The 114,110-nt window shown below is 66.3% G+C and carries 99 protein-coding genes and 4 pseudogenes (2 of these 103 running past the window's edge); 60 read left to right on the forward strand and 43 right to left on the reverse strand.

The features are described from left to right. Both WJ12_RS18875 and WJ12_RS18880 read right to left on the reverse strand, forming a co-directional pair. On the reverse strand, positions 1–129 hold the 5' end (the start) of the coding sequence (locus tag WJ12_RS18875; RefSeq protein WP_069245772.1) for an efflux RND transporter periplasmic adaptor subunit. 1,110 nt of this gene lie to the left of the window's left edge; the window shows 129 of its 1,239 coding nt (coding positions 1–129); it begins with the start codon at positions 127–129; its stop codon lies off the left edge, out of view. A gap of 229 nt (positions 130–358) precedes the next feature. Next, complete coding sequence (locus tag WJ12_RS18880; RefSeq protein ID WP_034191715.1) at positions 359–1,240, reverse strand: LysR family transcriptional regulator; 882 nt, start codon at positions 1,238–1,240, stop codon at positions 359–361. 749 nt (positions 1,241–1,989) lie between these two features. Between WJ12_RS18880 and WJ12_RS18885 the strand changes: the two genes are divergently transcribed. After that, entirely contained in the window at positions 1,990–2,820 is an 831-nt protein-coding gene (locus WJ12_RS18885; RefSeq protein ID WP_226103817.1) for an AraC family transcriptional regulator, read from the forward strand. Positions 2,821–3,083: 263 nt separating this feature from the next. Here the strand turns inward: WJ12_RS18885 and WJ12_RS18895 are convergent, their stop codons facing one another. Together WJ12_RS18895 and WJ12_RS18900 are read right to left on the reverse strand one after the other, a co-directional pair. Further along, positions 3,084–4,034: a LysR family transcriptional regulator gene (locus WJ12_RS18895; RefSeq protein ID WP_034191717.1), complete on the reverse strand. Its 951-nt coding sequence runs from the start codon at positions 4,032–4,034 to the stop codon at positions 3,084–3,086. Between the two features lie 301 nt (positions 4,035–4,335). Continuing rightward, positions 4,336–5,634, reverse strand: coding sequence for an adenylosuccinate synthase (locus tag WJ12_RS18900; protein WP_059561911.1), 1,299 nt, complete (start codon positions 5,632–5,634; stop codon positions 4,336–4,338). Positions 5,635–5,774: 140 nt separating this feature from the next. Here WJ12_RS18900 and gcvA point away from each other — a divergent pair, with 140 nt between their 5' ends. Beyond that, the gene (gene gcvA, locus WJ12_RS18905) at positions 5,775–6,680 is read left to right on the forward strand and encodes a transcriptional regulator GcvA (protein WP_059561914.1); all 906 of its coding nucleotides are present in this window, start codon (positions 5,775–5,777) and stop codon (positions 6,678–6,680) included. Between the two features lie 152 nt (positions 6,681–6,832). Here the strand turns inward: gcvA and WJ12_RS18910 are convergent, their stop codons facing one another. Further along, the gene (locus WJ12_RS18910) at positions 6,833–7,147 is read right to left on the reverse strand and encodes a DUF4148 domain-containing protein (protein ID WP_124610123.1); all 315 of its coding nucleotides are present in this window, start codon (positions 7,145–7,147) and stop codon (positions 6,833–6,835) included. A 2,348-nt stretch (positions 7,148–9,495) separates the two neighbouring features. Here WJ12_RS18910 and WJ12_RS18915 point away from each other — a divergent pair. Further along, on the forward strand, positions 9,496–10,812 hold the full coding sequence (locus tag WJ12_RS18915; protein ID WP_034191720.1) for a replication initiation protein: 1,317 nt from the start codon (positions 9,496–9,498) through the stop codon (positions 10,810–10,812). Positions 10,813–10,912: 100 nt separating this feature from the next. Here WJ12_RS18915 and WJ12_RS18920 read toward each other — a convergent pair whose 3' ends face one another. From WJ12_RS18920 to WJ12_RS18940, 4 genes are all read right to left on the reverse strand, one after another. After that, on the reverse strand, positions 10,913–11,944 hold the full coding sequence (locus tag WJ12_RS18920; RefSeq protein ID WP_059561917.1) for a ParB/RepB/Spo0J family partition protein: 1,032 nt from the start codon (positions 11,942–11,944) through the stop codon (positions 10,913–10,915). Next, positions 11,937–12,632: a ParA family protein gene (locus WJ12_RS18925; RefSeq protein WP_031398033.1), complete on the reverse strand. Its 696-nt coding sequence runs from the start codon at positions 12,630–12,632 to the stop codon at positions 11,937–11,939. Before WJ12_RS18925 ends, WJ12_RS18920 begins: the two co-directional genes overlap by 8 nt. Before the next feature lie 1,657 nt (positions 12,633–14,289). Continuing rightward, positions 14,290–15,306 carry an AraC family transcriptional regulator gene (locus WJ12_RS18935; protein WP_059561952.1) on the reverse strand — a complete coding sequence of 339 codons (1,017 nt, stop codon included), beginning with the start codon at positions 15,304–15,306 and terminating at the stop codon, positions 14,290–14,292. A gap of 125 nt (positions 15,307–15,431) precedes the next feature. After that, complete coding sequence (locus WJ12_RS18940) at positions 15,432–16,556, reverse strand: MBL fold metallo-hydrolase (protein WP_069245774.1); 1,125 nt, start codon at positions 16,554–16,556, stop codon at positions 15,432–15,434. 83 nt (positions 16,557–16,639) lie between these two features. Here WJ12_RS18940 and WJ12_RS18945 point away from each other — a divergent pair, with 83 nt between their 5' ends. Next, positions 16,640–17,293, forward strand: a complete 654-nt coding sequence (locus WJ12_RS18945; protein WP_059561923.1) for a TetR/AcrR family transcriptional regulator — start codon at positions 16,640–16,642, stop codon at positions 17,291–17,293. Positions 17,294–17,360: 67 nt separating this feature from the next. After that, the gene (locus tag WJ12_RS18950) at positions 17,361–17,852 is read left to right on the forward strand and encodes a flavodoxin family protein (protein ID WP_059561926.1); all 492 of its coding nucleotides are present in this window, start codon (positions 17,361–17,363) and stop codon (positions 17,850–17,852) included. A gap of 68 nt (positions 17,853–17,920) precedes the next feature. On the opposite strand, the gene WJ12_RS18955 is transcribed toward WJ12_RS18950, so the two are convergent. Further along, complete coding sequence (locus WJ12_RS18955; protein ID WP_034191726.1) at positions 17,921–18,505, reverse strand: DUF2889 domain-containing protein; 585 nt, start codon at positions 18,503–18,505, stop codon at positions 17,921–17,923. A 625-nt stretch (positions 18,506–19,130) separates the two neighbouring features. On the opposite strand from WJ12_RS18955, the gene WJ12_RS18960 reads away from it, so the two are divergent. Beyond that, positions 19,131–19,811: a ProQ/FinO family protein gene (locus WJ12_RS18960; RefSeq protein WP_059561929.1), complete on the forward strand. Its 681-nt coding sequence runs from the start codon at positions 19,131–19,133 to the stop codon at positions 19,809–19,811. Between the two features lie 459 nt (positions 19,812–20,270). Continuing rightward, positions 20,271–21,332 (forward strand): DMT family transporter, encoded by a 1,062-nt coding sequence (locus WJ12_RS18965; RefSeq protein ID WP_034191728.1) that lies wholly within the window; start codon positions 20,271–20,273, stop codon positions 21,330–21,332. A 115-nt stretch (positions 21,333–21,447) separates the two neighbouring features. Here WJ12_RS18965 and WJ12_RS18970 read toward each other — a convergent pair whose 3' ends face one another. The 7 genes from WJ12_RS18970 to WJ12_RS19000 form a co-directional block, all read right to left on the reverse strand. Beyond that, entirely contained in the window at positions 21,448–21,819 is a 372-nt protein-coding gene (locus tag WJ12_RS18970) for a nitrogen fixation protein NifQ (protein WP_059561933.1), read from the reverse strand. A 75-nt stretch (positions 21,820–21,894) separates the two neighbouring features. Then, complete coding sequence (locus WJ12_RS18975) at positions 21,895–22,320, reverse strand: TOBE domain-containing protein (RefSeq protein ID WP_049033629.1); 426 nt, start codon at positions 22,318–22,320, stop codon at positions 21,895–21,897. Positions 22,321–22,500: 180 nt separating this feature from the next. After that, positions 22,501–24,009, reverse strand: coding sequence for an efflux transporter outer membrane subunit (locus tag WJ12_RS18980; protein ID WP_069245775.1), 1,509 nt, complete (start codon positions 24,007–24,009; stop codon positions 22,501–22,503). Further along, positions 24,006–24,980, reverse strand: coding sequence for an efflux RND transporter periplasmic adaptor subunit (locus WJ12_RS18985; protein ID WP_069245776.1), 975 nt, complete (start codon positions 24,978–24,980; stop codon positions 24,006–24,008). The genes WJ12_RS18980 and WJ12_RS18985 overlap by 4 nt, the downstream gene beginning before the upstream one ends. 1 nt (position 24,981) lies before the next feature. Then, positions 24,982–25,194, reverse strand: a complete 213-nt coding sequence (locus tag WJ12_RS18990; protein WP_034191733.1) for a DUF1656 domain-containing protein — start codon at positions 25,192–25,194, stop codon at positions 24,982–24,984. A gap of 34 nt (positions 25,195–25,228) precedes the next feature. Continuing rightward, positions 25,229–27,346, reverse strand: coding sequence for an FUSC family protein (locus tag WJ12_RS18995; RefSeq protein WP_069245777.1), 2,118 nt, complete (start codon positions 27,344–27,346; stop codon positions 25,229–25,231). Continuing rightward, complete coding sequence (locus tag WJ12_RS19000) at positions 27,343–27,822, reverse strand: MarR family winged helix-turn-helix transcriptional regulator (RefSeq protein ID WP_034191735.1); 480 nt, start codon at positions 27,820–27,822, stop codon at positions 27,343–27,345. The genes WJ12_RS18995 and WJ12_RS19000 overlap by 4 nt, the downstream gene beginning before the upstream one ends. A 336-nt stretch (positions 27,823–28,158) precedes the next feature. Here WJ12_RS19000 and WJ12_RS19005 point away from each other — a divergent pair, with 336 nt between their 5' ends. Further along, a complete protein-coding gene (locus tag WJ12_RS19005; RefSeq protein WP_069245778.1) occupies positions 28,159–29,019 on the forward strand; it encodes an HTD2 family dehydratase in 861 nt (286 codons plus the stop codon). Positions 29,020–29,231: 212 nt separating this feature from the next. Next, the gene (locus tag WJ12_RS35980; RefSeq protein WP_156810499.1) at positions 29,232–29,480 is read left to right on the forward strand and encodes a hypothetical protein; all 249 of its coding nucleotides are present in this window, start codon (positions 29,232–29,234) and stop codon (positions 29,478–29,480) included. A 137-nt stretch (positions 29,481–29,617) separates the two neighbouring features. On the opposite strand, the gene WJ12_RS19010 is transcribed toward WJ12_RS35980, so the two are convergent. Beyond that, the gene (locus WJ12_RS19010) at positions 29,618–30,550 is read right to left on the reverse strand and encodes an MBL fold metallo-hydrolase (protein WP_069245779.1); all 933 of its coding nucleotides are present in this window, start codon (positions 30,548–30,550) and stop codon (positions 29,618–29,620) included. Positions 30,551–31,175: 625 nt separating this feature from the next. Between WJ12_RS19010 and WJ12_RS19015 the strand changes: the two genes are divergently transcribed. Together WJ12_RS19015 and WJ12_RS35985 are read left to right on the forward strand one after the other, a co-directional pair. Further along, positions 31,176–31,463: a DUF1330 domain-containing protein gene (locus WJ12_RS19015; protein ID WP_034191737.1), complete on the forward strand. Its 288-nt coding sequence runs from the start codon at positions 31,176–31,178 to the stop codon at positions 31,461–31,463. A gap of 60 nt (positions 31,464–31,523) precedes the next feature. Continuing rightward, the gene (locus WJ12_RS35985) at positions 31,524–31,676 is read left to right on the forward strand and encodes a hypothetical protein (RefSeq protein ID WP_154233836.1); all 153 of its coding nucleotides are present in this window, start codon (positions 31,524–31,526) and stop codon (positions 31,674–31,676) included. 45 nt (positions 31,677–31,721) lie between these two features. Here WJ12_RS35985 and WJ12_RS19020 read toward each other — a convergent pair whose 3' ends face one another. After that, positions 31,722–33,422 carry a dihydroxyacetone kinase family protein gene (locus tag WJ12_RS19020; protein ID WP_059561955.1) on the reverse strand — a complete coding sequence of 567 codons (1,701 nt, stop codon included), beginning with the start codon at positions 33,420–33,422 and terminating at the stop codon, positions 31,722–31,724. A gap of 226 nt (positions 33,423–33,648) precedes the next feature. Then, on the reverse strand, positions 33,649–34,803 hold the full coding sequence (locus tag WJ12_RS19025) for a sigma-54 interaction domain-containing protein (protein ID WP_080288021.1): 1,155 nt from the start codon (positions 34,801–34,803) through the stop codon (positions 33,649–33,651). A gap of 475 nt (positions 34,804–35,278) precedes the next feature. Here WJ12_RS19025 and msuE point away from each other — a divergent pair, with 475 nt between their 5' ends. Next, positions 35,279–35,839 (forward strand): FMN reductase, encoded by a 561-nt coding sequence (gene msuE, locus WJ12_RS19030; protein ID WP_034191738.1) that lies wholly within the window; start codon positions 35,279–35,281, stop codon positions 35,837–35,839. A 35-nt stretch (positions 35,840–35,874) separates the two neighbouring features. Next, complete coding sequence (gene sfnG / locus WJ12_RS19035) at positions 35,875–36,978, forward strand: dimethylsulfone monooxygenase SfnG (protein ID WP_069245780.1); 1,104 nt, start codon at positions 35,875–35,877, stop codon at positions 36,976–36,978. A gap of 352 nt (positions 36,979–37,330) precedes the next feature. Here the strand turns inward: sfnG and WJ12_RS19040 are convergent, their stop codons facing one another. Then, on the reverse strand, positions 37,331–37,978 hold the full coding sequence (locus tag WJ12_RS19040) for a LysE family translocator (RefSeq protein ID WP_034192008.1): 648 nt from the start codon (positions 37,976–37,978) through the stop codon (positions 37,331–37,333). A 110-nt stretch (positions 37,979–38,088) separates the two neighbouring features. Between WJ12_RS19040 and WJ12_RS19045 the strand changes: the two genes are divergently transcribed. Continuing rightward, positions 38,089–38,940 (forward strand): LysR substrate-binding domain-containing protein, encoded by an 852-nt coding sequence (locus WJ12_RS19045; RefSeq protein WP_034192007.1) that lies wholly within the window; start codon positions 38,089–38,091, stop codon positions 38,938–38,940. Between the two features lie 22 nt (positions 38,941–38,962). Here WJ12_RS19045 and WJ12_RS19050 read toward each other — a convergent pair whose 3' ends face one another. Next, positions 38,963–39,853 carry a LysR substrate-binding domain-containing protein gene (locus WJ12_RS19050; RefSeq protein ID WP_034192006.1) on the reverse strand — a complete coding sequence of 297 codons (891 nt, stop codon included), beginning with the start codon at positions 39,851–39,853 and terminating at the stop codon, positions 38,963–38,965. Positions 39,854–40,005: 152 nt separating this feature from the next. Between WJ12_RS19050 and ydiJ the strand changes: the two genes are divergently transcribed. Then, entirely contained in the window at positions 40,006–43,053 is a 3,048-nt protein-coding gene (ydiJ, locus tag WJ12_RS19055; RefSeq protein ID WP_059562240.1) for a D-2-hydroxyglutarate dehydrogenase YdiJ, read from the forward strand. A 94-nt stretch (positions 43,054–43,147) separates the two neighbouring features. Here ydiJ and WJ12_RS19060 read toward each other — a convergent pair whose 3' ends face one another. The 3 genes from WJ12_RS19060 to WJ12_RS19070 form a co-directional block, all read right to left on the reverse strand. Beyond that, positions 43,148–43,450 carry a hypothetical protein gene (locus tag WJ12_RS19060; RefSeq protein WP_059562243.1) on the reverse strand — a complete coding sequence of 101 codons (303 nt, stop codon included), beginning with the start codon at positions 43,448–43,450 and terminating at the stop codon, positions 43,148–43,150. Between the two features lie 87 nt (positions 43,451–43,537). Beyond that, the gene (locus WJ12_RS19065; protein ID WP_034192003.1) at positions 43,538–44,692 is read right to left on the reverse strand and encodes a branched-chain amino acid ABC transporter substrate-binding protein; all 1,155 of its coding nucleotides are present in this window, start codon (positions 44,690–44,692) and stop codon (positions 43,538–43,540) included. Positions 44,693–45,330: 638 nt separating this feature from the next. Further along, a complete protein-coding gene (locus tag WJ12_RS19070) occupies positions 45,331–46,230 on the reverse strand; it encodes a DMT family transporter (protein WP_059562246.1) in 900 nt (299 codons plus the stop codon). A 57-nt stretch (positions 46,231–46,287) separates the two neighbouring features. Here WJ12_RS19070 and WJ12_RS19075 point away from each other — a divergent pair, with 57 nt between their 5' ends. The 4 genes from WJ12_RS19075 to WJ12_RS19090 all read left to right on the forward strand — a co-directional run bounded on the left by WJ12_RS19075 (position 46,288) and on the right by WJ12_RS19090 (position 49,338). Next, on the forward strand, positions 46,288–47,265 hold the full coding sequence (locus WJ12_RS19075; RefSeq protein ID WP_059562249.1) for a LysR substrate-binding domain-containing protein: 978 nt from the start codon (positions 46,288–46,290) through the stop codon (positions 47,263–47,265). Positions 47,266–47,460: 195 nt separating this feature from the next. Continuing rightward, positions 47,461–48,132: a hypothetical protein gene (locus WJ12_RS19080; protein WP_034192000.1), complete on the forward strand. Its 672-nt coding sequence runs from the start codon at positions 47,461–47,463 to the stop codon at positions 48,130–48,132. Positions 48,133–48,181: 49 nt separating this feature from the next. After that, the gene (locus WJ12_RS19085; protein ID WP_059562252.1) at positions 48,182–48,649 is read left to right on the forward strand and encodes a hypothetical protein; all 468 of its coding nucleotides are present in this window, start codon (positions 48,182–48,184) and stop codon (positions 48,647–48,649) included. 224 nt (positions 48,650–48,873) lie between these two features. Then, positions 48,874–49,338 (forward strand): hypothetical protein, encoded by a 465-nt coding sequence (locus tag WJ12_RS19090; protein ID WP_059562666.1) that lies wholly within the window; start codon positions 48,874–48,876, stop codon positions 49,336–49,338. Positions 49,339–49,364: 26 nt separating this feature from the next. On the opposite strand, the gene WJ12_RS19095 is transcribed toward WJ12_RS19090, so the two are convergent. The 3 genes from WJ12_RS19095 to WJ12_RS19105 all read right to left on the reverse strand — a co-directional run bounded on the left by WJ12_RS19095 (position 49,365) and on the right by WJ12_RS19105 (position 51,998). Further along, a complete protein-coding gene (locus WJ12_RS19095) occupies positions 49,365–49,889 on the reverse strand; it encodes a hypothetical protein (RefSeq protein WP_156444832.1) in 525 nt (174 codons plus the stop codon). Between the two features lie 152 nt (positions 49,890–50,041). Beyond that, positions 50,042–51,199: an acyltransferase family protein gene (locus WJ12_RS19100; protein ID WP_049035414.1), complete on the reverse strand. Its 1,158-nt coding sequence runs from the start codon at positions 51,197–51,199 to the stop codon at positions 50,042–50,044. Between the two features lie 154 nt (positions 51,200–51,353). Next, positions 51,354–51,998 (reverse strand): glutathione S-transferase family protein, encoded by a 645-nt coding sequence (locus WJ12_RS19105; protein WP_059562258.1) that lies wholly within the window; start codon positions 51,996–51,998, stop codon positions 51,354–51,356. Positions 51,999–52,208: 210 nt separating this feature from the next. On the opposite strand from WJ12_RS19105, the gene WJ12_RS19110 reads away from it, so the two are divergent. Further along, positions 52,209–53,690: a sensor domain-containing diguanylate cyclase gene (locus tag WJ12_RS19110; protein ID WP_059562266.1), complete on the forward strand. Its 1,482-nt coding sequence runs from the start codon at positions 52,209–52,211 to the stop codon at positions 53,688–53,690. Between the two features lie 209 nt (positions 53,691–53,899). Here the strand turns inward: WJ12_RS19110 and WJ12_RS19115 are convergent, their stop codons facing one another. Beyond that, a complete protein-coding gene (locus tag WJ12_RS19115) occupies positions 53,900–54,808 on the reverse strand; it encodes a LysR family transcriptional regulator (protein ID WP_034191993.1) in 909 nt (302 codons plus the stop codon). Between the two features lie 143 nt (positions 54,809–54,951). Between WJ12_RS19115 and WJ12_RS19120 the strand changes: the two genes are divergently transcribed. From WJ12_RS19120 to WJ12_RS19135, 4 genes are all read left to right on the forward strand, one after another. Next, positions 54,952–55,824 (forward strand): NAD(P)-dependent oxidoreductase, encoded by an 873-nt coding sequence (locus tag WJ12_RS19120; RefSeq protein WP_034191992.1) that lies wholly within the window; start codon positions 54,952–54,954, stop codon positions 55,822–55,824. Between the two features lie 52 nt (positions 55,825–55,876). Next, positions 55,877–57,394 carry an aldehyde dehydrogenase family protein gene (locus tag WJ12_RS19125; RefSeq protein WP_059562269.1) on the forward strand — a complete coding sequence of 506 codons (1,518 nt, stop codon included), beginning with the start codon at positions 55,877–55,879 and terminating at the stop codon, positions 57,392–57,394. 48 nt (positions 57,395–57,442) lie between these two features. Further along, positions 57,443–58,777 carry a DUF3100 domain-containing protein gene (locus WJ12_RS19130; protein WP_059562272.1) on the forward strand — a complete coding sequence of 445 codons (1,335 nt, stop codon included), beginning with the start codon at positions 57,443–57,445 and terminating at the stop codon, positions 58,775–58,777. 79 nt (positions 58,778–58,856) lie between these two features. After that, the gene (locus WJ12_RS19135; protein ID WP_034191989.1) at positions 58,857–60,047 is read left to right on the forward strand and encodes a M20 aminoacylase family protein; all 1,191 of its coding nucleotides are present in this window, start codon (positions 58,857–58,859) and stop codon (positions 60,045–60,047) included. A gap of 146 nt (positions 60,048–60,193) precedes the next feature. Here WJ12_RS19135 and WJ12_RS19140 read toward each other — a convergent pair whose 3' ends face one another. The 3 genes from WJ12_RS19140 to WJ12_RS19150 form a co-directional block, all read right to left on the reverse strand. Continuing rightward, positions 60,194–61,375 (reverse strand): fumarylacetoacetate hydrolase family protein, encoded by a 1,182-nt coding sequence (locus WJ12_RS19140; RefSeq protein WP_059562275.1) that lies wholly within the window; start codon positions 61,373–61,375, stop codon positions 60,194–60,196. A 50-nt stretch (positions 61,376–61,425) separates the two neighbouring features. Then, on the reverse strand, positions 61,426–63,207 hold the full coding sequence (locus WJ12_RS19145; RefSeq protein ID WP_034191987.1) for an IlvD/Edd family dehydratase: 1,782 nt from the start codon (positions 63,205–63,207) through the stop codon (positions 61,426–61,428). Positions 63,208–63,540: 333 nt separating this feature from the next. After that, positions 63,541–64,578, reverse strand: coding sequence for a LacI family DNA-binding transcriptional regulator (locus tag WJ12_RS19150; RefSeq protein WP_175026878.1), 1,038 nt, complete (start codon positions 64,576–64,578; stop codon positions 63,541–63,543). 294 nt (positions 64,579–64,872) lie between these two features. On the opposite strand from WJ12_RS19150, the gene WJ12_RS19155 reads away from it, so the two are divergent. Further along, positions 64,873–66,219 (forward strand): MFS transporter, encoded by a 1,347-nt coding sequence (locus WJ12_RS19155; RefSeq protein WP_034191985.1) that lies wholly within the window; start codon positions 64,873–64,875, stop codon positions 66,217–66,219. A 279-nt stretch (positions 66,220–66,498) separates the two neighbouring features. Here WJ12_RS19155 and WJ12_RS19160 read toward each other — a convergent pair whose 3' ends face one another. Beyond that, the gene (locus WJ12_RS19160; RefSeq protein WP_034191984.1) at positions 66,499–66,891 is read right to left on the reverse strand and encodes a hypothetical protein; all 393 of its coding nucleotides are present in this window, start codon (positions 66,889–66,891) and stop codon (positions 66,499–66,501) included. 696 nt (positions 66,892–67,587) lie between these two features. Between WJ12_RS19160 and WJ12_RS19165 the strand changes: the two genes are divergently transcribed. From WJ12_RS19165 to WJ12_RS19215, 11 genes and pseudogenes are all read left to right on the forward strand, one after another. Beyond that, positions 67,588–69,177: a methyl-accepting chemotaxis protein gene (locus tag WJ12_RS19165; protein ID WP_059562279.1), complete on the forward strand. Its 1,590-nt coding sequence runs from the start codon at positions 67,588–67,590 to the stop codon at positions 69,175–69,177. Positions 69,178–69,237: 60 nt separating this feature from the next. Continuing rightward, positions 69,238–69,669: pseudogene (locus WJ12_RS36805) on the forward strand (transposase); the annotation flags it as partial. A gap of 343 nt (positions 69,670–70,012) precedes the next feature. Further along, positions 70,013–70,690, forward strand: a complete 678-nt coding sequence (locus WJ12_RS19175; protein ID WP_080288031.1) for a GntR family transcriptional regulator — start codon at positions 70,013–70,015, stop codon at positions 70,688–70,690. Between the two features lie 128 nt (positions 70,691–70,818). Next, positions 70,819–71,616, forward strand: a complete 798-nt coding sequence (locus WJ12_RS19180) for an ABC transporter substrate-binding protein (protein ID WP_080288030.1) — start codon at positions 70,819–70,821, stop codon at positions 71,614–71,616. Between the two features lie 85 nt (positions 71,617–71,701). Then, positions 71,702–72,400, forward strand: coding sequence for an ABC transporter permease (locus tag WJ12_RS19185; protein WP_034191981.1), 699 nt, complete (start codon positions 71,702–71,704; stop codon positions 72,398–72,400). Further along, complete coding sequence (locus WJ12_RS19190) at positions 72,397–73,137, forward strand: ABC transporter permease (RefSeq protein ID WP_059562283.1); 741 nt, start codon at positions 72,397–72,399, stop codon at positions 73,135–73,137. Before WJ12_RS19185 ends, WJ12_RS19190 begins: the two co-directional genes overlap by 4 nt. Further along, positions 73,134–73,898: an ABC transporter ATP-binding protein gene (locus WJ12_RS19195; RefSeq protein ID WP_059562286.1), complete on the forward strand. Its 765-nt coding sequence runs from the start codon at positions 73,134–73,136 to the stop codon at positions 73,896–73,898. The genes WJ12_RS19190 and WJ12_RS19195 overlap by 4 nt, the downstream gene beginning before the upstream one ends. Positions 73,899–73,977: 79 nt before the next feature. Next, positions 73,978–75,348: an aspartate aminotransferase family protein gene (locus WJ12_RS19200; RefSeq protein ID WP_059562289.1), complete on the forward strand. Its 1,371-nt coding sequence runs from the start codon at positions 73,978–73,980 to the stop codon at positions 75,346–75,348. Positions 75,349–75,362: 14 nt separating this feature from the next. Further along, a complete protein-coding gene (locus WJ12_RS19205) occupies positions 75,363–76,952 on the forward strand; it encodes a gamma-glutamyltransferase family protein (protein WP_059562669.1) in 1,590 nt (529 codons plus the stop codon). Positions 76,953–76,995: 43 nt separating this feature from the next. Beyond that, entirely contained in the window at positions 76,996–77,964 is a 969-nt protein-coding gene (speB, locus tag WJ12_RS19210; protein WP_034191977.1) for an agmatinase, read from the forward strand. A gap of 155 nt (positions 77,965–78,119) precedes the next feature. Next, a complete protein-coding gene (locus WJ12_RS19215; protein ID WP_034191976.1) occupies positions 78,120–79,241 on the forward strand; it encodes a porin in 1,122 nt (373 codons plus the stop codon). Between the two features lie 144 nt (positions 79,242–79,385). Here the strand turns inward: WJ12_RS19215 and WJ12_RS37195 are convergent. From WJ12_RS37195 to WJ12_RS37130, 3 genes and pseudogenes are all read right to left on the reverse strand, one after another. After that, a pseudogene (locus WJ12_RS37195) lies at positions 79,386–79,577 on the reverse strand (DUF4262 domain-containing protein); the annotation flags it as partial. Next, positions 79,514–81,367 carry an ABC transporter ATP-binding protein gene (locus tag WJ12_RS19220; RefSeq protein WP_059562292.1) on the reverse strand — a complete coding sequence of 618 codons (1,854 nt, stop codon included), beginning with the start codon at positions 81,365–81,367 and terminating at the stop codon, positions 79,514–79,516. The pseudogene WJ12_RS37195 and the gene WJ12_RS19220, both read right to left, overlap by 64 nt. Before the next feature lie 105 nt (positions 81,368–81,472). Beyond that, positions 81,473–81,782: pseudogene (locus WJ12_RS37130) on the reverse strand (alpha/beta hydrolase); the annotation flags it as partial. Positions 81,783–81,871: 89 nt separating this feature from the next. Here WJ12_RS37130 and WJ12_RS19225 point away from each other — a divergent pair. After that, on the forward strand, positions 81,872–82,468 hold the full coding sequence (locus WJ12_RS19225; RefSeq protein WP_049028532.1) for a TetR/AcrR family transcriptional regulator: 597 nt from the start codon (positions 81,872–81,874) through the stop codon (positions 82,466–82,468). Positions 82,469–82,525: 57 nt separating this feature from the next. On the opposite strand, the gene WJ12_RS19230 is transcribed toward WJ12_RS19225, so the two are convergent. Together WJ12_RS19230 and WJ12_RS19235 are read right to left on the reverse strand one after the other, a co-directional pair. Then, entirely contained in the window at positions 82,526–84,238 is a 1,713-nt protein-coding gene (locus WJ12_RS19230) for a hybrid sensor histidine kinase/response regulator (RefSeq protein WP_059562295.1), read from the reverse strand. A 310-nt stretch (positions 84,239–84,548) separates the two neighbouring features. Then, positions 84,549–85,187 carry a response regulator gene (locus tag WJ12_RS19235; RefSeq protein WP_049028533.1) on the reverse strand — a complete coding sequence of 213 codons (639 nt, stop codon included), beginning with the start codon at positions 85,185–85,187 and terminating at the stop codon, positions 84,549–84,551. A 529-nt stretch (positions 85,188–85,716) separates the two neighbouring features. On the opposite strand from WJ12_RS19235, the gene WJ12_RS19240 reads away from it, so the two are divergent. The 7 genes from WJ12_RS19240 to WJ12_RS19270 all read left to right on the forward strand — a co-directional run bounded on the left by WJ12_RS19240 (position 85,717) and on the right by WJ12_RS19270 (position 92,006). Next, the gene (locus tag WJ12_RS19240) at positions 85,717–87,669 is read left to right on the forward strand and encodes a sensor histidine kinase (protein ID WP_236871761.1); all 1,953 of its coding nucleotides are present in this window, start codon (positions 85,717–85,719) and stop codon (positions 87,667–87,669) included. 117 nt (positions 87,670–87,786) lie between these two features. Next, a complete protein-coding gene (locus tag WJ12_RS19245) occupies positions 87,787–88,353 on the forward strand; it encodes a TetR/AcrR family transcriptional regulator (RefSeq protein WP_034191971.1) in 567 nt (188 codons plus the stop codon). Between the two features lie 224 nt (positions 88,354–88,577). Next, positions 88,578–89,003 (forward strand): organic hydroperoxide resistance protein, encoded by a 426-nt coding sequence (locus WJ12_RS19250; RefSeq protein WP_034191970.1) that lies wholly within the window; start codon positions 88,578–88,580, stop codon positions 89,001–89,003. Between the two features lie 58 nt (positions 89,004–89,061). Then, a complete protein-coding gene (locus WJ12_RS19255; protein WP_059562304.1) occupies positions 89,062–90,096 on the forward strand; it encodes an alpha/beta hydrolase in 1,035 nt (344 codons plus the stop codon). 268 nt (positions 90,097–90,364) lie between these two features. Beyond that, a complete protein-coding gene (locus tag WJ12_RS19260; protein WP_034191968.1) occupies positions 90,365–90,736 on the forward strand; it encodes a CidA/LrgA family protein in 372 nt (123 codons plus the stop codon). Continuing rightward, positions 90,733–91,467, forward strand: coding sequence for an LrgB family protein (locus tag WJ12_RS19265; protein WP_049036691.1), 735 nt, complete (start codon positions 90,733–90,735; stop codon positions 91,465–91,467). The genes WJ12_RS19260 and WJ12_RS19265 overlap by 4 nt, the downstream gene beginning before the upstream one ends. Before the next feature lie 233 nt (positions 91,468–91,700). After that, positions 91,701–92,006: a hypothetical protein gene (locus WJ12_RS19270; RefSeq protein WP_034191966.1), complete on the forward strand. Its 306-nt coding sequence runs from the start codon at positions 91,701–91,703 to the stop codon at positions 92,004–92,006. Between the two features lie 88 nt (positions 92,007–92,094). Here the strand turns inward: WJ12_RS19270 and wrbA are convergent, their stop codons facing one another. Further along, positions 92,095–92,697 (reverse strand): NAD(P)H:quinone oxidoreductase, encoded by a 603-nt coding sequence (gene wrbA / locus WJ12_RS19275; RefSeq protein WP_034191965.1) that lies wholly within the window; start codon positions 92,695–92,697, stop codon positions 92,095–92,097. Between the two features lie 61 nt (positions 92,698–92,758). Continuing rightward, positions 92,759–93,484: a pirin family protein gene (locus tag WJ12_RS19280; protein ID WP_034191964.1), complete on the reverse strand. Its 726-nt coding sequence runs from the start codon at positions 93,482–93,484 to the stop codon at positions 92,759–92,761. Positions 93,485–93,611: 127 nt separating this feature from the next. On the opposite strand from WJ12_RS19280, the gene WJ12_RS19285 reads away from it, so the two are divergent. The 4 genes from WJ12_RS19285 (at position 93,612) to WJ12_RS19300 (ending at position 97,449) form a co-directional block, all read left to right on the forward strand. Then, positions 93,612–94,529, forward strand: coding sequence for a LysR family transcriptional regulator (locus WJ12_RS19285; RefSeq protein ID WP_034191963.1), 918 nt, complete (start codon positions 93,612–93,614; stop codon positions 94,527–94,529). A 94-nt stretch (positions 94,530–94,623) separates the two neighbouring features. After that, positions 94,624–95,745, forward strand: coding sequence for a Fic family protein (locus tag WJ12_RS19290; RefSeq protein WP_197423899.1), 1,122 nt, complete (start codon positions 94,624–94,626; stop codon positions 95,743–95,745). A 268-nt stretch (positions 95,746–96,013) separates the two neighbouring features. Continuing rightward, on the forward strand, positions 96,014–96,382 hold the full coding sequence (locus tag WJ12_RS36825; RefSeq protein ID WP_231750660.1) for a hypothetical protein: 369 nt from the start codon (positions 96,014–96,016) through the stop codon (positions 96,380–96,382). After that, on the forward strand, positions 96,379–97,449 hold the full coding sequence (locus WJ12_RS19300; protein WP_082744789.1) for a lysozyme inhibitor LprI family protein: 1,071 nt from the start codon (positions 96,379–96,381) through the stop codon (positions 97,447–97,449). Before WJ12_RS36825 ends, WJ12_RS19300 begins: the two co-directional genes overlap by 4 nt. A gap of 25 nt (positions 97,450–97,474) precedes the next feature. On the opposite strand, the gene WJ12_RS19305 is transcribed toward WJ12_RS19300, so the two are convergent. Then, positions 97,475–98,560: a LacI family DNA-binding transcriptional regulator gene (locus tag WJ12_RS19305; protein WP_034191961.1), complete on the reverse strand. Its 1,086-nt coding sequence runs from the start codon at positions 98,558–98,560 to the stop codon at positions 97,475–97,477. Between the two features lie 241 nt (positions 98,561–98,801). Here WJ12_RS19305 and rbsK point away from each other — a divergent pair, with 241 nt between their 5' ends. The 10 genes from rbsK (at position 98,802) to WJ12_RS19355 (ending at position 109,314) form a co-directional block, all read left to right on the forward strand. Next, positions 98,802–99,728 carry a ribokinase gene (gene rbsK / locus WJ12_RS19310; RefSeq protein WP_059562310.1) on the forward strand — a complete coding sequence of 309 codons (927 nt, stop codon included), beginning with the start codon at positions 98,802–98,804 and terminating at the stop codon, positions 99,726–99,728. 60 nt (positions 99,729–99,788) lie between these two features. Then, entirely contained in the window at positions 99,789–101,108 is a 1,320-nt protein-coding gene (locus tag WJ12_RS19315; protein ID WP_049036753.1) for an MFS transporter, read from the forward strand. A gap of 44 nt (positions 101,109–101,152) precedes the next feature. Further along, positions 101,153–102,097, forward strand: a complete 945-nt coding sequence (locus WJ12_RS19320) for a dihydrodipicolinate synthase family protein (RefSeq protein WP_059562315.1) — start codon at positions 101,153–101,155, stop codon at positions 102,095–102,097. Between the two features lie 375 nt (positions 102,098–102,472). Then, positions 102,473–102,886, forward strand: coding sequence for a DoxX family protein (locus WJ12_RS19325; RefSeq protein ID WP_034191958.1), 414 nt, complete (start codon positions 102,473–102,475; stop codon positions 102,884–102,886). A gap of 209 nt (positions 102,887–103,095) precedes the next feature. After that, a complete protein-coding gene (locus WJ12_RS19330; protein WP_069245782.1) occupies positions 103,096–104,061 on the forward strand; it encodes a dTDP-4-dehydrorhamnose reductase family protein in 966 nt (321 codons plus the stop codon). Positions 104,062–104,328: 267 nt separating this feature from the next. Further along, positions 104,329–104,901: a plasmid fertility inhibition factor family protein gene (locus WJ12_RS19335; protein ID WP_034191956.1), complete on the forward strand. Its 573-nt coding sequence runs from the start codon at positions 104,329–104,331 to the stop codon at positions 104,899–104,901. Positions 104,902–105,199: 298 nt separating this feature from the next. Continuing rightward, entirely contained in the window at positions 105,200–106,549 is a 1,350-nt protein-coding gene (locus tag WJ12_RS19340) for a reverse transcriptase family protein (protein ID WP_049036746.1), read from the forward strand. Between the two features lie 313 nt (positions 106,550–106,862). Beyond that, entirely contained in the window at positions 106,863–107,192 is a 330-nt protein-coding gene (locus tag WJ12_RS19345) for an H-NS histone family protein (protein ID WP_034191954.1), read from the forward strand. 272 nt (positions 107,193–107,464) lie between these two features. Continuing rightward, positions 107,465–108,712 (forward strand): MFS transporter, encoded by a 1,248-nt coding sequence (locus WJ12_RS19350; RefSeq protein WP_049036745.1) that lies wholly within the window; start codon positions 107,465–107,467, stop codon positions 108,710–108,712. After that, positions 108,709–109,314 carry an SLOG cluster 4 domain-containing protein gene (locus WJ12_RS19355; RefSeq protein ID WP_069245783.1) on the forward strand — a complete coding sequence of 202 codons (606 nt, stop codon included), beginning with the start codon at positions 108,709–108,711 and terminating at the stop codon, positions 109,312–109,314. Before WJ12_RS19350 ends, WJ12_RS19355 begins: the two co-directional genes overlap by 4 nt. 95 nt (positions 109,315–109,409) lie before the next feature. Here the strand turns inward: WJ12_RS19355 and WJ12_RS35010 are convergent. After that, positions 109,410–109,655 (reverse strand): annotated as a pseudogene (locus WJ12_RS35010) (polyamine ABC transporter substrate-binding protein); the annotation flags it as partial. A gap of 202 nt (positions 109,656–109,857) precedes the next feature. Beyond that, positions 109,858–111,993, reverse strand: a complete 2,136-nt coding sequence (locus tag WJ12_RS19360) for a TonB-dependent receptor (protein WP_167361886.1) — start codon at positions 111,991–111,993, stop codon at positions 109,858–109,860. A 479-nt stretch (positions 111,994–112,472) separates the two neighbouring features. Between WJ12_RS19360 and WJ12_RS19365 the strand changes: the two genes are divergently transcribed. Continuing rightward, on the forward strand, positions 112,473–113,621 hold the full coding sequence (locus WJ12_RS19365) for an efflux RND transporter periplasmic adaptor subunit (RefSeq protein ID WP_069245785.1): 1,149 nt from the start codon (positions 112,473–112,475) through the stop codon (positions 113,619–113,621). A gap of 13 nt (positions 113,622–113,634) precedes the next feature. Further along, positions 113,635–114,110, forward strand: partial view of an efflux RND transporter permease subunit gene (locus WJ12_RS19370; RefSeq protein WP_034191948.1) — the 5' portion only. It continues 2,617 nt past the right edge of the window; the window shows 476 of its 3,093 coding nt (coding positions 1–476); the start codon lies at positions 113,635–113,637; its stop codon lies off the right edge, out of view.

The raw sequence follows: 114,110 nt of genomic DNA on the forward strand, positions 1-114,110 counted from the left end.
CTGGACGGTGACGACGCCGACTTCAGGTGTTTGCGGCGGCGGCGCCGATTCTTTTTTTCCGCAGGCAGCCAGGAAAACCGCGGCTGCCGCGACAGTGATCAAGCGGTATGGAACCCGTTCGACGCGCATGGAGCGACCTCTCACAAATAGACGACATTCAATGGGAATCACCAGATCTCCTCGCGGCCTGCATGCGCGGGCGGAATGCTCTCGCTTCCGTCCGACACGCATGCGGGCACGTGCTTCGGGTGTGCGGTGCACCCTGCGGAGCGTTCGTTTGCCGAACTGCTTCCGTAAAAAGGAACGGCGAGCCCGCGGCCCCGACGGGCACGCGTTGCCGCGGCGGCCAGCCGGGACGCTAGCGCGCGGGCCGGAACGCGGCGCCGGCGAATTCGATGAACGCGCGCGCGGCGGCCGACAGACGCGCGGCACGCACATGCGCGAGCTTCAGCGTGACGGGCGCGAGCGGGCGAACCGGTGCGATACGCACCAGCGTGCCGGCCGCCAGATCGGCGTCGACGAGATACGCGGGCAGCACCGCCGCGCCCATGCCGGCCACGGCCAGCCGTCGTGCCATCTCGAGATGGCCGACGCCCGCATTGCCGGGTGCCGAGCCCGGTCGAATCGCGGCCGCAGGGTCGTCGTCGGCCGCCGGCGGTTCGAACCGGACGGTCGTGAGATCCGGCCAGCCGCCCGATGCCGCCGCGCCGCCCTGTGCGGCGACGTAACCCGGCGCCGCGACGCGCACGGATTCGTACGCGGCCAGCGTATGCAGCGCGTGCGCACCGGATACCGGCATACCGTCGATCAGGAATGCAACGTCGATGTCCTCGGCAGTCAGGTCGACGTACGCATCGGTCAGCGTCACGGTCGGCCGCACGTCCGGAAACAGGTGCACGAAACGATCGAGCAACGCGCTCAACTGGCTGAGCCCGAACGCGACCGGCGCGGCCACGCGCAACGCCCCTTCCGGCTTGCTGCCCATCGCGACGAAACGGCCGTCGATCTCGTCGATCGCGCCCAGAATCCGCTCGACGCGCGCGAGATACAGCTCGCCGATTTCCGTCAGCGACTGGTGGCTGGTGCTGCGTTGAAGCAGGCGCGCGCCGAGCCGCGTTTCGAGCGCATCGACCAACCGGCTCGCCATCGCCGTCGACACGCGCAGCCGCGTCGCCGCGCGGCGGAACCCGCCTTCTCTTGCCACCGTCACGAATGCCCGAATCGATTGAAGTTGGTCCATTTGTCCGGATTCCCCTGCGCGGACGGCTGCCGTTCCACCTGCACCCGCCGGCACGTCGCGTGCCGATCCGCATCAGCCCGGCCAATGCAGCGGCGCCGACGCCGGCCACGCCGGGCCGGTCGGCACGCTCGCGACGGGCGCGAGCCGGCATACAACGGGCACAAGCCAGCCTCGGCCGGCCCGATGTACGATCATTCGATAGCAGTCCTGAGTCTTTTCCAGCGATTCGCGGCGGCAACACGTGCGGCAGCGGCCGCGGATCATGCGACGGTTTTGCCTGCGTCACACGAACGCACTGGAACACATTTCTTTCAGCAGGTGCAATGGTATGAAAACCACCGGGAAATAGCTTGCCCGATCCTGCGATTGTTTTGCCTTAATTTCCGAATTTGTGCGCTGCACACCTCGCAACGACGGGCGATGCGACCACCGACCATGCAGGTCCGGATGATCGGGCTAATTTCCGACAGGTTTGGGCAATCCGGCGCACGCAACTGGTCGTACGATGTGACCGCCGTGCCGGCGCCCCTGCCTGTTTCTCGACGGGGAATCGCCGCCGCGCACCTCGCCTCGCTCACTCCGCCATCCGCTCACGCAACATGGAAACCGACGCCCGAACGCCACCGCAACCGCGCCTCCTGCCCGATCACGACCCGCGGTCGCCGGCACGGCCGCACGCGGCCCGGCTCGCGGCGTTGATCGCCGCCTACGCGCCGCACGATGGGTCGTTCGACCTCCCGGTGCGCGGCATGCGCATCTCACGCGCATCCGGCGCGCCGGCGCAGTGGAACCACGGCGTGCACCACGCGTGCATGAGCATCGTCGGGCAAGGCGCGAAGTCGATGCGGGTCGGCGACGACACCTACACGATCGACGAAGCGCGGATGCTGGTCGCGACGGCCGACGTGCCCGTCACCGGCCGCGTGACGCGCGCGACGCCCGCCGAGCCGTTCCTTTACGCGCAGCTCGAACTCGATCCTGCGCGCATCGCCGCGCTCACGCCACGCGTGTTCCCGCGCGGGTTGCCGAAAACCGTCGACTGCGGCGCGCTCGACACGCACGACGCGACGCCGGAAATCGTCGACGCCGTCGCGCGGCTGATGCAGTTGATGGCGCAACCGGTCGAGCTCGACCTGCTCGCGCCGCTGATCGTCGACGAAATCCTCATTCGGCTGCTGTGCGGTCCGTCGGGGGCACGCGTCGCGCTGGTTGGCGAGGCCGGTTCGACGGCGCAGCGCATTTCGCGCGCGGTCGCGTGGATTCGCGACCACTACCGCGATCCGATGACGGTCGACTCGCTCGCGCGGCAGGTCGACATGAGCCCGTCGACTTTTCATCACCACTTCCGTGCGGTCACGTCGATGAGCCCGTTGCAATGCCAGAAGGTGCTGCGACTGCAGGAGGCGCGTCGCCTGATGTGCCTGTCGGCGATGGATGCGCGGCAAGCGTGCCGCAGCGTGGGCTACGTCAGCGCGTCGCAGTTCAGCCGCGAATACGCGCGGCTGTTCGGCGACGCGCCGGGCCGCGACGTCGCGAGGCTGCGAGGCGAAGCGGTGCCGCTGTCGCGCGTCGCGCCATAAGCCGCTTCACGCGGGCCGTATGCGCGTGCGTGCCCCGCCCTTCTTCCCGTTCTCATTCGCCCGCTCGGCCAGCACGGCTTCGTCGATGGAGCGGGCGAAGTATTCGGCCGACGACGTGGGCACCACACTGTCGCGAAACAAAAGATACAGGTGGCGCGCAGGGTGTGCGCCAGTAGCCAGGGCCGCCATCAAATATAGGAATACGTATTATTTAAGCTAATAAGGATCGGTATGCGGCGCTCGCGCACCGCACCATGCCTGAATCAGGAATTGCGTGACGCGCAGGACGCGGTCACCGCAGCCTCGTCGGCGGCCAGCAACTCGGGCACGCATTCGCGCAGGAAATCGACGAACGTGCGGATCTTCGCGTCGAGATACTGACGCGACGCGTACAGCGTATAGACCGTCAGCTTCTGCAACCGGTATTCGGGCAGCACGCGCACCAGCGCACCGCTCGCGAGCCCGGGCAGGGCGGCCGGGATCGGCAGCGAGCCGATCCCGAGGCCGGCACGCAGCGCGGCGCCAAGCGCTTCGGCGATGTTTACCTGGAAATCCGGCAACGGCAGCTCGAACGTTTCACGACCATTGGGGCCGTCGAGATGCCAGCGGTCGCGCGGAAAGAGCGACGTGACGATCTGCAGGCACGCATGACCTTCGAGGTCGCTCACCGTGTGCGGCGTACCCCGCGCCTTCAGGTACGCGGGCGACGCGCACAGCACGCTGCCCACGTCACCGAGCCGCTGCGACACGAGCCCTGAATCGGGCAGCTCGGTCGTGCTCAACTGCAGCGATACGTCGTAGCCTTCGTCGATGATGTCGGGCACGTGCTGCGACAGCGTCAGCTCGACCGCGACCGACGGATAACGCTCACGGTAGCGCACGACCGCGGGCACCACGTAGGACTGGCCGAAACTCGTCGTCGCGTGAACGTGCAGCCGCCCCGACGGTTTCGCCTGTGCGTCGGCCGCCTCGGCTTCCGCTTCGTCGATATAGCCGAGGATCCGCTGGCAGCGGTCGAGATAGCGCTGCCCGGCGTCGGTCAACGCAATGCGGCGCGTGCTGCGGTTGAGCAGGCGCGTGCGCAGATGCGTTTCGAGTTGTGCGACCGAACGCGATGCGTAGGCCGTCGTGATGTCCAGGCGATGGGCCGCGCTCGTGAAACTGCCCTCCTCCGCAACCCGGACGAAAATGCGCATCATCTGTAACGTGTCCATCGACCTGTCCCCGGGATTGAGATCACGTCGCGCCGCCGTGCGGCCTGGGTGCCGGCGGCTCCGGCACAGGCCGGTCTGGCGCGAATTGTGCGGAACAGTACAGCAGCGCTGCAGGCGTGTCCAGTTCGCCGTACGCGGCGTAATCCGGATGCCGAATCGTGCCGTGGAATCGCTTGTCGCATGGCATCCGGGCCGCGCGTGCACGCACCCGAGCATCAACGGGCATTGGGCATCGGGCCGGCAAAAACGACCCGCCGGCCGCGATGCCGCGGCGCAATTTACGCCCTCCCCGTTTCGCGCGTCACGCAGCGGCCGCCCCGTCGAAAGGATTGCGCAACACGATCGTGTCGTCACGCTCCGCACCGGTCGTGATCATCGACACCGGTGCGCCCGCGACCGCTTCGACGCGCGCGATGAAATCATGAGCGGCGCGCGGCAGCGCCGCGCGCTCGCGCACGCCTTTCACGGTGCCATGCCAGCCGTCGAATCTTTCGTATACAGGCTTCGCGCGCGCCTGCGCATCGAGACTCGCAGGCAGATGGTCGACACGCGCACCGTCGAGTTCGTAACCGACGCACAGCGCGATGGACTCGAAGCCGTCGAGCACGTCGAGCTTCGTGATTGCGAGCGAATCGATGCCCGAGATCCTGACGGCCTGACGCAGTTGTGCGGCATCGAGCCAGCCGCAGCGTCGCGGCCGGCCGGTATTGACACCGAATTCCTGCCCGCGCGCGCGCAGCGCTTCGCCGGTGACGTCGTTCAGCTCCGTGAGGAACGGGCCGCCGCCGACACGCGTCGCATACGCCTTGGTCACGCCCAGCACATGGCCGAGCTTCGACGCGCCCAGGCCGGTGCCGGCCGAGGCGGCCGACGCCACGGTGCCCGACGACGTCACGAACGGGTACGTGCCCCAGTCGATATCCAGCATCACGGCCTGCGAACCCTCGAACAGGATGCGCTCGCCGCGATCGGTCGCGTCGTTCAGATCGGCCCAGACGGGGCGCACGAACGGCAGGATCTTCGGCGCGAGGCGGACCAGCGTCGCCAGCATCGCGTCGCGGTCGTATTCGTCGAGCCCCAGGCCCCGGAACCACGCGTTGTGATGATCGACGAGCACGTCGAGCTTGGCGGCAAGCCGGCCAGGCTCCGCGAGATCGCCGACGCGCAGACCGCGGCGCCCGACCTTGTCCTCGTAGGCCGGCCCGATCCCGCGCAGCGTGGTGCCGATTGGTTCGCGGCGCTGGCGCTCCTGCGCCTGGTCGATTGCGCGGTGAATCGGCAACACCAGCGTCGCGTTCTCGGCGATCGACAGATTGTCCGGTGTCACCGACAGCCCGAGCCCGGCCATCCGCCCGATTTCCGCGAGCAGCGCTTCCGGATCGAGCGCGACGCCGTTGCCGATCACGCCGCGCTTGCCGCGCACGATGCCGCTCGGCAGCAGCGCGAGCTTGTACGTCTTGTCGCCGACGACCAGCGTATGGCCCGCGTTGTGGCCGCCGTTGTAGCGCGCAACGAGATCGGCCTGGGCCGCCAGCCAGTCCACGACGCGCCCCTTGCCCTCGTCGCCCCATTGGGCGCCTACCACCACCACGTTCGGCATGCTCCGCACTCCATGTGAGAAATTCAGACACTCGTTCGGCCGTGCCGGCCGTTTGTGTGCCATATTGGCGGAGCTGGATCGCCCGATCAAACGATTAAACCTGAACCTTCGTGTGAGTAAAAATCACACGAAACGAAGCAATGGCCCGACGACTTCCCCCGTTGAATTCGCTGCGCGCGTTCGAAGCCGCCGCGCGGCTCGGCAGTTTCACGCTGGCCTCCGACGAGCTGTGCGTGACGCACGGCGCGATCAGCCGGCACGTGCAGCAACTGGAGGCGTGGCTCGGGCGGCCGCTGTTCGAACGCCACAACCGGCGCGTCGAACTGACCGACGCCGGCCGTGCGTATCTCGCCGAGGTCGGCGCATCGTTCGACCGGATCGCGCTCGCCACCGCGCAGCACTTCGGTCACGCGCAGCAGCGCGTGCTGCGCGTCAGCGCGCCCGCGACGTTTTCGCTACGCTGGCTCGTGCCGAAGCTGTCATCGTTCCAGGTCGCCCATCCGGCCATCGAGGTGCGGTTGTCGACGTCGAACGAGCCGATCGAGAAATTGCGCGACAAGGTCGACCTGATCGTTCGCGGCGGCCCGCAAGCCATCGACGGTTACGTTGCCGAGGAATTCCTGTCGGAAGTTCGGCTGCCGGTGTGTGCGCCGAAGCTGCTGGAGGGACGGCCGCTGGACACGCCGGCCGATCTCGCGGGCTTCACGCTGCTGCACGCGGCCACCTATCCCGGCATGTGGCCCGAGTGGCTCGCGGCGGCCGGGCATCCGAATCTTGCACCGCGGCACTCGCTCACGCTCGAGCATTTCTACCTGACGCTGCAAGGCGCGCTCGACGGGCTGGGCGTCGCCATGGGGCCGATCGCGCTCGTCGCCGACGATATCGCCGAAGGGCTGCTCGTGCAGCCGTTCAGCGAACCGGCGCTGCCGCCGTGGCGCTACTTCACGTACGTCGCATCCGCGCGGGCAAACGACGATGCCGTGCGTGCATTCAAGGACTGGCTGAAAACGACGGGGAACGCGACCGCGCGGGACGGACGGCACTGACCGCGTCGAGGAGTCGGTCGTGCGTAACAAGAAAGGCAGGATTCCGAATCAAACAACGGAAATTCACGGAACGTGATTTTAGGCGTGCACCGCGTGATCGTGATGCACACGGCAAGGCGCGGCTCACACCGCGCCTTGCCGTCGGACGACGCTTACTGGCTTGCTGCAGCGCCGGCTTTCTTCTCCGCGTTCTGCAGGTTCTGCGGATAGTTCGGATCATTGGCCGCCGGCTTGTAACCGGCATCTTCGAGTTTCTTCAGCTCGGCGGTGTTCTTCGCACGAGCAGCCTTGCGCTCGGCCTTGCGTTTGGCCCTGGCCGCCTTGCGTGCTTCGCTCTTCGCTGCCTTCGCATCCTGTGCGGCAGGCGCGCTGGCGGCGTCGGTCTGTGCAAACGCGGGAGCTGCCGAGCCGAACAGGAAAGCGGCTGCGGTAGCAGCCAGCGCGAGTTTTCTGATCTGGATTTGCATCGCTGAACTCTCTTTTTTGATGACTATCACGGATTGAACAACCATCGAGATACCGCCCCTGTCCTGATCGGTTGTCATGTCGCGATCAGGACCTGTGCATCATAACCGTGTCGCGAAAAATGTGGCGTGAACGTGATGACGGAATCGGGATACATGTATGGGAGAAGATGGGGCTCCGCACAGGCGTCATGTGCTAGAGACCGCGACGCTTATCGCCCGGTTCGGGAACGGCGACGGATTGTGCACGCACGATAGGCCGCTGTTTCACAGGTGGTGATGTCGACATGCTCATCCATGATCCCCGCAGCAGCAGTCGATCTGTGCGTCACGTTGCCATACGACGCGGCTCGAGCGACGGTTCCTCCCATAAACGGTCACGATTCGGTTCCTCCGGCGATCGGGACGATCGCGTCGAGTCGCCACGCCGTGATGTTGGCGGTCACCTGTGGCTTGGGTGACCTGTCGAGGTGAAGGTCGTCATTGACGGGTACGTATGACGAAAAGCCGAACACTGTGTGGTGAAGACGTCGATCGGCGTCACTTCACGCATGCGTCGAGAAAGCGCAAGTGACTGTGCTTGCGGGTACATCACACCGCGAGCATTTGCCACAGACTTTTTATTTGATCGCTCAGGTGGCCCACCCGTTGAGCGGTATCGCGATCGACACGGTTTGCCGAACCCAGTGCGGTACCGAAAGGTGAGCCTTTCCGGGAGCCACTTGCGATTTGGCGACGGTGAGCTTCGTCATAGACCGGATCTTCACGTCGGCTCGGAACGATTTTCGGATCGGTCCTGGAGCCGGCGACCTGTGCGGAAGGTGTTCGCCATGACGATCGCTCGCGGTCGGTCGTGCGGCTTTTGGCGGCTTGCCAGAGCCACAGTGCGACGGCTCGGTTGGTCCAAAGGTAGAAAATCGGGAGGCCGCCGCGTGGACACGCAGTCCGGGACGATTGCCTCTGCGCACAGTCCACAGGCTGAATTTGTTCGAAACATGCCGGCTGGCGACCGGTAAAAAGTTGTCCACGGACGCGGGATCACGAGGACAAAAATCCACTCGCCCGCAATCCACGATGATTTCGAACTGCTGCCGGCGATTCCGAAGACGGCCACCGCGGTGGCCACGGACCTGCTCTGTCGGCCAAACGCAAGTGCGCGGGTAATCAGGAAGTGGATTCGTCGATCCCATAAACGGGAACCTGTACGCCGAATCGGAGGATTTCCTCGTGGTTTCCTCCCATAGGTTTCTACGTTTCGGCGTTTGTGAGTAGGCACTCACCCCTCCGGAAAGCCTTGTCGGGCCTGAAACCCTCGCAGGACAGGGTCCCAATCTCAGGTTCTGCACGGCTGGATCAGTCGTTCCGCGCGTTTTCCGTACCACAGACGGCTACCGTAGGTAGCGGTTTATGGGGTTCGTCTTTCTGTGGGAGCACACGTGTGTTTACATCTTTTGTAAACCACGTTTACTTCTTTAACTACTTTTAGACGGCTCACAGCCTTGTGCCACAAGGGTTTGAGCCGTGTTCGGTACCCATTTATGGGAGCACAGGTGGAAGGGTCTGGGGTTTCAGGTCTGTGGATTTGGGGAATGGGGTACCGAGTTGTGGGGATTGGGGGTTGTGGATATGGGGCGAGCGTACCCGGTTATGGGAAAGCGGTCGTAAATCGCGCAGGGTAGTCGTCTATGGGGGTGCTTGAGGGTAGCCTTTTATGGGGCGTTTTTCTCGATCCATGAGTCCCTCGATGCACAGAGATTTTCTTTGGGTAGCCAGTTATGGGGCATCTCGAAGGTACCTTTTTATGGGAACCTGCTCGGGTCGATTGGCTAAAATTCACCGTGGTGTTCCGGAAACCTTTCCCATGGACTGGATCGTTGGAGCATAAAGGTTACCTGCTATGGGGGAAACGGCAGGTTGCCATTTATGGGAGCGATTTCCGCCGGCAGGATCGAAAACAATGAAATCGATGACGCTGAAAGGTACCCTCCTGTGGGAATCGATGAAGGTAGCAAGTTATGGGAGGAAAAACGTGCTGTGTTGCAGGGCACCACGAATTCCGCCGACGATCTCGATTGCGGTCGATTGTCTCCCATGGATGGTTACCTTCGTGGGGGCAAATCTCGTGCCGGGTTTCGGTGTCCGGACACGAAAGGTAGCGGCTTTTGGGAAGCATTTTTTTCCAAAGGTAGATGGATATGGGGCTCCTTGCAAACCAAATAATCGAAATTTCCCCTTTTTTATCTGATAGTTAGACGTGATAGTGAAAGTGATACTGGAGCAATGACGTTGCTCCCGGACGAGAAAAGGTATAAAGTCTGCTATCAACAAGGTCACCTTATCCGGACATCACGATGCCGCGCAAGCCCGCAAGCAAAGGCTCAGACAAACAGGTTTCACTGTTTCAGACACCCGAGCCTCCCGACTTGCTGCGCAAGGCGGTCCAGGCGATCCATATCGCGCCCAAGTCCGGAAAGATCGGGCTGCAGCAGCGCAAGATGTTCAGCTCGCTGATCAAGAACGCACTTCGGCAGGAGGCGTTCGAGCCTGGCCGGACCAGCTTCTCGATCTCGATCGCGTCGCTTTCGCACGAAAGCGGGCTGAACAGCAACAACACGAAGTACGTGAAGGACACGGTCAACTCGCTGATCAGTACCGTCGTCAACTGGGACTACCTGGCCGCGGACCGTTCGACGGTCTGGAAAGCGTCGGGCCTGCTCGCCGGCGCGGAGCTCGAGCAATCGGTGCTGAAGTACAGTTTCTCGGACCAGATTCGCAGCGAACTGCTGAACCCCGAAATCTACGCGCTGATCGATATGCGGATCGCTCGCGAATTCCGGCGGTCGCACTCGCTCGCCCTGTGGGAAAACACGGTGCGCTACGAAGGGATCGGCATCACCGCAAAGATCCCGCTGCCGAAATTCCGTGACCTCATTCTCGGCCAGGACAAGGCGTCGCAGTCGTACAAGGAATACAAGCTGTTCAAGAGCAAGGTCCTGGTGCCGTGCATTCAGGAGGTGAACGAAGTATCGGATCACACGCTCGAGCTGATCGAACACAAGTCCGGCCGCAGCGTGGAAGCCGTGCAGTTCAAGGTGACGCGCAAGCAGAGCGCCGATACGGTGGAAGACGGCGACGTCAAGAACGAAGCGCTGGTCGAGGAAGTCGCCAAGTTCGGCATTCCGCGTTCGGAAGCGCGCCGGCTGATCACGCAATACGGCGTGCAGCGCATCAAGGCGGCGATCGCCTATACGCTCAATCGGACAACGAAGAAGAATGCGGCGCCGGTCGACAACGTGGCCGCGTATTTCCGCAAGGCGCTGACGCACGGCTATACGCTGGCTGACGGGCAGGGAACCGAGGCGGTCGCACCGGCGAAGGAATCCGCGCAGAGCAAGCAGGAGCAGATTCGCGACAAGTATCTGGCGGCGAAGGTCGAGGAAGCCGGCGCGTATTTCCGCGAACTGGAGATCGATGACCAGACCAAGCTGCTCGAACGCTACAACGAGACGGTAGTGGGCTCGAAGGACCTGACGCTGTCGCCGAAGAAGAAGGCGAGCAAGCTCGCGCAGACCAGCTTCTTCCGATGGCTGGCACTGGATACCTGGGGCGAACCGACCTCGGACGACCTGCTGGAATTCCTGCTCAAAAGCAGTCTCGCAGGCAACTGATCCAGGCCTCGCAGCCGAGCTGCATCGCGCGCCGGACTTTGCGGTCGTCCGGCTTCGCGGTGCAACGCGGATGCGAGGCCTTCTGCTTTGGGCGCGTTAGTTACTTTTGCGCGGCCGTCGCCAGCTCGGCGACGTAAGCATCGATGACGATCTTGAGCTGGTCGGCAAGCGCCTCCTGATGGGACGCGTCGACGCCCTTGAGCTGCAGATCGAGACGGCCGTCCGGGTAGGTCTTCAACTGGCCGATCGCGCGCGATTCGAGCGTGAAGTCGTGACGGACGCTGTAGCGCGTGCGGCCCGTTTTCTTGTTGCCGTCGCTCTGCGCACGCAGGAAATTCTCGAGATCGCGGACCGATTTTTTCCGGTCGATCACGGCCGTCAGCAGCCGGTCGGCCGTCGGTTCGCCCAGGCGTTCGAAAATCAGCTTCAGAAAGTACGCCGCCTGCAGGCCGACCACGTCGTTCGCGCCGGCCATCCGCTCCAGCAGCGTGTTGGGCAGTGCGTTGAGCGACAGCGTCTTGCTGATCGATGCCTTGTCCTTGCCGATCTTTTCCGCCAGCGTGTTCTGGTCGGAAAAGACCTTTTCGTCGAGGAGGCGCTTCCACGCAACCGCGTCGTCGAAGATCGTCTGGCGTTCGTGGTCGTGGTTCGCGCGATACGCGATCGTATAGAGCTGCTCGGGCGTGTGGTCCGTGCGGAACGTGGCGTTGATGGTCTCGTCGCCGTTGATGCTCGTCGCCCGCAGCCGGCGTTGCCCGTCGATCACGACGAGCTTGCCGGGAAACTCGGGAAGCCGCGTGACCTTGATCGGCTCGATCTGCCCTTCCCGTTTCAACGTCAGCGCGAGTTCGTGCAGGCTCGACTCCGAGTAGAACACGCGCGGGTTGAACGGATTCGGGATGCAGTCCTTGACCAGCACCTTCTGAGGTGCGCCAAGATCCGGCGTCCCGGCGGGCGTGACTGCGGGGGGCGTGCCAGCAGGCGTCGCCTCGGCGGCAACATTTGCAACGGCCGCGGGTTCGGGCAGCCGCGTTTCGAGGGCCGCATTTTCCTGCGCGAGTCCGCGCAACAGGCCGGCAGCGAGGTGCAGGTTGCCGGTGGGTTTCTTGTCTTTCGAAGTGTCCTTAGCCATGGGCGGCTCCGGTAGCGCGCGTCGACGCGATGTATTGGGCCATTTCCGTGACCAGCTTTTCGATTTCCGCGCGGGCCTCTTTCAGGCCCTTCAGGTATCGATTGTGGTGGTGGATCGTGGTGCCGAGCGCGAATGTCTGACGATAGACCTCGCGTTGCGCGATCTGGCTGTCGAGCAGATGCTCCCCTATTTCTTCAGCCCTTAGAATTTTTAAAATTTCTTCACGCATTTTAGTTTTTCCATTGACGCTATTCAGCATTAATGCGGAAGAAAGATTAGGGTTTCGAACGGCGCGCATCGATTCGATCATACGGATCATCGCGACGGTGCTGTACAGGTCGGCCGGCGACGGCGACAGCGGCACCAGGCAAAAGTCGGCGACTTCAAGGACGGATGCGATGCGCGGATCTTCGAGGTTGCCGGGACAGTCGACGACGATCACGTCGAAGTTCGCGTCCTGCTTCTTGATCTCGCCACCAATGCCGCGGCCGGCGGGCGCCAGCGAAAGGACCGTCATCGGCAGGGTGTTCTCGCCACTCGTGACCCAGCGGACAGATGTGCCTTGAGGGTCGGCATCGATCAACGCGACTTTGTTGCCGCCGGCCTCGAACGCGGCCGCGATGTTGACGGAGATGGTTGTCTTCCCAGTCCCACCTTTTTGATTACTGACGGCGATCTTGAAAGCCATTAAATTCCTCCAAGGAGTTTTGCGTAATATATGTAGTTATTGGCAAAATGTCCAGAAAAGCATTCGATGCAATGCATATCTTGACGGTCTATGTGGTTGTCACGTGACAAGTAGACCAAATGGTCTATTTACTATCAACAAACATGTTCCAGTAAAAATATAACTTTCGATCGCTTCATCAATGCGATCACTAGAGCCAGGAAAAGATTTGCTCGGTTTCATGTCGACGATAAGACGCAGCGTGAAAACCGGCTGCCGCGACAGATCTCCATCTCTCGCTTTACTCGTAGCGATTTCGATTGGTTAGGATCTTGGACATCGAAGAAGCATCCAGTTGTCACGTGACAAGTCGCTGGAAATCGGTCCCGGGCATCGCGGTACATCGCCAGGAGGTTTCTGACCAGGCCCTGGTGTCGACCCTCGACTATTCCATTTCTGTATCCGATATTCGGCTCTTGACCTTGCTCGACTATCTGATGAGGCGAGTTGTCACGTGACAACCAAAACTCCTGACTTGGCCGCTTGATGGATTGATCGAGAGAAGCCGCTCAGGTATCACCGTGAGCAAGCGCCTGAGGATGGCGAGTTATGGAGAGCGGCTTATCGCTCTGAACGAACCGCTGCTGACTCCCTGCTCAAACGCGCACTTGCCCTTGCATGAGTCCTTGGGACTGCCTGGAATAATATGGATCCGTTGCAGGTGTATCGAATGTCAGTGATATGTCCCCATTTATTTGGGGGGCTCTACGTGGTTTCGTTTCGTCCGCCAGTCGGCAGGGGAGGGGTGTGGTCTCGTCGAACGCCGGTGTTGCCGTCAATGCATCCCGGCGCGCATCTGCGACCGCGACACCGAGAAACCGGCTGAATAGGTGAGAATTCACGCGCCAAACGGCGCGTGACAACGCAGGCGGATCGTGTCGTGAAACATTTTCGAGAAACGGGGTATTCTTGGAAATCCTTGTCTGGCAATGGCTTGCGCCACATTCTTCATGTTGTTTCACGCAAAATGAACGAAATGGCTCGTGGAAATGGGGCGCATGGCGTTTCCGTCTGCCGTTGCCATCGATGCACAGATGATCGATACAAAATGTATCTTTTGATACGTAATTTGTGGTTGATGAAATGCTTTTGGGTGACCCAGGCCTGCGGGCGGCGGATTCGTTGCTAGTCGTGGTCAGCTTGAGATCATGTCGACACTCTGGCCCGACGCGCAGTGCTGATATTCAACGCGAGTTGTCACGTGACAACGCGTCATGTCAGTCGCACGATTTGGTGATGCGTGGCGCCTCGAGAGAAGTCGGTAGATGGGCATATGCGCCCAAGGACCAGAATGCTGAAACAGGCACCGCGGTTGTTGGGAGGGGAAGCCCAGATACCTTCAGAAAGGGGTGAGTGACCGCGAGTCCGCCACGGGTCCGGCTATGGGTGCAGGATGCGCCTCCCGCGAGCGCGATCGTTGTCACGCGCAAGACAGCCAAGAGAGTTCCCCGGACAGATGTTGAGCAATTTGATCCTGAGTGGGCACGACGCGCGCATTCTGTCGCGCTCCCCCGATTCAACCGGCTCAATCAAATACGGGTGAAGCCGATACTGGTGTTCCGCGGATTCGGCCAAAACGGAGCACCCGCCTCTCTTCTCCCCCCATCATTGCCCGCGATCAATAACTTGCTGCGATCGACAGAACGACATCCATCCCGCCGCGCAGGTTATCGATATCTCGCCGTGGTGAATTGCCGAACAACCGGCTGTATTCCCGATTGAACTGGGTCGGGCTCGCATACCCGACCCTGAACGATGCCGATGCGGCGTCGAGTCGCTCGGACAGCATCAGCCGACGTGCCTCGTTGAGCCGAATCCATTTCTGGTACTGCAGCGGACTCATGCCCGTGAGCTGGCGGAAGTGGTGATGGAACGTCGAACTGCTCATCTGGACTTGCGCTGCGAGATCGTCGACTCGCAGCGACTCGTCATAGTGGGCACGCAACCACCGGATCGCACGTGACACGCGGTTGCCCTGGCTGCCGGCAGACGCGATCTGACGCAGACGAACGCCCTGGTCGCTCGTCAGCAGGCGATAGTAGATTTCCCGCTCGACATACGGGGCGAGAACGGGAATGGCGTTCGGGTCGTCCAGTAACGCCAGCAAGCGGTTCAGTGCATCGTACAGCGATTCGGTCATGTCGCCGACGACGAGGCCGCGGCCCACGGGGGCTTCGTCGCGATCTGGTGCGACCTGCATCATCAATTCCGTCAGGACACGGAAATCGAGCTTGAGACCGATCCCGAGAAACGGCTTCTCGTGGCTGGCCTCGATGACCTGGGTCGAACCAGGCAAATCGAGCGACGTGATCAGAAAGCGGTTGGCGTCGTAGATGTAGGCGTCGCCGCTCTGAATGACCCGCTTCGTGCCCTGAACGACAAGACCGAAGCTCGGCTCGACCATGCAGTCCATCGGCTGAGTCGGCGCTTCCCGGCGGTGGAAGCTCAGGTTCGGAATGGGCGTGGTGACGTGGTCGGCGCCTTCGGTCCACTTCGAGACACGTGCCGCGAGCGTTTGCCGCAGAGCGCACATGGGGCTGCGGCCGGCTGGTCGTTGATCTGCACCGTCGAATGAAGCGACGGCGACGTCGTCGTCTCGTTGGCCGGGGGTATATTGGACGGGTGCCGGATGCATGACTTCTCTATTCAGGTAATCGGGGGCGGGCAGGCCGCCGATATGCAGATGCTCCGGCAACGCATGCGCCATCCGGAATCGCGGCATGGCCGCATTGCCGGAAAGCGCAACGATCGGTGGAGCGGCTACTTCGTCGCCTGCGACGCGCAAAGTTGCCAGCGGCGCGATTTCGTTGCCGGCGCCGTCGCATGCTCGTCGACCGTGCGCCACCACCGCTCGCCGCGATGCGGTGCGTCGAGATCGAGGCGCTCACCGATCCTGGGCGTCGACAACTCGATGCCACGCACGAGCGCCAGCGCCGTGACCCGCTCGAACGGTTCCTGCCAGCGATGCATTGCAAGATCGAACGTGCCGTTATGGATCGGGACCAGCCAGCGTCCGCGCAAATCGATATGCGCCTGCACGGTTTCTTCCGGCTGCATGTGCACGTACGGCCATTGCGCATCATAGGCGCCTGTTTCGATCAGCGTCACGTCGAACGGTCCGAGGCGCTCGCCGATCGTCCGGAACCCGTCGAAGTAACCGGTGTCGCCGCTGAAGAACATGCGCAGGTCGTCGTCGACGATGACCCACGACGCCCACAGCGTGCTGTTGCCGTCGAACAGGCTGCGCCCGGAAAAGTGCTGCGCGGGTGTCGCCGTCAACGTCAGGCCGGCCACATCGACACTCTGCCACCAGTCGAGCTGACGAACTTTCCTTGCGTCGATGCCCCATTCGATCAGGCGGTCGCCGACGCCCAGCGTGGTCACGAACACATCGGTGGTTGCGGCAAGCGCCAGCACCGTATCGCGGTCGAGGTGATCGTAGTGATCATGCGAGAGGATCACACCGCGCAGCGGCGGGAGATCGTCAAGCGCGATCGGCGGGGCATGAAAGCGCTTGGGGCCGATGCGTCGGAACGGCGACGCACGCTCGGCGAATACGGGATCGGTCAGCCAGAATTCGCCGCGCAGCTTGAGCAGCAGCGTCGAATGGCCGAGCCGGTACAGGCTGCGATCGGGGGCGGCATCGAGCGTCGCGCGAGTCAGCGTATCGACGGGCACGGGGCCGGTGGGTACCGTGTTGCGCGGCTTGTTGACCAGCATGTTCCACGCGATCCCGAGTGTCTTGCTGAATCCTTCGACAGGACGCGGCGCGACATTGGTGAAACGCTCGCCGTTGTGCTGCGGCGACCCGCCGGACAGCGCGCGGCCGCGCCGGGCGGCGGCGAAACCCAGAATACGGTGAATCAGAACGAGAGGCGATGTCATGTCGGGGCGTCCGGAGAATAAAGTACACTAAACAGTGTAGTTTATTTTTTGGATAAGTAAACTGCCCGGTGTAAAATTTTCGTATGGAAACCAGCACTCCCCCCTTGCGCCTGACCGATCGAAAGCGCGTGGCCATCGTCGATGCGGCGATCGAGGAATTTCTCGCGGCAGGCTACGACGCGACCAGCATGGATCGTATCGCTGCGCGCGCGGACGTCTCGAAGCGCACGGTCTACAACCACTTCCCGGGCAAGGAAACGCTGTTCGCGGCGATCCTGCACAAGCTGTGGGAAGCGACGCAGACCGGCAGCTCGCCGACCTATCGCGCCGACGTGCCGCTGCGCGAGCAACTGCTCGCGTTGCTGGACCGCAAGTTGCGCTTGCTGAACGATGAAGCGTTTCTGGCACTCGCGCGCGTGGCGATCGGCGCGGCGATCCATTCGCCGGATCGCGCGCGCGACATGGTCGAGCGTCTCGGCGAGCGCGAGGAAGACGTGACGGTCTGGGTGCGTGCGGCCGCGGCGGCCGGCCGCCTGTCGGTCACCGATCCGGTGTTCGCCGCGCACCAGTTGCATGGCGTCGTGAAGGCATTTGCGTTCTGGCCGCAGATCACGATGGGTCAGCCGCCGCTCACGGCGCAGGAGCAACGGAAAGTCGCGGAGTCCGCGGCCGACATGTTTCTCGCGTACTACGCGCGGCCGGATGACGGCGATGCCGTGCGCGCCACACCGGACTGACCGTGCGTCGGGATGCCCTGCGCACAGCGAAGCCGGCGCACCCGAAGCCGAACGCGAGCAACTACCCATGAAGACGCTGTTGATCGTCTATCACACGATGACCGGGGGCACGCAACAGATGGCCGAAGCGGCTGCCGGCGCGGCGCGCGAGCAACCCGGCATCGACGTCAGGCTGCAGCGCGCGGATGCGACGAGCGCGGATGACGTGCTGGCCGCCGACGCATACCTGTTCGCGACGCCGGAGAATCTCGCGGCGATGTCCGGGCTGATGAAGGACTTCTTCGACCGCTGCTACTACGCGGCGCTCGATCGCGTGAACGGCCGTCCGTATGCGGCAATGATCTGCGCGGGAAGCGACGGACAGAACGCGTTGCGCCAGATCGACCGGATCGCGACCGGATGGCGGCTGAAGAACGTGGCGCCCGGCCTGATCGTCTGTACCCACGCGCAGACAACGGAGCGCATCCTCGCGGCGAAGACGATCGACGGCGACGATCTCACACGCTGCGCGGAACTGGGTGCGGGTCTTGCCGCGGGACTCGCGCTGGGCGTCTTTTGACGGCGTTGTGGTTGTGGCGATTTGCGGCGCGGGTCGTGCGGACGTACAACCGGTCGAATACCGAAACCCTAGCCGTCTTTTGCCGTTGACGAAGGCCGATGGTATTCGGGCCAAAGACGTTTCACGAGATCGCGCGAGGCGCTGTACGCGTGGCAGCTGTCGATCTTGAGCGGCTTTCCTTCGCTGTCGCGGTAGTCCAGCGACGAGCGCCGCATGCCGACCATCGTCTGATAGGCGGTGGTGGCGATCGGGCCGAGCAATTCCTTCAAGTGCGTGCACGTGTCGCAGGACGGCAGGCGCTTGCGAACCTCGCTGTTCCAGCCGGCGCCGATGCTCAGGCCGACGAGCGCCTGCAGCGAGTCGCCGCCGCCCGGACACTGCGCATAGGGATGCGAGCGAATGAACGTGGATACCGCGCGAACGACCATGTCGGCGTCGAAGACGAGCGTCACGCCGAGGTCGTGGATCGGCGACAGCGCCGCGACCGTTCGCGTACCGCCCGGTGGCGTGAAATCGCTGGTCTTGCGGTCCGCGAGGCAGGCCGTCACTTCGAACAGGCCGTCGCTGCGCCGATAGCCGCGCATGTCGATGTGCCGATGGTGAATTTCCTCGCGCGTGATGCCGTCGTGCGCGATGTCGTGTCGGGGAACCATGTATCCGCTCCGTTTCGTACAACCGGTTCTTTTCGCAGGCAAAGGAGAACATCGCCGGTTGATCGGGCGTGCAGCGAAACGGACCGAGATGCGCTGCCGACGACGTCAATCCGGCCATACTACGCATTTTCCGGCATCTTCGTACACGACGAGATCGATGCGAACGCAACGAATCGAGGGGGCGTCCGGTGCGGCCGTGGGCTGTCGGACGGCCTGTCGCGTGACGTTGACAGGACGCGCGTCACGCGGAATGCCGCACGGGAGAGGCGGGCCGCTGCCGAAGCCGGGCCGGGCTTCGGCCCGATTTCCGCGACGTCCTCGAATGGCGTGACATCCGGGAGCGTATCCATATAATGCGCAACATGACCGCGCGGACGCCTTTCCGGCCTCCGGGGGCGGGCAAATGCAGACCGGCGAGTCAACCGGCCACCGCGCGTACCGGTATACTTCCACCCCTGCCTTGTCCGGCATCGTGGCCGGGTGCCTGAAAACAGCGTGGCGTGCGCGATGCGGCCCCATAGTGTCCCGCATCGGCGGCAGACGGGCCGCCCGCACGGCGGCGAGCTTTCGAGCCGCGCGGCATGGCCGCACGAACCACACCTTATATTCCTGGTGGATTGAATTTATGGGTTTTGAACAACTTGCCGAATTGCGGGCGCAGCTCGCAGCGAAGGCCAAGCAGGAGCGCAACGCGAAGCGGCCGGCAGCACCGGCGGACACCGGCGCAAAGCCGACGTCGGGCGACCGGCCGTCCCGCGGTGCCAAACCGGGCGCTGGCGCCAAGGCCGGGGCCGGTGCGAAGGCACCGCATCGCGCGAAGCCCGCTTCGGCCAAGCCGTCGGCACCGGTCGATCCGGTCATCGTCGCGATCGGCAAACTGCAGCGGAAGTTTCCGAGCGCGTTCCCGAAGAATCCGGCCCCCAAAGTGCCGCTCAAGGTCGGCATCTGGGACGACCTGGCGCGCGAAGCTCAGGCCGTTGGCCTCACCGAGGCCGAGCTGCGCGAAGCCATGTCGACGTGGTGCCGCGGCAACCGTTACTGGTCGTGCCTCGTCGAAGACGCGGTGCGCGTCGACCTGCAGGGTAACGAAGCAGGGCGCGTCACGCATGAGGACGCGGCACGGGCACGCCGGCTGAAGTCGCGCCGTCCCGGCAAGGGCGCCGCGCAAGCGGCCAAGGGCGCACAGCAGCCGCCGAAGGCCGAGCAGCAGGCCGAGGCCGCGACTGCACCGCAGGCGGCGGATGCAGCAGAAGTTCAGACCGACGCTACGCCGCAGGTCGAGCAGCAAGTGGCGGGCAACGAGTAACGCCACCGCCGTCCGCCGCACGGCGCGTACCCGCATGCATGTCGCACGCGGCGCATGACACGACGGACTGACCTGCCTCGACGGAGGCAGGTCAGGACTGCCTCCCCCGGCGCTTGCCGGCCAGCACCTACCTATCCCGCGTCAACCAGGCAATGCAACCGGACGAGGCACGCTCGTCAATCGGGACTGCATGCTTTTCCATTTCCAGGAAAACGATTTGCATACCTTAATTTATTGGCGTCGTCGCTTGATAATTCGGTTTCCTGAAATAGCAATATCGGAATCGCCGGCCGGGACGTGAGCGATCTGGTCGGGCGCATCGCGACAGGGCGACGCGCGATAATCCCGACAGGCTCCTGATTGCACGACGCAGCTTGCATTTCGAAAGGTGCGGGAAACCCGCGCCCACGCGATCCGGAGTCGCGTCCACCGATTTTCAACGTCCATTCAAACCGGATCATGAACCCGAGACATTCCGCGATTCTGGTCGCACTCACGGCCGCCGCGCTGTTCGGCGCGGCAACACCGCTCGCCAAGGCGCTGATCGGCGCGATGTCGCCGTTCATGGTCGCCGGCCTGTTCTATCTTGGCAGCGGGGTCGGGCTCGGCATCGGGATCCTGCTGCGCAGGCTGCACAACCGCCGCGCACCGGCCGCGGATGCCGCGCCGCTGCAGCGCGCCGACCTGCCGTGGCTGGCCGGTGCGATCGTGGCGGGCGGTGTGGCCGGCCCGGCGTTGCTGATGCTCGGGCTGTCGAGCACGCCGGCGGCGACCAGTGCGCTGCTGCTCAATCTCGAAGGCGTACTGACGGCCGTCATCGCATGGGTCGTGTTTCGCGAGAACGTGGATACGCAGGTGTTTCTCGGCATGGTCGCGATCGTCGCCGGCGGCACGCTGCTGTCGTGGGTGCCGGGTCGGGCCGGCGTGCCGGTCGGTGCGTTGCTGATCGTCGGCGCCTGCCTGTGCTGGGCGATCGACAACAACCTGACCCGCAAGGTCGCCGCGAACGACGCGATGGTCATCGCGTGCGTCAAGGGGCTGATCGCGGGGCCCGTGAACATCGGCATTGCGCTGGCGACCGGCGCGCCGCTGCCTGCCGTACCGGTCACGGCCGCTGCGATGCTGACGGGGCTCGGCGGCTACGGGATCAGCCTGGTGTTGTTCGTCGTCGCGCTGCGCCATCTCGGCAGCGCGCGGACCGGTGCGTATTTCTCGATCGCGCCGCTGTTCGGCGTCGTGCTGTCGCTGCTGATCTGGCCTGCGCTGCCGCCGGCAACGTTCTGGGTCGCCGCCGCATTGATGGCATTCGGTATCTGGCTGCACGTGCGCGAGCGGCATGAGCACATGCACGAGCACGAGCGACTCGAGCATGCGCACCGGCACCGGCACGACGAACATCACCAGCACACGCACGATTTTGCGTACGACGGCAACGAGCCGCACTCGCATTCGCACGTGCATTTACCGATCACGCACAGTCACGCGCACTTTCCGGACATTCATCACCGGCATCGACATTGACCGCGGTCATGGACGGCGGACAACATGCGCCGCCAGGTGACCGTTTATGGGATGCGTGTCGCGCACTGGTTCATGACGTCGATGACGCAAGTGGACAGGCTGGTCGACGCGATGGCTATCGCGCGCGAGGAAAGCAGAAACCGAAATCTTCGCAGCCCGGGCACCCCGGTGCGGGGCCCGGCGGCGCGCCGAGCGAGGCCGCCACTTCCAGTGCGAGGAATTTCTTCCAGCGCAGGTGGGTGACGTTGCGCGCGGCCAGCGCGGGGAAATAACGATCGAGCATCGCGGATACCGCGTCGCGCCCGTCGAGCCCGAGATCGCGCCAGAGATGGTCGGGGGACAGCCCCAGCAGCGAGAGTTCGTTGCGGCACGCGCGAGCCGCGATGAGCACGCCGAACAGCCGTGCGTCGGGCGTGTCGGCATGCGCGGCCGCCGATCGGAGCGCGTGCAGCGCGCTTTCCCGCGCGGGATCGAGCGCGGCTGTCATCGCATGCCGCCGGATGGCAGCCGGGCCGCGCGAACGCGCGGCACTGGGCGGTGCTCCGTCGCGACCGTCACGCGCTCACTCGACGCCGACGATCACGCTCGATGCCTTGAAGATCGCGGATGCGGCCGAGCCGCTCGCGAGGCCGAGGCGATCGACGCTGTCATTGGTGACGATCGCGACGATCTCGGCGCCGCCCGCGGTCTTGATCACGACTTCCGAATTGACCGCGCCCTTCGTGACCGTCGCGACGGTGCCCGCGACGCAGTTGCGCGCCGATACCTTGCTGCTGTCGACGTCGACCATCACGATGACCGACGATGCCTTGACGAGCGCGAACGCCTTCGTGCCCGCCGCGAGGCCCAGCGAAGCCGCGCTGCCGTGGGTGATCACGGCGACGATGTCGAGGCCGTCCTGCGTGTGCAGCGTGATTTCGTCGTTGACGGCACCGGGCTTGACGGCGCCGACCTGGCCGGCGAAATGGTTGCGGGCACTGGTTCGCATGATGACTCTCCGAATGAAGGCGGCTGCCGGATCGGCAGCCGCGGATGAATGGAAATGCATCGCCCAGTCTACCGTCAACGCAGGGACGCGTCGCCATCCGGATGCTATGGCGCGAATCAGTAAAACCCGCCACCGCGGTGCGTTTTGCCGCACCGGGGTGATGTATTGAAGGCGATGACGCTACCGTGGCGACTCGCCGTCCTTGATCGTTGCGGCGGCACGCGCGGCGGCGGGGGCGCTGCCGCGCGCGGCCGCCGTACCGTCGCCGTCCCACCCGCCGCCCAGCGCGAGGAAGAGCCGCACCTGATCGGCCGCGACCTGGCCTTCGGCCGCCGCAACCTGCGCCTTCACGCTCGTCAGCGTGCGCGTCGCGTCGAGATCGGAGAGGAACGACTCGCGGCCGGCCGCATAGAGACGATGGGTTTCGTCGGCGGAATTGCGGGCCGACTCGTACGCGGTGCGCAAGGCGTCCGTACGTTGCACGTCGGCCGCATAGGTCGCGAGGCTCGACTGTGTTTCGCGCAGCGCGTTCAGCACGACGCCGTCGAAATGCGCGAGCGCGCCGCCCGTCGACGCCTCGGCTTCGCGCACGCGGGCGCGCTGGCCGTTGACGGGGAACGACCAGCTGATCAGCGGGCCGAACGACCAGCGATTCGTGGTGGACGAGAACAGGTCGGCGGCGACGCCGACCGAGCCGGCCGACGCACCGATGCTGATCGACGGATACAGCGCCGCGGTCGCGACGCCGATCCGCGCGGTCGCGGCGGCGAGCTGCCGCTCGGCTTCGCGTACGTCGGGGCGGCGGCGCAGCAGCGCGGCACCGTCGCCGATCGGAATCGGCTGACGCAGCTTCGGCAGCCGTTCGCATTCGACGACGGCCTTCGGCAGGTCGGCCGGCGCGCGCGCGAGCAGTGCGGCGAGCTGGTATTGCGCGACCTTGCGGCGCCCTTCGAAGCGCGGGATGTCGGCCGCGAGCGTGCGCACCTGCGTCACGCCGCGCGTCACGTCGGTTTGGTTGCCGCGCCCGGCATCGCGCAGCCGCTGCGACAGCGCGACGCGCTGCTTCTGCAGCGCGAGCGACTGCCTCGCGATCGCCAGCTCGTCGCCGGCCGAGCACGATTCGACGTACGCGCGCACGACGTCGGCGACGACGGTGATGCGCGCCAGGTCGCCGGCCGCCTTGACGGCCTCGCTGTCCGCGCGTGCGGCTTCGACGCCGCGCCGCAGCTTGCCGAACAGGTCGAGCTCGTACGACACGTTGATGCCGACCGCGCCTTCGTTGACAACCGGCAGCTTGTTCTCGAGCAGGTATTGCTCGGCCGATTCCTGCGCGCGCTGCACCGCGGCTTCGGCGCCGCCCGAGAACCCGCCCTGCTGGCTCGCGACTTCCAGCGCCGCGCGCGACCGCGCGAGGTTGGCCGCGGCGACGCGCAGGTCGGTGTTCGACTTCAGCGCATCGCGCACCAGTGCGTCGAGCACGGGGTCGTCGTACAGCTGCCACCAGTTGCCGGGCACCGCGTCGCGCGACACGAGCGTTCCGTTCGCGTCGTCGAGCGCATGGTTCGCGAGCGGCGCATTCACGTACGCCTGCTGCGGCAGCGTGTAATCGGGGCCGACGGATTTGCATGCGCCGAGTGCGAGCGCAAGCGGCGCGAGTGCGGCCGCGACGCGCAGACCGTGCCGGTTCATTGCGATGCTCCCGCCGCGCCGGCGGCGGCCCCGGACGCCGCGGTGACCGGTGCCGTGGCCGAGCCGGCACCGGCAGCCGGTTTTGTGTTGTCGTTTCGGCGCGTGTCGGCGTCGCGCATCGACACGGTCGCGGTACGGCCGGCGATCATCCGGAAATCGTCGGGCACTTCGTCGAGTACGACGCGCACCGGCACGCGCTGTGCGAGCCGCACCCAGCTGAACGCCGGGTTCACGTTCGGCAGCAGGTTCGCGCCCTGCGTGCGGTCGCGATCCTCGATCGCGGCGACGATGCTCTGCACGTGGCCGCGCAGCGCATGCGGCTCGCCCATCACGATGATGTCGACCGGCTGGCCGATATGGATGCCGCGCAGCTTGGTTTCCTCGAAGTAGCCGTCGACACGGAACGAATGGCGGTCCACGACCGACAGGACCGCGCGGCCGGCCGGCACGTATTCGCCGACACGCGGCGCGCGGTCGTTCAGGTAGCCGTCCACGGGACTCACGATCGTCGTGCGCTGCAGGTTCAGCTTCGCGGTGTCGAGCGATACCTGTGCGTCGGCGACGCTGGCTTCGCCTTGTTCGACGCGCGTGCGGCTTTCCTCGACCTGCTCGCTCGCGACCAGGTTGCCGAGCTGCAGGTTGCGCGCGTATTCGCGCTTCGCCTGGGCCAGTGTCGCGCGGCGCTGCGCGAGCGTCGCTTCGGCGAGCCGTTCCGCGAGCGTGTAGCGCGCCTGGTCGATCACGAACAGCACCTGGCCGCGCTTGACCTCCTGGTTGTCGGCGACCTGCACCGACGTGATGAGGCCCGCCACGTCCGGCGCGACCTGGATCACGTCGGCGCGCACGTGCCCGTCGCGTGTCCACGGCGAGAACATGTAGTAGTTGATGATCCGCCACAGCACGAGGCCGGCCACGACGACGACGATCAGGGTGAGCAGGATTTGCCCTGCCGAGAGCCAGGTTTTTTTCACGTTAGGAAGCCACGAGATGGTGGGAAGCGATGACGACGGCGGCAAGCACGAACACGTAGATGCCGAGGTCGAAGATCGAACGGTGCCAGACGAGGCGGTAGAAGCCGACGCGCTCGAGCACGGCGCGCACGACGATGTTGATCAGGTAGGCGATCAGCATCAGCACGAGCGGGGCCGGCACGAATACGCCGAAGATGTCGATTTCGCCGATCATGGTCGCGGTCGGAAGGACGGGTTGGAAAGCCGGATCATGCGCGTGCTCCGTCCGAGGCCCGAGGCGCCTGGCCGGCAGCGGCCGGATACAGCGACAGACGCAGCCCGACGAGCGCGTGCAGCGTGTCGCGCAGCCGGCGGTGCGTGGCAGGGGCGGCAGGCGCGGTGCCGCCCTCGGCCGGCGAGGCACCCGGCAGGCCGCGGCCGCCCACGCGGTGCAGTGCGTCGTCGATCGTCGCGAGCAGCGCGGGCGGTGCCGGCTGGCGCGCGTTCGCGGCCGCGCAGCGCGCGTAGTGATCGGTGACGCCGGCGAGGACGCGATCGATCGCGTCGGGTACGTCGCCCGACAGGCGACGGCGCGAGCGGCGCAGGTCGAGCGCGTTCAGTGCGATGCGCAGGTCGCGGAAGCTCTCGATCGACGGGTGGCGGTGATCGTCGGATGCGCCCAGGCGCGGCAGCAGCTGCGTGACGCGGTCGAGCATCCGCGATGCGTGGTTGCGCTGGTCGTCGAGCGGCTGCGTCGACGCGGAGCGCGCGACGTCTTCCCAGCCCGAGCGCAACAGGCGCCGCACCGCGAGCTCCGCGCCGAACGGCCGCGTCGCCCGCGTCCACACGTACGCGAACAGCAGCCCGGCGACACCCGCGAGGTTGCTGTTCAGGAACACGAAGAAATCGGCTTCGTACGCGCTCTGGATGCTGATGAAGGTCGCCGTGTTCACGGCGACGAGCATCGTCACCATGTTGAACTGCGGGCGCGGCAGCAGCGTGCCGATCAGGATGAACGGGCCCGCGAACATCAGCACGAGCATCGCGAAATCGTGCACGTGCGGCAGCACGACGAACAGGTACAGGCCCGCGAACACGACGCTCGCGGCGGTCGACAGGAAGAACTTGAACACCAGCGGCGCCGGTTCGTCGAGCGCGGCGAAGAAGCTGCACGACACGGCCACGAGCGTGACGGCCGCCGCACCGTCGTGCCAGCCGGACGAGATCCACAGCCAGCACGCGAACACGATCGCGAACACGACGGTCAGCGTCGAGAACAGCATCATCCCGCGATCGAAGAAGCGTTCGGTGCCGCCGAGCCGCCAGTGCCGGTAGCGCGGCTGCCACACACCCGATTCGTTCGCGATCAGCGCACGCAGCGAACGGCAGTCCTGCCAGATGTCGACGACCTGGCGCAGCCGCCACAGCGCGTTCGACAGCAGTGCGCCCTCCCAGCTCGCCAGGGCGCTGTCGGCGGGCTGCAGCGCGGCGATGCGCTCGCGCAGGTTGTCCGCGACCGCGTCGTGGGCCATGTCGCCGTCGGCCTTCACGGACGGCAGCGGTGCGTCGAACCATTTCGCGGCATCGGCCAGCAGCGCATCGAGAGCGGGCGGGCGCACGTGCAGGTCGCGCATCAGCGCGATCAAGGGATCGGCGAGCGACGACATCAGCGGCAGGAACAACTGCATGCGGCCCGCGAGCGCCTGCGCGCGGGCAAGGATGCGCGGGTGCGCATGGTCGTAACTCAGCTGGCTCAGCAGGAATTCGAGGCCGGTGATCGTCGCGGCGAGCCGTTGGCGGCATGCCGACAACGCCTTGCCGGCGATTTGCCCGGACAGCGTCTCGCGACCGTAAAACGCGGCGTCCTTGAACCACGCGTCGGTGCGTTCGATCAGCGTCGGCGCGAGCCGGTTCGGAAACACGGTGCTGCCGACCACGCTCGCGCAGACGATGCCGAGCACGATTTCCTCGGTTCGCGCGATCGCGACGTCGAACACGGTGGACGGGTCGGTCACGGTCGGCAGCGCGATCAGCGGCATCGTATAGCCGGCGAGCATGAACACGTAGCTGCGCGCGGTGCGGTCGGAGATCGCGAGGTAGAGCAGCGTGCCGCACCAGGTCGCGACGATGATGCTGAACAGGAGCGGCGTCTCGACGAATGGCGGCACGAAGAAGATCGCGGCGGCTGCGCCGAGCGCGGTGCCGAGCGCGCGGTACAGCGCCTTCGAGCGCGTCGCGCCGACGAACGGGTTCGACACGATGTAGACGCTCGCCATCGCCCAGTACGGGCGCGGCAGCTGGAAATACAGGCCGAGGTACAGCGCCAGCATCGACGCGGCGAACGTCTTGCCCGAGAACAGCCAGTCGCGGAGGCTCGGATAGGTCATGACGCGGTGTCGTCGGCGGGGGAGATACGCGAGGCGGGCGGGTGCGACTCGGACGCGTTGAACGCTTCGAGCACGCGCAGCGTCGTTTCGAGATCGGTGCGCGTCACGCCCTTGAGCACCTGAGCGCGCAGCGTGCGCAGGTCTTCTTCCATCCTCGCGGTGACGGCGCGGCCGGCGGCCGTCAGCGAGATCGTTTTCGCGCGACGATCGTGCGGATCCTCGTCGCGGCGCGCAAGGCCGGCCGCGCACAGCTGGTCGAGCAGGCGCACGAGCGACGGCCCTTCGATCCCGACGTGTTCGGCTAGCGTGCCCTGCCGTACACCTTCGCCGAGCCGGCCGGCGATCAGGAGCGGCGTCGCGCAGGCCTCGGACACGTTGTACGCGTTCAGCACGCCGTCACTGGTGCGGCGCCACTTGCGCGCGGACAGCACGAGCAGGCTGCTGACGGCGAGGCGGAGGTCGTGCAGATTGGTCATGGCCGAGATGATAGGGTAAAAACATTCGATAGCAAACTATCGTTTTCTTGTCACCCGGATGACATGTCGCTCGTCGCGCGGCCGGTCCGTCAGAACCAATTTAGGCAGCGTGCCGGCGGTGGTCAAGCTGTAAGGTCCGCGCCAGGAATCGCACGCGGCGCGCGAGGCGGCTATATTGTCGAATGTATCGAATGGTCAGACGAAAATCGTCGCGCAGGACCGGCAGGGCCGCAGGGGGCGAGCAAATTCGAAGCCCGGGTTCGGGAATGCCGACTTCGCGAAACGCCGTGCGGCGCGCATATTTGGGCCCTTGCCAACGCACCGGAGACTCCGTCAGTGTCGAACTCATCCTCGCAGCCCGCCGCACCCGCGTCACTCGACGCGTGGCTCGGCAAGACCGAAACGCTTGGCGACGACATCACCGCGTTCCCGCTCAACGCGCTGGCCGCCACGCTCGACCGCCCGTCGCCCGGCGACGTCGTCCCGCCGATGTGGCACTGGCTCTATTTCCTGCCCATCGCGCCGCTGGCCGAAGTCGGCCCCGACGGCCACCCGAAGCGCGGCGGCTTCCTGCCGCCCGTGCCGCTGCCGCGCCGCATGTGGGCCGGCGGCCGGCTGACGTTTCACGCGCCGCTGCGCGCGGGGCGGCGCGCGACGCGCGAATCGACGATCGCGAACATCGAGGACAAGACGGGCCGCAGCGGCCGGCTCGTGTTCGTGACGGTGCAGCACCGCATCGAATCCGATGGGGTGCCGTGTATCGAGGAAGAGCACGACATCGTCTATCGAGACGCGCAGCAGCCGGGCGCGCCGGCGCAGAAGCCGGTCGCGGCGCCCACTGGTGAAACGTGGGCGCGCACCGTCACGGCCGACGCCGTGATGCTGTTCCGCTATTCGGCGCTGACCTTCAATGGTCACCGTATCCACTACGACCGCAGCTACGTGACGCAGGAAGAAGGCTATCCGGGGCTCGTCGTGCACGGCCCGCTGATCGCGACGCTGCTCGTCGATCTCGTGCATCGCGAACGGCCGGACGCGGTGCTCGCGAGCTTTGCGTTTCGCGCGGTGCGCCCGACCTTCGACGGGGAGCCGTTCACGCTGTGCGGCAAGCCGTCGGACGACGGCAGTACGATCGAGCTGTGGGCGAAGGATCGCGATGGCTGGCTGACGATGCAGGCGACGGCGACGCTGGCTTGACGCGCCGCGCGAACGGCGCGACCCGATTTCGTTTCCACAACCCACGACGAACGCGGTTCCCGGTCGCGGTCTCACGCTCGCGACGGTCCCGCCGCAACTGCGTACCGATGCGATTCCGGCCGATGTGCCGGTGATTTGGAAGACACGGCACATGCCGTGCGCGCCGGTGGCCTGACTGCCCGCATCGACTCGACCCGCAGCGCCCTGCTGACGTGCGCGATTCCACCGGGACAATATTTTCAGGGTGTTTTGCCGAGCGACGAGGCGGATGCCCCGACGGAGACATCGAGACGGGAAAGACCGAGGTATCGGCGGGCTGGCGCGACGCGATCGGCGCGGTGCCCGGCATCGAGTCGAGAGACAAGCGGCTCGTGACGCGTGCGGAAGCCGACGAGAGCGTCGGTATCGTGAAGGAGGCGGCGGACGAGGTCGCGGAGCGGAACATGTCGGCGCTCGCGTGAGGTTCGGGCGGTCGTGATGCGCTTTGGCGCGTGACGTGATGCCGCCGCATGAGATGCGGCGGCGCTTTTTTATGGTGGTGCCGCTCGGGAGGACCGCCGACGCGTTGCCGCAGCACGCACCGGCCGCCGATCCTCGATCAGTAGTCCCACACGACGGGAACGAAGCGGAAGCCGCTGCCGTCCCTCGCAACATGGCCGATGGAAGGGAACGCGACATGTGCGGCGGCCAGCAGCGCACCGGTGTCGGCGGCTTCGTTGAACAATGCGATGCGCACGTCGACAGCCGCTTCGGGATCGTGCTCGAAGCCGTTTTGCCAGTCGGGATGGTCGAAGTTGACTTCGAAGATCGCGTCGCCCGCGAACGTCAGCTTTTCCCCGTTCGACGCGACGTCGACCACGCAGTGCCCGGGCGTATGTCCGCCCGTCACGCGCGCCGTCACGCCGGTTGCGACTTCCACGGTCCGATCGAACGTCACGATGTTTTCGCCGTAGAGCGTCACGAACCTGGCCGCCGCCTTGCGCAGTGCGGGCGGTATGGTTTCCGGCATCACCGTCTTGCTGAAGTCCGGATTCTTCCAGAACGCCATTTCGGCGGCCGATACGTGAATGCGTACGTCGGGGCGCAGCCGGGCCTTGACGCCGTCGGTGTTCAGCCCGCCGACGTGATCCATGTGCATGTGCGTTATCACGATGTCGGTGATCGCGGCCAGGTCGATACCGGCCGATTCCAGACGCATCACCGATCGCCCGGCGCGCGTAAAGTATTCGAAGCCGTCACCCACGCCCGAATCGATCAGGATCAGCCGATCGGCACTGCGCACGAGCGCGATGTTGAGCGCCCAGTCGAATCGGTCGCGTTGCAGGAAACGCCCGTCGAACCAGGCGTTGCGCTCCGCCTCGCTCACGTTGGTGGACATGGTGGAAGTCGGCAGCGGCAGCACGCCGTCGCTGATCAGCACGACATCGACATCGCCGATGCGCACGGCGTAGCGGGAGGGAACGAGCTCGCCCGAACCTTCTTTTCCCAGGCGGTCGGTAACCGGCTGGACGTTGCGGAGTGGTGCGTTCATGTTCAGTAGTCCTGTTCGTCGAGTGGATTGAGCCGCGCGGCACGGCGCGGTTCGCGAGCGCGATCGTGAAGGTCGCGCGCTTCGGTTCGCCCGGATTCCGGTAGAGCGTGTCAGCGATTGTAGTGACGGCCGATACACGCCAACAGCGCTGCACGTGTGCACATCGTGTTGTCCGGGCGACAACAATCCCGCCGCGGCTTCAGCCGCCCGACCTGCGTCGCCCGCTGTCCGTCGCCGGACGGCGGGTGATGCAATGGATGCCGTTGATGGACAGCCGGGCGCCGCCGGCGCGCGGATCAGCCCGGTTGCGCAGCGGCCAGCATGTGATACGCGGGAATCAGCGCGTTGCCGGTCTCGCCGATCAACCGGTCGTTGGCGATCGGGACGGTACCGCCGAACAGCGGCGTCGACACGTCGCACGCCGGGCAAGTCATCCCGCCAATTTGCAATACCCGATGTGATCGGACGATGTGGGGATCGGTTCTTTCAGCGTCGCGGCGGCTTGCGCCGCGACCGCCTATAATCCGCACACCCGTTCGCACTGCACGCGGCCGGGGGCGGCGCGATCGTCGGAAAGCAGCGATACGCGCGCGATTTCCATCCACCGGACAAAGGGGCACGCATCTTGGCAACTTACATCGTTTTTACACGGGAAAGCACGCAGGATCAGCACGAACTCGATACCTACGCGAGCAAGGTCGGCGCGACGCTCGCTGGTCATCCGGTGAAGGTGCTCGCGGCTTACGGCGCTCAGGAAACGCTGGAAGGCGAAGGACCGGAAGGCGTGGTGATCGTCGAGTTTCCGTCGAAGGAGGCCGCACATGCGTGGTATCACGGCCCCGAATACCAGGCCGTCGTGCAGCACCGGTTCAAGGGCGCGCGCTATCGTGCCGTGCTGGTCGAAGGTGTTTGAGCGCGGCGCTTCTGCCGTTCACCGCGACGCGATGTCGTGGTTGACGTTGTCATGTTTGCGATGACATCTTCCCCCGCGCCCGTCCGTCCGCCGATGGGCCGCGCGGCCATCACGCTGCTCGCTGCCGGCGTGCCGCGTCGTCTCGCCGCGATGTTCACCACAGTGTTGCGCGTCGGCGCGATGCTGTCGCCCGGGCGGATGAACGCAGGCTGAGAGGCGGGCGGCGCGGCCGCCCACCCGCATCCCGCGCGTTGCCGTTCAGCGCACGTGAGGCTGCAACGCGCGCAACCAGTACGACACGGCTACCGCGCCGCCATCCGGCGTGCCGATCGCGCGCTCGCCGAGATAGCTCGCCCGCCCTGCGCGCGGCGTCATGCGCGCGGTGGCTTCCGCGCCTTCCACGGCCGCTTCCACGGCCGCCGTCCATGCACTTGCGTTGTCGCGATCGCTGTCGAGTGCGCGGCTGAATGCATCGACGGCCGGCACCAGTGCATCGAGCATCGTCCGGTCGCCGGCATGCGCGCCCCCCAGTTCGCTGATCGAATCCACTGCCGCGCGGAATGCCGCCGCCCAGTCGCGCGCCGACGGTTCGGCAAGGTCGGCCAGCCGGCGCGATGCGCGCAGCAGCGCGGTTGCATAGAACGGCCCGGAACTGCCGGCGATCGCGCGGCGCAACGCCGCGCCGAGCGCCGCGAGTGCGCCGGCCGGCGTGGCGTACGCGGTATCGGGCAACGCGAGGATCGCGTGCGCGGCGCGCAGCATGCTCGCACCGAGGTCGCCGTCGCCGGCCGCCGCGTCGAGGTCCGTCAGCGTCTGCTCGTGATCGATCAGCGTCTGCGCGACCGCGTGCAGCGCCGGCTGCAGGCGCGCGGCCCAGGCGCGGCCGGCCGCGTCGAGCGGCGGCAGTGGTGCGTCCGGCGACGCGGCCGCGGCTACGCGGATCTGTGCATTCACGGCGCCGCCGCCCGGCCAGGCGCGCGCCTGCGTCGGTGCGTCGAGCAGCGATGCGCGTTCGTCGTTCAGCCGCAGCACCGAGATCGAGCAGCCGGGCATGTTCAGCGCGGACAGGAATGTGCCGGCCCACGCGCGCGCGACGACGATGCCGCGCCGGGTCAGGTTGTCGTACGCGGCACGCAGCACGATCGCGAGCTCCATGTCCTGCGTCGCGCCGAGACCGTTGACGAACAGCGCGACGCGTTCGCCGCGGTCGAGCACGAGATCGGCGGCGATGCTCGACAGCAGCGTGTCGACCAGCGCGTCGGCCGGCAGCGGCGCGCGACGTTCGACGCCTTTCTCGCCGTGAATGCCGAGGCCGAGCTCGATCTCCTGATCGCCGAGGCTGAAGCCCGATTTGTCGGCGCCCGGGATCGTGCAGCCGTCGAACGCGACGCCCATCGTGCCGAGCTCGGCCGCCGCGTCGCGCGCGATGGCTGCAACACGGGCAAGCGGCAGCCCGCGCGCGGCGGCTGCGCCGGCGAGCTTGTGGATCAGCACGGTGCCGGCGATCCCGCGCCGCTGGCCACGGTCGACACGGCCGCGCAGCGATACGTCGTCGGCGACGACGACCGTCTCGACCGGAATGCCTTCCGCGCGCGCAAGCTCGGCGGCGAGCCCGAAATTGAGCCGGTCGCCGGTGTAGTTCTTCACGATCAGCAGCGCGCCGTTGGGGCCGGCGCTCGCGCGGATCGCGGCAAGCACGGCGTCGGTGGACGGCGACGTGAATACTTCGCCGCACACGGCCGCGCTCAGCATCCCTTCGCCGACGTAGCCACCGTGCGCGGGCTCGTGGCCGCTGCCGCCGCCGGACAGGATCGCGACGGGGCGTCGAGACGGTTCGGGCAGCGGCTGGCGGACGAGCACGTGCTCGTCGCCGAGGATCGCGAGATGCGGCGATTGCCGCGCGATGCCTTCCAGCATTTCTCGCACGACATCGGACGGACGATTCACAAGCTTTTTCATGGCGACGGATTCCGGACGGGTGAACGGGGGCGCGGCCGGGCCTGCATGGGCGTCGGTCGGCTTCGTATTGCGGAGAATCGTGCGGGTGCCCGGTCGCCGGGGGCAGCCGGTCGCATGACGGATGACCGGCTGCGCGAGCGGCAACGAAGCACGAGCGTCGCGCCACGATACATCAGGTTCGGACGTCAATGCACGGATTGCGGCGCGATCGCGCCGTTGGGCGAGATTATTTCAGCGCCGCAATTTCCTTCGCACGGATCAGCCGCGCGCGCAGCACGTTGCGGCTGATGCCGAGCAGTTGCGCGGCCCGGATCTGGTTGCGGTGGCTGAAGTCGAACGCGACGCGCATCACGGTGTCCTCGATATGCTCGAACAGGTTGCCGTGTCCGTCGTCGAGCAGGTCGCGCAACGCGTGCTCGAACGCAGCCTGAGCATGGGCGGACGGTTCCGGGGCAGGCACGGCGGCCGGTGGCACGCACGGCGACGCAAGGTGCAGGTCGGTGTCGTGCAGCACATCATGGCGGCACACGAGCAGCGCGTGATGGATCGCGTTCTCCAGTTCGCGGATATTGCCGGGCCAGTGATGCGATACGAGCCGGCGCTCGGCGCGCGGGTCGAAACCGCGCGGTCCGGCACCGAGGCGCGCGCGGTAGTCGTCGAAGAAGTGACGCGCGAGCGGCAGGATGTCGCCCGGACGCTCGCGCAGCGGCGGCACCGCAAGCTGCACGACGTTGAGCCGGTAGTACAGGTCGCCGCGGAAATGCCCGGCCGCCACCGCCTGCTGCAGATCGACGTTGGTCGCCGCGACCACGCGCACGTCGACCGGAATGCCCGTGCGCGAGCCGAGCCGCACGACCTCGCGCTCCTGCAGCACGCGCAGCAGCTTGACCTGCATCGACAGCGGCAGGTCGCCGATCTCGTCGAGAAACAGCGTGCCGCCGTGCGCGGCTTCGAACCAGCCGGGCTTGGCGCCGACGGCGCCCGTAAATGCGCCTTTCTCATGGCCGAACAGTTCGCTGTCGACGAGCGTTTCGGAGAAGGCGCCGCAATTCACCGCGACAAACGGCCCGTCGCGGCGATTGCCGAGATCGTGCACGTGACGCGCGATCAGTTCCTTGCCGGTGCCCGTCTCGCCGACGATCAGCACGTTCGCGTCGCTCGGTGCGACACGGTGCACCTCCTCGAGCAGCGCGAGCGAGCGTGGATCGGCAAACACCTGCGTCCGCGCGCGGACCTGTGCCGGGCGTCCGGGCAACGTCAGGACGGAGGCGGTGCGTGCCGCAGCGGGCAGGCCGGCCGGATCGCGCGTGTCGGATGCGTCGCGGGACGGGACGACGACACGAAGGTTGAGCGGGCGCGACGAAGCGGAAATGGAAGTCATGGCGATGAACCGTTGGATGGCCGGGCGAGGCGGACCCGTGCCGACAAGCGCCGGGGTCCGGCTGCTGCGTGGTCAGCAGAGTGTTCAATGTTTCGCCGCGCGCGAAAAGCATCGATTTCTGATAACCAAAGCGCGATTGCTGAGAAACCTGCAATGGTGCGGGCGAGCGGGGTTGCCCCGACGCCAGGGCGTCGAATTCGATGCCATCGCGCGCCGCGCTGCTTCCTGGGCAGCAGTTCGCCAGCACGGTCGCTTCGCCCGGTTCATCACGTCGTGGAATATCGATGTGATACGCGCGGCGGAACGCTTGCCGCGCTCGCGCATTTGTGCGAATCCCGTGTCAGGCGGACGAACGCACGAAACTTCGCGATGCAGACGATCGCGCCGCGACCCGGCCGCCCGAATGGCACGCTCCTTGCTGACCCGAAGCGGTATCGCCGCACCGACACGCGGCTCGACAACGGGAACGCATCGCATGAGCAACACCCTCAACGTGGTCGCGATATCGGGCAGCCTGCAACGACCGTCGCGTACGCTGGCGCTGACCAACGAGATCGTCGCGGCACTCGGCGCCGCGCTGCCGATCGAGCCGCGACTGATCGAACTCGGCGAGATCGGCAGCCGGCTGGCCGGTGCGCTGACGCGCGCGCAGGTGCCGGCCGATCTCGAGGCGCTGATCCGCGCGATCGAGACGGCCGATGCGCTCGTCGTCGCGAGCCCGGTCTATCGCGCGTCGTATACGGGCCTGTTCAAGCACCTGTTCGACCTCGTGCGCCATGACGCGCTCGTCGACGTGCCCGTGCTGCTCGCGGCCACCGGCGGCAGCGAACGTCATGCGCTCGTGATCGACCATCAACTGCGGCCGCTGTTCAGCTTCTTCCAGGCGCGCACGCTGCCGGTCGGCGTGTACGCGTCCGAAAGCGATTTCGACGCGTACCGGATCGCGAACCCGGCGCTGCGCGAGCGCATCGCGCTCGCCGTGGATCGCGCGGTACCGCAGTTGCGTGCGCACGCATTCTCCGCCGCGGCCGCGTAGGCCGCTTCCGTTTCCCCTTCGACCAGGACACCTCCATGAGCCTTCACGACCCTTCCGCCGACGGCGTCAAATTCGCGTACTGGGTGCCGAACGTCAGCGGCGGCCTCGTCGTCAGCACGATCGAGCAGCGTACCGACTGGAGCCTTGAATACAACCAGAAACTCGCGCGCACGGCCGAGGCGGCCGGCTTCGACTACGCGCTGAGCCAGATCCGCTTCACGGCCGGCTACGGCGCCGAATACCAGCACGAGTCGGTGTCGTTCAGCCAGGCGCTGCTGCATGCGACGACGAAGCTCAAGGTGCTCGCCGCGATCCTGCCGGGGCCGTGGCATCCGGCGGTGGTCGCGAAGCAGCTCGCGACGATCGACCACATTTCGAACGGGCGCATCGCGATCAACGTCGTGAGCGGCTGGTTCAAGGGCGAATTCACCGCGATCGGCGAGCCGTGGCTCGAGCACGACGAACGCTATCGGCGTTCGAAGGAATTCATCCAGGCGCTCAAGGGCATCTGGACCCAGGACAACTTCACGTTCAAGGGCGACTTCTACCGCTTCAACGATTACACGCTGAGCCCGAAGCCGGTGCAGAAGCCGCACCCGGAAATCTTCCAGGGCGGCAGCTCGCGGGCGGCGCGCGACAACGCGGCGAGCGTGTCGGACTGGTATTTCACCAACGGCAACACGCCGGAGAACCTCAAGGCGCAGATCGACGATATCCGTGCGAAGGCCGCCGCGAACAACCATCGCGTGCGGATCGGCGTCAATGCGTTCGTGATCGCGCGGGACACCGAGGAAGAGGCGAAGGCCGTGCTCGACGACATCATTGCGCACGCGCACGTCGAGGCGGTCAATGCGTTCGGCGATGCGGTGAAGGAGGCCGGCAAGGCGTCGCCCGAAGGCGAGGGCAACTGGGCGAAATCGACGTTCGAGGATCTCGTGCAGTACAACGACGGCTTCCGCACGAACCTGATCGGCACGCCGCGGCAGATCGCGGAGCGCATTGTCGCGTTGAAGGCGATCGGCGTCGATCTGGTGCTGGCCGGGTTCCTGCATTTCATCGAGGAAGTCGAGTACTTCGGCAAGAAGGTGCTGCCGCTCGTGCGCGAACTCGAGGCGCAGCGGCAGGCGATCGCGGCGTGACGCGCCGGCCGATCGAGGCAGGTTGCCTGCGACGGCTGTCGCGGGCCGTTCCGATCTGACGCTTCGTATAGCGAAACAGGGGGCGACGGATGCCTGGGGGATCCGTCGATCGATTCATCGGTTCCGATGCGGAAGCGATCGAGGTCGCACACCGCGTCGCGGCGCGGCTCGTGGCACATGTGCCGTCGCGCGACAGCGAACGGAAGCTGCCGTTCGCTGCGCGTCCGGTTTCCCCCACGCTTGCGCGAACTGGCGGCCGACCTGCCGGCGAAGTGACGCAACGCGCGCCGGTGCGTGCTGTACGGCATCACGCGCGCGTCGGCAGGCGGATGTCGTTACCCGCGCGCGGCCGTCACGCCACGCCCGCCAGCTTCGATGCTTCCCGGACCATCTGCACACCGAGGCCGCCAAGCACGAGCCCCATCGCCCAGCGCTGCGCGAGCAGCAGTGTCGGGCGCCCGCGCAGGAATTTCGCGATGCCGCTCGAGCAGATCGCCACCAGCCCGTTGGCCGATGCGAACGCGGCGATCAGCAGCGAGCCGAGAAACAGCGACTGGCCGAACACGCTGCCCTGCCGGTAGTCGATGAACTGCGGCAGCAGCGACACGAACAGCATCGCGAGTTTCGGGTTCAGCACGCTCGTCGTCGCACCCATCGCGAGCAGGCGCATCGGCTGCTCGTTCGGCAACGCCTGCACCTCGAACGGCGAGCGGCCGCCGGGCCGGACCGCCTGCCATGCCAGATACAGCAGGTAGACCGCCCCGACCGCGCCCAGCACGCTGCCCGCATAGGGTACGCTCATGAACAGCGTCGTGATGCCGAATGCCGCGCCGAACATGTAGAACAGGTAGCCGATCATCACGCCAGCCAGCGAAATGAGTCCGGCCGTGCGGCCTTGCGCGATCGAGCGCGACATCACGTAGACCATGTTCGGCCCGGGCGTGACCGCGAGCATGCCGCCGATGGCGAGAAATCCGTAGAGCGATCCGGACGTGTGCATTTTTCCGCTTCCTGCATCGAGGGAGTGCTGACGGGATTCATTGTCCGGCCGTGGAGGAGAGCAGTAAAACGGGATAAACTGAATCGATTGATCAGATTTCCTGAATCGACATGAAAAAGCTCGACCTCGACGTACTCGCGATGGTGGTGGCCGTCGCCGACACCGGCTCGTTCGCGCAGGGCGCGCAGGCCGTGCACCGGTCGCCGTCGGCGGTGAGCATGCAGATCAAGGCGCTGGAAGACGCGCTCGGCAAGCCGCTGTTCATCCGCGACACGCGCAACGTGACGGCCACCGACGACGGCACGATGCTCGCCGACTACGGCCGCCGGATGCTCGCGCTGCGCGACGAGGCATGGGCGTCGGTGGTGCGCCCGGAGATCCGCGGCCGCGTGACGATCGGCGTGCCGGACGACTACATTTCGTCGCTGCTGCCGCAGGTGCTCGGCAAATTCGCCGCGATGCATCCGCGCGTCGAAGTGCGCGTGATCGGCCAGCCGAGCAGCGCGCTCGTGCCGATGCTCAAGGACAACACGGTCGATCTCGCGTGTCTCACGCGGATCAAGGGCGTGACCGGCGAGCTGATCCGGATGGAGCCGCTCGTCTGGGTCGGGTCGCCGAAACGCGACGTGTGGAAGGAGCGGCCGCTGCCGGTGGCGTTTTTCACGCACGGCGGCAGCATGGCGCGCGATCACGCGGTCAAGGCGCTGAACCGGCGGAAGATCCCGTACCGGATGTCGTACGAAAGCCCGAGCCACCTCGGGATACTGAGCATGGTGGAGGCCGGGCTCGCGGTCGCGCCGCTGGCGCGCTGCTGCATTCCGGATCACCTCGTGCAGCTTTCGGAAAGCCACGGGCTGCCGCCGCTGGGCGAGATCGAGGTCGTGCTCGCGCGCAGCGCGCAGTCGGCGCGCCCGCCGTGTGATTACCTGGCCGAGCAGATTCTCGGCGAATGGCGCACCTGACCGGCCGGCGGCCGGCCGCGCGTCAGCACGACGCCAGCAGCCATTCACGGAACGCGGCGAGCGACGGCAGCGTCTCGTTGCCGGGCGGATAGACGAGGTAGTAGCTGCGCTGGCTCGTGATCGCGTCGCCGATCGACACGAGTTCGCCGCGGCTCAATTCATCCTCCACCAGTACCTTCGGCACCAGTCCGATCCCCATTCCGGCGCGCACCGCCTGGATGAGGTGGGACGTCAGCTCGAAGCTCGGGCCGATACGCATCTGGCGATGGTCGAGCCGATAGTGCGAGAACCATTCGGCCCATGCCTGCTGGTTGCTCGTCACGCCCAGCAGCGTCTGCTTCGCGGCCCATGCCGGCGTGCGCGCGTCGGCCTTGCGGCCGCGGCCCGCCTCGGGCGGCGCGATCGCGATCAGGAACTCGTTGTACAACCGGTGCGCGTGCAGGCCGGGCCAGTCGCCCGCGCCGACGGTGATGGCCGCGTCGAGGTCGTCGTTGAGGAAATCGATCGTGCCGATCCGTGAATGGAGATGCACGGTCACGCCCGGATGCGCGGCGTAGAAGTCGTGCAGGTGCGGCAGCAGCCATTTCGAGCCGAACGTCGGCAAGGTGGCGAGCCGCAGCGTGCCGGCGCCCGCCTGGTGCGACATCGCCTGCAACGTCGCGCCGCGGATGCGCCCGAGTGCGCCGCTCAGTTCGGCGAAATAGCGGCGGCCGACTTCGGTCAGCTTCACCGAGCGGCCTTCGCGCCGGAACAGCGGCACGCCGAGCTGGTCCTCGAGCGTCTGGACCTGCCGGCTGATCGCGCTCTGGCTCAGCGACAGCTCCTCGGCCGCGCGCGTGTAGCTTTCATGCCGCGCGGCGGCCTCGAACACGAGCAGCAATGACATCGACGGGGTCAGGCGACGGTAATTCATGAGTTTTATGCAATATTCGCCGGGCAAGAATTCGTTTGTTTCTCGCGGAATATCCAAAGATACTGGAATTCCCGGTCGCGCGGAAACTTGCTAAAAAATCATGTTTCGGTGCGCGCGAGCCGGCCGGCTCCACCCACACTGCGTTTTTACCCATGTCGATCGCCCCGTTGCCCCGTCCCGCCAGCCCGCCCGCGAACGTTTACCGCGATTTCCTCGCCGCGCTGCAAGCGGCGGGATTCGCCGGGGAGATTCACGCGGACCACGCGAACCGGACGGTGCAGGCCACCGACAACTCGATCTATCAGCGCCTGCCGCAGGCGGTGATCTGCCCCGCGCATGCGGACGACGTCCGGCTGCTGGCGCGGCTGCTGGCCGAACCCGCGCACCGCGACGTCGCGGTGGCCGCGCGCGGCGGCGGCACGGGCACCAACGGGCAGTCGCTGACCGACGGCGTCGTCGTCGACCTGTCGCGCAACATGAACCGGATCCTCGAAATCGACGTCGAGCAGCGCTGGGTGCGCGTGCAGGCGGGCGTCGTCAAGGATCAGCTCAATGCGGCGCTGAAGCCGCACGGGCTGTTTTTCGCGCCGGAGCTGTCGACGTCGAACCGCGCGACCGTCGGCGGGATGATCAATACCGACGCGAGCGGGCAGGGCAGCTGCACGTACGGCAAGACGCGCGATCACGTGCTCGCACTCGATTTCGTGCTGATGGGCGGCGAGCGGCTGCACAGCGATGCGCTCGACGACGACGAGCTGGCGCGCCGTTGCGCGCGGCAGGACCGCATCGGCAAGGTCTATCGCACCGTGCGCCGCATCAGCGACGACCAGGCCGCGCTGATCGACGCGAAGTTTCCGAAGCTCAACCGCTGCCTGACCGGCTACGACCTCGCGCACCTGCGCGAACCCGACGGCCGCTTCAACCTGAACAGCGTGCTGTGCGGCGCGGAGGGTTCGCTCGGCTTCGTCGTCGAGGCGAAGCTCAACGTGTTGCCGATCCCGAAGTATTCGGTGCTGGTCAACGTGCGCTATGCAGGCTTCATGGATGCGTTGCGCGACGCGCGCGCGCTGCTCGGGCACCGGCCGCTGTCGATCGAGACCGTCGACTCGACGGTACTGATGCTCGCGATGAAGGATTTCGTGTGGAGCAGCGTGGCCGAGTATTTCCCGCAGGACGACCGGCGGCCGACACTTGGCATCAACCTGGTCGAATTCAGCGGCGACGATGCGGACGACGTCGATGCGCGCGTGCGTGCGTTCGTCGAGCATCTGCGCACCGATACGAGCGTGGAGCGCCTCGGCCATACGCTCGCGGCCGGCGACGATGCGGTGAAGCGCGTGTATGCGATGCGCAAGCGCGCGGTCGGCCTGCTCGGCAACGTGCAGGGCGAGGCGCGTCCGCAGCCGTTCGTCGAGGACACCGCGGTGCCGCCCGAGAACCTCGCCGCGTACATTGCCGAATTCCGCGCGCTGCTCGACGGCCACGGGCTGCAGTACGGGATGTTCGGTCACGTCGACGCGGGCGTGCTGCATGTACGGCCGGCGCTCGACATGAAGGACCCGAAGCAGGCCGCGCTGGTGCGGCCCGTGTCGGATGCAGTGGCCGAACTCACGCAGCGTCATGGCGGCCTGCTGTGGGGCGAGCACGGCAAGGGCGTGCGCTCCGAGTACGCGCCGGCGTTTTTCGGCGAGCTGTATCCGTCGCTGCAGCAACTGAAGGCCGCGTTCGATCCGCACAACCAGTTCAACCCGGGCAAGATCGCGACGCCGCCGGACAATACGATGCGGCTGCTGAAGATCGACGAAGTGCCGACGCGCGGCGACCACGACCGGCAGATCGACGAGCGCGTGTGGCAGGCCTACGGCACCGCGATGCACTGCAACGGCAACGGCGCGTGCTACAACTTCGATCCGGACGACGCGATGTGCCCGTCGTGGAAGGCGACGCGCGAACGCGTGCAGTCGCCGAAGGGGCGCGCGTCGCTGATGCGCGAATGGTTGCGCCTGCAAGGACAGGCCGGCATCGACGTCGTCGCGGCGGCGCGTGCGCGGCAGCCGTTCCTGCGCGGCCTGGCCGCCCGCTGGCGCAACAGTCGCGCGGCGCGCGGCGGCGACGCCGATTTCTCGCACGAGGTGTACGACGCGATGGCCGGATGCCTCGCGTGCAAGTCGTGCGCGGGGCAGTGCCCCGTGAAGGTCAACGTGCCCGAGTTCCGTTCGCGCTTTCTCGAGCTGTATCACCAGCGCTACCTGCGGCCGCTGCGCGACTACCTGATCGGCTCGCTCGAAGTCACGATGCCGTGGATGGCACGCGTGCCTGCGCTGTACAACGGGCTGATGCGTGCGGGATGGGTACGCACGCTGCTCGAACGGCAGGTCGGCATGGTCGACAGCCCGCTGCTGAGCCGCTTCGATCTCGCGGCCGTGATCCGGCAATGGAGCGTGAAGCCGGCCGACCCGCGCGCGCTTGCCGCGCTGAGCGACGCGCAGCGCGTTCGCAGCGTCGTCATCGTGCAGGACACGTTCACGCGCTATTTCGATACCGAGCAGCTGGCGACGCTGATCGAGCTGGCGGCGCGTACGGGCTTTCAGGTCTGGCTCGCGCCGCTTGCACCGAACGGCAAGGCGCTGCACGTGCAGGGCTTTCTGCACGCGTTCGAGAAGGCCGCGATCCGCAATGCGACGCAACTGGCCGCGCTGGCGCGTTCGGGCGTATCGCTGGTCGGCCTCGATCCGGCGATGACGCTCACGTATCGGCAGGAATACCTGAAGGTGACGGGGCTCGCCGAGGTACCGAAAGTTGCGCTGCCGCAGGAGTGGCTGCTGCAGGCACTGCCGGAAGCCGGCGCGAGCGGCGTGACCGGTTCGTACCGGTTGCTGCCGCACTGTACCGAGAAGACCAATGCGCCCGACAGCGGCAAGCAATGGATGCAGGTATTCGCGCGGCGCGGTTTGCGATTGAAGGTCGAGTCGACCGGATGCTGCGGGATGTCGGGCACGTACGGGCACGAGGCGCGCAATCTCGCGACGTCGAAGACGATCTATGCGCAGTCGTGGGCGGCGCGCGTCGACGGGCCCGCGGACGAAGGCGAGGCGCTGGCGACCGGGTATTCATGTCGCAGCCAGGTGAAGCGCTTGTCGTCGAAACAGGTGCGCCATCCGTTGCAGGCGCTGCTCGATCACGTGCGGGCGGCGGGGTAACGATCGGGCGGCGCGGTTTGCGCGGCGCGCAAGGGGGCATCGATCGATGCATCGAGCGGCCCTCTGCGTTGCCGCATGCGACGCATGCCGCGGTTCAGGCGTCGGCTTTCGCGGCCTTTCGCGCGCGCGGCTTTTCCGCCGCGGGAAACACGCCGCCGCCGCGCGGGCGTTTCGGCTCGATCCGCATCTGCCGGATCACGCGCCGGAAATCGATCTCGTGCGCGGCCAGCGTGCCGATCAGTTTCGCGATGACCGCGAGGTGGGACGGGACGGTGCCCTTGCTCGAATAGTTCGTGATCGAACTTTCGTTCATCCGGATCAGGCGGGCGAACTCGCGCGCCGTCAACTGCGCTTTCTTCAGCTCCTGTTGGAATTCCGCATACGCCATTGCACACATAATGCTTCGTCTCCGTGAATCGGCATTCGGCCCGCCCGGCGCCGGCGCCGACGGGTGGCGTTCCCGTCGTGCCGGCGCCGCGGCGGGTTACATCTTCACCTGATCGAGGAAGGTCTTCTTGCCGCTCTTGTAGCCGTAGATCGAGATGATCCCGTGCGTCAGGTCGCCCTTCGCGTCGAACGTCGTCGTGCCGATCACGCCGTTGTACTTCGTCGACGGCATCGCGGCGAGGATCTTGGCGGGGTCGGTCGAGTTCGCGCGCTTCATCGCATCGACCGCGATGTAGACCGCGTCGTACGCGAACGGCGCATCGAACTTGATGCCCTGGTTGAAGCGCTTCTGGTACTTCGCGAGGAAGTCCGCGCCGCCCGGCATCTTCTCGAGCGCCGCGCCGGCCTGCGAGCACAGCACGTTGTCGGCCGCCGGGCCGGCCAGTTCGGCCAGCGAGTCGGTGCATACGCCGTCGCCGGACAGGATCTTCGCGCGCAGGCCGAGCTGCTTCGCCTGCTTCGCGAGCGGGCCGCCGGTCGCGTCCATGCCGCCGTACATGATCGCGTCGGGATTCTCGCCCTTGACCTTCGTCAGGATCGCGCGGAAGTCGACCGCCTTGTCGTTGGTCGCGTCGTGCGACAGCACCTTCAGGCCGAGCGCCTTCGCCTTCTTCTCGAACTCGTTCGCGAGGCCCTGGCCGTACGCGGTCGAATCGTCGATCACCGCGACGCTCTTCACCCCCTTCGCCTGCGCGTAGCTCGCGAGCGCGGGGCCCTGCTGCGCATCGGTCGCGACGACGCGGTAGGTCGTCTTGAAGCCTTGCTGCGTGTAGGTCGGGTTGGTGGCCGACGGCGAGATCTGCACGATGCCCGCGTCGCTGTAGATCTTCGACGCCGGGATCGACGTACCCGAGTTCAGGTGGCCGATGACGGCGACGACCTTGTCGTCGACGAGCTTCTGCGCAACCTGCGTGGCCTGCCGCGGGTCGGCCGCGTCATCCTGCGCGTCGAGCTGCAGCGTGATCTTCTTGCCGCCGATCGTCAGGCCCTTGGCGTTGATTTCCTCGACCGCGAGGCGTGCACCGTTCTCGTTGTCCTTGCCGAGGTGCGAGATGCCGCCCGTCGTCGGTTCGACGCTGCCGATCTTCACGACCTGGTCGGCCATTGCCGTCGACGCGGCCGCGAATGCGGCGGCAGCCAGTGCAACGGTGATCAGGGGTTTGCAGCGCATGCCGACAGTGCTTCGTTCCATCTGCCATCTCCGAATTGAATGTCTTTCTATTGACGTCTCGACCGGCCGGCGAGGCGCCGGGGCGGTCGGACGAGTCTCCATACCCATCATGGGCGTCACTTGCATGGCGTCCGGCGGTATGACGGGCTCGCCCGGACGAGCGGGCGAATCGTCGCCGGCCGTCATGCAATTCGTATGAATATATACGAAGGCGATTTTGCGCGCCGCGGCGAATCGCGTAGCGGCCCGCGCGGCAAGGGCGGACGCCCGGATGTCGAAGCATCCGGATGCCGGAAATCGTGCGCTGCGGCGGGCCACCGGCTGCGGTTCGCTGTCGATGTCCTTACGGATGCATCCATTATTCGGCCGGGCGACGGGGCGAAGCCATGGACACTGACGCGCGGTCAATCCGGAACTGTTCGGTCGATTTGTCTGCACAGTTTGGGCACTTGCGATCGCCTATCCGGTTTCGTCGACTGGCTTTCATCAACGGTGGTGTTCGTCTTAATGCAACTAACGGTCAAGCCCGCCTGCGTCGGCGAATGGGTGTCGACCGCCTGCCCGGGACGATCCATTCCGCTTCACAGAAGCTGGGGTGCGCTTCGGTCCGCCTGCTGCCGGATCGACGGGCCGGCACGGCCAACCGAAGCGGTGGCGATCTACGAACGCCCGCGCAGTGCGACGAAGACCACGCCTGCGATGGCCAGCAGGCCGCCGCAGGCCGTCGCGATGCCGGGCCGCTCGCCCGTCAGTACCATCGACAGCAGCGTCGCGACCGCCGGCGTCAGGTAGAGGAAGTTGGCCGCGCGGGCCGCGCCGAAGTAGCCGAGTGCGAAGGTCCAGGTCGCATACCCCAGCGCGGCGGGAAACACGCCGAGCACCACGACGGCCAGCGCCGTGTCGCGGGACCCGCCGGCGAGCGACCCGAGCGCGCCGGGCAGCCAGGGCGTGAGCAGCACCGCGCCGGCCAGCAGCGTGTATGCCGTGCAGGCCAGTGCGCCGTACACGGGAATCAGCCGCCGCTGCAACACGAAATAGCTGGCGGAACACAGCGCCGCGCCGAGGATCAGCGTGCTGCCCGAGCCGAGCACGAGGCCGCCCGGCTGCCCTTGCGCGATCACCGCGATGCCGGCGAGGCTGACCAGCGAACCGAGCCATCCCCAGCGGTTGAAGCGCTCGCGCAGAAACACGGCGGCCAGCAGCGCGGTGAAGATCGGCAGCGTATTCACGATGAAACTCGCCGCGCCGGCCGACACGGTCCGCTCGCCGGTATTGAGCAGCGCGTTGTACAGCGCGATGCCGAGAAAACCGCACGCGACGAAGCGCAATGCGTCGCCTTTCGCCGGCAGCGGCGGCCGCCGCCACGCGAGCCACGCGATCACCAGCAGCGCCGCGGTCGCGAAACGTGCCGACGCGAGCTGCAGCGGTGCGAGGCCGTGCAGGCCGATCCGGATGAACGGGAATGCGGATGCCCACGAGACGATCGTGAACGCGACCGCGCCTGCCGCGACGAGCGGTTGTCGCGTGCCGCGCGACGTCGATGAGGAAAGGGTATTCATGCAGCCATGGTGCGGCGTCGCGAGATGTTAAGCTAGCGCACAGATCAACACGCGGATATGAATATGGTTCACAGCTCGGGTTCGCGTCGGGCTGACGATCCGGCGCGTGCGCGCCCGGTCGTGGACGTGCTGCCGGTTGCCGCGTCGGCGCCCGGCCCGCGGCCGCCGCTCGCGAGCCTGGAGACCGTCTGCACGGTGGCCCGCGAGGGTTCGTTTCTCGCGGCCGCCGATGTTTCCGGCGTCACGCACGGTGCGATCAGCCGGCGGGTGGCCGCCGTCGAAAACTGGCTCGGGATGGCGCTGTTCGAGCGGCATGCGCGCGGCGTGCGCCTGACGCCGGACGGGCAGCGCTTCGTCGGCCGGATCGAGCAGGCGTTCGCGATCATCGACGGCGCGGCCGATCAATGGCGCTCGCCGCGTACGCCGCGGCTGGTCCGGATGAGCGTCGTGCCGGCGTTCGCGCAGCTCTGGCTGTTCGAGCGGCAGCATGCGCTCGAAAGCGAAGCCCCCGCGCTGCGTATCGAGCTCGGCATCGAACTGCGCAACGTCGATATCGCCGGCGGTGAAGCCGATCTGTCGATTCGGTACGGGCGCGGCAACTGGCGTCAGCTCGAAACCCGTGCGTTCATGCCGGAACGGCTGTACCCGGTGGCGCATCCGCGGCTTGCCGAGCAGCTGGCGAAGGCGCGCCGCCGGGCGGGGGACGCCGCGCTGCTCGACATGCCGTTGCTGCACGATTCCGACGTGACGGGCTGGCGCACCTGGTTCGACGGGCTGGGCATTCCGTTCAAGCCGCGGGTGCAGGATCGCCGGTTCGAGGATTACAACCTCGTCCTCGCGGCGGCCGAAGCGGGCCTCGGCGTGGCGCTGGCGCGGACCCCGCTCGCGGATACGTACCTGACGCGCAGCGCGCTTGTTCGCGTCAGCCGGCATGAAGTCGATTCGCAGCTCAGGTATCACTTCGTGCATGCGAAGGGCGAGAGTCGGCCGGAGGTGCTGGCGTTGATGGAGCGGATGGTGAAGGCGTTGGGGTAGGCACGCGCCTTGCCGTGGATGCGATCGACCGTGCGGTGCCATTTCTGTCAGCTCGACCGTCGTCGCCAGATCGTTACAATGCAGCCGCGGAATACGGTGAGATCGCCACGGTGAGGCAGAATCGTGCCTTTGGCCGGTGGCGGGCCACTCTTCAATCATTGCAGTACGGGTTCAAATCTGTTGAAAAGGGAACCGATGAATAGACCAGACAAGTCGTCGAAAGCGCGTGCGGCGCTGGACCAGCTGTTTTCGGGCATGGCGCCCGCGGACGCGACGCGTACTTCGCCGCGCCCCGGCAATCCGTTCGAGGCGGCGGACGACGAGGTGTCCAGTGCATCCGGCGGCCGTGGCCGCGTCGAAGTCACGCTGTCGACCCGAATCCAGCTGCGCGGCTATCCGAGCGCCGACGCGTTCATGAAGCGCATGGCCGAAGCGTGGGGGCTGGAATGGGGGACGTACGACAGCATCCGGGCCGTGGCGACGCTGCCGGCCGGATGGCGCTCGCGCCGCCTTCCGGAAGTCACGCAGATCGTCGACGAGCATGACGTGCTGCGCGCCGAGAGCAGCCTGCAGGGCGGCGAGATGTCGTATCTGAAGGTGCACCCGCGCTACTACATCGATGCACGCAAGCGTTTCGGCTGGAGCAAGTCGTCGAAGGCGTCCGACGATCCGGATCTGGACGGTCCCGACTGGAACTGCTTCGTGATCGACCGCGAAAAGTCCGTCGAGGTGCACGAACTGACGACGTCGTCGCTGAAGGCCGACATGGACAACGCTCGCGCGACGTTGCTGAAGTGGCTCGACGAGCACTATCCGAAACATCGCGACCCGTTTGCATACTGGTCGGATTGCGACCGCGCGCTGTAAGGTTGCACGGCGGCGCGACGCATCCGCCGCTTGCCATGGTGGACGACCATTGAAGCAAATCAGTCCGGTCCCGATTCTCTGGGCAGCCTTCGGCGCGGCCGTCGGATCGACCGTCATCGAGTTGCTGCTGTGGGCAATTGCCGGCGACGATGCCGTCCGGAATCTGTTGCGCGACGCACGCCTCACGGCCGCGATCGTGATGGGGCGCAGCGTGCTCGGTTCGTCCGGCGGCTTCGATCCGCTGGTCATGGGCGTGGCGACGCTCGTGCATGCGGCGCTTTCGCTGGTCTATGCGGCCGTGCTGGCACGGCTGGCCCACGGATTGTCGCTTCGCGCCACGCCGCTTGCCGGCGGCGCATTCGGCCTCGTCCTGTACGGCGTCAACCTGTACGCCTTCACGGCAATCTTCCCGTGGTTCATTCCGGTTCGCGGCGTGATCACGCTGATCGCTCATCTGGTATTCGGGGTCACGGCTGCGGCAGTCTACTGCGTCGCCCGGCGCGAGACGGGGCGCTGATCCCGGCATCGATTGCCGAGGGTGCCTGCCACCGTCATCCGTATCCCGACCCCTGGAATAACCTGGCGCGCCGTGTCGTTTAGCCGTCAGGAGACCTTGGTGCGAAGCGAAGTAGCGGCGAGCGGTGATCGCCGCGCGACGAATCGTGCGCAAGCAAAACGGTGTGTCGGGCGTCGTTGGCGACGCTCGGGATCAAATGGTCGGGGGCAACGCAGGAGCCGATCATGTGCAACCTGTTTCGATCCGCGGCAGGCATCGTCTGTCTCGGCCTTGCCGCGTCCGTCTTCGCGCAAATGGCTGACGATCCGGCGGAGAACGGCGCGAACTGCCGCGCGATCGTCGCGCAGGCGGACATCGACGGCACGCGGCAGCAGATCGTGGGGCGCGCGTGCCTGCAAGGCGACGGTACGTGGCAGATCGTGCAAGGCCCCGACGGCAGCGTGCTGTGGTATCCGGCGGCGGCCTACCCCTATGCCGATCCGTGGTACTGGGGGCCGCCGCTGTTCGTCGGAGCGGGCGTGAGCTTCATCTTCGTCGATCGTTTCCGGCGTTTCCACCGCTTCGATCATGTCGATCACTTCAATCCGATCGAGCATCGCCGCTTCGGCGCCCCGATGGGCGCGGGGTTCCGCCATGGCTCGTTTCCGGTCGGTGCGACTCGCGGATCGGGCGGCATGCGACGACATTAGACGGCGATTGACCGGTGTCGCGATGCCTATTCGACCCTGGACGGTGTGCGGCGACTGTCCAGGTCCTTCAGTGCCGGAAAGACGCTGCGGTCCCATGAACCAAGGCCGTACGACTGCCACAGTATTTTCCGTTTGACGAAAATTTCGAACGTGGGCGTCGGTGGCGACAATTTTTCGAGGCGCTGTCGCCGCTCGAACAACCATCGGACGATCGGCGGATAGTCGTCGACCGTTTCGGCGGACGCAATGGTATCGCGTTCCACGATGAAAAGATGCACGTCCGGGTGCGCGTTGGCCCAGGATTCGAATTCGCCTTTTCCGCCCAATGAACCTGCCCACCGCTGGCAAAAAACGCAATCCTTTGCCGCGTGCACGATCAGGACGATCGGTTCGTGCTCGTGCACGTCTGCTGCGCGAATGCGGTCAGCCCAGGTGACCTTCGATTGCGGTTCGGACGCGCTCTTGCCGACGCTGGCGTCCGATTCGTCACTGGCCAGCGCCATGTGCGGAGTCGCAAGCATCAGCGACGCCAGTACCCAGACAGTAGCCATCCTGTGCTGCGACCACCGCAGATGTGCCATGTTCGTGCTCCCGTGCGGGACAGCCGGTATCGATCGACGAAGCGACGCGGACGACCCTGAAATCAGTGTAGTAGCCGGGAGCGCGGTGCGGTATTCCGCTCCGCGCGAGACGACCGGGGCGCTTACAGGATCGACGCGAACCGGGGCACGCGAAGCAGGAGACCGGCAACCAGGTAGCACGCGACGCAGGCGACGCTGCCGGTCACGGTGAATTTCAGGAACGGGTTCGCGGGCACGTGCCGCCACGCGAGGGCGACACCGACCAGCACGGGCGGATGGATGATGTAGATGGCATACGCGCGTCGCGACAGTGGCCGCCATGCGCCCGTCAGCCGGTCGAAGCAGCGCTGAAAGCGGTCGACGAGAAACAGGATCGCCCCCCATGCGACCAGCGGTTCCCAGAACGCGTAGATCACCGCCTGAGGGCGGCCGCGCCACGCGGGAACGTGCTTCGCGAGCAGGTAGGCGAGCGGCAGCACGGGCAGCGCCAGCAGCGCGATGCGCGACCACAGCCGGACCTGCCGTGCTGGCAGATGCGCGATCCAGTGCACGCGCGCTGCCCGGCAACCGGCCGCGTACAACACGACGTAGCTCGCGAAGTAGCCGAGTTGCAGTCCCCATACGTTGGTACCTATCGGCCACCGGGACCGCAGCGCCAGTGCCGCGATACCCGTGAACCACGCTGCGATGGCCAGCGTCCTGTCGGAAGGGCCGCGGGCGGAGCGGTTCATATCGTGTGCGACAGCGCGCGGGAAGGGGGGGTACAGCAGGGCCGCCGCCACGCTGAAAATCAGCAACGCCTCGGCGAACCACATCGGTCCGTTCTCGAACGTGCCGGTTCGCCACAGATGTTCCAGCGTCTTCGCGAACGGGTGGCCCGCGCCAGACTGTGCGAGGGCGATCGTTACGGGGCCGATCAGGACGCCGTATATCAGCAACGGCAGCCCGAGCCGGAGAAACCGGTCGGCCAGGAAACGGACGGTGCCCTTGCGCGCGATCGACGGCGGCGTGTAATAGCCCGCCAGGAAGAAGAACAGGCCCATGAAAAATGCCTGGTTGATCGCGCAGAAGAGCGTCAACAGCGCGGATTCGACCGACGGCCCGGCGGCCACTTCGTGGTAGTACCACCCGCCGAGTGCGCCGTACGTGATCGCGCAGTGGTGGAAGACCACCAGCAACGTCAGGCAGGCCCGCAGTGCGTCGAGGCCGGCATTTCGATGCACGGCAACTGCCCCGTCTTGCTGAAACGCCAGGTTGACCGGAACGTCGTGAGCGCTCATCGCCTCGCCTGCGTGGTTGGTCCGTCATGACCCGCCTGACGACGATCGTTGTCGCGATGACGCGTGCGCATCCGGCGGGCGTACAGATCCGTACCCTACGCCGTTGTGCTTACAACCTTCCAACAAGCCGTTTTACCGCTGGTGCGGTACCCGGTCAGTCGAGTTTCCCGCGCAGGTCGTCGAACGGAATCATCACATGCGTGCGATACGCGGGCCGCGCCTTCAGGCGTTCGTACCACGCTTGCACGTGCGGGATGTCCGGCCGTGCGATGTCGAGTTCGAAGTAGCGATACAGATGCGTGCCCGTCGCGATGTCGGCGAGCGTGATCGTGTCGCCGGCGAGAAACGGCTGCCCGGCCAGCACCGCGTCGAGCAGCCGGAAATACTGCGCGCATTGCGCGATGCTCTGCTCGACGCGCGCGGTGTCGCGCTGCTCGGGCGGCGTCCGGAAGTAGCCGCGGAACACGCCGTTGAGGAACGTGGGCTGCAGCGTCGTCTGCGCCCAGTCCATCCAGCGGTCGGCGCGCGACTGTTCGGCCGGGTCGTCGTGCCAGAAGCCGGGGCGCCCGTAACGCGCGGCGAGGTAGCGCAGGATGCTGTGCGATTCCCATACGACGGACCCTTCGTCGTCGATCAACGGCACGCGTCCATGCGGATTCATCGCGAGAAACTGGGGCGTGTCGAGCACGCCGAACCGGCCGCCGGCCGGCACGTGCCGATGCGCGAGCGCGAGCTCGCCGACGAGCCACATCACCTTCTGGACGTTGAACGCGTTGCGTCGTCCCCATACCGTCAGCATGCCGGTCTCCTTGCGTCGTGTGGAATCGGAAGTCGGACAGTGTAAACGCCGCAGGCGTGCACCGCGGTGCACGCCTGCCGAGTGTCCGTCGCGCTCCCGTCGAAAAAGGCGATCCACCCGGGTCATCGCGGGCTTGATGTGCCCTCATCCGTTTTTTACTATGAGGGAAACGCGCCCGCACGTGCGCCCAAACCACTTCCGAGGGCCTCAATGCAATTCAGGTCGACTGCTCCCTATACTGTCGTCGTCATAGGTATCGTGATCGCCTGCGCGTTGATGGGCCTGTGCGTGCTGCAGTTGTTGCAGAGCCGTAATGATGCACTCGACCGGGCCCGCGAAACCTCCCGCAATCTGGGCCTGATGGCCGAACGCGACATCGAGCGCAACGTCGAACTCTACGACCTTTCGCTGCAGGCGGTGCTTCACGGTCTGCAGCGCACGGACGTGATGAATTCTTCCGCGAGCCTGCGCCGCGCCGTGCTGTTCGATCATGCGATGACAGCGCAATTTCTTGGCTCGATGCTGGTGCTCGACGCTGGCGGAAACATCGTCCTGGATTCCGCCAACGACGTGCCGCGCCAGGGAAATTTTGCGGATCGCAAGTACTTCACCGTCCATCGCGACAATCCCAATGCAGGGCTTTACGTCAGTGACCCATTCGCATCGCGGTTGCGGGGCGGTTTGCTCAGCATGGTGCTGTCGCGGCGAATCTCGAATCCCGACGGCTCGTTTGGCGGCGTCGCGCTGATCGCGATCAACCTCGAGTACTTCCGGCAGCTGTTTGCCGGGCTGTCGCTCGGGCAGCACGGCTCGATGTCCCTGATCGGCAAAGACGGCATATTGGTGATGCGTTACCCGTACGACGTGCACCTCATCGGCCGCGACATCAGCAAGGCCGCGACATTCCGGCGCTTCCAGACGGCATCGGAGGGCTCTTTTTCCGAAACGGCGTCGATCGACGGGGTGCGTCGTCTCTATTATTTCAAGCACCTGCCGAAGCTGCCGCTGATCATCATGGTCGCGGAGGCGGAACAGGACATCTATGCAGGCTGGCGGCACCGCGCGGTAACGATCGGCGCGCTGGTGGCCACGTTCGGCGTCGCTTTTATCGTCGTGTCGATCATGCTCGGCGCACAACTGCGGCGTCGTATGCGGGCGGAGTCCGAACTGGTGCTCCTGGCACGCACGGACGGGCTCACTGGCTTGAACAATCGGCGCAGCTTCGGGGAAGTGCTGGACCGCGAATGGCGCCGCGCCCGCCGCGCTCATTCCGTTTTTTCCCTGCTGTTTGTCGACGTCGACCGCTTCAAGGCGTACAACGACACGTACGGCCATCAGGCGGGCGACGACGCGCTGGCGGCTGTTGCCCGCTGCATCGGCGACAACATCCGCCGCCCGGCAGATACCGCGGCTCGCTACGGTGGGGAAGAATTCGTCGTGCTGTTGCCCGATACGCCGCCAACGGGCGCCGCGCAGATCGCCGAGCGCATTCGTGCGGCCATCGATGAATTGGCGCTCGAGCATGCTGGCAGCGAATACGGGCGCGTCACGGCCAGTATTGGCCTGGCAAGCTGGACACCGGAGCAGGAAGGGGAGGCTGGCGCCGTGATCAAGGCAGCGGACGAGGCGCTGTACTACGCGAAGGCAACCGGCCGGAACAAGGTCGCCGCCTTTCAGCCCCGGCCCGATTGAGGCCGGGATGACGTACCCCTATTTTTGTTCGAACCGGCGTGGAGTCCGAGGTAAAAACCCGCTGCTTGGCACCGTGCGCGCGGGCGAACTGCCTGGGCGACAGGTTGCCGATCGAATCGGACGGGGACGCGTATGTCCTGTAACCGCGGCGGCGTTGCGCCGATGGCCGGACTTCCTGCGTCGAGAAACAACCTCGTGACGCTGCACAACTAGCGGAACGCCCGCATCTGCCCCATCATCATCTGCAGCATCTTGTTGGCGGCCACGGAGAGCTTGCGGCCCACGCGCGTGACCATATGCGCCTCGGCGTTCTCGAGGATCGGATGCGCGATCTCGATCGCGAACAGCTCCTTGGCTTGCAGCTCGGCCGCCACCGCGAAGGCGGGCATCACCGAGATGCCGAGTCCCGATTTCACGAACTCCTTGAGGATTGCGAAGGAATTGGTGGTGACGACCGGTCCGAGCCGCACGCGCTCGGCGTACTCCACGGCCTCCATCATCTGCCGCGTGCCGTAGGACGGGTGCGTGGCCGCCAGCGGGTAGGTGGCGAGCTGCTGCACCGTCAGTACCTTGTGGGTGCGGCGCGGAAAGTCGGGGCCGACGATCGCCATCATCGGCTGCCGCTTCGAGGCGCGCGACACCAGCTTGGGCTCGGCGGGTGGGTTGTAGACCAGGCCGATCTCGCCCTCGTCGTTCGAGATCTTGCGGATCACGTCGTTGGTGCTGCCCACGTCGAGGTTGACGCGGATCCCGGGGAACTGCCGGCAGAACTGCTGCATCGGCCCGGCCAACAGGTCCGAGACGAAGCCCTCGCCGAGCACCAGGCTGACCTCGCCGGTCTTGAGGCCGCGCAGTTCCTGCAGGCGCGAGAGCAGGTCGTCGCGGTGCGCGAGCTGCTCGCGGAAATACTCGATCACGCAGCGTCCCGCCTCGGTGGGCGTCACGCCGCGCGCGTGGCGCTCCACCAGGGTGGCGTCGAGCTCCTTCTCGAGCAGCCCGATCTGGCGGCTCACGGCCGAGGGCGCCACGTCGAGCCAGTCGGCCGCGGCGCGGATCGTGCCGCAGCGCACGGCCTCGTAGAAATAGACGATCCGGCTGTCGGTAAGGGTGTCGCTCATGATCCAGGTGTTCTAAAAAAGAGAACAATATCAATATTGGCGTTGATTGATTATACGGGTCGCCGGACCGAACATCGTGGCCATGCAAGGCGGGCGCACGCTGGCGCGCCGGCCTCGAACCAACAGCTATCAGGAGTCGTCGGATGAAAACGGTGGGCGTGATCGGTCTGGGCAACATGGGGCGCGGCATGGCGGGTTCGCTGCGGCGCGGCGGCTACACGGTGCTCGGCTACGACGCGGCGCCCGGCGTGGCGCTCGCGCTGGCCGGGCAGGCGGTGCTGTCGGCGCGCGATTCGGTGGCCGAGATCGCGCGCGATGCCGACGTGCTGCTGCTGTCGCTGCCGACCTCGGCGGTGGTCGAGGCGGTGGTGCTGGGCGCGGGCGGCGTGCTCGAGAACGCCAGGCCGGGCAGCATCGTGATCGATACCACCACGGCCGATCCGGACAGCACGCGGCGCGTGGCGGCGGCCCTGGCCGAGCGCGGCATCGGCTTCGTCGACGGCCCGGTGAGCGGCGGCCCGAAGGGCGCGGCCACCGCCACCATGACCATGGTGCTGGGCGGCTCGGACAGCGACATCGCGGCCATCGAGCCGATCCTCGCGGCGATCAGCGCGAAGCGCGTGCATGTGGGCCCGGTGGGCGCCGGCCACGTCACCAAGCTGCTCAACAATCTGCTGACCGGCGTGCACCTGCTGGCCGCCAGCGAGGCGGTGCGCACCGCGCGCGCGGCCGGCGTCGATCCGGAAAAGCTGGTCGAGGCGCTCAACGGCGGCTCCGGCCGCAACAGCGCGACGCTGACCAACTACCCGACCTGGATCTTCAACGGCAAGTTCGATTCCGGTTTCACCATGAAGCTGATGCGCAAGGACGTGCGGCTCGCGCTGGGCCTGCTCGACCAGTTCGACAGCGTCGCGCCGGTGGCGCGCGAGGCGGCGCGTGTGTGGGCCGCCAGCGAGGTGGCCGTCGCCGACGGCGAGGACTTCAACCGCATCGTCGACTTCGTCGACCCTGCCTGAGGCCGGGCAGCCCGTGCCGCGATCCCGCTCGACCCCTATACGGAAACCTGACATGACCCAGCACGCAGACCAGTTGCTCGCCGCCTTCGCGCATTTCTTCCCCGGTGCCGCCACGATCGGCTCGTATATCGACGGCGAACTCGTCGCCGGCCAGGGCGACACGATCCAGCTTTACGATGCGGCGACGGGCGAGGCCACGCTCGCCTATCGCGACGCCGGCGCGGCCGTGATCGACCATGCCGCCGAAAGCGCGCGCCGCGCGCAGCGCGAATGGTGGGCGCTCACGCATGCCGCGCGCGGTCGCGTGATGCAGGAGGTGGCGCGTGCGATCCGCGCCGAGGCCGAGGCGATCGCGCGGCTGGAGGCGCTGGGCTCGGGCAAGCCGATCCGCGACTGTCGCGGCGAGGTGGCGAAGGTCGCCGAGATGTTCGAGTACTACGCGGGCTGGACCGACAAGTTCTACGGCAGCGTGATCCCGGTGCCGACCTCGCACCTCAACTACACGCGCCGCGAGCCGGCCGGTGTCGTGCTGCAGATCACGCCCTGGAACGCGCCGGTGTTCACCTGCGGCTGGCAAGTGGCGCCCGCGGTGGCGATGGGCAATGGCGTGCTGCTCAAGCCGTCGGAACTGACGCCCTTCACCTCGCTGGCGGTTGCCCGGCTCGGCGAGCGGGCCGGGCTGCCGCGCGGTCTGGTCAACGTGCTGGCCGGTTTCGGTCACACCGTCGGGCAGGCCGCGATCGCGCATCGCGTGGTGAGCAAGGTGGTGTTCGTCGGCTCGCCGGCCACCGGCGCGCGCATCGCCGAGGCCGCCGCGCGCCGTGTGCTGCCCTGCGTGCTGGAACTGGGCGGCAAGTCGGCCAATATCGTGTTCGCCGATGCCGACCTCAAGCGCGCCGCGCTGACCGCGCAGGCGGCGATATTCGCCGGCGCGGGCCAGAGTTGCGTGGCCGGCTCTCGCCTGCTGGTGCAGCGCGCCGTCTACGACGAATTCGTTGCGATGGTGGCTGCCGGCGCGAAGAAGATCCGTGTCGGCGCGCCGCTCGACGACGCGACCGAGGTGGGCCCGATCAACAATCGCAAGCAGTACGACCATGTGATGTCGATGATCGCGCGCGGCGTGGCGGCGGGCGCCACGCTCGCCAGCGGCTCGGCCGAGCGCGTCGAGGCGGGTCGCGGCGGCTACTTCGTGGCGCCCACCGTGCTGGCCGGCGTGTCGAACGCGATGGAGGTGGCGCGCACCGAGATCTTCGGGCCGGTGGTGGCCGCCATCCCGTTCGACACCGAGGACGAGGCGATCGCGATCGCCAACGACACCGACTTCGGCCTGGCCGGCGCGGCCTGGACCACCGACGTGGCGCGCGCGCATCGCGTGGCCGCGCAGGTGAATGCCGGCACCTTCTGGGTCAACGGCTACAAGACCATCAACGTGGCCTCCCCGTTCGGCGGCTACGGCATGAGCGGCTACGGCCGCTCGAGCGGGGTCGAGGCGCTCTACGAATACACGCAGACCAAGAGCGTGTGGGTCGAGACGGCCGAAGCGCCGCCCACCGCGTTCGGTTATCTGTAACTACCGGCCCGCATTCGACGGCAGCCGGGCTTCAAGGGGAGATTCGTCATGGAACACGCACTGGGTATCGAACGCCGCGAGCTGGGCGGCGCGGCCACCGCCAAGGTCCTGCTTTACGCGGCCGGCATCCTGCTGATCGCCGAATGGATCGGCTCGTTCACGTTCAAGCTCGGACCGGGCAAGGTCGTGCTGCTGCCGATGATCTGGGCGCTGCTGCTCGGCGCCGCGGTGGGGCTGGCCAGTGCGCGCTGGAACAGCAGCGCGCGCCTGAGCGTGCCGGACCAGTTCTTCGCGGCCGCGATCCTGCAGCCGGCGCTGCTGCTGTTCGTCTCCAAGCTCGGGCTGATGGTGGGCAGCGCGCTGCCCAAGCTGGCTTCGGCGGGGTGGGCGCTGGCCTTCCAGGAATTCGGCCACTTCGTCGGCACCATCCTGCTCGGCCTGCCGCTCGCATTGCTGCTCGGCATCAAGCGCGAAGCGATCGGCGCGACCTTCTCGGTGGGCCGCGAGCCGAGCCTGGCGATCATCGGCGAGAAGTACGGCATGGATTCGGCCGAGGGCCGCGGCGTGCTGGCCGAGTACCTGACCGGCACCGTGTTCGGTGCGGTGTTCATCGCCGTGTTCGCGGGTTTCGTGAGCAGCCTCGGCATCTTCGATCCGCTTGCGCTGGCGATGGGCTCGGGCGTCGGCTCGGGCAGCATGATGGCGGCCGCCTCGGGCGCGATCGCCGCGCAGCAGGACCCGGAGACGGCGAAATCGGTGCTCGCCTTCGCCGCGGCCAGCAACCTGATCACCACCACCATCGGTACCTACTTCACGCTGTTCATCTCGCTGCCGCTCGCGGTCTGGGGCTATCGCGTGCTGGAGCCGCTGATCGGCCGCACCACCAAGGCTTCGGCACCGCCCGAGGCGGCCAGCCCGTCGCTGGGCGAAGTGCGGACCGAGGCGCCCGCGCTCGGCTACGGCGGCAAGCTGCTCGCCTGGATCGTGACGGCCGCGATGGCGCTGGTGTGCGACTGGATCGCGCACGGCACCACACCGCTGGTGGGACTGCCGGGAATGGCGATCATGGTGTGCGCGACGATCGTCGGCGATGCGCTGGCGCGCGTGACGGGGCGACGGATTCCGGCCGTCTGCTGGGTATCGGTGGTGGCGATGTTCCTGACCTCGCCGTGGTGCCCGTGGGCTTCGCAGATCGCCGCGCTCGGCTCGCACAACGATTTCCTCGGGGTGACCACGCCGATGCTGGTGTTCGCGGGGCTGTCGATCGCCAAGGACATCCCGGCCTTCCGCCGGCTCGGCTGGCGTATCGTGCTGGTGTCCTTCGTGGCGAATGCCGGCACCTTCATCGGCGCGACCCTGGTGGCGCAGCTGTTCCATATCTGATGCCTCGCGGCGTGGCGGCGGGCGCCATGGACCAGCCCGCCGCCACGCCGCGACGACCGACAAGCACGTACCCATCTGCATGAAATTGATCGATTCCATCGTCGCGCATACTGACGAACTCACGGCGATACGCCGCGACATCCATGCCCATCCCGAGGTGGGCTACGACGTGTTCCGCACCGCCGAACTCGTCGCCGAGCGGCTCGAGCAATGGGGTTATGCCGTCACGCGCGGTGTCGGCCGCACCGGCGTGGTCGGCACCTTGAAGCGCGGCGGCAGCGCGCGCGCGATCGGCCTGCGCGCCGACATGGATGCGCTGCCCGTGCAGGAGGCCAACACCTTCGCGCATCGTTCGACGGTGCCCGGCGCGATGCATGCCTGCGGCCACGACGGGCACACCGCCATGCTACTGGGGGCCGCGCGCCATCTGGCGCGGCATGGCGAGTTCGACGGCACCGTGCAGCTGTTTTTCCAGCCGGCCGAGGAGGCGGGCGGCGGCGCGCGCGCGATGATCGAGGACGGCCTGTTCGAGCGTTTCCCGGTGGATGCCGTGTTCGGGCTGCACAACTGGCCCGGCATCGCGGCGGGCGATTTCGCGGTGCGGCCGGGGCCGCTGATGGCCTCGACCAGCCTGTTCCGGATCAACTTGCGCGGTGCCGGCTGCCACGCGGCCATGCCGCACCTGGGCCGCGATCCGGTGTTCGCGGCGGGGCAGGTGCTGAGCGCGCTGCAGGGAATCGTCACGCGCAACCGAAATCCGGTCGACGGCGCGGTGCTGTCGGTCACCCAGGTGCATGCGGGCGAGGCGATGAACGTGGTGCCGACCGACGCCTGGCTCGGCGGCACGGTGCGGACCTTCTCCGATGCGACGCTCGACCTGATCGAAACGCGCATGCGCGCCGTGGTGGCTGCGACGGCCGCGGCCTTCGATTGCGAAAGCGAGGTGGATTTCCAGCGCCAGTATCCGGCTACCGTGAACGATGCCGAGCAGACGGCGGTGGCGGTGGCGGTGATGCGTGAACTGGTGGGCGACGCGCATGTGAACGCCGCCGTCGATCCGACCATGGCGGCGGAGGATTTCTCGTTCATGCTGCGCGAGAAGCCGGGTTGTTATGCATTCCTCGGGAATGGCGCGGGCGATCATCGCGTGCATGGGCACGGCGGCGGGCCTTGCCTGCTGCATAACGCCAGTTACGACTTCAACGATGCGTTGCTGCCGGTGGGGGCGAGTTATTTCGTGAGGTTGGTGGAGCGGGTCCTGGGGCGGTAGGGACGCGGTGCTGACTTGTCGGGGCCGACCGCGACCGGGCGCCGCGCACCGAGGTGGCGGGGCCGCGGTCTTGCCGTTGCCCCGCTGCCCGTCGATCGGGTTCGCGTACGCTTTCGCGCGGTCGCGCGCCGTCGAGTTTCGCTGCGTCAGGCGCCGAGCAGGCCGCGTGCGGCCAGATTGGCGTACAGGGCGCGCACGCCGAAGGTCCAGGGGGCAATCGTCGTGCAAAGCTGTACGGTATTGACGAGTGCGCCGAGCGTGGGCGTCGAGATGGTGACGCGATCGCCCAGGTGATGCGTGAACCCGCCGCCGGGCGCGTCGCGGTCCTGAATCGGCGAGAACATCGTGCCCAGGAACAGCATGAAGCCGTCCGGATACTGGTGATGCGCGCCGCAGGTTTGCGCGACGAGGTCGGCAGGGTCGCGGCTGATCTCGCGCATGTGGCTGATGCCGTCGAGGACGAAACCGTCGTCCGCGCCTTCGACGCGCAGCGACACGCTGGCCTGCCGCACGCTGTCCAGCGTGAAGCCGTCGTCGAACAGCCGCACGAACGGGCCGATCGCGCACGAGCCGTTGTTGTCCTTGCACTTGCCAAGCAACAGCGCCGAGCGGCCTTCGATGTCGCGCAGGTTCACGTCGTTGCCGAGCGTGGCGCCGACCGGCGCGCCGGCGCTGCTGACCGCGAGCACGATCTCGGGCTCCGGGTTGTTCCACACCGACACGGGCAGCAGGCCCACCTCCGCGCCGAAGCCCACCGCGGACATCGGCTGCGATTTGGAGAACACCTCGGCGTCCGGGCCGATTCCGACTTCCATGTATGGCGACCACGCGCCGCGGCGCTCGAGTTCGGCCTTCAGGCGCAGGGCGGCTTCCGAACCGGGAACGATCCTCGACAGATCGGTGCCGATGGTCGCGGCCAGGGTGTCGCGCACGTCCCGCGCCTTGGCCGGATCGCCGCCGGCTTGTTCCTCGATGACGCGTTCGATCAGGCTGACGGCGAAGGTGACGCCGCAAGCCTTGATGGCCTGCACGTCGCACGGTGCGAGCAGGTGCGTGGCGCCGGACGTGCCGTCCAGTGCCGCCTGCAGCAGCGGCTCGACGCGGCCCAGCGATTCGCCGGGGGCCGCGCGCGCGATGGCGACTGCGTCGGGGCAGTCGAACAGGTCCGCGGTGGTCGGCACGGTGCGCGTGATGTCGAACATCTCGCCGCCGCGCACGGCAACGACGCTCGGGCCCGCGTGGGCGCCATCGTGCCGCCAGACGCGGCCGATCAGCAGCGCGTGTGCGAGGTCGTGCGGCAGGCAGTCGGAAACGGAAAGTGTACGCATGGTCAGCTCGGTGGGAGTCGTAGACGGTTGGATCGGCGGGATCAACGAGATCAGTGGGAGTGGCGCGGGTTACCGCGCTGCTCGATGACCTTCAGGTACAGCGTGGCCGGTTCGAGGCAGCCGCCGGTGGACAACTGGCCCACGAACCGGCGATAGAGTTCCTGCCAGGGCGTCTGCGCCTGCGGTACGGTGAAGCGAGCAGTTTCGCGGCGGCGTGCGAGTTCCTCTTCGTCGACGAGCACGTCGACGCTGCGGCGATTCAGATCCACGCGGACGCGGTCGTTCGTGCGCAGCAGGGCCAGGCCACCGCCGACCGCAGCCTCCGGCGACACGTTCAGGATCGACGGGCTGGCCGACGTGCCGCTCTGGCGTCCGTCGCCCAGGCATGGCAGCGACGTCACGCCGCGCTTCACGAGGTCGGCAGGCGGGGCCATGTTCACGACTTCCGAACTGCCCGGATAGCCGACCGTACCGCAGCCCCGGATCACCAGGATGCAGCGCTCGTCGATGTTCAGCTGCGGGTCGTTGATGCGGGCGTGATAGTCCTCGGGGCCGTCGAAGACGATCGCGCGTGCCTCGAAGGTGTTCTCCGCGCCCGGCTCGGCAAGGTAGGTTTGACGGAAGGCTTCGCCGATCACCGACATCTTCATGATGGCGCTGTCGAAGAAATTGCCTGACAGCACCATGAAGCCGGCGCCGTGTTTGAGCGGCGCTTCGGGCGTACGGATCACGTCGCGATCGGCGTCCTGCGCCGCGTCGGCGATCTCGCCGATCGCGCGGCCGGACACGGTCAGGCAGTCGCGCCGCAGCAGACCGGCCGAATCGAGCTGGCGCAGCACGGCGGGCACGCCGCCGGCGCGATGGAAGCTCTCCCCCAGGTATTCGCCGGCCGGCATGCAGTTGACAAGCAGCGGCACGGATTCGCCGAAGCGCTGCCAGTCATCGAGGCTCAGTTCCACGCCCATATGCCGCGCAATCGCGATCAGGTGTGGCGGGCAGTTGGTCGATGCGCCGAGCGCGGAGGCGACCACGATGGCATTCTCGAACGCCGCGCGCGTCATGATCCGCGACGGGCGCAGATCTTCGCGCACGAGCTCGACGGCGCGCTTGCCGGTGGCGTAAGCCATCTGACCGCGTTCGCGATAGGCGGCGGGGATGCTCGCACACCCCGGCAGCGACATGCCGAGCGCCTCGGCCAGGCTATTCATCGACAGCGCCGTACCCATGGTATTGCAGTGGCCGATCGACGGCGACGATGCGGTGGTCAGCTGCATGAAGCCTTCGTAGTCGATATCGCCGGCAGCCAGCAGATTGCGGGCGTGCCAGATCACGGTGCCCGATCCGACCCGCTTGCCTGCGTGCCAGCCATCGAGCATCGGTCCGCCCGACAGGACGATCGCGGGCATGTCCACGGTGGCCGCCGCCATCAGGCAGGCGGGCGTGGTCTTGTCGCATCCGGTCGTGAGGACCACGCCGTCCAGCGGAAAGCCATGCAGTACTTCCACGAGCCCCAGGTAGGCGAGGTTGCGGTCGAGCGCGGCGGTGGGCCGGCGGCTCTGCTCGGCCAGCGGATGGACGGGGAACTCCATCGGAATGCCGCCCGCGTCGCGGATGCCTGCCTTGGTGCGTTCGGCCAGCTCGAGGTGGTGGCGGTTGCACGGCGCCAGGTCACTGCCCGTCTGCGCGATGCCGATGACGGGACGTCCCGACTGCAGCTCCTCGCGCGTGAGCCCATAGTTCATGAAGCGCTCGACATAGAGCGCGGTCATGTCCGCATGCGCGGGGTCGTCGAACCACTCCTGGCTGCGCAGACGGCGAGGGGCTTGGGTCATGGCAGGCTGTCTCCGAAGGATTTGCTTGGTTTTGCGTGCCGGATAGTTACCGGTAACATGACGTCGATGTTAGCACGGGGTTTTCGCGTTGCGTAAGGGGATTCTCGAGCGAATGATGCAGGCAATGGAGATCGTGCGACGCACGGGCGCGGGTTTCCGGGGCGGTGAATGGCGTGCGCCGATACGCGTCGATCCTCGCAAGCGCTGCTCTCCGATGCGGCGCAGGTGCGCGTGATCGGCAGGGTGTGTATGCGGTCTCGCACGTCGCACTACCGCCGCGCCTCGATACGCAGCTGTTCCCGCACGAGCCGGCCAGCCTGTGCTTTCGGCCAGTTACGCGCTTTCCCGTGCGACGATCGTGTAGTCGATCCGGATGCGTTGCGACGCGCTCCGCTCGCCGCCATCGCGAGCTTGCAATGCGGCCAGCAACGCTTCGCCCGTGCGCAGGCCGATGCCGTACGCGTCGACCGACACCGTGGTAATGCTCGGGTGGCAGCATGCGGCCACCTCGAAGTTCCCGAAGCCGGCCACGGCCATGTCCGCGGGCACGGACAGCCCGCGCCGATGGCATTCCATGATTGCACCGAACGCCGACATGTCGCTCACGCACATCACCGCGTCGGTGTCGGGCCACGTCTCCAGCAGGGCGGCCATCGCAGGCCCACCGTGGCTCATGGTGATCGGTGATTCGCCGAGCCGCACGATGCGCGGCTCACCGAGTCCCAGCGCCTTGATCTCCGCCTGATACCCCTTGAGCCGGTCCAGGCCGCGGCGATCCAGTTCGCTGGCGCCGCCGAGAAAACCGATGCGCTGGTAGCCGCGCTCCGCCAGATGCCGCACCATCGCACGCGCGGCCCGCACGTTGGAGAAGCCCACGGCGGTGTCGATGGGATGCGTGGGCAGGTCCCACATTTCGACGACGGGAATGGCCGAGCGTTGCAGCACCTGGCGCGTCGCATCGGTGTGCTGCGCACCGGTCAGCGCGATGCAGCGCGGCTGGTGACGCAGCATGGAGCGCACCAGCCGTTCTTCACGTTCCAGGTCGTAGTCGGTGTCGCCGAGCAGCAGTTGCAGACCATGCGGTTCGAGCGCATCGGTGAGGCCGCGCACGGTGTCGGAGAAGTTGGAACTCGACAGCGACGGCACGAGCACCGCGACGAACGCCGAGCGCCCCGACGACAGCGCACCCGCGGCCGCGTCGGCCACGTAGCCGAGCTGGTCGATGGCCTTGCAGACCCGCGCGCGCGTTTCGGCAGCCACGCTGTGGCCGGCGAGCACGCGCGACACCGTCATCTTCGATACGCCGGCCAGGCGCGCTACGTCGGACATGCGGGGCGGTCCGGCAGGCCGGACGGCGGTGGGGCTGGGCATCGGAATGGCGATCCGGGAGAGAAATCAGTCAAGGCTACATCATACCGGTGCGAAATACCGTGCAGGCCGCCGGCGTCCGTTGCGACCGTGGCTCCACTAGGGAAACTCCCCGTTCACCAGCACTTGAACTCGCCTGTCCCGACATGCTAACTTGGTTATGTTACCGGTATCAGATCGCCGATGGTTCCCGTTGCCGCGTCGGCGTTTTTTTTGCGACGAATTGTTATCGGTAACATCCACGCATCATCGAACTCGCAGGTACGAAGAAGACCTACACAATCAGGAGACAAACCGATGCCGTCCATTACGCAGACCGCTGTCGCACCGGCCGCGGCCGCCTCTTCGGAAGACGCCCTATATCGCAAGGTCATGCGGCGCGTTCTGCCATTGCTGCTGCTGTGCTACGTCGTGGCGTACCTGGACCGCGTCAACGTGGGCTTCGCCAAGCTGCAGATGCTCGACGACCTGAGCCTGAGCGATGGCGTCTACGCGTTCGGCGCCAGCATATTCTTCTGGGGCTACTTTCTGTTCGAGATACCCAGCAACCTGCTGCTGCACCGCTACGGCGCGCGCTTCTGGATTGCGCGGATCATGATCACCTGGGGCATCGTGTCGTCGTCGATGGCCTTCATCGTGCCGCTTGCGCAGTTCTTCCACGTGCAGACGTCCACGATGTTCTACACGTTGCGCTTCCTGCTGGGCCTGTGCGAAGCCGGCTTTTTCCCCGGCGTGATCCTGTACATGAACTACTGGTTTCCGGCGCGCCGCCAGAGCGTGGCCATGTCCGGCTTTCTGGTGGCGATCCCGCTGAGCCTGACGCTCGGCAGTGTGGTGTCCGGCTGGCTGATGGAGCAGACGCATGGCCTGGCGGGCATGAGCGGCTGGCAATGGATGCTGCTGCTGGAAGGGCTGCCGTCGATCGTGGTGGCGTTCATCGTGCTGGCCTGCCTCGGCGACGGCCCGCAGTCGGCGAAGTGGTTGTCCGCCGACGAAAAGGCCGTGCTGTCGCGCAACCTCGAATCCGAGGCCGCGCACAAGTCGCACAGCATCGGCGCCGCGCTGCGCAGCCCGCGCGTCTGGCTGCTGACCTTCATCCTGCTCACCTTCAATACCGGCTTCTACGGACTGGCGTTCTGGCTGCCGTCGATCATTCGCGCGTCGGGCGTGCAGAGCCCGCTGCATATCGGTCTGCTTACCGCCATTCCGTATCTGACGGCGATCTTCGCGATGGTGTGGAATGCATCGCACTCGCGCAAGACCGGCGAACGCCGCCTGCACGCGGCGATTCCCGCGCTGATCGGCGGCGTCGGCCTGATCATGAGCGCGGCGTGCGCGCAGCACGTGGCGTTGTCGATACTGTTCCTGACCATCGCCACCTGCGGCATTCTGGCGCTGATGCCGATTTACTGGACCTTCCCCGGCCAGATCCTGTCCGGCACGGCCGCGGCCGCGGGCATTGCGCTGATTAACTCGGTGGGCAACCTGTCCGGCTTCACGGGCTCGATGATTACCGGCATCGCCAAGGAAATGACCGGCAACATCAACAACGGCACCTATGCGCTGGGCACCTGCCTGCTGGTCAGCTGCGTGCTGATCGCGCTGATTCCGCGTGCCATCCTGCAGCCGCCGGCCAGGCTGTAGGTACTTCGCGGACAGTCTCGTACGCGGTCGTCGCGGCGAGCCTGATCGCGCGATCGATCGCCTTGTCAAGCGTGTGCCGGGTGAGCAGATCGATGATCGGTGTGCCAACCACGCTGACGAGCACGGGATGCCGCGGCAATCCGACGAGCAGACAATGCCCGAGCGTTTCCACGACGGTTCCCGTGCCTTGAATGATTCGGCCCCCCTCAGGCCGCATTCCGTGGCGTGAGACCTGCAAGTCGGGATGAACGGGAGTCGCCGCTGGTTCGCCGGACGAAATCAGTCGCCACATTGGCGACCATGCAGCCCGAGGTGCAACTGGACCAGCCACGCACGGCGGCAGTCGTCGGCGATCAGCACGTTGACGCCGGGGTTTTCGCTCAAGTCGATCTTGTGCTCCGCCACGGCGGCATCGAACGCTCGCAGTGCCCACCGCCGCAGCAGCATCATCACCAGAAGCGCCACGGTGAAGGTGCCGCCCTGATAGAGCAACGCGGGTGCACCGCTTTCGGGCACGCCGAACAGCAGGCCGACGCTCAGGCAGGGGAGGCTGGCCATGCCCGTCGAAACCGAGAAGAGCACGATGTTTGCGCGCGGCGCCGCTGCGGTGCCGGGTTTCATGACGCGCAGGTTCTCCGCGGGATAGACGTGATCGTCATGCTGAGCGTGCATGGCTTACCCGACACTGACATGATCCGCAATCTTCAACCAAGGCCGATACCGCGGGGGAAGTGCTCGCGGATGCTTGCATGAAGCACGCGCGCCATCGTGATGACGGCGGCCGCGATCATCCCGCGGGCCTTGCCGCCGTTCGCATTCGGCTTCGGCTTCGGCTTCGGCGCGACGCGCGCGGGGCGGCTGCCTGCCGAGCCCGCCTTCCGCGAGGCACGAGCGCCGTGTCTCCGTCGATTCGCTGTTTCCGGGTGAGTAAGTAACGAGTAAGTCGATCGATCCTAGAGTCGGCTCCGTTGCCCCTCCACTTCGAGAAACAACCGTGAAATGAACTCTTTGCCGCAAGCGTCCACTGTTGCTGGCTTTCATATCGGCCGTTCTGTATTCGGGCGCAGCGTGGGCGAACAGCGCCGCGACTGAGGCAAAGAGCCAACACGGCGGTTTTGGCGGCACGTGAACGAACGTGGTGTCACGAGACTTACGCCTTTCCGTCATAAAAAATTTTTTAATGCGTCGCCAACGTTTGCGAATGCCAAACGAGCTCCGTCGCACTTCAGCGCCCGACCGTGCCGCCGTAAAGCAGATACAGGCGCGTTCTCGTGAGCCTGTCGCAATTGCCGCGCGCACCTTTCAATTATCCAACATCGCAAGGACTGCTCTTTATCGTCCGGCCTTGTTGCCCCTGGAGTAGAAGACATGAATCTGAACAACCTGCCGGTCAAGACGAAGCTCTCCGGAGCGTTCGGGATACTGGCAGTCATCGTGCTGGTCGTCTCCGGACTGTCCCTCAAGGAATTGAACGAGGCCAACAGCCGCTTCGCCGGATATATCGGCGGCGTCAATGCACGTGCCGACTTGGCCGAAGCCGTACGTACCGCAGTCGACGATCGGGCGATGGCAGTGCGCAACCTCGTATTGGTGACGACACCGGCCGACGTCGAACTGGAAAAAGCCGCCGTGATCGACGCCGAACGACGCGTCGAGTCCAACCTCGAGAAGTTCAATGCAATGGTGGCCAGCGCTTCCGACCTAAGCGACAAGGGGCGCAGTCTGGCGGCTGAACTCCCGCGGATCGAAGCGCTCTACCGCCCGGTGGCCTTGGACATCGACCGGTTGGCAGTGAGCAACCAGCGTGATGCAGCGATCGCTGAAATCAATACGAAATGCAGACCGCTGCTGTCGGCGCTGATCAAGGCGTCCAACGACTATGCGGACTTCACGCGTCAGCACGCAGCGCAGATGGTGCAGGAGGCGGGCGAACAGTTTTCGACCCAACGAGCCGTGCTGATCATCATCTGTTTTGTCGCGGTTGCAATCGCAGTGCTGGCCGGCGTCGTCATTACACGGGGTGTGTTGCGTGCGCTTGGTGCCGAGCCTGCCGCTCTGGGCAAGGTGGCCCAACGCGTGGCCGGCGGAGATCTGGGCCCGGTACCCGGTGCGCAAGCCGCGCCCGCGGGCAGCGTGCTCGCGTCGATGGGTGAGATGCAGGCGAGCCTCGTGCGCCTGATTGGTCAAGTCCGCACGTCAGCGGACGGCATCGCCACCGGTTCGAGCCAGATTGCGTCGGGTAACGTCGATCTTTCCGCGCGCACCGAGCAGCAGGCGGCTTCCCTGCAAGAAACGGCCGCGAGCATGGAGGAACTCACGTCGACCGTCAGGCAGAATGCCGAGAACGCGCAGCAGGCAAGCTCACTTTCTGCCAAAGCGTCGGAAGTGGCAGGGCGCGGCAATCATGTCGTCAGCCGCGTGGTCGACACGATGGGCGATATCAGCGCAAGTTCCAGCAAGATTGCCGAGATCACGGGGATCATCGAGGGCATTGCTTTCCAGACGAATATCCTCGCGCTCAATGCCGCGGTGGAGGCGGCCCGCGCGGGCGAGCAGGGGCGTGGGTTCGCCGTGGTCGCAAGCGAGGTGCGCAGTCTCGCGCAGCGATCGTCCATCGCCGCGAAGGAGATCAAGGATCTGATCAATGCATCCGTGCAGAAGATCCAGGACGGCTCGTCCCTTGCGAGTGAAGCGGGAAAAACGATGACCGAGGTCACGCAGTCGGTCGCTCGCGTCACCGACATCATGAGCGAAATCGCCGCGGCATCGACCGAACAAAGCCGGGGTATCGAGCAAGTCAATCAGGCCATCACACAGATGGACGATGTCACGCAGCAGAACTCCGCGCTGGTGGAGGAAGCGGCCGCGGCGTCGAAATCACTGGAAGACCAAGGGCGACAGCTGAACCATGCAGTGTCGTTCTTCCGGCTGGATGCGAACCAGCAGGCATGGGTCTGAGACGTTTCTCGTAGTCATTCGGCAAGCGAGTTCTCTTTTCCCGGAGGCAAGGAGAACTCGATGAAGAAGCGGTTGACCGACGAGCAGATCGTCCGGACTCCGCGCGTGGCCGAGAGTCGGGACGAACCCATGAAGGATCCGGGCAAGCGCCACGACATCTCGGAACAGACGTTCGAGCGCTGGCGCAACCGGTTCGGCGGCGTGGATGTGGCCGATGCCGACCGGCTCAAGGGGCCGGGAGTCGGAGCGCGAGCGGCTCGGACGTTTGATCGCTGCAATGGCTGGTCATCGACGGCCTGAAGAAATGCAGCCGAAAAAACGAGTCATCCAACGGGACGGCGCGACGCGCTGGAAGCCCTGACCCGGCGGTGGCCACGCCGTCGTCGTTGCGACTGCAACATTCGCCTGCCTGGTGCGACACAAGCCGATCCGGTATGGCGCTACGGCTTTGCGCGCGACCCGTTGGCGGACGGGCGTGCGTTGAATATTCTCGTGCGCGACCCCGCGCATCGACGACACCGCGATTCGATCTTGTACGCGTGGTCGATCATTCATTAGATCGTTTGAGCGAATCAGCAAACTTTGCCGGGCGGCAACACATGCGCGATCGAATCTCGAGCCGCCGGATCGGCGCGGCTCGCGGGGATGTGACCGGATACGCGCGTTGCGATTGCCAACGGGTAAACCCGTATCGTCGGTTATTTTTGGCGTCGTATATTGCAGCCACGGATACAAATATCCAGTATTACAAAATACTTTCCGATTGGGGCGATGGTGATTCCCCGGCGGATGGATCGACGCACGCTCAGCCAGCGTAGCGACATAGGGCAATGACATGAACATGGACGGACAGACACCCTCGCCATATCCGCAATTTCCCGCGACGGCGGAAGAGGAAGCCTACGCGTACGTGCTCTACCGGATCCGGATGGGGACGTACAAGGCGGGCGATCGCTTGATTCCGGAGGACATCGCCGCCGACATCAATACGAGCCGCATGCCGGTGCGAGAAGCGTTTCGCAGGCTCGCCAGCGAAGGGTTGGTCGTGATCCGGCCGAATCGCGGCGCGGTCGTGCGGGGGCTCGACGTCGACGAGATGGAAGTGGTATTCGGCATGCGCGGCGTGCTGGAGGGGCTGGCGGCGCGCATGGCGCTGCCGAACATCACGCCGCAGCATGTCGACGAGTTGACGCGCCTGATCGATGCGATGGAGCGCGCCGAGCCGGACGGCCAGCAGTGGGTGACCGTGCATCGCAGCTTTCACGAGTATCTGTGCCAGCTGTGCGGCCGCCAGCGCCTGATTACGCAGATTGCCGGGCTGCATACGATGGTGGAACCGCACATGCGCTTGTGGCTCGAGCTGGCGTACAAGCCGAAGACGTCGCGCGACGACCACATGTCGCTGATCGAGGCGATCCGGTGCGGCGATCCTGTCGCGCTCGAGGCGGCGGTACGCGAGCACATCGAAGCGACCGTGCCGGCATTGCGCGACTGGATGACGGGCGGCGACTGACGGAACGCGGCGAGGCGGTCGCCGACGCCTCGTGCTTATCGATAAGGCATCCGAAATAATCGTCAGACGAGAGACCTGCAACACGACCACGCAGTCATTTCCACCGAAACACGTTACGGAGTATCGACATGAAACGACACATGATGAGATTCCTGATGCTCGCCGCCGTCATGCTGGCGGCCGCGCAGGCCCAGGCGAAAGAGTGGAAGGACATCCGGATCGGCTACGAAGGCGCTTATCCGCCGTTTTCGTCGATGCAGCCGGACGGCACGCCGGTGGGTTTCGACATCGACGTGATCCATGCACTGTGTGCGCAGATGCACGCCCGTTGCACGTTGGTGCAGATCGGCTGGGACGGCCTGCTTCCCGCATTGATGGCCGACAAGGTCGACGCGATCGTCGCGTCGGTCGCGATCACCGCCGAGCGCAAGCAGAAGGTCGCCTTCACCGACAAGTACTACAACACGCCGCGCCGGCTGGTCGTCGCGAAAAACAGCCCCGTCAAGGACGCGACGCCGGCGGAGTTGAAGGGCAAGCGCGTCGGCGTTCAACGCGGCACGCTGGCCGACAAGTACGCGAGCGCGTATTGGGTGCAGAACGGCGTGCAGCTGGTGCGCTACCCGACCCAGGACGAGGTCTACCTCGACCTGCGCTCGGGCCGCATCGATGCCGCGCTGCAGGACGCGACCGCCGCGTATTCGGCATTTCTGACGAAACCGGAAGGCGCGAACTTCAAGTTCGTCGGCACGCCGATCGTCGGTACGACGCCCGAGCAGAAGGCGTTGCTCGGCGAGGGTTACGGCATCCCGGTGCGCAAGACCGACGACGATCTCCGGCAGCAACTGAACCAGGCGATCACGGCCATTCGCGCCAATGGCGTGTATCAGTCCATCGAGAAGAAGTACTTCGATTTCGACATCTACTGATCGCGTGTCGATCGGCGCCGCGCCGACGCGCATGGATGCGCCGGCATGGCCGATATGAACCCCGAGCGCGCTGGAAAGGAGCGTTATGTCCGAATTGCAGCAATACCTGCCGGCGCTGTTGCGCGGCGCCGAGGTGACGATCGTGCTCGCCGTGTTGTCCGTCGCGCTCGCCGTGTGCATCGGCATCGCGGGCGCGATGGCCAAGCTGTCGGGCTCGCGTGTGCTGGTGTCCGCCGCCACCGCGTATACCACGCTGATTCGCGGCGTGCCGGAATTCGTGATGATGCTGTTGGTGTTTTATGGCGGCCAGATTCTACTGAACCAGCTGTCGGCCGCGTTCGGCTTGCATGCGCCCGACGTCGACGCGTTCGCCACCGCCGTGCTGACGATCGGCTTCATTTTCGGCGCGTACTACACGGAGACGTTCCGTGGCGCGATGCTCGGCGTGCCGCGCGGCCAGATGGAGGCGGCGCGCGCATACGGATTCTCGGGATGGCTCGCCTTTCGACGCATCCTGTTGCCGCAGATGGCGCGGCTCGCGTTGCCCGCCGCCGTGAACAACTGGCTGGTGCTGCTCAAGACGACGGCGATCGCGTCGCTGATCGGCCTGCACGACGTGATGTTCATCTCCGACCAGGCCGGCCGCACGACCCAGGCGCCGATGACGTTCTACCTGGCCGCCTGCGCGGTGTATCTGCTGGTGACGTCGGGATCGACGGCATGCCTGGCGCGTGCCCGCGTGCGCCTGAACCGCGGCATGCGCGAGGGGAGGCTGCACGGATGAGCCATGAACAATGGATCGCGCTGCTCGGCGCGTACGCCGGCGGGCTGTGGATCACCGTGCAGTTGACCGTGGGCTCGCTGGCCCTCGGGTTGCTGCTCGCGATTCCGCTGGCCGTGTTGCGCGTGTCGCCGAACCGCGTCGTGCACGGCCCGGTGGCGGTCTACACGTGGTTCATGCGCGGCACGCCTCTGCTCGCGCAACTGATGCTCGTGTATTACGGATTCGGTCAGTTCCAGTGGGTCCAGGACGCGTGGCAGCGCGGCAATCCGCTGTTGTTGCCGCTGCGTGACCCTTTCGGGTGCGCGCTGATCGCGCTGACCGCGAACACCTGCGCGTATACCGTGGAAATCCTGGCCGGAGCGATTCGCACCACCGCGTACGGCGAAATCGAAGCGGCGCAAGCCTACGGGATGTCGCGCGCGACCGCGTGGCGCCGCATCGTGCTGCCGTCGGCGCTGCGCCGGTTCCTGCCCGCCTACGGCAACGAAATCATCCTGTTGCTGCACGGCACATCGCTCGTCAGCGCGATCACGCTGATCGACCTGACGGGCGCCGCGCGGGATGCCTACGCGAATTACTACGCGCCGTTCGAGGCGTTCATTTCCGTCGGCACCGTCTATTTCGCGTTGACGGGGCTCGTCGCGCTGCTGATCCGGACCGCCGAGCGGCGCCTGCTCGTCCACCTGCGGCCGCTGCCGCTTTCCACGCTTGCTCAATCGCGGAGCCACGCCACATGAATGCACTGTCTGTCGACAATCTCCACAAACGCTACGGCGACAACGAGGTCCTGAAGGGCGTCTCGCTCGCAGCGAACCCGGGCGACGTGATCAGCGTGATCGGTTCGTCTGGATCGGGCAAGAGCACGCTGCTTCGATGCATCAATTTTCTGGAATCGCCTTCGTCGGGCCGCGTGTCGCTGGGCGGCGGGGAAGTGCGGACGTCGGTCGACCGCAACGGCCGGATCAGGATTTCGGATCCCGTGCAGTTGCGCCGGATGCGGACGCGGCTCGCGATGGTGTTCCAGCATTTCAATCTGTGGGCACACATGACGGTGCTGCAGAACGTGGTCGAAGCGCCGCTGCACGTCCTGAAGCTCGGCCGCGCGGAGGCGCGCGAGCGGGCGGAGCGCTATCTCCAGCAGGTGGGCATGACGCATTTCGCCGATGCGTACCCGGCCCATCTGTCCGGCGGCCAGCAGCAGCGCGTCGCGATCGCACGCGCGCTTGCGATGGAGCCGGACGCGCTGCTGTTCGACGAGCCGACGTCGGCGCTCGATCCGGAGCTGGTCGGCGACGTGCTCAAGGTGATGCGCGATCTCGCCGGCGAAGGCCGCACGATGATCGTCGTCACGCATGAGATGGGCTTCGCGCGCGAGGTATCGAACCACGTCATGTTCCTGCACCAGGGTGTTGTGGAGGAAGAGGGCCATCCGCGCGACATATTGAGGATGCCGAAGAGCGGACGGTTGCAGAAATTCCTGTCCGGCGGGCTCAAATAGCGGGACTCGACGGCCAGTTCCGGCCGGTTCCGCACACGCAAGACACGACCATGGAAGAGACGAAACCAGGAAGGTACCCATGCACATGCTGAAGCAGAATGACATCGATTACGTCCTTCATCCGTATACGAACCTGAGCCGCCATCGCGATGTCGGGCCGATGGTGATCGAGCGTGGCGAGGGCGTTTATGTATACGACACGGAAGGAAACCGCTATATCGAAGCGCTGAGCGGCCTGTTCTGCGCATCGCTGGGATTCAGCGAACAACGGCTGGCCGATGCAGCCGACCGGCAGATGCGCAAGCTGCCGTTCTATCACGCGTTCGGCCACAAATCGTCGGAGCCGTCGATCCTGCTGGCCGAGAAACTGATCGCGATGGCGCCCGTGCCGATGTCGAAGGTGTTTTTCGCGAACTCCGGTTCCGAAGCCAACGACACCGCGGTAAAGCTGATCTGGTACTACAACAACGCGCTCGGGCGGCCGCTGAAGAAGAAGATCATCGCGCGCACGCGGGCGTACCACGGCGTGACGATCGCGTCGGCGAGCCTGACCGGCCTGCCGAACAACCATCGCGACTTCGACCTGCCGATCGATCGCATCCTGCATACGGACTGCCCGCACTACTATCGTCATGCGCTGCCGGGCGAATCGGAGGAGCAGTTCGCGACGCGCTGCGCCGATTCGCTCGAGCAACTGATTCTTCGCGAAGGGCCCGAGACGATCGCCGCGTTCTTTGCCGAGCCGGTCATGGCGTCGGGCGGCGTGATCGTCCCGCCGGCCACCTATATGGAAAAGATCCAGCGCGTGCTGAAACGGTACGACATCCTGCTCGTGGCCGACGAGGTCATCTGCGGTTTCGGTCGGACCGGCAACATGTTCGGCTCGGAAACGTTCGGCATGCAGCCCGACATGATCGTCGTCGCCAAGCAGCTGTCGGCCGGCTACCTCCCCATCTCGGCGCTGATGGTCAACGAGGGGATCTATCGCGCGCTCGTGGCCGAAAGCGAGAAGATCGGCACCTTCGGCCACGGCTTCACGTACAGCGGCCACCCCGTTTGCGCGGCCGTCGCGCTCGAGACGCTGCGCATCTACGACGAGGACGGCGTGCTCGACCACGTGCGCGACGTCATCCCGCATTTCCAGCAGCGCGTGGCCGATCTCGCCGCGCATCCGCTCGTGGGCGAGGCACGCGGGTCCGGGCTGCTCGCGGCCGTCGAGCTGGTCGCCGACAAGGCGACGAAAGCGCCGTTCCCGCCCGCCGAAGGCGTGGCGATCCATGCGGGCGAGCGGGCGCTGACGTACGGCGTGATCACGCGGGCGCTGGGCGATACGTTCAATTTCTGCCCGCCGTTGATCATCACGCACGACGAAATCGACCAGTTGTTCGACGCGTCGAAACAGGCGCTCGACGACACACTCGCATGGCGCCGGTCGCTGGCCGCACGCTGAATCGGGAGAACACCATGAGGAATTTCGAACAACCGGGCCGCTCGCTGGTGATGTCGACCGGCGCGATGGCCGCGACGTCGCATCCCGCGTCGACGCTGGCCGCCATCCGGATCCTGGAATCGGGCGGCAATGCGATGGACGCGGCCATTGCCGCGTGCGCGGTGCAGTGCGTCGTCGAGCCGGGCTCGACCGGCATCGGCGGCGACTGCTTCGCGCTTTATTCGCGCGGCGGCGGCGACGATATCGTCGGCTTCAACGGGTCGGGCTGGGCGCCGGCCGCTGCGAGCGTCGAGCGGCTGAGCGCGCTCGGCATCACGTCGATCGAGCGGCACTCGCCGCACGCGGTGACGGTGCCCGGCGCGGTCGACGCGTGGGCGACGCTCGCGCGCGACCACGGCACGCTGCCGCTTTCCGCGCTGCTTGCGCCGGCGATCCGGCTCGCCCGCGACGGCTATGCGGTCGCGCCGCGCGCGGCCGCGGACTGGGCCCATCAGGCGCAGTTGCTGTCGCTGGACGACACGAGCCGCGCGCAGATGCTGGTTGCCGGCCATGCGCCGCGCGCGGGCAGCGTGCATCGGCAGCCGCTGCTCGCGCGCACGCTCGACGCGATCGCGCAAGGGGGCCCGCGCGTGTTCTACGAAGGCGCGGTCGCCGAGGACATCGTGGCTCGCCTGCGTAGCATGGGCGGCCTGCATACGATGGAGGACTTCGCGGCGTTCCGTGGCGAATACGTGACGCCGATCACCGCGCGTTTTCGCGGCTACGACGTGCACGAGTGTCCGCCGAACGGACAGGGCGTCATCGCGCTGCTGATGCTGAAGCTGCTCGAAGGATTCGACGCGAACGACGATCCGCTCGGCGCCGAGCGCCTGCACCGGGAGATCGACGCCGCGCGCGTCGCGTATGCGTTGCGCGACGTGCTGCTCGCGGATCCGCGCTACCGGCCGCTGGATGTCGATACGCTGTTGTCCGAGGCGTCGGTCGAGTCGCTGCGCACGCGCATCGCGGCGCTGCATGCCCTCGGCGCGCCGGTCGCGGCGCCGGTGGAGCACAAGGATACGGTCTACATCTGCGTGGTCGACAAGGACCGCAACTGCGCGAGCTTCATCAATTCGCTGTTTCATCCGTTCGGCAGCGGCATCATGTCCGCGCAAACGGGCGTGATGCTGCACAACCGCGGCCAGAGCTTCACGCTCGAAGCGGGCCACCCGAACGCGATCGCACCGCACGCGAGGCCGATGCATACGATCATCCCCGGCATGGTGACCCGCGACGGCAAGGTGCAGATCACGTTCGGCGTGATGGGTGGCCACTACCAGGCGATGGGACATGCGCACTTCCTGTCGAAGGTGCTCGACTACGATCTGGACCTGCAGACGGCGATCGACCTGCCGCGCATCTTTCCGCGGCCGGGTACCGATCAAGTGGAGGTCGAATGCACGATGCCCGCGGCGGTGCGCGAAGCGCTCACGCGACGCGGCTTCAACCTCGTCGCGCCGAACTGGGCGATCGGCGGCGCGCAGGCGATCCGGATCGACTGGGAGGCCGGCACGCTGATCGGCGCGTCCGACCATCGCAAGGACGGCTGCGCGCTGGGCATCTGACCCGGGCGTCCGCATTGTCGGCACACGAAACAAGGATGACATCATGCAGAAGCAGTCGGTCGTACGTGGAGACGGCGCGATCCGCCGCGAGTCGCCATACGGTTCGTCGAAGGAGAATACCTATGCGGGCGTGGTGTCGTTCATGCGGCGTCTGTATACGAAGGAACTGGCCGGCGTCGATCTCGCCGTGACGGGCGTGCCGCTCGATATCGCGACGACCAACCGTCCGGGCGCGCGGCTCGGCCCGCGCGCGATCCGCGCGGCGAGCAGCCAGCTCGGCGTGCTGCTGCCGTATCCGTGGGGGATCAATCCGTTCGACGACTATGCGGTAATCGACTACGGCGACTGCTGGCTCGACGTACACAATCCGTCGACCGTCAAGGAGACGATCGTCGCGCATGCGCGCACGATACTCGACGCCGGTGCACGGATGCTGACGCTCGGCGGCGATCACTACATCAGTTATCCGCTGCTCGTCGCTCATGCGGAAAAATACGGCCGGCCGCTTTCGCTGATCCATTTCGATGCGCACTGCGATACCTGGCCGGACGATCGGCCGGACAGCCTCAATCACGGGTCGATGTTCTACAAGGCGATCAAGGACGGCCTGATCGATCCTGCCCACTCGGTGCAGATCGGTATCCGGACGTGGAACGACGATTTCATGGGCGTGTCGGTGCTCGACGCGGCGTGGGTGCATGAGCACGGCGTGAACGCGACCATTGCCCGAATCGTCGAGATCGTCGGCGCGCGGCCGACCTATTTCACCTTCGACGTCGACGGGCTCGATCCGGCGTTCGCGCCCGGCACGGGTACGCCCGTGCCGGGCGGCCTGTCGAGCGCGCAGGCGCTGTCGATCATCCGCGGGCTCACGTCGGTCGACCTGGTCGGCGCGGACGTGGTCGAGGTCGCGCCCGCCTACGATCACGCTGACATTACCGCGCTGGCCGCCGCGCACGTGGCGAGCGAGCTGGTCTGCCTGTTCAGGCACCGCGCTCGCGCGGCGCGGTAAGGCCTGGGCGCGCCGGCGATTCGCGTCGCCGGTGCGGCCCGGGAAAAACGGCATCGATTTCGGTCGTATCAATTCGGTATCCGAATTGAATGACGAATGAAGCCAAAAACATGTCAATAGATGGATCAACCACGCAACGACAGGAGAGCACGGCAATGAAATGGATCGCATCGACCACACTTGCATGCGCGGCCGGTATGTGCGGCAGTGCATTTGCGCAAAGCTCGGTCACGCTGTACGGCGTCATCGACGAATCGATTCAGTACACGCACAACACCGGCGGCGCCAGCAACCAGGTCAAGCTGCAATCGGGACAGATGTCGGTCAGCCAGTGGGGGCTGAAAGGCACGGAGGATCTGGGCGGCGGCTTGAGCGCGCTGTTCAACCTGCAGAACGGTTTCAACGTGAACAGCGGCAAGATGAGCGGCGGCCTGCTGTTCGGACGCAAGGCGTTCGTCGGGCTGTCGGGCGGATTCGGTACGGTGACGGCCGGCCGCCAGCAGGATACGTTGCAGGACCTGGTGTTGCCGGTGCAGGGGAACAATTTCCTCGAGTACTTCACGGCGCCCGGCGACGTCGACAATGCAGACGGCTCGGTCCGCAACAGCAATGCGGTCAAATGGGTGAGCCCGTCGTGGGGCGGCCTGCAGGTGGCCGCGATGTACGGGTTCGGCGGCGTGGCGGGCTCGGTCGGCTCCGGGCAGGCGTACAACGCCGCGATGTCGTACACGGCCGGGCCGGTGACCGTCGCGGCCGGCTATGCGCATCTGGACAACGGTAACGCGGTGCTGTCGACGCGTGGCGCAAGCAGCGCCGATACGATCTTCCTGTCGCCGGTCAACAATGCATATGCGACGGCGAGTGCGGTGAATATCGCGCGGGCCGGCGTGAGCTACGTGCTCGGTGCCTTCACGCTGGGCGGCCACTATAGCTATGCCGAATACCTGCGCGACGGGCATTCGACGTTCGGGGCGGCCGAGCGCTACAACAACGGCTCGGTGTTCGTCGCATGGCAGGCTTCGCCGGCACTGTTGTTCGAGACGGGTTACAACTATCTGAAATCGCACGGCGATTCGTCGGCCACCTACCAGCAGGTCACGCTCGCGGCCGACTACGCGATCAGCAAGCGTACCGATCTCTATGCAACGATGAGCTACGGGCACGCGTCGGGCAGCAACGGCGCGGGCCCGGCGCAGGCGGTGATTGCGGACGCGTATGTCGATGGCGGCAAGGCCACCCAGGAGCTTGCGATCGTCGGGATTCGCCACCGTTTCTGACACGCAAGCGGCGCGCGTCATGACAGTGGCACGCTCGTGGCCGCTGTCGTGACGCACGAGGTGCAGGGGAGACGGCGTTTGGCAAGCGGCCATCCGGTTTGCGTCCCCCGGTACATCGTGGGCGATGCGCACCGGCAACGAGAACACGATGATTTCCGGGAAACCGTGGTCGACCCACAACCCGGTCGTGAACGAGAAACCCGGTTCGTCGCCTTCGGCGAGCACTTCCGTGCAAAACCATCCGTGCCGCCACGTTGCCGCGGCATCCCCGCCTACCGCTCCGCGCCTTCCGCTTCCGCCGTTTCGCCGAGGAACCCGCCGCTCTGGTGCGCCCACAGCGCCGCATAGATACCGCCCGCGTTCAGCAGCTGCTGGTGCGTGCCTTCCTCGACGATGCGCCCTTCGTCGAGCACGATCAGCCGGTCCATGGCCGCGATCGTCGACAGCCGGTGCGCGATCGCGATCACCGTCTTGCCGCTCATCAGCGTGTCGAGGCTGCGCTGGATCGCGACTTCGACCTCTGAATCGAGTGCGCTGGTCGCCTCGTCGAGCACGAGGATCGGCGCATCCTTGAGCATCACGCGCGCGATCGCGACGCGCTGCCGCTGGCCGCCCGACAGCTTCACGCCGCGCTCGCCGACCTCGACGTCGTAGCCGCTGCGCCCGTGGCGGTCGCGCAGCCGGTCGATGAACTCGGACGCTTCCGCCCGCACGGCGGCCTCCTGCATCTCGCGCTCGGTCGCGTCGGGCCGCCCGTACAGCAGGTTCTCGCGCATCGTCCGGTGCAGCAGCGACGTATCCTGCGTGACCATCCCGATCGCGCTGCGCAGGCTGTCCTGCGTCACGTGCGCGATGTCCTGGCCGTCGATCCGGATCGTGCCGCCGCCGACGTCGTAGAAGCGCAGCAGCAGGTTCACGAGCGTCGACTTGCCGGCGCCCGAGCGGCCGATCAGGCCGATCCGTTCGCCCGGCCTGATCGTCAGGTTCAGCCCGTCGAATACCGTGCGGTCGTTGTCCTCGTGCGCGAACTGCACGTTGTCGAATACGATTTCACCGCGTTGCACCGCGAGCGGCCGCGCATCGGGCGCGTCGACCACGCTGCGCACCTTCGTCAGCGTGTTGATGCCATCCTGGATCGTGCCGACGTTCTCGAACAGCTCGGTCATTTCCCACATGATCCAGTGCGAATAGCTCGACAGTCGCAGTGCCATCGCGATCACGGCCGCGACGACGCCCGCGCTCGCCTCGCCGTGCATCCACAGAGCGAGCGCGAGCCCGGCCGAGCCCACCAGCAGCAGCGTCGACAGCAGGTGATTGACGATCTCGAACGCGCTGACAAGCCGCATCTGCGCGTCGCCGGTCGCCTTGAACGCCTCCATCGCGCGCCGGGCATGGTCGGCTTCCCGCCGGGTGTGCGAGAACAGCTTCACGGTGGTGATGTTCGAATACGCGTCGGTGATGCGGCCCGTCATCAGCGCGCGCGCGTCGGCCTGCCGGCTGCCGACGGCGCCCAGGCGCGGCACGAAATACGCGCACGCGGCGCCGTAGCCGAGCGCCCACAGCACGAGCGGAATCATCAGCCGCCAGTCGAAGCTGGCCGCCAGCACGAGGATACCGATCAGGTAGGCGGTCACGCCGATCACGACGTCGACCGACATGAACAGCGCGTCGCGCACCGCGAGCGCGGTCTGCATGATCTTGGTCGTCACGCGGCCCGCGAATTCATTGGCGTAGAACGACAGGCTCTGGTCGAGCATCAGCCGGTGAAACAGCCAGCGCAGCCGCATCGGGAAGTTGATCGCCAGCACCTGGTGCTTGACCATCGTGTGCAGCGCGATCAGCAGCGTGCTGCCGGCGAGGATCGCCGCGAAGCCGGCGAGCGCGCCGAAGTGGCGGCCGCCGAATTCCGCCGGTGTCGACGTCGACAGCCAGTCGACCACGTGCCCCATCATCGCGAACAGCGCGGCTTCGTATGCGGCGAGCGCGGCCGACGTCAGCGCGATCAGCAGGATCCAGCCGCGCGCGCCTTTCGTGCACGCCCAGACGAACGAGAAGAATCCCTTCGGCGGCGTGACGGGATCTTCGAGCGGGAAAGTCGGCGGGCGACGTTCGAACCACGAATACATTGAAACTCCTCCTTGTAGCGGCCGCGCGGGGCGGTGCGACCGATATTGCCTGATGCCCGTTTCATCTAGCGCGCCTTTGGCGGCGCTGCCGTGTTGCACATGTGTTCACTGCGACCGGATCCACGCTTCGATCGGGCCGAGCGTGCCGGGCGCATACACATGGCGCCCGAGCGCCGTGTACGGACCGATCTTCCACTGCGGCCAGTCCGACTCGAGCGGGTAATCGAACCAGCCGGCGCGCAGCAGCCCGTGCGTCGCGCCCGGCACCACGACGACGCGCCGGATCGACGTGGCTATCCAGCGCGCCCCACCCGGCCAGCACGGGCCCCTGCCTCGTCGCGAGCGCCTGCGATGCATCTTCCAGATAGTCGCGCTCGGCGGCCAGTGTCGCATCGATCCGGTCCGATTGCAGGCCGCCTTGACGCCCGCAGCCCATCGCCATGATAATAGATCGACTGATCAGTCTAATAAATATTAGAGCGATCGTCATGTACGGAGTTCCCGTTGAGAAAGATCGATCCTGAAAGAGTGGAAGCGAAGCGGCGCCAGATTCTGGATGCCGCCATCGACTGTTTTGCGCGCGACGGCTTTCATGCGACGTCCACGGCCGCGATCTGCAAGGCGGCCGGGATGAGCCCCGGCAACCTGTTTCACTATTTCCCGACCAAGGCGGCGATCGTCGAGGCCGTCGCACAGGAAGACCAGCGCGAGATGGCCGAGCTGTTCGCGCGGCATGCGAACGCCGACGATGCGCTGACCGCGATCGAGGAGATCGCGCTGGCGCTGATGGAACTGTCGAGCGATCCCGTCTATGCGCGCATCAGCATCGAGACCGCGGCCGAGGCGACGCGCAATCCGGAGGTCGCGGCATTGTTCGCGGCGAACGAGGCGCAGGTGAAAGGGCGGATGGTCGCGCTGATCAAGCGCGGTGTGGCGCAAGGGACGATCGACGGGAGCCTGAAGCCGGATCTCGTCGCGACGTGGTTGCTCGCGCTCACGGAAGGCGCGGTCGGGCGGGTCGTATTCGAGCCGGGATTCAAGCCGCGCGCGCATCGCGCGATGCTGCGGACGATCATCCGGCGGATGCTGCGGCCGCAGTGACGATCGCTGTCCCGATACCGCGCGGCACCCTCGCCGTCGCGCGTTTCGGTCCTGGTCTCATCTGCCCTTCGGCGCACCCAGGCAGCGCATGATTGCCGAGCGCAGCTTGTCGCTCGGCACCGGCTTGTGCAGCAGCATGAAGCCGCCGTGCTGCGATCGGCCGGGCCGGCGCGCGGTGGTGTCGCCGGTGATCAGCATCGCGGGAATGACCGCGTTGAATTCTTCGCGAATCCGTGTGATCGCGCCGATTCCGTTCTCGTCGCCGCGCAGGTGCAAATCGCAGATCAACAACGTCGGGGGTACGTCGCCGGTCGCCAGAAGCGCGATCGCGTCGTCGACCGACGGCGCCACGACGACGCGGTATCCCCAGCGGGTGAGCAGGATCGACATGCCCGCGCGGATGGCCGCTTCGTCGTCGATCACCACGACGAGGTGCGCCGCGGCCGCGGCGGCCTCGTCGAAGGCGAACTCGTCGACGGTGGTCGCGGGCGGTTTCACGACCGCGTCCACTCGTACCAGGCGCAGTTCGAAGCACGAGCCCTGCCCGGGCGCCGAGCGCAGTGCCAGCGGGCACTCGAGCAGCTCCGCCAGGCGCCGTACGATCGCCAGGCCGAGGCCCACGCCCTGTTCGTGGCCGCGGTCGCGATGGGGCAACTGGTAGTAGTCGTCGAACACGCGGCTTTGCTGATCGGCGGGAATGCCGCGCCCGGTATCGATCACTTGCAGGCGGACATGCGTGTGTGTGCGCCGGCAGCCCACCACGATCCGTCCCGCGTCGGTATAGCGCACCGCGTTGGACAGCAGGTTGCGCGCGATCCGCTCGATCAGCACCGGATCGGAGTCGACCACCACGGTGCTCGGCACGTACGACAGGTGCAGCCCCTTCGCGCGCGCGTCGACGGCTACGTCCCGGCACACCCGCTCCAGCACCGAATCGATCGCGAACGGCCTGCGATGCACGGGCACGACACCGGCATCGAGCCGCGAGATGTCCAGGATCGCGGTGAACAGCTCGTCCATCGCATTGACGGACTGGTCGATGCGTTCGACGAGCAGCGCGCCATCGACGGGCATCGGCACGTGCCGCAATGCGCCGACGAACAGGCTCAATGCGTGGACGGGCTGGCGGAGGTCATGGCTTGCCGCCGCGAGAAAGCTCGATTTGACGCGCACGGCTTCCGCGGCGAGATCCTTCTGCTGCCGGAAGTTTTCGGCCAGTTGAGCGGCCTGCTGGCGCGCGTGTTCGGCGGTCCGTTGCGCATGGATGAGCTGCAACTGCATCTCGATCTGGTTGCGCAGCTCTTCGACCAGCCGGATGTACCGCTCCGAATAGGCGTTTTCCTTGCAGTCGAGCAGGCAGATCGTGCCGAACGTCGTCATGTCCGGCCAGCGGATCGGCAGGCCGAGATACGAAACCATATTCACGCGCAGATCCGGATTGTTTCTCCAGCGTTCCGATCGTCGCGCGTTCGGCACGACCAACGAGCGGCCGCTCTCGATCACCGCTTCGCAATAAAGCCCCGATCCGTGCAGCTCGGCCGATTCGCCCGGATAGAACGGATTGCCTTCGGATCGGCTCGCCACCAGCACGCGGATGTCTTTTCCGACGTTGCGCATGATCAGCGCGGCCGGCACGCCGACGATTTCCGCCATCAGGTCGACGAGACGCTGCCAGCGCGCGATCACGTCGGCGGCCAGGTCGAACGGGACGTCCGAGGCTGCCGAAACGATCGGCGGCGGGGCTTCGGGTGATTCGTCGGCGCGCGTCATGCACGGGCTCCTCGGGTATCACGCCCCGGACCCGGAGCCCGCATGCGGTATCGCGACCGGGTCCGGCGGTCGGCGTCGGTGCCGCGCCCGTTCATTGCCACGTGAATGCACATGAATGTCCGTCAAGTGTCGTTCATTGCGTGTGAGGCGAATTGCAATCGCGCGCGTCGCACGCGGGTGCATCGGGGAGTCGGAGGATCGCGCCACGATTCGTGTCTCGGGGCGGGGTTGTCATCAACGCCCCCGTTTGCGTCGAGGATGCAGAAAAAATTTAGGCGATCCCCGCCGGCAACGCAATTCGCGCTTCCGGTCAGATGAGTCCGGCCTTCCTGCCGACGGCAGCCGCCTGCGTGCGATTGATCACGTTCAACGCCTTGAAGATCGCAGTGATGTGCGCCTTGACGGTTTTTTCCGACAGGCCGAGCTTGCGGGCGATGACTTTGTTCGGCATGCCTTCCGCAAGATAGCGCAGCACTTCGATCTGGCGGTGCGTCAGCAACTCGTCGCGCGAAAGCGTCGTCGCCCCGGCGCTGTCCGGCTGCTGTGTCGCGTGTTCGTCGAGTACGAGCGGTGGCACGTAACGCTCGCCGCTGAGCGCGATCCGGATGGCAGACAGCAGCGTATGCGGGCTGGCCGATTTCGGCACGTAGCCCATCGCGCCTTGCGTGAATGCGGCGCGCACGGCGCCCGGATCTTCCGACGACGACAGCACGATGACGGGCAGCCCCGGGCGCATCTTCGCGAACACGGCGAGCGCGTCGATCCCGTCCATGCCTCGCAGCTTCAAGTCGAGCACGATGGCGTCGAGGTCTGCGTGCAGGTTGAGCAGGTGCAGCGCGTCATCGGCGCTGCTCGCCTGAACGACGATCATGTCGGCGTCTTCCCGACGCAGCAGCATCTCCACGCCGTCACGCAGGAGCGCGTGATCGTCGACGATCAGTATTTTCATGGGCGCGATGGGCTGTGGGAAAGCCGACGCCTATCCGATAGGAAAGAACAGGATTGTACAAGACGAAAGTCGTAATACTAACGTCCTGCTTATCCGGTATTTCCCCTGCGTCGAATGTCGCGTTTACATTCCGTTTGAAAAGGTCGAGACTCCATCGCGGCAGTGGCTAATGGCAGGCGATTCAGGCGGCGCCGTGCTGCGACCGTCGGCGTACGTCTGCCGCTGAATGCCGACTGAAACCCAGGTGTATCGCAGTGCGAAGCAAGCGTGTGGCGGAAGGCCGTCGAAAGTCGTCGCACGGGAGCCGTTGAATCGGATATTTCACGATGAAATAAGCATGATGAAACGGCGTGTTTTTTTCCATGTGTCATTCGATGGCGAGGCCATTGATTTCGATTGTGCGTCAATTGATGCCGGCGATGAGTGTTGTCAACGGAAATGACGTAATTCAGGAATCGAACGTGACGTATCCATGTCCCACCGGCGATGCCGAATCGGGTGTGCTCCGTAGCCGAAGCGGACGGGCGCCATGAGCTTCGATGGCCTCTCGATCCAACAGCGGATGGGCATCGGCTTCGTGCTCGTCGTGATGCTGACGATCGTGGCGTGTGGAACGATCGTCCTGGAAAGCTACCGGCAATACCGGCAGGGGAGCCTCGATTTGCGCGATTTCGGGCGGGTCGAGCGCGCGATGGTCGCGGCGAACCTGATTTCGGCCGAACGCTGGCCGGCCAACACGCTGCTTGCGTTGCAGCGGCGCGACCCGGCGGCGGACGTGCAGGCCGTAAGCGATGCACGGATGCGCTCGAACCTGGCACTCGACGCGCTTCGAACGGAAATCGCGCAGGCGGCGACCCTCGAGGCACCCGAGCGGCGGATCGCGTTGCGTGCGTTCGAGTCGATCCGCGCGGAACTGGACGGCGCCCGTGGCGAAGTCGACGCGCTCGCGGCGCAGCCGCTGACGGCGCGCACGGTGTGGCAGGTTCAGGCGGCGCAAGACCGGATGTTCGCGGTCGCCGACGATCTCGCGTCACTGGCCGACGACGTCATGGCCGGCACGGCAATGCGCAATCCGGCGACGTCGGGTTTGTTGATGCTCGCGCACCTGCTTGGCGACCTGCGCGAATATACCGGCCGGCTCGGCTCGCTGTTCGTCGCGTCGCTGATCAAGCGCGAGCCGATCGGCGAGGAGCGGCTCGCGAGCATCATCCAGATGCGCGGACGCATCATGCAGCTGCGCGCGTTGATCGCCGGCGCGATCGCGCCGCTGCTCGCCGACACGACGCTCGCAAACGACTTCGCACGACTGAACGACACGCTGGACGGCAGCTTCCTGCCGCTGGTCGCGGCGACGATACGAGCGAGCCGGACGGGTGCGTATGCGATGAGCGTCGAGGACTTCGCGCGGCGGATCATGCGCGATCTCGGGGCGTCGGAGCAACTGCGCGACCGCGTGATCGAAATGACGAGCGCGCGCACCGTCGAGTTGCGCGATGCCGCCCGCGTCAGGATGGCGCTATCCGTCGCCCAAGCGGCGCTGTGCACGTTGATCCTGTTCCTGCTCGTGCGCGGCACACAGCGGACGCTGTCGAAGCCGCTCGCCGAGCTGAGCCGGCGCATCGTCGCGCTGAGCCAGGGCGATGTGTCGCCGATCGCCCGGGTGCCGGGCGCGAGCCCGGAGATCGGGCGGGTGAACGACGCACTGGACATGCTGCGCGGCGCCTACGTTCGCCGTTCGGTGCTCGAGCGGCAGCGCAGCGACATGCTGACGCTGTTCTCGCATGACATGCGCGCGCCGCTCACGTCGGTCGTCGTGCTGGTGAATGCGCCCGCCGAATGCCCGTCCGGCTGCACCCTGCGCGAGCGCCTGCATGAAATCGGCAGGCTGGCGTGCCATACGCTGGCGATGGCCGACGGTTTCGCGCAGGTCTCGAGGGCGGAGGCGGGCGAGTGCGTGTCGGAGCTCGTCAACGTCGCTGACCTGATGAATCAGGCACGGGATGAAATCTGGCCGCGCGCGCAGGAAAAGCGGATTGCCGTCGAGGACGTGCCGCGTTGCGACGAAGCGCTCGTGTACGGCGACCCGGCACTGCTGTCGCGCGCGCTGGCCAACCTGCTCGGTAACGCCGTCGAGTACAGCGCACCCGATACTCGTATCGAGTGCACGGTCGAACTGACCAAGGATCGCGCGTCGGTGCGCTGCATCATCCGCGACCACGGTTACGGGATCGCCGCCAGCGAGCAGGCGCATCTGTTCGAGCGTTATCGGCGCTTTCGCCTGCAAGGGCAGCCCTACACGAAGGGCGTCGGGCTCGGAATGGCGTTCGCCAAGGCGGTCGTCGATCGGCATCGCGGCGAGATTCGCGTGGACAGCGCGGCCTGGCAGGGCACGACGGTAGTGCTGAGCTTGCCCGTGGCCGGGGCGGACGACGCGGCGGAAAGCGCGAACCGCGAGACGCTGGCCGAACCCGTCCCGGGCTGAGGGCCGGCGGCGGCGAGCCGGTCGGTGCGCTCGCCGGGGCGCCAGATTTTCAGACTTTTCATGGTGCCCCGAAAAAAGTCCTTGACTGTCTATCTATGAGTAGATAAAGTTCGATCCATGGAAACGAAACCGACCGTCCGCGAACAGATTCTCGATCACGCGATCACGCTGATGATGCTGCGCGGTTACAACGGCTTCAGCTATCGAGACCTGTCCGACCTGGTGGGCGTGAAGACGTCGAGCATCCACTACTACTTCCCGTCGAAGGACGATCTGGTGCTGGAAGCGGTGGCGGTGTACAGCGACGAAGTCCTCGCGGCCATGCGGACGATCGATCCGGCATTGCCGGCCGACGTGAAGCTGAGCCTGTACACGAAGATGTTCGGCCGCACGCTCGGCGACGGCAACCTGATCTGCCTGTGCGGGATGCTCGCGGCCGATATCGAAACGCTGCCGGAGAACGTGCGGCAGGCCGTGCAGGCGTTCTTCAAGGCCAACGAAAGCTGGCTGGCGGCATTGCTGGCGCAGGGCGCGAAGGAAGGTACGCTGCAGTTCAGCGGCGAACCCGATACGGCCGCGCGCACGTTGTACGCGGCGTTTCAGGGTAGCGTGCTGGCCAGCCGGCTGTTTCACACGCGGGCGCGCCTCGAGGATGTCGAGGCCGTCTGGAAGGCGCGGTCCTGACGGACCGCGCGGGTAGCAGGGCGGTTCGCCGCCGTTTTATTGGTTCTTGTTGTCTATTTAGTAATAGATAGACAATCGGCGCAGAGGGTAATGCTTCTGTATTTTTTGGGGATGCTTGTCTATCTATGAGTAGATAAACAAGCGCGGGACCGGCGGAAAAAGCCGACGGCACGCGATCCCCGGTTCGAAGGTTGTTTCGTTCATTTACTGCAAAGGAGTCTGTCATGTCGATCGAAAAAGTGTTGTACCGCGCCCATGCAAAAGCCACCGGCGGCCGTGACGGTCGTGCGACGGTGCCCGAAAGCGGTCTCGACCTGAAGCTGACCACGCCGCGCGAACTCGGCGGCGCGGGCGGCGCAGGCGCGAACCCCGAGCAGCTGTTCGCCGCCGGCTACAGCGCGTGCTTCATCGGCGCGATGAAGTTCGTCGCGGCCCGCGACAAGATCGCGATGCCCGCGGACGCCGCCATCGAAGGCAGCGTCGGCATCGGCGCGATCCCGAACGGTTTCGGCATCGAAGTCGAGCTGAAGATCTCGCTGCCGGGCCTCGATCGCGACGTCGCGCAAACGCTGATCGACCGTGCGCACGTCGTCTGCCCGTACTCGAACGCGACGCGCGGCAACATCGACGTCACGCTCACGCTTCTCTAATCAATCGCATTCCGAATCATTTGTCGTCATTCAACCGCGAACGCCAAGGAACACCATCATGAAGATCGTCAAGCCGCTGCTGATCGCCGCCGCCGTTGCGGCCGCGCTGTCCACCGCCCCCGCCGCATTCGCGGCCGGCGCCGATACCATCCGTCCCGATACGAAGACGAGTGCGTTCCTCGCCGTGCTGAACGGCCAGAAGGGCCCGGGCCTCGAAACGCTGAGCCCCGCGAAGGCGCGTCAGGTGCTGGTCGATGCGCAGAACGGCGTAAAGGTGGACCTGTCCGGCATCGACGTGTCGAACCGCACGATCGAGCAGGACGGCCTGTCGGTACCCGTCACGATCGTGCGCCCGCAAGGCGCGACGGGCACGCTGCCGGTCTTCGTGTTCATCCACGGCGGCGGCTGGGTACTCGGCGACTTCCCGACGCACGAGCGCCTCGTGCGCGATCTCGTCGTGCAGTCGGGCGCCGTCGCGGTGTTCGTGAACTACACGCCGTCGCCGGAAGCGCATTACCCGGTCGCGATCAACCAGGCCTATGCGGCGACGAAGTGGGTGGCCGCGCATGGCGCCGAGATCGGTGTCGACGGCAGCCGCCTCGCGGTGGTCGGCAACAGCGTCGGCGGGAACATGGCGGCCGTCGTGGCGTTGATGGCGAAGGACAAGGGCGGCCCCGCGATCCGCTTCCAGGGGCTGATGTGGCCGGTCACGGACCACAACTTCAATACGGGCTCGTACAACGCGTACCAGCAGGGCCACTTCCTGACGCGGCCGATGATGAAGTGGTTCTGGGACGCCTACACGAAGAACGAAGCGCAACGCAACGAGATCTACGCGTCGCCGCTGCGCGCGAGCACCACGCAGTTGACGGGCCTGCCGCCCGCGCTGATCCAGGTGGCGCAGTTCGACGTGCTGCGCGACGAAGGCGAAGCGTATGGCCGCAAGCTCGACGCGGCCGGCGTGGATGCGACGACCACGCGCTACGACGGCACGATCCACGATTTCGGTTTGCTGAACGCGCTGGCCGACGATGCACCGACGAAAGCCGCGACGAAGGCGATGGCCAACGAAATCGCGACGCGGTTGAAGTAACGCGGCGGGCGCGTACGCGCGCCGCAAGCGTCGCGGTGCGTGTGCGAACGGAACGAAGGCGGGCGTATGCCCGCCTTTTTTGCATGCGACCGGCGCGCGGTTGGGGCGGTGAAGCACGACGGTGTCCGCAGGGGCGACACGGTCGAGCCGGGATCGTGCGATTGCGCCGTCGCGACCGGCGGCCGGCAATGTTGGTACGATCGCGCGTATCGTCCATGCCGGCGCGGCAAGCCGCCGGCCCGGCGCAACCATTCGGGAGAAGCGGTTCATGTTGCAGGCGTTCGCGGTCTTGCTGATCTTCCAGTGTCTCGGCGAAGGCGTGTCCTATCTGTTCGGCCTGCCGGTGCCGGGCCCCGTGATCGGCATGCTGCTGCTGTTCGGCTTCGTGATGCTGCGCCCGCAGGTGGCCGATGCGATCGAGCCGACCGCGCTCGAGCTGCTGCGCCATCTGTCGCTGCTGTTCGTGCCGGCCGGCGTTGGCATCATGGTGTCGGCCGATCGCGTGCGCGGCGATGCGGTCGCGGTCGTCGTCGCGCTGGCCGTCAGCACCACGCTGGCGATCGCGGTGACGGCGCTCGTCACGCGTGCGCTGCTGCGGCGCCAGCGCCGCGCGGGCGGCAACGCGGAGGGCGTGCAATGACGGCCTTCCCGAAACTCGGCGCGATCTGGGTCTATCTCGCCGCGACCCCGCTGCTCGGCCTGACCATCACGCTGGTCGCGTATCTGTTCGCGCAGGCCGTCTATGCGCGGGCGCGCTTCAACCCGCTCGCGAACCCGGTGCTGATCGCGGTCGCGCTGATCGTCGTGCTGCTGACGATCACGCATACGCCGTATCCGACGTATTTCGAAGGCGCGCAGTTCGTCCACTTCCTGCTCGGCCCCGCGACCGTCGCGCTCGCGCTGCCGCTGTACCGCCAGTGGCCGAAGCTGCGGCGCACCGCGCTGCCGCTGCTCGTCGGCCTGCTCGCGGGCTCGCTGACCGCGATCGTGTCGGCGGTCGGCATCGCCGCGCTGTTTGGTGCGTCGGGCCAGACGATCGCGTCGCTCGCGCCGAAATCGGCGACGACGCCGATCGCGATGGCGGTCGCCGCCGAGATCGGCGGCATTCCGTCGCTCACCGCCGTGCTCGTGATTTCGACCGGGATTTTTGGCGCGGTGTGCGCACGTGGCATCCTCAATCTGCTGCGGGTCGACGAGCCGGCCGTGCGCGGCTTCGCGCTCGGCGTCGCGTCGCACGGTATCGGTACCGCGCGCGCGTTCCAGGTCAGCGAGGAGGCCGGCGCGTTCGCCGGGCTCGGGATGGGGCTGAACGGCGTGCTGACGGCCTTCGTCGTCCCGATCCTGCTGCCGGTGTTGTCGCGCTGGATCTGAACGCGCGCCGGTCGGCCGCGGGCTATCGGTTTCCCTGATGGCGCGGATGGCAGGCCGAAAGGACGGCCCGTGCCGCGTGCACGTATCGTTGTCGTTATCAGGAGAATTCAGGAACGCACACGGACATTTGCGCGGCGATCGGCTAACGTTGCATCGGCGCCGTTGTCGCAAGCCGTCGCGTGCGCGCCGGTGTCCGATAATCCACAATCAACACTCGACAAGGAGATCCGGCCATGAAGCAGTCTCGCGTGGTTTCGGTGGCAGCAGCAGTAGCGGCGTCGTGCGGTCTGTTGTTGACCGCCGTGCCGGCGGCATACGCGCAGGATCCGGCGTCCGCACCGACGCAGAAGCAGCTCGACAAGGCGCAGAAGAAGGCGGCGCGCAAGGCGGCCCGTGCGCGGCACGCGTCGGACCTGAAGGCGATCGGCACCGGCAGCGGTTACCGGCTGACCAACGACCAGAGCAACTATCCGCAGAACGCCGTGCAGAAGGCGCCCGCGACGAAGGCGGCGCCGGCCGCGCCGGCTTCGGGCCAGTAACGCCCGCCAGCCCTGCACAGGACGAACGGCGCCGGTCGAACCGGCGCCGTTCGTTCGTGCGCAACGGCAGCGGCGCGAGGCCGCCGCGTTACGACGCGAGCTTGCTGGCGATTTCCGCGACGTGCTTGCCCTGGTAGCGCGCGATGTCGAGTTCGTTCGCGCTCGGCTGGCGGCTGCCGTCCGCGCCCGCGAGCGTCGTCGCGCCGTACGGCGTGCCGCCGGTGATTTCGTTCATGTTGACGAGCCCGCTGCACGCATACGGCACGCCCACGATCACCATCCCGTGGTGCAGCAGCGTCGTGTGGAACGACGTGATCGTCGTTTCCTGGCCGCCGTGCTGCGTGCCGGTCGATGCGAACACGCTGCCGATCTTGCCGACGAGCGCGCCCTTCATCCACAGGCCGCCCGTCTGGTCGAGGAACGTGCGCATCTGGCCGGCCATGTTGCCGAAGCGGGTCGGCGTGCCGAAGATGATGGCGTCGTAGTCGGCGAGTTCGTCCACCGTGGCGACCGGCGCGGCCTGGTCGACCTTCACGCCGATCGCGCGGGCCTGGTCGACGGGGATCGTTTCCGGCACGCGCTTGAGCGTGACCTCGACGCCGGGCACCGATTTCGCGCCCTCGGCGATGTGCTGCGCCATCGTTTCGACGTGCCCGTAGGACGAGTAGTAAAGAACCAGAACCTTGGCCATGTTGCGAATCTCCGATTAAAAAGGCCCCGCATTCAGCGGGGCCCGGTTTCCCGAACGGGCGTCATGCCCACTCGGCCGTCACTTCGACCGGACGCAGGTCGAACACCAGCACTTCGGCATCCTGGCCGTCGGCGATCGTCAGCGCCTGTTCGCCGCGGATGCGCGCGCCGTCGCCTTCGCCGAGCGTCACGCCGTTGACCGTCACGCTGCCGCGCGCCACGTGCACGTAAGCAAAGCGGCTCGGGTCAAGTTCCAGCGTCGTGCGCTCATCGCCGTCGAACAGGCCCGCGTAAATCCGCGTGTCCTGCCGGATCTTCAGCGAACCGGCGTCGCCGTTCGGCGACACGACGAGGGCGAGCTTGCCGCGCTTGTCGTCGGCCGCGACATTCGTCTGCTGATAACGCGGCTCGGCACCCTTTTCGGCCGGCCCGACCCAGATCTGCAGGAAGTGGACCGGCGTGTCCGGCGAGTGGTTGAACTCGCTGTGGCGCACGCCCGTGCCCGCGCTCATCAACTGCACGTCGCCCGGCACGATCACCGAACCGGTGCCCATCGAGTCCTTGTGTTCCAGCGCGCCGTCGAGCACGTACGACAGGATTTCCATGTCGCGGTGCGGGTGCGTGCCGAAGCCGCGGCCCGGCGCGACGCGGTCGTCGTTGATCACGAGCAGGTCGGAGAAGCCGACTTGCTTCGGATCGTAGTAATTCGCGAACGAAAACGTATGACGGGAGCTGAGCCAGCCATGCTCCGCACGGCCACGTTGGTTTGCTGCACGGATTTCGATCATGATTTTTTCCTTGAAGTCGCCGGACCTCGGAAGTGGGCCCGGCCGTTCGTTGAGATGAATCTTAGGTCAATCGATTTGACAAATAAATGGCTGTAGAGATAATGACTGTCGCTATGGAGTGGACAATATGGAACTCAACGACCTGAGGATCTTCGTCGCGACCGTCGATGCGGGCAGCTTCACGGCGGCGGCCGACCAACTGATGCTGTCCAAGCAGTTCGTCAGCCGGCGCACGATGGCGCTGGAGGCGTCGCTCGGCGTGCGGCTCCTGCACCGCAATACGCGCAATCTCGCGGTGACCGAATCGGGGCAGGAGTTTTATGCGCGCGCGCAGCGCATCCTGGCGGAGATCGCCGACGCCGAGCAGGCGATGTCGGTGCGCAGCACCGAGCTGCACGGCTCGCTGAAGATCAGCGCGCCGCTGTCGTTCGGGATCACCCACGTGTCGCCGCTGATCGCCGAATTCCTGTCCGCGCACCCGGCCGTGCGGCTGAACCTCGACCTGACCGACCGGCGCGTCGACCTGATCGGCGAAGGGTTCGACCTCGTGCTGCGGATCGGCTCGCTCGAGGATTCGACGCTGATCGCCCGCCCGCTGGGCGCGTGGCGGATGATCGCGTGCGCGAGCCCCGCGTACCTGAAGCGGCAGGGCACGCCGCAGACACCGGCCGATCTCGCCGGTCACACTTGCCTGCTGTACGGGCGCGAGCGGCGCGTCGGCTGGGAATTCCGCGTCGACGGCGCGTCACGCACGTTCGACGTGCAGGGGCCGCTCGTCGCGAACAACGGCGAAGTGGTGCGCGACGCGGCGATCGCGGGGCTTGGCATCGCGCTGCTGCCGCACTTCATCGTCGGCGCGGCGCTCGACAGCGGCGCGCTCGTGCCGGTGCTCGACGCGTACGTGCCGCCGCCGATCACGCTCAATGCGGTGTTCCCGCAGCATCGGGAAGGGTTCGTCACGCTGCGCACGTTCATCGGATTTCTTGCCGAGCGGCTCGGCGACGCGCCGCCGCCCGGGAAGCGCGACGCGGGCCGGACGCGATAGCAGGCCACCGTGCGGTGAATAGCGCGCATATTCTCCGCAAAATATGCGGAGAATATTGAGCCATGCGGTGGATTGGTGGGATAATCTCCGCATCATGAGCGGAGATTACACTTTCATCTGGGAATCGGCCGATTGGCCGGCGTGGCGCTTCGACCTTCCGGCACTCGCGACGCCGCTGGCCGACGTCAGCCGCGCGCAAGGCATGCTGGCCGGGCGGCTGGCGGACATCGGCCTCGCGCTGCGCGACGAGGCGAGCCTGGCCGCGTTGACGGAGGACGTCGTCAAGACCAGCGCGATCGAGGGCGAAACCCTGAACGTCGCATCGGTCCGCTCGTCGATCGCGCGCCGGCTCGGGGTCGACATCGGCGCGCTGGCGCCGGTCGACCGCCACGTCGAGGGCGTCGTCGACATGGTGCTGGACGCGACGATCCATGCGGCGGCGCCGGTGACCGAGGTGCGCCTGTTCGGGTGGCATGCGGCGCTGTTCCCGACCGGCTATTCGGGATTGTCGCGAATCACGGTCGGCGGATGGCGCACGGATGCGAGCGGGCCGATGCAGGTGGTGTCCGGCCCGATCGGCCGGCAGCGCGTGCATTTCGAGGCGCCGCCGGCCGCGCGCCTGACGCACGAGATCGCGCGCTTTCTCGCGTGGCTCAATGCCGAACCGGCCGAGCCGTTGCTGATCCAGGCCGGCCTGGCCCATCTGTGGTTCGTCACGCTCCACCCGTTCGACGACGGCAACGGCCGTATCGCGCGTGCGCTCGGCGATCTGGTCCTGGCGCGCGCCGACCGGAGTCCGCAGCGTTTCTACAGCCTGTCGGCGCAGATCCAGCGCGAGCGCAATGCGTACTACGACGTGCTGGAGCGCACGCAGCGCGGTTCGCTCGACGTCACGGAATGGCTCGCGTGGTTCCTGGATACCCTCGGCAGGGCGATCGATCACGCACACACGACGCTCGACGCGGTGCTGGTGAAGGCGCGCTTCTGGCAGCGCTGTGCGGGCTTCGCGATGAACGCGCGCCAGGCCAAGGTGATGAATCGCCTGCTCGACGGTTTCGAGGGGAAGCTGACGACGACCAAGTGGGCGGCCCTCGCGAAGTGCTCGCAGGACACCGCGCTGCGCGACATCGCGGAACTCGTCGAACACGGCGTGCTGCGCCGTTCGTCGTCCGGCGGCCGGAGCACGAGTTACGAGCTGGCGCCGTTCGACGGCTGATACCCGTTCGCGCGCTCGACGGCACGGCATCTACGCGAAAAGGCCGACTTGTGGCGTGTGGTTTCTCGGCTCATCCCGCGGGCCAATCCGATCGGCTATTTCGTCGGACCGAGGATCCGGGAGGCCGGCAAGCGCCACAACGCGATCACGCGACCCGACCCGTTCAAGGGCCACTGCAGCCGCCGCGCGCTCGAACAGGTCGTTGCGTGCGCATCGATCCTGTTCCTGATTGCCGGCGTTCGCAAGCATCACCGTCGCCGCGTCGGACGTGCTCGACAAGGTCCGGCTGCGCGCGTGGCTGAAGGCGTCGCCGCGCACGATCCAGCGCGCAAAAGGCATCGTGCGCGTGGCCGATGCGCAGGGGGCAGTCGCCGCGCGAAGCGGCGGGCGCGATGGTGTTCATCGGAATCTTCCATCGCGCGACGCAAGCCGTATTGCGCGACGGCATCGTGCAACGCAGCGTGGCTGCCGGAACGGTTGCAATGACATCGAACGTCGATTGATCGGCGTCGCGCATCCGGGTTACGCTTCGGCGGGCGGCGGCATGCGCCGCATGCCGGGCCGGGCGTTTTTACCTCGAATGTCGCGTGCAGGTAGCTTCTACGGGCGCGCGACCCAGCGACGATCAAGCCGATGACTATCCAGAACCGATCGAATCCGCGCGAACACGCCGCGATTTCCGCATCCAGCGTGCGACGCACGCCTCTGCCATTCGTCGCGGCGGCCGCGCTGCTGACGCTGCTGCCGATTGCCGCGCAGGCGGCCGGCTTCGACTGCGCGAAGGCCGCCTCGCCGGCCGAGAAGACGATCTGTGCGGATACCGCCCTGTCGAAGCTGGACGGCGACCTGTCGGCCGCGTGGAAGCGGGCGCTCGCAAAAGGCGGCGATACGGCCGCGCTGAAGGCCGCGCAATTGAAGTGGCTGAAGCAGCGCGACCAGTGCGGCAGCGATGCACCCTGCCTCGGCGACCGCTATCGCGAACGGCTCGCGAGCCTGAACGGCACGCCGCTCGCCGCCGACCGCTGGCAGCAGACGTGGTACCTGACGAGCGACAACCCGTCGTTCGGTGGTGTGCTGACGTTCACCGGCACGGCGCCGCGCCTGCATTTCGAACTGAGCGGCAACAATGGCGCGAATGACGGCGGCCTCGACGGCGACATCGTGCTGCACGGCGATAGCGGCACCTATCGCCGGGACGCATGCCGGCTCGATTTCGACCGCAAGGGCGGGCGCATCCGCGTCACGCAGCAGGGCGCGGATTTCGATTGCGGTGCCGGCGCGGGTGTCGTCTACGCGGGCGACTACGTGACGGCGTCGCAGTTCCAGGCCAAACCGCCGGCCGACCTGCTGACCCTCAAGGTCGTGACCGACGCGACGCAGAATGCGGCCGCGCACAAACTGCTCGGCGGCGATTATCAGACGCTCGTCGACATGGTCAACTACAGCGCCGACGAGAAGGATCTCGACGGGCTCGATGCGCACGTGAAATCCTACTGGGTGCGCGGCATCGCGACGACCAACGCGGCGATCGTGATGCGCCGCGGCGCCGATCTGTGGATCGGGCTGCTCGTGTTCGATGCGAAGAACACCGTCCGGATGCGCTACTACACGAACGTGCCGGCGTGGAAGAAAACCGTGCCGAAGACGATCAAGGCCTGGCACGACAATCTCGACAAGGCGCTGCCGATCGACGTGATGCCGTGAGCGGGCGCCGCCGCGCGGCACGTCTTCACTTCCGGCGCGCCGCGCGCACGGGCGCCGGCGGCGCGACCGATTCCCGCGTGCGCAACTCAGGCAGCACGGCCCGGCCGGGCCCCGTGGCGCCGTTCTCGAGCGCGTCGAGCAATGCATGCGCGGCCTGGCGCCCGATTGCGTCGGTATCGACCCACATCGTCGTCAGCGGCGGCTGGATCTCGCGCGCGAGCGCGATGTCGTCGAACCCGGTGATCGACAGTTGCGCGGGCACGTCGATGCCGAGCGCCTGCGCCTCGAGCAGTGCACCGAGCGCGAGTGCGTCGTTGCCGCAGATCACGGCGGTCGGCCGCGTCGCCGCGTCGCTGCCGGCGATTGCGCGCAAGCTCGCGCGCCCGAACGCGATCGTGGCCGCGCCTTCATGCTGATGCACGGGGCGCACGGCGAGCCCGTGCGCGGCCAGCGTGTCGTGAATGCCGCGCAGGCGCGCCTGTACGCGGTCGTTGTCCGCCGACGGCTGCATGATGATCGCGAAATCGCGGTGACCGAGGTCGAGCAGGTGGGTGGTGAGCCGCGCGAACGCCGCGCGGTTGTCGAAGCCGATGCAGCAGTGCGGACTGTCGTCGCGATACGCGTAGGTGACCACGTAGGGCACGCGATGCATCGCGAGGAGTTCGAACAGTTCCGGCGGATACGCTTCGCCGACCAGCGATACGGCTTCCACGCCGCGCGACAGCATCGCGCGCACCTGCGCCAGCGCCTGCGCGGGATCGTAGTTCGAGCAGCCGAGGAACAGCGTGATGCCGTGTTCGGCCATGACCGCCTGCATGCCCGCGACCTGCGACGCGAACACCTGGTCGTCGAGCGTCGGAATGATCGCGCCGGTGATGTGGGTACGCGTGGACGCGAGCGCGCGGCCGGCCGCATTCGGAATCCAGTTCAGCGTGCGCGCCGCGTCGCGCACGCGCTGCTGCACGTCGGCCGACACCTTGCCGGGATCGTTGTACACGCGCGAGACGGTCGCGGTCGACACGCCGGCCAGCTTCGCGACGTCGCCGAGCACCGAGCGGCCGCTGCCGCGGCGCGTGCGCGACGCGCCGCCGCGGGACGGGGGCGTGCTCATCGGCCGTCTCCCGGCGGGCGGGGCCTGCCTGCGGCATGCGTTGCCAGTCGCGTCATTGTTTACCCTCGATTCATGGTGGTCCCGCTTGCATCCTCATCCGATCCTGTGAGAATGTAAGCGCTATCTTATTGCTGCTTCGTATTATGTCAGACATGGATTTCACCCGCATCGCGAAATTTTCAGAGACGACGGCCTGTTCGGCCATTATGTCGATCTCAAATGTAAGCGGTTACATTCGAGCATGAACGACATCGCCTCGTCGCGTATCGCTGTCGTCGGCAGCGTCAACATCGACCTCGTCACACGCACGTCGCGCCTGCCGGTGCCGGGCGAAACGTTGCTCGGCACGGCATTCCAGACCGTTCACGGCGGCAAGGGGGCGAACCAGGCGGTCGCGGCCGCGCGCCTGGGCGCATCGGTCGTGATGATCGGCTGCGTCGGCGACGACGCGTTCGGCGCGCGCCTGCATGGCGCGCTCGCGGCGGAGCGCATCGACGTGACGCACCTGCATCGGATCGGCGGGGCGGCGACCGGTGTGGCAACGATCACCGTCGACGACGGCGGTGCGAACAGCATCGTCGTCGTGCCCGGTGCGAATGCGTGTCTCGATGCCGGCCGGATCGACGCGGCGCGCGACGCGATCGCGGAGGCGGCACTCCTCGTGTGTCAGCTCGAAGTGCCGGTTGCCGCCGTCGCGTGCGCGATTGCCTGTGCCACTGAGCACCACACACCGGTGCTGCTCAATCCGGCGCCCGCGCAGCCGCTGTCCGACGCGTTGCTGGCACGGGTCGACTATCTCGTCGTCAACGAAACCGAGGCCGAGTCGCTGACCGGCATCGCCGTCGGCGACGACGCGTCGGCCGTGCGCGCGGCCGATGCGTTGTGCGCGAAGGGCGTCGGCAACGTGCTGGTCACGCTCGGCGCGCGCGGCGTCTGCTGGCGCGGCAGCGCGGGGAACGGCCGGCATCGGGCGATGACGGTGGTGGCCGTCGATACGACCGCGGCCGGCGACACGTTCGTCGGCGGGTTCGCGGCCGCCCGCGCCGGCGGCGCATCGATGGACGATGCGATCGGCTTCGGCCAGCGCGCGGCGGCCATCAGCGTCACGCGCCACGGCGCGCAAACCTCGATCCCGACGCGTGACGAAGTCATGCGCGGGGATACCTGAATTCCGCATACGACGGAACGGCCATCACCGGCCGACACCAGTGACATGGAGACAACCGACATGAACGAAAACCAACCTGTTCCGCCCGCACCGCCACGCATCCGGCGCGGACAACGCATCGCGCTCGCGCTGTTGATGGCGAGCGGGATCGTCAACTACCTCGATCGCGGCACGCTGGCCGTCGCGAGTTCGGCGATCCGCGGCGATCTCGGCCTGTCGCTCGCGCAGATGGGGCTGTTGCTGTCCGCGTTCTCGTGGAGCTATGCGCTGTGCCAGTTTCCGGTGGGCGGCCTCGTCGACCGGATCGGCCCGCGCCGGCTGCTCGGCATCGGGCTGATCGTCTGGTCGTTCGCGCAGGCGGCGGGCGGCATCGTGTCGACCTTCGGCTGGTTCATCGTCGCGCGCATCGTGCTCGGTATCGGCGAGGCGCCGCAGTTTCCGTCGGCCGCACGCGTGGTGAGCAACTGGTTTCCGCTGCGTGCGCGCGGCACGCCGACCGGCATTTTCAACGCCGCGTCGCCGCTCGGCACCGCGCTGGCGCCGTTGCTGCTGTCGATTCTCGTGGCATCGTTCAACTGGCGCTGGGCGTTCATCGTGACCGGTGCGCTCGGTCTCGTCGTCGCGGTCGTCTGGTTCGCGCTGTATCGCGATCCGGTGCGTGCGCAACTGTCCGCCGCCGAGCGCAGCTATCTCGATGCCGACGCGCAAAGCGTGGCCGCGGCGCCGAAACTGACCTTCGCCGATTGGCGCAGCCTGTTCTCGCACGGCACGACCTGGGGGATGCTGATCGGCTTCTTCGGATCCGTGTACCTGAACTGGGTCTACCTGACCTGGCTGCCGGGCTACCTGACGATGGAGCGGCACATGAGCCTGATCCGCACCGGCTTCGCCGCGTCGGTGCCGTTTCTGTGCGGGTTCGTCGGTTCGCTGGTCGCCGGCTGGCTGTCGGACCTGGTCACGCGCCGCAGCCGTTCGCCGGTCGTGAGCCGACGCAACGCGGTGGTGGTCGCGATGCTCGGGATGGTCGCGTTCACGATCCCGGCCGCGCTCGTGCAGAGCAATACGGTTGCGCTCGCATGCATATCGGTCGTGATCTTTCTCGCGAACGCCGCGTCGGCCAGCTCGTGGGCGCTCGCGACGGCGGCCGCGCCGCCGAGCCGCATCGCGTCGCTCGGCGCGATCCAGAATTTCGGCGGTTTCATCGGCGGCGCGCTTGCGCCGATCCTGACGGGCATCATTGCGCAGAAGTGGTCGTTCGTGCCGGCGCTGTTGACGGCCGCGGCGATTGCGTTCGCCGGTGCGATGGCGTACCTGCTGCTGGTGCGCAAGCCGATTCCCGAGCAGGCCGCGAACGCCGCGCCCGGACCGTTGCCGGCATGAGCTCGCGGTCTGCCCCCCGCATTCACTGAAGCAAGGAGAAACAGATGCAACACCCGCAGCAATCGAACGTGACCATCGAGGGGATCGTGCCGGTGATGCTGACGCCGTTCGACGACGCCGGCGCGATCGACTACGCCGGGCTCGAACGGCTCATCGAATGGTATCTGGCACACGGCTCGGATGCGTTGTTCGCGGTCGCGCAATCGAGCGAGATGCAGTTCCTGAGCCTCGCCGAACGCGCGGAACTCGCGCGTTTCGTGGTCGATCGGGTGGCCGGCCGGGTGCCCGTCGTCGCGTCCGGGCACATCAGCGACGATCTCGATGCGCAGGTCGCCGAATTGTGCGCGGCGGCCGAATCGGGCGCGCAGGGCGTCGTGCTCGTGACCAACCGCCTCGATCCGCACCGCAAGGGCAGCGCCGCGTTGCTCGATCATCTGCACCGGCTGCTCGCGCGACTGCCGTCGGATCTTCCGCTCGGCCTGTATGAATGTCCGGCGCCTTACCGGCGGCTTCTTTCGGATGACGAACTGCGCGCGTGCATCGACACGGGCCGGTTCGTGATGCTCAAGGACGTGAGCTGCGATCTCGAGACGGTGAAGCGGCGTGTCGGGATCGCCGCGGGATCGCCGTTGAAGATCCTGAACGCCAACGCCGCGATTGCGTGGGACGCGATGAAGGCCGGGTCCGCCGGCTTCAATGGCGTGTTCACCAATTTCCACCCGGACCTCTACCGGTGGTTGCGCACGCAAGGCGACACGAATCCGGCGCTGGCCGACGAACTGTCGACGTTCCTGGTCGTGTCGGCGGTGTCGGAGGCGCTCGGCTACCCGGCACTCGCGAAGCTCTACCATCAGCGGATCGGCACGTTCGGGTCGATCAAGTGCCGTGCGATCGACTACGACGTGCGCGAGCGATTCTGGGCGCTCGACGCGGTGCTCGACAAGATCGTCGCGGGAACCGAGCATTTCCGCCGGCGGATCGCGGCGTAGGCGCCCGGGGTGGCGGGTCGGGCGATGCATTCGGGCCGCATGTGCGGCCCGGCGTCACCGCTTGCCGTGCCGTTTTGCACGCACCTTGATGCTTAACAAGCCCTTGTTTGACTCAATTGTCCACTAAATCGAGACAGCGAATCATATTTTGACGGATTGATGATTTGCGGCGAGACAGTAGACTGCACCCGTGCTTCGCCAGAACCGGTTCGCAGCGCGCCGCGAACGGCGCGACCGGACGGATTCTTCGGCAACCGGCCACGGTATCGGCCGGCGATCCGGTCGGGCGAGGCGTGGTCCGTTGCCGGCCACGCGCGCCGCTTCGGCGTGCGTCGGCGGCGGCCGCATCAAACCGTCAATTCAAGGGTGATTGTTATGCGTTACGTTTCGCTGGAATCGAGGAAGGACGAGCTGCTGCTGGCGGCTCGCGTGTTGATGATGATCCTGTTCGTGCTGTTCGGCTGGCAGAAGCTGACCGGCTTCTCGGGCACGGTCGCGTACATGGCGTCGACGGGGAACCCGGCGCCCGAACTGGCGGCCGCGATCGCGGTGGCGGTCGAACTGGCCGGCGGCGTGCTGATCGCGATCGGCTTCTACACGCGTCCGCTCGCGCTGGTGTTCGCCGCCTATACGCTCGCGACCGCGCTGATCGGCCATCGCTACTGGGCGCTGCAGGGGATGGAGCAGTACATGGCGATGATCAACTTCTACAAGAACGTGAGCATCATCGGCGGGTTGCTGTTGCTCGCGCTGACCGGGCCGGGGCGGTACTCGGTGGACCGGAAGTAACGCAGGGCGAAGTTTTGCCCGGTCTCATGGGCCCGGTGCACCGAGGTGCGCCGGGCCTTGTTTGTTGCGGACTTTTGCGGCCCCCGTTCGCGGCCGCAGGCATTGCACGGAACCGCGGGCCGGCAGCGCAGGCATCCGAATTTTCGAGAATGGCATCCGGGTACTCGTTGTAACCTCATGCTTCCAAACCTCGAAGCCATCCGTTCCCGATGCCAAGCACGACGTCACCGACCGAACTCCCCACCATCCTCCTCATCGGCGCCTCCGGCCTGCTCGGCCGAGCCGTCGCCGCCTCCCTCGCCCGCGAACCGTCGCTGAACCTGATCGCGACCCGCCGTAACCCGCACACCGCTGGCGCAAGACTGCTCGCGCTGCCGCCGGAAAACCTCGCGCTGCTCGACGTCCTCGACCAGCCGGCCCTCGAGCAGGCGTTCGCGACCCACCGGCCGGCCGCCGTCATCCTCTGCGCGGCCGAACGCCGGCCCGATATCTGCGAACGCGACCCGGCCGCCGCCCGCGCGATCAACGTCGACGCGCCGGCCCGCGTCGGCGCGCTGGCTGCCCGATACGGCGCGTGGACGCTCGGCATTTCCACGGACTACGTGTTCGACGGCAAGGCCGCCCCGTATCGTGAAGACGCGGCGCCAAACCCGCTGAACATCTACGGCCGCACCAAGCTCGAAGGCGAGGCGGCGCTGCTCGCCGCGTCGTCGCTGTCCTGCGTGCTGCGCCTGCCATTGCTCTATGGTCCGATCGCCGACTGGAGCGAATCGGCGGTCACGAGCCTCGTCCCGGCGACCGCGGCATCGGCGCGCACGGGCGCACACGCGGTCGGCATGGACGCGTGGGCGATCCGCTACCCGACCTACACGCCGGACGTGGCGGACGTGATCCGCGACCTCACGCTGCGTCACCTGTCGGGCCGGACCGTCACGGGCATCCGTCACTGGTCCGGCGACGAGCCGATGACGAAATACGAGATCGCGCAACGGATCGCCGCCGCGCTCGGCGTCGCCGCGTCGCTCACGCCGATCGAGCAGCCGACCGACGCGACGCCGCGCCCATACGATTGCCATCTGGACGCGTCGAGCCTGCGCGCGCTCGGCATCGACCACGCGACGCCGTTCGACGTGGCCTTGCGCACGGTCCTGCGCGGCGCGCCGCCGATTCCGTAAGGCCGTCGACGATGTGCTGCGGCGGGCCGTGCCACCGGCGCGGAAAGCCCGGGACGAAGCGGGTTTTCGTTCGACGGGGCGCGTGATCCGCACCCACCGGCAGAGGGCGGCATGCGCTGTCGTGCCGTCATCGAAAGGCGATACACTGCGCGGGTTCCCGACCCAGCCGGGAGCGTCGGGGCACCGGGCAAACCGGCAGCGATGGCGCGAATCGCGCCACATTCCCTGACTCATTCGAACAAATCGAGAGAGAGAAAGAGAGGGCCCATGCTGACACGTCTTCGTAACGGACTCGACCGCGCGCGCGACTTGCGCGGATCCGGACCCGCTTCAACCCTTGCGCACCGGCCGACGGCGTGCGAACTGGTCGACCTGAGCGCGAAGCGCGCGATCTGGCGCGTTCCCGTGCCCGGTCAGGCCGACTGCTATCTGGCGGCCGAGCCGGCCGGGGTGGAGCGTTTCGTCGTCCATCTCGACGCCGACGCGTTCTATCGCCGCTGGCTCGAAACGAGCCCCGCGTTCCCGAAACAGGATTCGCAGGACTGCGTACCGCGCCGGGCCATGCCGCTCGACGGCAAGTTCGCAATGGCCGCCGCCGGGTTCAGGGGCGGCCGAGAGGCGCCGGTGGCGCTGCCGCCGGTCGGCTACTGGCCCGCGGGAAGCGGGTACGAAGTCGCGATGAGCGACGGCATGACGCGGACCTTCTGGCTGCTCGCCAATCACGTGCGGTCGTTTCCGGTGAGCGTGGCCGACGCGACCTGGGCGACGATGCTGAACGGCATGGCCGGTATCGGCGTGGCGCCGATCGCATACAGCGCGCTGTTCGCGCGGGGCGTGTAAGCGCGGCAACGGGGTGAGGCGCGCGGGCCGGCGACGTGCTCGGCCCGCCGCCTATCGCGCGTCGTCCCCCTGATTTGACACCCGGCGCGTGCGCCCATTACAGTCGCGACGCGGGCCGGTGGGTCAAGCACACACCCGGAACAGGCAGTCGATGTTCCAGGACCACGGGGCTACCCCGTGGATCGGATCGACACACCGATGCGTCGCAAGGGGCCCGGTTGCGCGCGGCGCAACGCCTCCCCTCGCAGCACCAGCCACGTTGACTCATCGTCCCGCCCATTCTCGCCCATTCCCGGCCATGCATTCATCCCTGCGCGACACGACCCGCACGATTGCCGAGGCGATGCTCGCCGGTTCGCCCGAACGCGACGGCGTCGTCGCGCGGATGGCGGCCGTGCTCGGCGGCGCGCCGGTCTGGGCAGATGAAGTCGCGGATGCATCGCTCGCGCGCTTCGGCGCGCATTGGGCCGACACCGCCATCGATGCACTTGCGGCCGTCGTGGCCGAGGCGCCCGGATTCGTGCGCGCGTGGTATGGCGACCCTCGGCCGGCCGTGATCCGCGTCGTGCGGCGGCCGCCGGTCCAGCGGCCGTTGCCGGCGCCGCTCGCCGGCTGCGAAGTGCCGCCATGGGCGACGCCCGGCGATCTCGCCGACTGGCTCGGCGTGAGCGTGCCGGCGCTCGACTGGCTGTCCGATCACTGGCGCGTCGACGCGCGCAGCGGCGCCACGCCGCTGCATCACTACACGTACGTCGCGGTCGACAAGCGCAGCGGCGGGTGCCGGTTGGTCGAGATCCCGAAGGGAAGGCTGCGCGAGGCACAGCGCCGCATCCTGCACGGGTTGCTCGATCGCATTGCGCCGCACGGCGCGGTGCACGGTTTTCGCAAGGGGCACGGGATCGTGTCGTTCGCGGCGCCGCATGCCGGCCGCGATGTCGTCGTCCGCTTCGATCTCGCGGATTTCTTCGTCTCGGTACGCGCCGCACGCGTCCATGCGCTGTTCGCCACGCTCGGGTATCCGGTCGAAGTCGCGCGCACGCTCACCGGGTTGTGCACGAATCGCGTGCCCTCCGCGCGGCTGCTCGCGCCGGACCTGCGCGACCGGTTCGACTGGATCGGCCGCCAGCGCTATCGCGAACGGCATCTCCCGCAGGGCGCGCCGACGTCGCCGGCGCTCGCGAACCTGAGCGCGTTCCGGTTCGACATGCGGCTCGCCGCGCTCGCGCGTTCGCTCGACGCGACCTACACGCGCTATGCGGACGATCTCGCGTTCTCGGGCGGCGGCGCGCTTGCGCGCGACATCGAGCGGCTGCAAATCAGGGTTGCCGCGATCGCGCTCGAGGAGGGCTTCGCGCTGCAACTGCGCAAGACGCGCGTGATGCGGCGCGGGGCGCGACAGCAACTGGCCGGCGTGGTCGTCAATCGTCATCCGAATCTGGCGCGCGACGAGTTCGATCGGCTGAAGGCCATCCTGACCAACTGCATCCGGCACGGCCCGGCCTCGCAGAATCGGGACGCGCATCCGGATTTCCGCGCGCATCTCGCCGGGCGCGTCGCGCATGCCGCCGCGCTGAATGCGGCACGCGGCGCGAAGCTGCGCGCGCTGTTCGACCGGATCGCCTGGGATGCGCACGACGCCGGGCGGTAAGCCGCTCGCTGCGCATCGATTCCGTTACGCGACTTCTGCAATACGATGTCGCGCACTGCTATCATTCGCGCCATGCCGCACCCGTGCCAGGGGCGGCGCCTGACTTGCCGCAGCCGTTCGCCGTGCCTGTTCGTGCGCGACGCCGGCCCGGTCCTGCCTGTCAATGACGCGCGACGTCGTTTAGTGCGCATCGCGCAAAGCATGCCGGCTCGGGCGGACGATTCACATATTTGACAGCACCGATCGGCGGAACTTCGTGATAGGTTCGACCATCGGAGTTTTTTGCAAAAACATGCCCAAAGAGGATGAATACATGACCCAGGCCCTGCAGGAACTCGAAGCACAACTTCGGGACCTGAACATCAAGCTGTCGGATGCGAAGCAGAAGGAGAAGCAGGCCGCGCTCGCGGCATTCAAGGAGCAAGTCGAGCTGTTGGGCATTTCGCAGCAGGAAGTGTTGAGCGCGCTCGGCTACATCGTCCAGCGAAAACGCAAGGCGCCTGCCAAGTACTACGATCCGACGACCGGCCGCTCGTGGTCGGGGCGCGGCCCGCGGCCGAAATGGCTCGAAGGCAAGGATCTCGAATCGCTCGCCGTCGACCGCGAGGCCAAGGCCTGGTGGCCCGGCGACGACCAGGGCTGAAGCCGGTCGAGCCGCGCGGCGGCGCGGCGCCGTCCGGCTCGGGCCGGCAGGCCCGCCGGTAACACCCGTCCGTCAACCTTTTTCATCCGGTGTCCGGCCTGGCCGCGACATCGCCGGCCTCGCCGCCGACACCGGATCGACGTTTCCTCCGTTTTCCCGCCTTGCCTGCCATGTCCCGCTTGCCGTTGCGGCAGCGGCGCCGATGCGCGCCCGCGCCCGTCGTCGGCGCACACAGGCCTTAGAATGTCGCCGGACATTCGTGGCAGGACACCATGGCAGCAAACATGAAATCTTCGACGCTCGACGGCCCGTCGGCCCCGCGCGTGGAGCAGGTCGGGTCGTACGCGTGGAAAGCGCTGGCCGGGTCGGCGATCGGCTATGCGATGGACGGCTTCGACCTGCTGATCCTCGGCTTCATGCTGCCGGCGATCACGGCGGCGCTGCAACTGACGCCCGGGCAGGGCGGCGCGCTCGTCACGTGGACGCTGATCGGCGCGGTCGCGGGCGGCATCCTGTTCGGCGCGCTGAGCGACCGCTACGGGCGCGTGCGCGTGCTGACCTGGACGATCCTGCTGTTCGCGATCTTCACCGGCCTGTGCGCGTTCGCGCGCGGCTTCTGGGATCTGCTGGCCTACCGCACCATCGCGGGCATCGGGCTGGGCGGCGAGTTCGGGATCGGCATGGCGCTCGCGGCGGAAGCGTGGCCGGCGAGCAAGCGCGCCCGCGTGTCGTGCTACGTCGCGCTCGGCTGGCAGGCCGGCGTGCTGCTGGCCGCGCTGCTGACGCCGCTCCTGCTGCTCCACATCGGCTGGCGCGGCATGTTCCTGGTCGGCGTGCTGCCCGCGCTGCTCGCGTGGGCGATGCGCAACAAGCTGCACGAGCCGGCAGCGTTCGTGCAGCGCGCGACGCAGCCGACGTCCAATGCGTTCCGCATGCTCGTCGCCGACGGCCGCACCGCGCGCACGAGTCTCGGCATCGTGATCCTCTGTTCGGTCCAGAACTTCGGCTACTACGGGATCATGATCTGGCTGCCGACCTTCCTGTCGAAGCAGATGGGCTTCTCGCTGACGAAGTCGGGGCTGTGGACGGCGGCGACGGTCGTCGGGATGATGATCGGCGTGTGGGTGTTCGGGCAGCTGGCCGACCGCATCGGGCGCAAGCCGACGTTCCTGCTGTACCAGCTCGGTTCGGTCGTCACGGTCATCGCGTATGCGCGGCTGACGGACCCGACGGCGATGCTGTGGGCCGGCGCGCTGATGGGCCTGTTCGTCAACGGGATGGTCGGCGGCTACGGGACGCTGATGTCGGAAGGTTATCCGACGGCCGCGCGCGCCACCGCGCAGAACGTGCTGTGGAATATCGGCCGCGCGGTCGGCGGCTTCGGCCCGGTCGCGGTCGGCGCGCTCGCCGCGCACTACTCGTTCCAGACGGCCATCGCGCTGCTCGCCGGGCTCTACGTGCTCGACATGGTCGCGACGTTGTTCCTGATTCCCGAGCTCAAGGGCGTCGAACTCGAATGAGCATGGCGCTCGCGCGCACCGCGACGATTTCACCGGAAACCACGATGCAACAGAAGAACAGGACGATCGGCGTGATGGGCTCGGGCAAGGAGCCGTGGCTGGCGTTTTCGGAGCCGCTCGGCGCATGGCTCGCACAGGCCGGCTTCAATCTGCTGACGGGCGGCGGGCAGGGCGTGATGCTGGCCGTCGCGCGCGCGTTCGCCGGCGTGCCGGGGCGGGCCGGCCGGTCGATCGGCATCCTGCCGACGCAGGCCGATCCGGTCGCGGGTTTCGTGCCGCTCGACGGCTATCCGCATCCATTCGTCGACATCCCGATCCTCACGCCGCTGCCGCGCCGCGAACCCGATGCCGATCCGCACACGATCAACCGCAACCACGTGAACGTGTTGAGCAGCGACCTGATCGTCGCGTTGCCGGGTGGGCCCGGCACGGCGCAGGAAATCTCGCTGGCGCAACACTGGCGCAAGCCGCTCGTCTGCTTCGGGCCGGACGGCGCGTTTCAGGCGCTCGCGGTCGATGCCGTATGCACGTCGTCGCTCGACGACGTGATCCGGTTCGTGGAGGCGGCGTTTGCGGCGGAGCGCGCGCGGGCGACGAGATAGCTCGCGCGAGCGGCTTCGACGGCGGCGGGTTGCGCTTTCGATGCGGGCGTGCCTGCGGCGCATGCGGCCGCAGGCACGGTTCGGTGCCGTCCACGTCCCGTTTTCAACCGCGCCCACAGCCGGTTCCGCAGCCGGCGAATCTCGTGCGGCATCGGCTTGAGCCGCGTCATCCTGCCCGGCACCTCGTCGGCCGGATACACCAACGGATCGCGCGCGACGGCCGGCTTCACGTACTGGCGGGCAGCCTTGTTCGCGGTCGCGTAGAACGCCGCGTTGGGGATGCCCGCGTTGACCTTCGGATCCTGCCGTAAGTTGATCCATTTCAGCGCCGCGTCGAGGTGGATCAGTTCTGCTTGGGCATCAACAACGAGAGATCTGATTGAACGGGTCCGGTCGCGAGAAGGGATCAACAAATCGGCGAGATATGCCATGAACCATTCCGAATCTTTCCAATCCGAGGTGAGCGTTTCAAGATCAGGTCAGTAACGTACTCAGATGATGAGCTGCGGCGGCTAGATGACGAGATGCCCATCCTGGCGGCAATCAAAAGTTTTTTGTCAGGCCTGCCCCCAAGGTGCGGCCGCGACCGACCGAAACCAGTTGCATGCCGTTGAACAGGTTGCCGAAGGTTTCATAGCGTTTGTCGAAAAGATTGCGGCCGAACAGATAGACTTCGAGATCCTTGTTCTTCCATCCAATCCGGGCATTCACCAGGCTATAGGCGTCAAGGTAATAAGATTTGTCGATATCTGCGGTGCGCTTGCCTGTATATTGGTATTGAAGGTCGGCGGAGAGCGTGCCCGGCAAATGAATTGCCTTGGCTGAGGTTTCGTATTGCAGCCCGGCCGTCGCCGTCCAATTCGGTGTGTTCGGAACGGGATTGCCGGTGACCGTATTGACCGCGGCGCCGTTGGCGCCGAGTTCGCTATGGATGTAGCCGACGCCCCCGGAGAAGCTCAAGCCTTCAGCGACGAGCGCGCGCGCCTGCAACTCGAAACCACTGGTCTTGTAGTCCTGGTATGTCGTCCGAAAGGCGCCAAGCGAAGGATCGAGATAGGACATGACACCGTTCTTGATGTCGTTGTGATAGACGCTGGCATCGATCTGAAGACGATGGTCAAGAAGATCGGCCTTGACGCCCGCTTCGTAAGTCCACCCCAAAGCGGCCGGATAGGGGTTGCCCACGATGCCGTCGACCGGATAGCTAAAGAGCGGGTACACCCTTGACGCGTGACCACGAGCCACCGACACGTAGCTTTGAATGTCGTTCGTCCACTTGAAGGACAGGGCTACCCGACCTGTCGGATAGGTTTGCGACGTGGAGTTGGAGCCGGTCAGCGAAGCGAGGCCCAGGGAGTTGTCCTGCTTCATCTCGATATTGTCATGGCTTACCCGACCGCCGATCGAGAACTCCCAGCGGTTCGCAAAGGGGATCGAAACGTCCCCGAACAGTCCTAGATTGGTCGTGTCGAGATTGCTTTTCATCGCGACTGAGCCGGAATACGGAGGCGGCGCGCACTGCGTACTGCTGCACCAGCGTATGCCGTTGGTTCGCATGGCACTGGCACCGACGACCCAGCGAACCGGGGCACCCTCGATTGAATTCAGCCGAATCTCCTGGCTGAAGATGTTCTCCTGATCCGTCGAGTGGCCCACGTTACTGGATGCGGGAAACCCGATCGCGTCATAGACAAGTTTGTCCACGAGATCGAGTTCGCTTTCCAGCTTGTTGTGCTGGTAGGAACTGATGGACGTGAGCTGGAAATTCTTGAAAAAATGCTCGACCGTCACGGTGGCGCCCGCTTGCGTTGTCTTCAAGTCCGGCTCGGTCAGGATGCCACTGGTCGGAAACTGACTGGCGCTACGCAGGATATAGAGCGGGGAGTTGGCCTGATCATGCAGATAGTTGCCCGTCACTGTGATGAGCGTGTCGTCCAGCCCCGTGAAGCGTAGTCCTCCACGGAATGCACCGATGTCGCGCTTGCCCAGCTTGTCGGTGTATAGGCTGCGTATATCGCCATTCTCATGGCCGTAACGGATCGCCATCCGTCCGTCAAGTTGTCCGGGCACGATATTGCCGCCAAGAACTGCCTCGCCCATGCGATAGCCGTGTTCGCCGACCTCGGTTGTCACGTGAACATCCCGAGTTCCGTCAGGCTGCTTCGTGACAACGTTGATGGCGCCACCCAGCGCATTGGTTCCCCATAGCGTGCCTTGGGGACCGCGCAGCACTTCGATATGGTCGACGTCGAGCAACATGTTCGACGCGCTCATCATGCTGTTCGGCACACCATCGACATTGAATGCGATCGTGCCATCGGCGTAGTTGGCAGGCGTCCCAAGTGAACTGACACCGCGAATCGAGAACCACTGGGAGCCTGTGGCGCGGCTGACCCATTGCACATTGGGCGAATGGCCGGCGATAGCCACACCTGGATCGAAGGGCGATTCCTTCAAGGTCTTCGCTTGCAGAACCGTGATGCTTTCAGGCACATCCTGAAGGCGTTCGGTCGTTTTCCGGGCGGTGACCGTGACGGGCTCAAGGACGGTGCTCTCTGCGCTCGATGCCGACGTGCCGCTATCCGGCGACTCAGTGGTTGATTGCGCTTGCTTTCCCTCGGTAGCGAACACGTCCGGAGCAGCGACGGCGACGGCTGCGGCAATCGTTGCGTTGAGCAATGTATGTCGGACGGTACGCAAGCCACACGCCGGGAGCCTTTCGCGCATCGCGTCGATCGAGCCTGAACTTCTGCCAAGGGATTGATGAAAGGGAGAGCGACGTACCGCGCATTGCCCTTCAATATGAGGCGTGCTAGACATTAAACGAGACTCATTTGCATTATCGGGACCGTCAATTTACCGATTCGCCGACACACCTCCGTAGCGAGATTTGGCCAATTCCTTGTTCAATCAGGCCAAGTGGATGTCTTTCCATCGAGATGGCCGTATTGCGAAATAAATTGACTAGATTTCGCAATGTAGAAGTGTGGCTGCACGGGTAGGCTGCGCCTCATCGTGGCCTGCCATGCCTGTTCTCTGGCCGGCCGAGTACTTCGTCCTTCCCGAGGAATACCCGTGCACTCACATATCATCGGTAGATCGGCCATGCGCGGCCGTTCAAGCGCCATCTCGAGCCCCTTTGCTCAAGCGGGGCGCGCATGAGCACCGCCGCTCTCTCCCGTACCAAACCCATTGTCATAAGCGTTGTTGGGCTGGCCGTGGTCTTCGGCCTGCTGTATGCCTGGCGCGCTGTTCGAAGCGGCGGCGCGGAACAACAGGCCATGCCGCCGATGCCTGTCTCGACGATCCGCGCAGCGCCACGCAGTGTGGCCGACGAGTGGCAGGCCGTTGGCAGCCTGCAAGCCGTGCATGAAGTGCTGCTGGCTCCCGATACCTCGGGGCGGGTGACCGCCGTCAATTTCAACGCAGGCCAGTCCGTGAAGGAAGGGGCGGTGCTGATTCAGCTCTACGATGCCCCCGAACAAGCGGATCGTGCCGCCGCCGTGGCCAAAGCCGATTTCGCCCAGTTGCAACTCAGGCGTTCGCAAGCGTTGGCACCTACCGGCGCGGAACCGCGCGAATTGCTCGAACAACATAAGGCGGACGCTGCCCAGACTGCCGCGGCAGTCCGGCAACTGGACGCACTCATTCAGCAAAAGGCGATTCGCGCGCCGTTCTCCGGTCAGTTAGGTATCCGACGGATCAACCTGGGTCAGTATCTCAATGCCGGTGACGCGATCGCCACGCTGACCCAGCTCGACCCGCTCTATGTCAACTTCACGTTGCCGCAGCAGGACATGCCCAGGCTGACGTCGGGCGCACCGGTTCAGGTCACGGTGGATGCTGTGCCGGGGAGGGTGTTCACCGCCAGGATCAGCGCCATCGAACCGCGTATCGATGGAGAAACCCGCAATGTGGCCGTTCAGGCGCTGTTGCCCAATGCCGACCGGGTGCTGAAACCCGGGATGTACGTGACGGCGCGGCTGGTATTGCCTGCCACGACCGACAATATCGTATTGCCGCTGACGGCGATCCAGACTTCGGCCTCTGGTGACAGCGTGGTGGTCGTGAAAGGGGCCGACGCGCAGGGAGTCGGCAAGGCGGTTGCCGTGCCGGTCGTCACCGGCCGCCGGCTCGGGGAGGAGGTTCTCGTATCCCAAGGCGTCAAGCCTGGCGACATCGTGGTGATGGCTGGCCAGAACCGTCTTCCGCCCGGTGCGACCGTAAAAATCAACGGCACGCCCCCTTCGGCAACGGCGACACCTGACGCCCCGGCCGTTGTGTCCTCCAGCGCCAGCGCGCGGTAAAGGAAACCACGCCATGCGCTTTACAGACATCTTCATCCGTCGACCCATCCTGGCACTGGTCGTCAGCCTGCTCATTCTGCTGATGGGTGCCACGTCGATTTTCCTGTTGCCGGTGCGGCAATACCCCTATCTCGAAAACGCCACCATCACGGTCAGTACCACGCTGCCCGGGGCAACCCAGGACGTGATGCAGGGTTTCGTGACCACGCCGATCGCGCAGTCCATCGCCACGGCCAGCGGTATTGAATACCTGAGTTCGACCACCACGCAAGGCAAGAGCGAGATCAAGGCGCGATTGGTGCTCAACGCCAACGCCGATCGCGCGATGACCGAAATCCTTGCCAAGGTGCAGCAGGTCAAGTACCAGTTGCCGGCGGGCATTACCGATCCGGTCATCAGCAAGTCCACCGAGGGCGGTACAGCGGTGCAGTACATCGCCTTCTACAGCAAGACGCTGTCGATCCCGCAAGTGACGGATTTCGCATCGCG

Source organism: Burkholderia seminalis (assembly GCF_001718535.1).
GTDB lineage: Bacteria > Pseudomonadota > Gammaproteobacteria > Burkholderiales > Burkholderiaceae > Burkholderia > Burkholderia seminalis.

What these genes read in the sequence shown, in the direction of transcription:
- WJ12_RS19165 (WP_059562279.1), top strand. Translation starts at nt 67,588, where the DNA reads ATGAATCTGAACAACCTGCCGGTCAAGACGAAGCTCTCCGGAGCGTTC.
- WJ12_RS19105 (WP_059562258.1), bottom strand. Translation starts at nt 51,998, where the DNA reads ATGCTGACGGTATGGGGACGACGCAACGCGTTCAACGTCCAGAAGGTG.
- WJ12_RS18940 (WP_069245774.1), bottom strand. Translation starts at nt 16,556, where the DNA reads ATGACATCGCCTCTCGTTCTGATTCACCGTATTCTGGGTTTCGCCGCC.
- WJ12_RS18895 (WP_034191717.1), bottom strand. Translation starts at nt 4,034, where the DNA reads ATGGACACGTTACAGATGATGCGCATTTTCGTCCGGGTTGCGGAGGAG.
- WJ12_RS19355 (WP_069245783.1), top strand. Translation starts at nt 108,709, where the DNA reads ATGAGCATGGCGCTCGCGCGCACCGCGACGATTTCACCGGAAACCACG.
- WJ12_RS19315 (WP_049036753.1), top strand. Translation starts at nt 99,789, where the DNA reads ATGAACGAAAACCAACCTGTTCCGCCCGCACCGCCACGCATCCGGCGC.
- ydiJ (WP_059562240.1), top strand. Translation starts at nt 40,006, where the DNA reads ATGTCGATCGCCCCGTTGCCCCGTCCCGCCAGCCCGCCCGCGAACGTT.
- WJ12_RS18945 (WP_059561923.1), top strand. Translation starts at nt 16,640, where the DNA reads ATGGAAACCAGCACTCCCCCCTTGCGCCTGACCGATCGAAAGCGCGTG.
- WJ12_RS19320 (WP_059562315.1), top strand. Translation starts at nt 101,153, where the DNA reads ATGCAACACCCGCAGCAATCGAACGTGACCATCGAGGGGATCGTGCCG.
- WJ12_RS19230 (WP_059562295.1), bottom strand. Translation starts at nt 84,238, where the DNA reads ATGACGCGCGCCGACGAATCACCCGAAGCCCCGCCGCCGATCGTTTCG.
- WJ12_RS19135 (WP_034191989.1), top strand. Translation starts at nt 58,857, where the DNA reads ATGAAATTGATCGATTCCATCGTCGCGCATACTGACGAACTCACGGCG.
- WJ12_RS19120 (WP_034191992.1), top strand. Translation starts at nt 54,952, where the DNA reads ATGAAAACGGTGGGCGTGATCGGTCTGGGCAACATGGGGCGCGGCATG.
- WJ12_RS19200 (WP_059562289.1), top strand. Translation starts at nt 73,978, where the DNA reads ATGCACATGCTGAAGCAGAATGACATCGATTACGTCCTTCATCCGTAT.
- WJ12_RS19250 (WP_034191970.1), top strand. Translation starts at nt 88,578, where the DNA reads ATGTCGATCGAAAAAGTGTTGTACCGCGCCCATGCAAAAGCCACCGGC.
- WJ12_RS19115 (WP_034191993.1), bottom strand. Translation starts at nt 54,808, where the DNA reads ATGAGCGACACCCTTACCGACAGCCGGATCGTCTATTTCTACGAGGCC.
- WJ12_RS19080 (WP_034192000.1), top strand. Translation starts at nt 47,461, where the DNA reads ATGAATAGACCAGACAAGTCGTCGAAAGCGCGTGCGGCGCTGGACCAG.
- WJ12_RS18980 (WP_069245775.1), bottom strand. Translation starts at nt 24,009, where the DNA reads ATGAACCGGCACGGTCTGCGCGTCGCGGCCGCACTCGCGCCGCTTGCG.
- gcvA (WP_059561914.1), top strand. Translation starts at nt 5,775, where the DNA reads ATGGCCCGACGACTTCCCCCGTTGAATTCGCTGCGCGCGTTCGAAGCC.
- rbsK (WP_059562310.1), top strand. Translation starts at nt 98,802, where the DNA reads ATGAACGACATCGCCTCGTCGCGTATCGCTGTCGTCGGCAGCGTCAAC.
- WJ12_RS19270 (WP_034191966.1), top strand. Translation starts at nt 91,701, where the DNA reads ATGAAGCAGTCTCGCGTGGTTTCGGTGGCAGCAGCAGTAGCGGCGTCG.
- WJ12_RS19335 (WP_034191956.1), top strand. Translation starts at nt 104,329, where the DNA reads ATGCTGACACGTCTTCGTAACGGACTCGACCGCGCGCGCGACTTGCGC.
- WJ12_RS18920 (WP_059561917.1), bottom strand. Translation starts at nt 11,944, where the DNA reads ATGGCTAAGGACACTTCGAAAGACAAGAAACCCACCGGCAACCTGCAC.
- WJ12_RS18995 (WP_069245777.1), bottom strand. Translation starts at nt 27,346, where the DNA reads ATGACCTATCCGAGCCTCCGCGACTGGCTGTTCTCGGGCAAGACGTTC.
- WJ12_RS19265 (WP_049036691.1), top strand. Translation starts at nt 90,733, where the DNA reads ATGACGGCCTTCCCGAAACTCGGCGCGATCTGGGTCTATCTCGCCGCG.
- WJ12_RS19350 (WP_049036745.1), top strand. Translation starts at nt 107,465, where the DNA reads ATGGCAGCAAACATGAAATCTTCGACGCTCGACGGCCCGTCGGCCCCG.
- WJ12_RS19305 (WP_034191961.1), bottom strand. Translation starts at nt 98,560, where the DNA reads ATGAGCACGCCCCCGTCCCGCGGCGGCGCGTCGCGCACGCGCCGCGGC.
- WJ12_RS19280 (WP_034191964.1), bottom strand. Translation starts at nt 93,484, where the DNA reads ATGATCGAAATCCGTGCAGCAAACCAACGTGGCCGTGCGGAGCATGGC.
- WJ12_RS19180 (WP_080288030.1), top strand. Translation starts at nt 70,819, where the DNA reads ATGAAACGACACATGATGAGATTCCTGATGCTCGCCGCCGTCATGCTG.
- WJ12_RS18965 (WP_034191728.1), top strand. Translation starts at nt 20,271, where the DNA reads ATGAACCCGAGACATTCCGCGATTCTGGTCGCACTCACGGCCGCCGCG.
- WJ12_RS19155 (WP_034191985.1), top strand. Translation starts at nt 64,873, where the DNA reads ATGCCGTCCATTACGCAGACCGCTGTCGCACCGGCCGCGGCCGCCTCT.
- WJ12_RS19190 (WP_059562283.1), top strand. Translation starts at nt 72,397, where the DNA reads ATGAGCCATGAACAATGGATCGCGCTGCTCGGCGCGTACGCCGGCGGG.
- WJ12_RS19145 (WP_034191987.1), bottom strand. Translation starts at nt 63,207, where the DNA reads ATGACCCAAGCCCCTCGCCGTCTGCGCAGCCAGGAGTGGTTCGACGAC.
- WJ12_RS35985 (WP_154233836.1), top strand. Translation starts at nt 31,524, where the DNA reads ATGACATCTTCCCCCGCGCCCGTCCGTCCGCCGATGGGCCGCGCGGCC.
- WJ12_RS19025 (WP_080288021.1), bottom strand. Translation starts at nt 34,803, where the DNA reads ATGACTTCCATTTCCGCTTCGTCGCGCCCGCTCAACCTTCGTGTCGTC.
- WJ12_RS19065 (WP_034192003.1), bottom strand. Translation starts at nt 44,692, where the DNA reads ATGGAACGAAGCACTGTCGGCATGCGCTGCAAACCCCTGATCACCGTT.
- WJ12_RS18935 (WP_059561952.1), bottom strand. Translation starts at nt 15,306, where the DNA reads ATGCATCCGGCACCCGTCCAATATACCCCCGGCCAACGAGACGACGAC.
- WJ12_RS19070 (WP_059562246.1), bottom strand. Translation starts at nt 46,230, where the DNA reads ATGAATACCCTTTCCTCATCGACGTCGCGCGGCACGCGACAACCGCTC.
- WJ12_RS19255 (WP_059562304.1), top strand. Translation starts at nt 89,062, where the DNA reads ATGAAGATCGTCAAGCCGCTGCTGATCGCCGCCGCCGTTGCGGCCGCG.
- WJ12_RS19000 (WP_034191735.1), bottom strand. Translation starts at nt 27,822, where the DNA reads ATGACCAATCTGCACGACCTCCGCCTCGCCGTCAGCAGCCTGCTCGTG.
- wrbA (WP_034191965.1), bottom strand. Translation starts at nt 92,697, where the DNA reads ATGGCCAAGGTTCTGGTTCTTTACTACTCGTCCTACGGGCACGTCGAA.
- WJ12_RS19010 (WP_069245779.1), bottom strand. Translation starts at nt 30,550, where the DNA reads ATGAACGCACCACTCCGCAACGTCCAGCCGGTTACCGACCGCCTGGGA.
- WJ12_RS19345 (WP_034191954.1), top strand. Translation starts at nt 106,863, where the DNA reads ATGACCCAGGCCCTGCAGGAACTCGAAGCACAACTTCGGGACCTGAAC.
- WJ12_RS19040 (WP_034192008.1), bottom strand. Translation starts at nt 37,978, where the DNA reads ATGCACACGTCCGGATCGCTCTACGGATTTCTCGCCATCGGCGGCATG.
- WJ12_RS18880 (WP_034191715.1), bottom strand. Translation starts at nt 1,240, where the DNA reads ATGGACCAACTTCAATCGATTCGGGCATTCGTGACGGTGGCAAGAGAA.
- WJ12_RS19050 (WP_034192006.1), bottom strand. Translation starts at nt 39,853, where the DNA reads ATGAATTACCGTCGCCTGACCCCGTCGATGTCATTGCTGCTCGTGTTC.
- WJ12_RS19240 (WP_236871761.1), top strand. Translation starts at nt 85,717, where the DNA reads ATGAGCTTCGATGGCCTCTCGATCCAACAGCGGATGGGCATCGGCTTC.
- WJ12_RS19175 (WP_080288031.1), top strand. Translation starts at nt 70,013, where the DNA reads ATGAACATGGACGGACAGACACCCTCGCCATATCCGCAATTTCCCGCG.
- WJ12_RS19260 (WP_034191968.1), top strand. Translation starts at nt 90,365, where the DNA reads ATGTTGCAGGCGTTCGCGGTCTTGCTGATCTTCCAGTGTCTCGGCGAA.
- WJ12_RS19075 (WP_059562249.1), top strand. Translation starts at nt 46,288, where the DNA reads ATGAATATGGTTCACAGCTCGGGTTCGCGTCGGGCTGACGATCCGGCG.
- WJ12_RS19090 (WP_059562666.1), top strand. Translation starts at nt 48,874, where the DNA reads ATGTGCAACCTGTTTCGATCCGCGGCAGGCATCGTCTGTCTCGGCCTT.
- WJ12_RS19045 (WP_034192007.1), top strand. Translation starts at nt 38,089, where the DNA reads ATGAAAAAGCTCGACCTCGACGTACTCGCGATGGTGGTGGCCGTCGCC.
- WJ12_RS18955 (WP_034191726.1), bottom strand. Translation starts at nt 18,505, where the DNA reads ATGGTTCCCCGACACGACATCGCGCACGACGGCATCACGCGCGAGGAA.
- WJ12_RS18885 (WP_226103817.1), top strand. Translation starts at nt 1,990, where the DNA reads ATGCGCATCTCACGCGCATCCGGCGCGCCGGCGCAGTGGAACCACGGC.
- WJ12_RS19330 (WP_069245782.1), top strand. Translation starts at nt 103,096, where the DNA reads ATGCCAAGCACGACGTCACCGACCGAACTCCCCACCATCCTCCTCATC.
- sfnG (WP_069245780.1), top strand. Translation starts at nt 35,875, where the DNA reads ATGAGCCTTCACGACCCTTCCGCCGACGGCGTCAAATTCGCGTACTGG.
- WJ12_RS19100 (WP_049035414.1), bottom strand. Translation starts at nt 51,199, where the DNA reads ATGAGCGCTCACGACGTTCCGGTCAACCTGGCGTTTCAGCAAGACGGG.
- WJ12_RS19160 (WP_034191984.1), bottom strand. Translation starts at nt 66,891, where the DNA reads ATGCACGCTCAGCATGACGATCACGTCTATCCCGCGGAGAACCTGCGC.
- WJ12_RS19195 (WP_059562286.1), top strand. Translation starts at nt 73,134, where the DNA reads ATGAATGCACTGTCTGTCGACAATCTCCACAAACGCTACGGCGACAAC.
- WJ12_RS18950 (WP_059561926.1), top strand. Translation starts at nt 17,361, where the DNA reads ATGAAGACGCTGTTGATCGTCTATCACACGATGACCGGGGGCACGCAA.
- WJ12_RS19365 (WP_069245785.1), top strand. Translation starts at nt 112,473, where the DNA reads ATGAGCACCGCCGCTCTCTCCCGTACCAAACCCATTGTCATAAGCGTT.
- WJ12_RS18990 (WP_034191733.1), bottom strand. Translation starts at nt 25,194, where the DNA reads ATGATCGGCGAAATCGACATCTTCGGCGTATTCGTGCCGGCCCCGCTC.
- WJ12_RS18975 (WP_049033629.1), bottom strand. Translation starts at nt 22,320, where the DNA reads ATGCGAACCAGTGCCCGCAACCATTTCGCCGGCCAGGTCGGCGCCGTC.
- WJ12_RS19020 (WP_059561955.1), bottom strand. Translation starts at nt 33,422, where the DNA reads ATGAAAAAGCTTGTGAATCGTCCGTCCGATGTCGTGCGAGAAATGCTG.
- WJ12_RS19220 (WP_059562292.1), bottom strand. Translation starts at nt 81,367, where the DNA reads ATGTATTCGTGGTTCGAACGTCGCCCGCCGACTTTCCCGCTCGAAGAT.
- WJ12_RS19285 (WP_034191963.1), top strand. Translation starts at nt 93,612, where the DNA reads ATGGAACTCAACGACCTGAGGATCTTCGTCGCGACCGTCGATGCGGGC.
- WJ12_RS18925 (WP_031398033.1), bottom strand. Translation starts at nt 12,632, where the DNA reads ATGGCTTTCAAGATCGCCGTCAGTAATCAAAAAGGTGGGACTGGGAAG.
- WJ12_RS18910 (WP_124610123.1), bottom strand. Translation starts at nt 7,147, where the DNA reads ATGCAAATCCAGATCAGAAAACTCGCGCTGGCTGCTACCGCAGCCGCT.
- WJ12_RS19060 (WP_059562243.1), bottom strand. Translation starts at nt 43,450, where the DNA reads ATGTGTGCAATGGCGTATGCGGAATTCCAACAGGAGCTGAAGAAAGCG.
- WJ12_RS19290 (WP_197423899.1), top strand. Translation starts at nt 94,624, where the DNA reads ATGAGCGGAGATTACACTTTCATCTGGGAATCGGCCGATTGGCCGGCG.
- WJ12_RS19340 (WP_049036746.1), top strand. Translation starts at nt 105,200, where the DNA reads ATGCATTCATCCCTGCGCGACACGACCCGCACGATTGCCGAGGCGATG.
- WJ12_RS18960 (WP_059561929.1), top strand. Translation starts at nt 19,131, where the DNA reads ATGGGTTTTGAACAACTTGCCGAATTGCGGGCGCAGCTCGCAGCGAAG.
- WJ12_RS19130 (WP_059562272.1), top strand. Translation starts at nt 57,443, where the DNA reads ATGGAACACGCACTGGGTATCGAACGCCGCGAGCTGGGCGGCGCGGCC.
- WJ12_RS19150 (WP_175026878.1), bottom strand. Translation starts at nt 64,578, where the DNA reads ATGCCCAGCCCCACCGCCGTCCGGCCTGCCGGACCGCCCCGCATGTCC.
- speB (WP_034191977.1), top strand. Translation starts at nt 76,996, where the DNA reads ATGCAGAAGCAGTCGGTCGTACGTGGAGACGGCGCGATCCGCCGCGAG.
- WJ12_RS18915 (WP_034191720.1), top strand. Translation starts at nt 9,496, where the DNA reads ATGCCGCGCAAGCCCGCAAGCAAAGGCTCAGACAAACAGGTTTCACTG.
- WJ12_RS19235 (WP_049028533.1), bottom strand. Translation starts at nt 85,187, where the DNA reads ATGAAAATACTGATCGTCGACGATCACGCGCTCCTGCGTGACGGCGTG.
- msuE (WP_034191738.1), top strand. Translation starts at nt 35,279, where the DNA reads ATGAGCAACACCCTCAACGTGGTCGCGATATCGGGCAGCCTGCAACGA.
- WJ12_RS19245 (WP_034191971.1), top strand. Translation starts at nt 87,787, where the DNA reads ATGGAAACGAAACCGACCGTCCGCGAACAGATTCTCGATCACGCGATC.
- WJ12_RS18970 (WP_059561933.1), bottom strand. Translation starts at nt 21,819, where the DNA reads ATGACAGCCGCGCTCGATCCCGCGCGGGAAAGCGCGCTGCACGCGCTC.
- WJ12_RS18900 (WP_059561911.1), bottom strand. Translation starts at nt 5,634, where the DNA reads ATGCCGAACGTGGTGGTGGTAGGCGCCCAATGGGGCGACGAGGGCAAG.
- WJ12_RS19325 (WP_034191958.1), top strand. Translation starts at nt 102,473, where the DNA reads ATGCGTTACGTTTCGCTGGAATCGAGGAAGGACGAGCTGCTGCTGGCG.
- WJ12_RS19205 (WP_059562669.1), top strand. Translation starts at nt 75,363, where the DNA reads ATGAGGAATTTCGAACAACCGGGCCGCTCGCTGGTGATGTCGACCGGC.
- WJ12_RS19140 (WP_059562275.1), bottom strand. Translation starts at nt 61,375, where the DNA reads ATGCGTACACTTTCCGTTTCCGACTGCCTGCCGCACGACCTCGCACAC.
- WJ12_RS19110 (WP_059562266.1), top strand. Translation starts at nt 52,209, where the DNA reads ATGCAATTCAGGTCGACTGCTCCCTATACTGTCGTCGTCATAGGTATC.
- WJ12_RS19125 (WP_059562269.1), top strand. Translation starts at nt 55,877, where the DNA reads ATGACCCAGCACGCAGACCAGTTGCTCGCCGCCTTCGCGCATTTCTTC.
- WJ12_RS19095 (WP_156444832.1), bottom strand. Translation starts at nt 49,889, where the DNA reads ATGGCTACTGTCTGGGTACTGGCGTCGCTGATGCTTGCGACTCCGCAC.
- WJ12_RS19185 (WP_034191981.1), top strand. Translation starts at nt 71,702, where the DNA reads ATGTCCGAATTGCAGCAATACCTGCCGGCGCTGTTGCGCGGCGCCGAG.
- WJ12_RS19300 (WP_082744789.1), top strand. Translation starts at nt 96,379, where the DNA reads ATGACTATCCAGAACCGATCGAATCCGCGCGAACACGCCGCGATTTCC.
- WJ12_RS19215 (WP_034191976.1), top strand. Translation starts at nt 78,120, where the DNA reads ATGAAATGGATCGCATCGACCACACTTGCATGCGCGGCCGGTATGTGC.